At 70.8% G+C, this 112,577-nt stretch carries 102 protein-coding genes, 1 rRNA gene and 3 pseudogenes (1 of these 106 running past the window's edge); 64 read left to right on the forward strand and 42 right to left on the reverse strand.

Going from position 1 to position 112,577, the window contains the following annotated elements:
• Positions 1–163 precede the first annotated feature (163 nt).
• The 4 genes from rrf to AB0D34_RS09670 all read left to right on the forward strand — a co-directional run bounded on the left by rrf (position 164) and on the right by AB0D34_RS09670 (position 2,418).
• Positions 164–280, forward strand: a 5S ribosomal RNA gene (gene rrf, locus AB0D34_RS09655).
• 111 nt (positions 281–391) lie between these two features.
• Positions 392–784 carry a hypothetical protein gene (locus AB0D34_RS09660; protein WP_362660140.1) on the forward strand — a complete coding sequence of 131 codons (393 nt, stop codon included), beginning with the start codon at positions 392–394 and terminating at the stop codon, positions 782–784.
• 159 nt (positions 785–943) lie between these two features.
• Positions 944–1,240, forward strand: coding sequence for a hypothetical protein (locus AB0D34_RS09665; protein ID WP_362660143.1), 297 nt, complete (start codon positions 944–946; stop codon positions 1,238–1,240).
• Positions 1,241–1,635: 395 nt separating this feature from the next.
• Complete coding sequence (locus AB0D34_RS09670) at positions 1,636–2,418, forward strand: hypothetical protein (RefSeq protein WP_362660100.1); 783 nt, start codon at positions 1,636–1,638, stop codon at positions 2,416–2,418.
• A 55-nt stretch (positions 2,419–2,473) separates the two neighbouring features.
• Here AB0D34_RS09670 and AB0D34_RS09675 read toward each other — a convergent pair whose 3' ends face one another.
• The gene (locus AB0D34_RS09675; RefSeq protein ID WP_362659081.1) at positions 2,474–3,766 is read right to left on the reverse strand and encodes a DUF1015 domain-containing protein; all 1,293 of its coding nucleotides are present in this window, start codon (positions 3,764–3,766) and stop codon (positions 2,474–2,476) included.
• Positions 3,767–3,838: 72 nt separating this feature from the next.
• On the opposite strand from AB0D34_RS09675, the gene AB0D34_RS09680 reads away from it, so the two are divergent.
• The 4 genes from AB0D34_RS09680 (at position 3,839) to AB0D34_RS09695 (ending at position 7,853) form a co-directional block, all read left to right on the forward strand.
• The gene (locus tag AB0D34_RS09680) at positions 3,839–4,867 is read left to right on the forward strand and encodes an HAD hydrolase-like protein (protein ID WP_362659084.1); all 1,029 of its coding nucleotides are present in this window, start codon (positions 3,839–3,841) and stop codon (positions 4,865–4,867) included.
• Between the two features lie 66 nt (positions 4,868–4,933).
• Positions 4,934–5,977, forward strand: a complete 1,044-nt coding sequence (locus AB0D34_RS09685; protein WP_362659087.1) for an iron chelate uptake ABC transporter family permease subunit — start codon at positions 4,934–4,936, stop codon at positions 5,975–5,977.
• Complete coding sequence (locus AB0D34_RS09690) at positions 5,974–7,011, forward strand: iron chelate uptake ABC transporter family permease subunit (RefSeq protein ID WP_362659089.1); 1,038 nt, start codon at positions 5,974–5,976, stop codon at positions 7,009–7,011. Before AB0D34_RS09685 ends, AB0D34_RS09690 begins: the two co-directional genes overlap by 4 nt.
• Positions 7,008–7,853 carry an ABC transporter ATP-binding protein gene (locus tag AB0D34_RS09695; RefSeq protein ID WP_362659092.1) on the forward strand — a complete coding sequence of 282 codons (846 nt, stop codon included), beginning with the start codon at positions 7,008–7,010 and terminating at the stop codon, positions 7,851–7,853. The genes AB0D34_RS09690 and AB0D34_RS09695 overlap by 4 nt, the downstream gene beginning before the upstream one ends.
• Here the strand turns inward: AB0D34_RS09695 and AB0D34_RS09700 are convergent.
• Positions 7,837–8,184, reverse strand: a complete 348-nt coding sequence (locus tag AB0D34_RS09700) for an SCP2 sterol-binding domain-containing protein (RefSeq protein WP_362659095.1) — start codon at positions 8,182–8,184, stop codon at positions 7,837–7,839. The genes AB0D34_RS09695 and AB0D34_RS09700 overlap by 17 nt on opposite strands.
• Positions 8,185–8,226: 42 nt before the next feature.
• On the opposite strand from AB0D34_RS09700, the gene AB0D34_RS09705 reads away from it, so the two are divergent.
• The 5 genes from AB0D34_RS09705 (at position 8,227) to AB0D34_RS09725 (ending at position 13,664) form a co-directional block, all read left to right on the forward strand.
• Positions 8,227–8,529 carry a hypothetical protein gene (locus tag AB0D34_RS09705; RefSeq protein WP_362659098.1) on the forward strand — a complete coding sequence of 101 codons (303 nt, stop codon included), beginning with the start codon at positions 8,227–8,229 and terminating at the stop codon, positions 8,527–8,529.
• 7 nt (positions 8,530–8,536) lie between these two features.
• Positions 8,537–9,352 (forward strand): TlyA family RNA methyltransferase, encoded by an 816-nt coding sequence (locus AB0D34_RS09710; RefSeq protein WP_362659100.1) that lies wholly within the window; start codon positions 8,537–8,539, stop codon positions 9,350–9,352.
• A complete protein-coding gene (locus AB0D34_RS09715) occupies positions 9,349–10,254 on the forward strand; it encodes an NAD kinase (RefSeq protein WP_031048921.1) in 906 nt (301 codons plus the stop codon). The genes AB0D34_RS09710 and AB0D34_RS09715 overlap by 4 nt, the downstream gene beginning before the upstream one ends.
• 159 nt (positions 10,255–10,413) lie before the next feature.
• A complete protein-coding gene (gene recN / locus AB0D34_RS09720; RefSeq protein ID WP_362660103.1) occupies positions 10,414–12,132 on the forward strand; it encodes a DNA repair protein RecN in 1,719 nt (572 codons plus the stop codon).
• Positions 12,133–12,527: 395 nt separating this feature from the next.
• Positions 12,528–13,664, forward strand: a complete 1,137-nt coding sequence (locus tag AB0D34_RS09725) for a glycosyltransferase family 4 protein (RefSeq protein ID WP_362659103.1) — start codon at positions 12,528–12,530, stop codon at positions 13,662–13,664.
• A gap of 13 nt (positions 13,665–13,677) precedes the next feature.
• Here AB0D34_RS09725 and AB0D34_RS09730 read toward each other — a convergent pair whose 3' ends face one another.
• Positions 13,678–15,309 (reverse strand): PucR family transcriptional regulator, encoded by a 1,632-nt coding sequence (locus tag AB0D34_RS09730; protein WP_362659106.1) that lies wholly within the window; start codon positions 15,307–15,309, stop codon positions 13,678–13,680.
• Between the two features lie 55 nt (positions 15,310–15,364).
• Here AB0D34_RS09730 and AB0D34_RS09735 point away from each other — a divergent pair, with 55 nt between their 5' ends.
• Positions 15,365–16,321, forward strand: a complete 957-nt coding sequence (locus tag AB0D34_RS09735) for an LLM class F420-dependent oxidoreductase (RefSeq protein ID WP_362659109.1) — start codon at positions 15,365–15,367, stop codon at positions 16,319–16,321.
• Here the strand turns inward: AB0D34_RS09735 and AB0D34_RS09740 are convergent.
• Both AB0D34_RS09740 and AB0D34_RS09745 read right to left on the reverse strand, forming a co-directional pair.
• A complete protein-coding gene (locus tag AB0D34_RS09740; protein WP_362659112.1) occupies positions 16,308–17,690 on the reverse strand; it encodes an FAD-binding oxidoreductase in 1,383 nt (460 codons plus the stop codon). The genes AB0D34_RS09735 and AB0D34_RS09740 overlap by 14 nt on opposite strands.
• 67 nt (positions 17,691–17,757) lie before the next feature.
• Positions 17,758–19,560, reverse strand: coding sequence for a glycoside hydrolase family 15 protein (locus AB0D34_RS09745; RefSeq protein ID WP_362660106.1), 1,803 nt, complete (start codon positions 19,558–19,560; stop codon positions 17,758–17,760).
• Positions 19,561–20,031: 471 nt separating this feature from the next.
• Between AB0D34_RS09745 and AB0D34_RS09750 the strand changes: the two genes are divergently transcribed.
• The 13 genes from AB0D34_RS09750 (at position 20,032) to AB0D34_RS09810 (ending at position 33,516) form a co-directional block, all read left to right on the forward strand.
• Positions 20,032–21,696 (forward strand): CTP synthase, encoded by a 1,665-nt coding sequence (locus AB0D34_RS09750; protein ID WP_362659115.1) that lies wholly within the window; start codon positions 20,032–20,034, stop codon positions 21,694–21,696.
• An 85-nt stretch (positions 21,697–21,781) separates the two neighbouring features.
• A complete protein-coding gene (locus AB0D34_RS09755) occupies positions 21,782–22,408 on the forward strand; it encodes an NUDIX hydrolase (RefSeq protein ID WP_362659118.1) in 627 nt (208 codons plus the stop codon).
• 244 nt (positions 22,409–22,652) lie between these two features.
• Positions 22,653–24,716: a tetratricopeptide repeat protein gene (locus AB0D34_RS09760; protein WP_362659122.1), complete on the forward strand. Its 2,064-nt coding sequence runs from the start codon at positions 22,653–22,655 to the stop codon at positions 24,714–24,716.
• A gap of 144 nt (positions 24,717–24,860) precedes the next feature.
• The gene (gene ald, locus AB0D34_RS09765) at positions 24,861–25,976 is read left to right on the forward strand and encodes an alanine dehydrogenase (RefSeq protein ID WP_362660109.1); all 1,116 of its coding nucleotides are present in this window, start codon (positions 24,861–24,863) and stop codon (positions 25,974–25,976) included.
• 413 nt (positions 25,977–26,389) lie between these two features.
• Positions 26,390–27,517, forward strand: coding sequence for a ParA family protein (locus AB0D34_RS09770; RefSeq protein ID WP_362659124.1), 1,128 nt, complete (start codon positions 26,390–26,392; stop codon positions 27,515–27,517).
• Positions 27,502–28,071: a hypothetical protein gene (locus AB0D34_RS09775; protein ID WP_362659127.1), complete on the forward strand. Its 570-nt coding sequence runs from the start codon at positions 27,502–27,504 to the stop codon at positions 28,069–28,071. The genes AB0D34_RS09770 and AB0D34_RS09775 overlap by 16 nt, the downstream gene beginning before the upstream one ends.
• A 19-nt stretch (positions 28,072–28,090) precedes the next feature.
• The gene (locus tag AB0D34_RS09780) at positions 28,091–29,116 is read left to right on the forward strand and encodes a segregation/condensation protein A (protein ID WP_362659130.1); all 1,026 of its coding nucleotides are present in this window, start codon (positions 28,091–28,093) and stop codon (positions 29,114–29,116) included.
• Entirely contained in the window at positions 29,113–29,757 is a 645-nt protein-coding gene (scpB, locus tag AB0D34_RS09785) for an SMC-Scp complex subunit ScpB (protein WP_362659133.1), read from the forward strand. The genes AB0D34_RS09780 and scpB overlap by 4 nt, the downstream gene beginning before the upstream one ends.
• Positions 29,758–29,768: 11 nt before the next feature.
• Positions 29,769–30,911: a pseudouridine synthase gene (locus AB0D34_RS09790; protein ID WP_362659136.1), complete on the forward strand. Its 1,143-nt coding sequence runs from the start codon at positions 29,769–29,771 to the stop codon at positions 30,909–30,911.
• A gap of 111 nt (positions 30,912–31,022) precedes the next feature.
• Positions 31,023–31,178 (forward strand): hypothetical protein, encoded by a 156-nt coding sequence (locus AB0D34_RS09795; RefSeq protein WP_362659138.1) that lies wholly within the window; start codon positions 31,023–31,025, stop codon positions 31,176–31,178.
• Positions 31,175–31,708: a maleylpyruvate isomerase family mycothiol-dependent enzyme gene (locus tag AB0D34_RS09800; RefSeq protein WP_362659141.1), complete on the forward strand. Its 534-nt coding sequence runs from the start codon at positions 31,175–31,177 to the stop codon at positions 31,706–31,708. The genes AB0D34_RS09795 and AB0D34_RS09800 overlap by 4 nt, the downstream gene beginning before the upstream one ends.
• Positions 31,709–31,786: 78 nt before the next feature.
• Positions 31,787–32,503, forward strand: a complete 717-nt coding sequence (locus tag AB0D34_RS09805; protein ID WP_362659144.1) for an NUDIX domain-containing protein — start codon at positions 31,787–31,789, stop codon at positions 32,501–32,503.
• Positions 32,500–33,516 carry an ADP-ribosylglycohydrolase family protein gene (locus tag AB0D34_RS09810; RefSeq protein WP_362659147.1) on the forward strand — a complete coding sequence of 339 codons (1,017 nt, stop codon included), beginning with the start codon at positions 32,500–32,502 and terminating at the stop codon, positions 33,514–33,516. The genes AB0D34_RS09805 and AB0D34_RS09810 overlap by 4 nt, the downstream gene beginning before the upstream one ends.
• Before the next feature lie 20 nt (positions 33,517–33,536).
• Here AB0D34_RS09810 and AB0D34_RS09815 read toward each other — a convergent pair whose 3' ends face one another.
• From AB0D34_RS09815 to AB0D34_RS09825, 3 genes are read right to left on the reverse strand one after another with little or no spacing between them, the layout of a single operon-like run.
• Positions 33,537–33,950, reverse strand: a complete 414-nt coding sequence (locus AB0D34_RS09815) for a Rieske (2Fe-2S) protein (RefSeq protein ID WP_362659150.1) — start codon at positions 33,948–33,950, stop codon at positions 33,537–33,539.
• Positions 33,947–34,528 (reverse strand): DUF6529 family protein, encoded by a 582-nt coding sequence (locus AB0D34_RS09820; protein ID WP_362659153.1) that lies wholly within the window; start codon positions 34,526–34,528, stop codon positions 33,947–33,949. The genes AB0D34_RS09815 and AB0D34_RS09820 overlap by 4 nt, the downstream gene beginning before the upstream one ends.
• 22 nt (positions 34,529–34,550) lie before the next feature.
• Complete coding sequence (locus tag AB0D34_RS09825) at positions 34,551–35,213, reverse strand: hypothetical protein (protein WP_362659156.1); 663 nt, start codon at positions 35,211–35,213, stop codon at positions 34,551–34,553.
• A 232-nt stretch (positions 35,214–35,445) separates the two neighbouring features.
• On the opposite strand from AB0D34_RS09825, the gene aroH reads away from it, so the two are divergent.
• The 5 genes from aroH (at position 35,446) to der (ending at position 39,906) form a co-directional block, all read left to right on the forward strand.
• Positions 35,446–35,808 carry a chorismate mutase gene (aroH, locus tag AB0D34_RS09830; RefSeq protein ID WP_362659159.1) on the forward strand — a complete coding sequence of 121 codons (363 nt, stop codon included), beginning with the start codon at positions 35,446–35,448 and terminating at the stop codon, positions 35,806–35,808.
• Entirely contained in the window at positions 35,805–36,890 is a 1,086-nt protein-coding gene (locus tag AB0D34_RS09835) for a prephenate dehydrogenase (RefSeq protein WP_362659162.1), read from the forward strand. The genes aroH and AB0D34_RS09835 overlap by 4 nt, the downstream gene beginning before the upstream one ends.
• Before the next feature lie 111 nt (positions 36,891–37,001).
• Positions 37,002–37,688, forward strand: coding sequence for a (d)CMP kinase (gene cmk / locus AB0D34_RS09840; protein WP_362659165.1), 687 nt, complete (start codon positions 37,002–37,004; stop codon positions 37,686–37,688).
• The gene (locus AB0D34_RS09845) at positions 37,685–38,347 is read left to right on the forward strand and encodes a lysophospholipid acyltransferase family protein (protein WP_362659168.1); all 663 of its coding nucleotides are present in this window, start codon (positions 37,685–37,687) and stop codon (positions 38,345–38,347) included. The genes cmk and AB0D34_RS09845 overlap by 4 nt, the downstream gene beginning before the upstream one ends.
• Before the next feature lie 80 nt (positions 38,348–38,427).
• Positions 38,428–39,906, forward strand: a complete 1,479-nt coding sequence (der, locus tag AB0D34_RS09850) for a ribosome biogenesis GTPase Der (protein ID WP_362659170.1) — start codon at positions 38,428–38,430, stop codon at positions 39,904–39,906.
• A gap of 59 nt (positions 39,907–39,965) precedes the next feature.
• Here the strand turns inward: der and AB0D34_RS09855 are convergent, their stop codons facing one another.
• Together AB0D34_RS09855 and AB0D34_RS09860 are read right to left on the reverse strand one after the other, a co-directional pair.
• Complete coding sequence (locus tag AB0D34_RS09855) at positions 39,966–40,289, reverse strand: hypothetical protein (RefSeq protein ID WP_362659173.1); 324 nt, start codon at positions 40,287–40,289, stop codon at positions 39,966–39,968.
• Positions 40,290–40,345: 56 nt separating this feature from the next.
• Positions 40,346–41,128, reverse strand: coding sequence for a hypothetical protein (locus AB0D34_RS09860; protein WP_362659176.1), 783 nt, complete (start codon positions 41,126–41,128; stop codon positions 40,346–40,348).
• A 505-nt stretch (positions 41,129–41,633) separates the two neighbouring features.
• Between AB0D34_RS09860 and AB0D34_RS09865 the strand changes: the two genes are divergently transcribed.
• Positions 41,634–42,287, forward strand: coding sequence for a transglycosylase family protein (locus AB0D34_RS09865; RefSeq protein WP_362659179.1), 654 nt, complete (start codon positions 41,634–41,636; stop codon positions 42,285–42,287).
• 79 nt (positions 42,288–42,366) lie between these two features.
• On the opposite strand, the gene AB0D34_RS09870 is transcribed toward AB0D34_RS09865, so the two are convergent.
• Genes AB0D34_RS09870 through AB0D34_RS09880 form a run of 3 tightly spaced genes read right to left on the reverse strand, consistent with a single transcriptional unit; the run spans position 42,367 to position 46,201 of the window.
• Positions 42,367–43,038 (reverse strand): ATP-binding cassette domain-containing protein, encoded by a 672-nt coding sequence (locus AB0D34_RS09870; RefSeq protein WP_362659182.1) that lies wholly within the window; start codon positions 43,036–43,038, stop codon positions 42,367–42,369.
• Positions 43,035–45,725, reverse strand: coding sequence for an ATP-binding cassette domain-containing protein (locus tag AB0D34_RS09875; protein WP_362659185.1), 2,691 nt, complete (start codon positions 45,723–45,725; stop codon positions 43,035–43,037). The genes AB0D34_RS09870 and AB0D34_RS09875 overlap by 4 nt, the downstream gene beginning before the upstream one ends.
• Positions 45,725–46,201, reverse strand: coding sequence for a hypothetical protein (locus tag AB0D34_RS09880; RefSeq protein WP_362659188.1), 477 nt, complete (start codon positions 46,199–46,201; stop codon positions 45,725–45,727). The genes AB0D34_RS09875 and AB0D34_RS09880 overlap by 1 nt, the downstream gene beginning before the upstream one ends.
• Positions 46,202–46,324: 123 nt before the next feature.
• Between AB0D34_RS09880 and AB0D34_RS09885 the strand changes: the two genes are divergently transcribed.
• The 4 genes from AB0D34_RS09885 (at position 46,325) to AB0D34_RS09900 (ending at position 50,151) form a co-directional block, all read left to right on the forward strand.
• Positions 46,325–46,873, forward strand: a complete 549-nt coding sequence (locus tag AB0D34_RS09885; protein ID WP_362659190.1) for a hypothetical protein — start codon at positions 46,325–46,327, stop codon at positions 46,871–46,873.
• On the forward strand, positions 46,842–48,134 hold the full coding sequence (locus AB0D34_RS09890; RefSeq protein ID WP_362659193.1) for an ABC transporter substrate-binding protein: 1,293 nt from the start codon (positions 46,842–46,844) through the stop codon (positions 48,132–48,134). Before AB0D34_RS09885 ends, AB0D34_RS09890 begins: the two co-directional genes overlap by 32 nt.
• A gap of 70 nt (positions 48,135–48,204) precedes the next feature.
• Positions 48,205–48,999, forward strand: a complete 795-nt coding sequence (locus AB0D34_RS09895) for a hypothetical protein (RefSeq protein ID WP_362659196.1) — start codon at positions 48,205–48,207, stop codon at positions 48,997–48,999.
• Between the two features lie 99 nt (positions 49,000–49,098).
• A complete protein-coding gene (locus tag AB0D34_RS09900) occupies positions 49,099–50,151 on the forward strand; it encodes a YafY family protein (protein WP_362659199.1) in 1,053 nt (350 codons plus the stop codon).
• Here the strand turns inward: AB0D34_RS09900 and ctaD are convergent.
• Positions 50,033–51,721 (reverse strand): annotated as a pseudogene (gene ctaD, locus AB0D34_RS09905) (cytochrome c oxidase subunit I); the annotation flags it as partial. The gene AB0D34_RS09900 and the pseudogene ctaD sit on opposite strands and share 119 nt — an antisense overlap.
• Positions 51,722–52,088: 367 nt before the next feature.
• On the opposite strand from ctaD, the gene AB0D34_RS09910 reads away from it, so the two are divergent.
• Positions 52,089–52,304, forward strand: a complete 216-nt coding sequence (locus tag AB0D34_RS09910) for an I78 family peptidase inhibitor (protein ID WP_362659202.1) — start codon at positions 52,089–52,091, stop codon at positions 52,302–52,304.
• A gap of 117 nt (positions 52,305–52,421) precedes the next feature.
• Here the strand turns inward: AB0D34_RS09910 and AB0D34_RS09915 are convergent, their stop codons facing one another.
• Positions 52,422–53,453: a phosphatase PAP2 family protein gene (locus AB0D34_RS09915; protein ID WP_362659205.1), complete on the reverse strand. Its 1,032-nt coding sequence runs from the start codon at positions 53,451–53,453 to the stop codon at positions 52,422–52,424.
• Positions 53,454–53,691: 238 nt separating this feature from the next.
• Complete coding sequence (locus AB0D34_RS09920) at positions 53,692–55,032, reverse strand: hypothetical protein (RefSeq protein ID WP_362659207.1); 1,341 nt, start codon at positions 55,030–55,032, stop codon at positions 53,692–53,694.
• A gap of 261 nt (positions 55,033–55,293) precedes the next feature.
• Between AB0D34_RS09920 and AB0D34_RS09925 the strand changes: the two genes are divergently transcribed.
• Complete coding sequence (locus AB0D34_RS09925; protein WP_362659210.1) at positions 55,294–56,895, forward strand: MFS transporter; 1,602 nt, start codon at positions 55,294–55,296, stop codon at positions 56,893–56,895.
• A 101-nt stretch (positions 56,896–56,996) separates the two neighbouring features.
• Positions 56,997–58,169, forward strand: coding sequence for an acyl-CoA dehydrogenase family protein (locus AB0D34_RS09930; protein WP_362659213.1), 1,173 nt, complete (start codon positions 56,997–56,999; stop codon positions 58,167–58,169).
• Between the two features lie 37 nt (positions 58,170–58,206).
• Here AB0D34_RS09930 and AB0D34_RS09935 read toward each other — a convergent pair whose 3' ends face one another.
• Positions 58,207–58,647, reverse strand: a complete 441-nt coding sequence (locus tag AB0D34_RS09935; RefSeq protein WP_164428030.1) for a cell division protein SepF — start codon at positions 58,645–58,647, stop codon at positions 58,207–58,209.
• 288 nt (positions 58,648–58,935) lie between these two features.
• Between AB0D34_RS09935 and AB0D34_RS09940 the strand changes: the two genes are divergently transcribed.
• Complete coding sequence (locus tag AB0D34_RS09940; protein ID WP_362659216.1) at positions 58,936–60,015, forward strand: DUF5685 family protein; 1,080 nt, start codon at positions 58,936–58,938, stop codon at positions 60,013–60,015.
• A gap of 60 nt (positions 60,016–60,075) precedes the next feature.
• Here AB0D34_RS09940 and AB0D34_RS09945 read toward each other — a convergent pair whose 3' ends face one another.
• Positions 60,076–61,011 (reverse strand): ABC transporter substrate-binding protein, encoded by a 936-nt coding sequence (locus AB0D34_RS09945; protein WP_362659218.1) that lies wholly within the window; start codon positions 61,009–61,011, stop codon positions 60,076–60,078.
• A gap of 407 nt (positions 61,012–61,418) precedes the next feature.
• On the opposite strand from AB0D34_RS09945, the gene AB0D34_RS09950 reads away from it, so the two are divergent.
• The 7 genes from AB0D34_RS09950 to AB0D34_RS09980 all read left to right on the forward strand — a co-directional run bounded on the left by AB0D34_RS09950 (position 61,419) and on the right by AB0D34_RS09980 (position 69,071).
• Complete coding sequence (locus tag AB0D34_RS09950; RefSeq protein ID WP_362659221.1) at positions 61,419–62,276, forward strand: amino acid ABC transporter permease; 858 nt, start codon at positions 61,419–61,421, stop codon at positions 62,274–62,276.
• Positions 62,273–64,030 carry an FAD/NAD(P)-binding protein gene (locus AB0D34_RS09955; RefSeq protein ID WP_362659224.1) on the forward strand — a complete coding sequence of 586 codons (1,758 nt, stop codon included), beginning with the start codon at positions 62,273–62,275 and terminating at the stop codon, positions 64,028–64,030. Before AB0D34_RS09950 ends, AB0D34_RS09955 begins: the two co-directional genes overlap by 4 nt.
• A gap of 28 nt (positions 64,031–64,058) precedes the next feature.
• Entirely contained in the window at positions 64,059–64,820 is a 762-nt protein-coding gene (locus tag AB0D34_RS09960) for an amino acid ABC transporter ATP-binding protein (protein WP_362659227.1), read from the forward strand.
• On the forward strand, positions 64,820–65,875 hold the full coding sequence (locus tag AB0D34_RS09965) for an LLM class flavin-dependent oxidoreductase (protein WP_362659230.1): 1,056 nt from the start codon (positions 64,820–64,822) through the stop codon (positions 65,873–65,875). The genes AB0D34_RS09960 and AB0D34_RS09965 overlap by 1 nt, the downstream gene beginning before the upstream one ends.
• The gene (locus AB0D34_RS09970) at positions 65,872–67,167 is read left to right on the forward strand and encodes an NtaA/DmoA family FMN-dependent monooxygenase (protein WP_362659233.1); all 1,296 of its coding nucleotides are present in this window, start codon (positions 65,872–65,874) and stop codon (positions 67,165–67,167) included. The genes AB0D34_RS09965 and AB0D34_RS09970 overlap by 4 nt, the downstream gene beginning before the upstream one ends.
• A 4-nt stretch (positions 67,168–67,171) precedes the next feature.
• The gene (locus tag AB0D34_RS09975) at positions 67,172–67,954 is read left to right on the forward strand and encodes a DUF1684 domain-containing protein (protein ID WP_362659236.1); all 783 of its coding nucleotides are present in this window, start codon (positions 67,172–67,174) and stop codon (positions 67,952–67,954) included.
• Between the two features lie 211 nt (positions 67,955–68,165).
• Positions 68,166–69,071 carry a S1 family peptidase gene (locus AB0D34_RS09980; RefSeq protein WP_362659239.1) on the forward strand — a complete coding sequence of 302 codons (906 nt, stop codon included), beginning with the start codon at positions 68,166–68,168 and terminating at the stop codon, positions 69,069–69,071.
• A 60-nt stretch (positions 69,072–69,131) separates the two neighbouring features.
• On the opposite strand, the gene AB0D34_RS09985 is transcribed toward AB0D34_RS09980, so the two are convergent.
• The gene (locus AB0D34_RS09985) at positions 69,132–70,025 is read right to left on the reverse strand and encodes an alpha/beta hydrolase (protein ID WP_362659242.1); all 894 of its coding nucleotides are present in this window, start codon (positions 70,023–70,025) and stop codon (positions 69,132–69,134) included.
• An 89-nt stretch (positions 70,026–70,114) separates the two neighbouring features.
• Between AB0D34_RS09985 and AB0D34_RS09990 the strand changes: the two genes are divergently transcribed.
• The 4 genes from AB0D34_RS09990 (at position 70,115) to AB0D34_RS10005 (ending at position 76,946) form a co-directional block, all read left to right on the forward strand.
• Entirely contained in the window at positions 70,115–71,077 is a 963-nt protein-coding gene (locus tag AB0D34_RS09990) for a slipin family protein (protein ID WP_362659245.1), read from the forward strand.
• A gap of 232 nt (positions 71,078–71,309) precedes the next feature.
• Positions 71,310–72,392 carry a S1 family peptidase gene (locus AB0D34_RS09995; protein ID WP_362659248.1) on the forward strand — a complete coding sequence of 361 codons (1,083 nt, stop codon included), beginning with the start codon at positions 71,310–71,312 and terminating at the stop codon, positions 72,390–72,392.
• A 169-nt stretch (positions 72,393–72,561) separates the two neighbouring features.
• Positions 72,562–75,981, forward strand: a complete 3,420-nt coding sequence (gene dnaE, locus AB0D34_RS10000) for a DNA polymerase III subunit alpha (protein WP_362659251.1) — start codon at positions 72,562–72,564, stop codon at positions 75,979–75,981.
• Positions 75,978–76,946: a hypothetical protein gene (locus AB0D34_RS10005; RefSeq protein ID WP_362659254.1), complete on the forward strand. Its 969-nt coding sequence runs from the start codon at positions 75,978–75,980 to the stop codon at positions 76,944–76,946. The genes dnaE and AB0D34_RS10005 overlap by 4 nt, the downstream gene beginning before the upstream one ends.
• A 3-nt stretch (positions 76,947–76,949) precedes the next feature.
• Here the strand turns inward: AB0D34_RS10005 and AB0D34_RS10010 are convergent.
• Positions 76,950–77,066: pseudogene (locus AB0D34_RS10010) on the reverse strand (cupin domain-containing protein); the annotation flags it as partial.
• 115 nt (positions 77,067–77,181) lie between these two features.
• On the opposite strand from AB0D34_RS10010, the pseudogene AB0D34_RS10015 reads away from it, so the two are divergent.
• Positions 77,182–77,361: pseudogene (locus AB0D34_RS10015) on the forward strand (MarR family transcriptional regulator); the annotation flags it as partial.
• A gap of 129 nt (positions 77,362–77,490) precedes the next feature.
• Entirely contained in the window at positions 77,491–78,354 is an 864-nt protein-coding gene (locus tag AB0D34_RS10020) for an alpha/beta fold hydrolase (protein ID WP_362659257.1), read from the forward strand.
• A gap of 59 nt (positions 78,355–78,413) precedes the next feature.
• Here AB0D34_RS10020 and AB0D34_RS10025 read toward each other — a convergent pair whose 3' ends face one another.
• Positions 78,414–79,385 (reverse strand): lytic polysaccharide monooxygenase, encoded by a 972-nt coding sequence (locus AB0D34_RS10025; protein WP_362659260.1) that lies wholly within the window; start codon positions 79,383–79,385, stop codon positions 78,414–78,416.
• Positions 79,386–79,525: 140 nt separating this feature from the next.
• Between AB0D34_RS10025 and AB0D34_RS10030 the strand changes: the two genes are divergently transcribed.
• Entirely contained in the window at positions 79,526–79,975 is a 450-nt protein-coding gene (locus AB0D34_RS10030) for a GNAT family N-acetyltransferase (protein ID WP_362659263.1), read from the forward strand.
• Positions 79,976–79,996: 21 nt separating this feature from the next.
• Here AB0D34_RS10030 and AB0D34_RS10035 read toward each other — a convergent pair whose 3' ends face one another.
• On the reverse strand, positions 79,997–80,131 hold the full coding sequence (locus AB0D34_RS10035; RefSeq protein WP_123759758.1) for a hypothetical protein: 135 nt from the start codon (positions 80,129–80,131) through the stop codon (positions 79,997–79,999).
• A gap of 140 nt (positions 80,132–80,271) precedes the next feature.
• Here AB0D34_RS10035 and AB0D34_RS10040 point away from each other — a divergent pair, with 140 nt between their 5' ends.
• Positions 80,272–80,871 (forward strand): class I SAM-dependent methyltransferase, encoded by a 600-nt coding sequence (locus AB0D34_RS10040; protein ID WP_362659266.1) that lies wholly within the window; start codon positions 80,272–80,274, stop codon positions 80,869–80,871.
• Here AB0D34_RS10040 and AB0D34_RS10045 read toward each other — a convergent pair.
• Together AB0D34_RS10045 and AB0D34_RS10050 are read right to left on the reverse strand one after the other, a co-directional pair.
• On the reverse strand, positions 80,868–81,416 hold the full coding sequence (locus AB0D34_RS10045; RefSeq protein WP_362659269.1) for a DUF402 domain-containing protein: 549 nt from the start codon (positions 81,414–81,416) through the stop codon (positions 80,868–80,870). The genes AB0D34_RS10040 and AB0D34_RS10045 overlap by 4 nt on opposite strands.
• The gene (locus AB0D34_RS10050; RefSeq protein ID WP_362659272.1) at positions 81,397–82,323 is read right to left on the reverse strand and encodes a GNAT family N-acetyltransferase; all 927 of its coding nucleotides are present in this window, start codon (positions 82,321–82,323) and stop codon (positions 81,397–81,399) included. The genes AB0D34_RS10045 and AB0D34_RS10050 overlap by 20 nt, the downstream gene beginning before the upstream one ends.
• A 71-nt stretch (positions 82,324–82,394) precedes the next feature.
• Here AB0D34_RS10050 and AB0D34_RS10055 point away from each other — a divergent pair, with 71 nt between their 5' ends.
• On the forward strand, positions 82,395–82,766 hold the full coding sequence (locus AB0D34_RS10055; RefSeq protein WP_362659275.1) for a GntR family transcriptional regulator: 372 nt from the start codon (positions 82,395–82,397) through the stop codon (positions 82,764–82,766).
• Here the strand turns inward: AB0D34_RS10055 and AB0D34_RS10060 are convergent.
• Both AB0D34_RS10060 and AB0D34_RS10065 read right to left on the reverse strand, forming a co-directional pair.
• A complete protein-coding gene (locus AB0D34_RS10060; protein WP_362659278.1) occupies positions 82,751–83,536 on the reverse strand; it encodes a DUF72 domain-containing protein in 786 nt (261 codons plus the stop codon). The genes AB0D34_RS10055 and AB0D34_RS10060 overlap by 16 nt on opposite strands.
• A gap of 16 nt (positions 83,537–83,552) precedes the next feature.
• The gene (locus tag AB0D34_RS10065; RefSeq protein ID WP_362659281.1) at positions 83,553–84,647 is read right to left on the reverse strand and encodes a DUF5925 domain-containing protein; all 1,095 of its coding nucleotides are present in this window, start codon (positions 84,645–84,647) and stop codon (positions 83,553–83,555) included.
• A 167-nt stretch (positions 84,648–84,814) separates the two neighbouring features.
• Here AB0D34_RS10065 and AB0D34_RS10070 point away from each other — a divergent pair, with 167 nt between their 5' ends.
• Positions 84,815–86,236, forward strand: a complete 1,422-nt coding sequence (locus AB0D34_RS10070; RefSeq protein WP_362659284.1) for a xylan 1,4-beta-xylosidase — start codon at positions 84,815–84,817, stop codon at positions 86,234–86,236.
• A 22-nt stretch (positions 86,237–86,258) separates the two neighbouring features.
• Here the strand turns inward: AB0D34_RS10070 and AB0D34_RS10075 are convergent, their stop codons facing one another.
• The 7 genes from AB0D34_RS10075 to AB0D34_RS10105 form a co-directional block, all read right to left on the reverse strand.
• Positions 86,259–90,089 carry a lipopolysaccharide biosynthesis protein gene (locus AB0D34_RS10075; RefSeq protein WP_362659287.1) on the reverse strand — a complete coding sequence of 1,277 codons (3,831 nt, stop codon included), beginning with the start codon at positions 90,087–90,089 and terminating at the stop codon, positions 86,259–86,261.
• Positions 90,082–90,882 carry a polysaccharide deacetylase family protein gene (locus AB0D34_RS10080; RefSeq protein ID WP_362659290.1) on the reverse strand — a complete coding sequence of 267 codons (801 nt, stop codon included), beginning with the start codon at positions 90,880–90,882 and terminating at the stop codon, positions 90,082–90,084. Before AB0D34_RS10080 ends, AB0D34_RS10075 begins: the two co-directional genes overlap by 8 nt.
• Complete coding sequence (locus AB0D34_RS10085; protein WP_362659293.1) at positions 90,875–91,882, reverse strand: glycosyltransferase family 2 protein; 1,008 nt, start codon at positions 91,880–91,882, stop codon at positions 90,875–90,877. The genes AB0D34_RS10080 and AB0D34_RS10085 overlap by 8 nt, the downstream gene beginning before the upstream one ends.
• Entirely contained in the window at positions 91,879–92,700 is an 822-nt protein-coding gene (locus AB0D34_RS10090) for a glycosyltransferase family 2 protein (protein WP_362659296.1), read from the reverse strand. Before AB0D34_RS10090 ends, AB0D34_RS10085 begins: the two co-directional genes overlap by 4 nt.
• A 360-nt stretch (positions 92,701–93,060) precedes the next feature.
• Positions 93,061–94,182: a GNAT family N-acetyltransferase gene (locus tag AB0D34_RS10095; RefSeq protein ID WP_362659299.1), complete on the reverse strand. Its 1,122-nt coding sequence runs from the start codon at positions 94,180–94,182 to the stop codon at positions 93,061–93,063.
• Position 94,183: 1 nt separating this feature from the next.
• Entirely contained in the window at positions 94,184–94,579 is a 396-nt protein-coding gene (locus AB0D34_RS10100; protein ID WP_362659301.1) for a hypothetical protein, read from the reverse strand.
• Positions 94,580–94,738: 159 nt separating this feature from the next.
• Positions 94,739–95,947, reverse strand: coding sequence for a S8 family peptidase (locus AB0D34_RS10105; protein WP_362659304.1), 1,209 nt, complete (start codon positions 95,945–95,947; stop codon positions 94,739–94,741).
• Positions 95,948–96,222: 275 nt separating this feature from the next.
• On the opposite strand from AB0D34_RS10105, the gene AB0D34_RS10110 reads away from it, so the two are divergent.
• On the forward strand, positions 96,223–97,017 hold the full coding sequence (locus tag AB0D34_RS10110) for an SGNH/GDSL hydrolase family protein (RefSeq protein WP_362659307.1): 795 nt from the start codon (positions 96,223–96,225) through the stop codon (positions 97,015–97,017).
• A 7-nt stretch (positions 97,018–97,024) separates the two neighbouring features.
• Here the strand turns inward: AB0D34_RS10110 and AB0D34_RS10115 are convergent, their stop codons facing one another.
• The 4 genes from AB0D34_RS10115 to AB0D34_RS10130 all read right to left on the reverse strand — a co-directional run bounded on the left by AB0D34_RS10115 (position 97,025) and on the right by AB0D34_RS10130 (position 103,440).
• A complete protein-coding gene (locus AB0D34_RS10115; RefSeq protein WP_362659310.1) occupies positions 97,025–98,614 on the reverse strand; it encodes a protein kinase in 1,590 nt (529 codons plus the stop codon).
• A gap of 57 nt (positions 98,615–98,671) precedes the next feature.
• Positions 98,672–100,330, reverse strand: a complete 1,659-nt coding sequence (locus tag AB0D34_RS10120; protein WP_362659313.1) for a sulfite exporter TauE/SafE family protein — start codon at positions 100,328–100,330, stop codon at positions 98,672–98,674.
• Positions 100,327–101,730 (reverse strand): tetratricopeptide repeat protein, encoded by a 1,404-nt coding sequence (locus AB0D34_RS10125; RefSeq protein ID WP_362659316.1) that lies wholly within the window; start codon positions 101,728–101,730, stop codon positions 100,327–100,329. Before AB0D34_RS10125 ends, AB0D34_RS10120 begins: the two co-directional genes overlap by 4 nt.
• A gap of 174 nt (positions 101,731–101,904) precedes the next feature.
• On the reverse strand, positions 101,905–103,440 hold the full coding sequence (locus tag AB0D34_RS10130) for a DUF4331 domain-containing protein (protein ID WP_362659319.1): 1,536 nt from the start codon (positions 103,438–103,440) through the stop codon (positions 101,905–101,907).
• A gap of 234 nt (positions 103,441–103,674) precedes the next feature.
• Here AB0D34_RS10130 and AB0D34_RS10135 point away from each other — a divergent pair, with 234 nt between their 5' ends.
• The 3 genes from AB0D34_RS10135 (at position 103,675) to AB0D34_RS10145 (ending at position 105,434) form a co-directional block, all read left to right on the forward strand.
• The gene (locus AB0D34_RS10135) at positions 103,675–104,217 is read left to right on the forward strand and encodes a sigma-70 family RNA polymerase sigma factor (protein WP_362659322.1); all 543 of its coding nucleotides are present in this window, start codon (positions 103,675–103,677) and stop codon (positions 104,215–104,217) included.
• Positions 104,214–105,038, forward strand: coding sequence for an anti-sigma factor (locus AB0D34_RS10140; protein ID WP_362659323.1), 825 nt, complete (start codon positions 104,214–104,216; stop codon positions 105,036–105,038). Before AB0D34_RS10135 ends, AB0D34_RS10140 begins: the two co-directional genes overlap by 4 nt.
• Before the next feature lie 126 nt (positions 105,039–105,164).
• Complete coding sequence (locus AB0D34_RS10145; RefSeq protein ID WP_057614432.1) at positions 105,165–105,434, forward strand: hypothetical protein; 270 nt, start codon at positions 105,165–105,167, stop codon at positions 105,432–105,434.
• Between the two features lie 170 nt (positions 105,435–105,604).
• On the opposite strand, the gene AB0D34_RS10150 is transcribed toward AB0D34_RS10145, so the two are convergent.
• Both AB0D34_RS10150 and AB0D34_RS10155 read right to left on the reverse strand, forming a co-directional pair.
• A complete protein-coding gene (locus AB0D34_RS10150; protein WP_362659326.1) occupies positions 105,605–106,387 on the reverse strand; it encodes an ABC transporter permease in 783 nt (260 codons plus the stop codon).
• The gene (locus tag AB0D34_RS10155; RefSeq protein ID WP_362659329.1) at positions 106,384–107,322 is read right to left on the reverse strand and encodes an ATP-binding cassette domain-containing protein; all 939 of its coding nucleotides are present in this window, start codon (positions 107,320–107,322) and stop codon (positions 106,384–106,386) included. Before AB0D34_RS10155 ends, AB0D34_RS10150 begins: the two co-directional genes overlap by 4 nt.
• Before the next feature lie 63 nt (positions 107,323–107,385).
• Here AB0D34_RS10155 and AB0D34_RS10160 point away from each other — a divergent pair, with 63 nt between their 5' ends.
• Positions 107,386–108,099, forward strand: a complete 714-nt coding sequence (locus AB0D34_RS10160; RefSeq protein ID WP_362659331.1) for a TetR/AcrR family transcriptional regulator — start codon at positions 107,386–107,388, stop codon at positions 108,097–108,099.
• Here AB0D34_RS10160 and AB0D34_RS10165 read toward each other — a convergent pair.
• From AB0D34_RS10165 to hmgA, 3 genes are read right to left on the reverse strand one after another with little or no spacing between them, the layout of a single operon-like run.
• Positions 108,096–109,250: a type ISP restriction/modification enzyme gene (locus AB0D34_RS10165; protein WP_362659334.1), complete on the reverse strand. Its 1,155-nt coding sequence runs from the start codon at positions 109,248–109,250 to the stop codon at positions 108,096–108,098. The genes AB0D34_RS10160 and AB0D34_RS10165 overlap by 4 nt on opposite strands.
• Before the next feature lie 40 nt (positions 109,251–109,290).
• The gene (locus AB0D34_RS10170) at positions 109,291–110,040 is read right to left on the reverse strand and encodes a GntR family transcriptional regulator (RefSeq protein WP_362659337.1); all 750 of its coding nucleotides are present in this window, start codon (positions 110,038–110,040) and stop codon (positions 109,291–109,293) included.
• A 27-nt stretch (positions 110,041–110,067) separates the two neighbouring features.
• Complete coding sequence (hmgA, locus tag AB0D34_RS10175; RefSeq protein WP_362660112.1) at positions 110,068–111,387, reverse strand: homogentisate 1,2-dioxygenase; 1,320 nt, start codon at positions 111,385–111,387, stop codon at positions 110,068–110,070.
• A 192-nt stretch (positions 111,388–111,579) separates the two neighbouring features.
• On the opposite strand from hmgA, the gene AB0D34_RS10180 reads away from it, so the two are divergent.
• Positions 111,580–112,577: the 5' portion of a hypothetical protein gene (locus AB0D34_RS10180; RefSeq protein ID WP_362659340.1), read on the forward strand. 43 nt of this gene lie beyond the right edge of the window; 998 of the gene's 1,041 nt are visible here — the first part of the coding sequence; its start codon is at positions 111,580–111,582; the stop codon falls past the right edge of the window.

Consider the following 112,577-nt stretch of genomic DNA (forward strand, 5'->3'; position numbering starts at 1 on the left):
TGGAAGCCCAGTAATGGGTGGAGGTGACCGGTACTAATAGGCCGAGGGCTTGTCCATATTTGCTCGCGTCCACTGTGTTAGTTCTGAGGCAACGAACGGTTGTCGGCTAGAGCTTGAACCACACAAAAGAAAAGTGTGCTTGTTCGCTCGAAACCATTAGGGTTTCGGTGGTCATAGCGTGAGGGAAACGCCCGGTTACATTCCGAACCCGGAAGCTAAGCCTTACAGCGCCGATGGTACTGCAGGGGGGACCCTGTGGGAGAGTAGGACACCGCCGAACAATATTTGGAGGACCCCTGGTCCCAGCGTTCAGCTGGGACCAGGGGTCCTTTTGTTTTTAGAATGCTTGCAGTGCCGAAGACAGGAGTCACCATGTCCACCAACTCTCCCGATGACCGACCGGAGCGCGACCAGCAACGACGGGACAGTGGTGACCGTGGCGATCGAGGCTACCGGGGGGACCGCGGCGGTTTCCGCCGCGACAACGACCGCGGTGGGAACGACCGCAGCGGCAATGACCGTGGTGGCAATCGCGGTGGTGGTTATGCACGCCGTGACGATCGTCGCGATGACAACCGCGGTGGCGGCAACGACCGTCGGAGCGATGACCGTGGTGGCTTCCGTCGTGACGATCGTGGTGGTGATCGTGGGGGGCGTCCTCCGTTCCGTCGTGATGACCGGCCGGCTGGGCCTCGCCGGGACGACCGTGATCGCGGGTTCCGGCGTGACGGTGACCGGCCTGCCTTCCGTCGTGACGACCGCGGGGACCGTGGCGAGCGCGTAGAGCGCCGCGGCGACGACCGTGGGGGCTTCCGCCGGGACGACAACCGCGGCAGCAGCTACGCTCCGCGCCGCGACGACCGTCGCGATGACCGGCGCAGCGACGACCGCGGGGGTTTCCGCCGTGACGACAACCGCGGCGGGGATCGTGGTGGCTTCCGGCGTGACAACGACCGCCGCGATGACCGCCGCGATGACCGCCGTGACGATCGCCGCAGCGACGACCGCGGTGGCTTCCGCCGCGACGACAACCGCGGTGCTGGTGGTGACCGTGGGGGCTTCCGCCGTGACGATCGCGGTGGTGACAACCGTGGTGGTGATCGTGGGGGGCGTCCTCCGTTCCGTCGTGATGACCGGCCGGCTGGGCCTCGCCGGGACGACCGTGATCGTGGGTTCCGGCGTGACGGTGACCGGCCTGCCTTCCGTCGTGACGACCGCGGGGACCGTGGTGAGCGTGTAGAGCGCCGTGGCGACGACCGTGGGGGCTTCCGCCGGGACGACAACCGCGGCAGCAGCTACGCGCCGCGCCGGGACGACCGTCGCGATGACCGGCGCAGCGACGACCGCGGCGACCGTGGTGGCTTCCGGCGTGACAACGACCGCCGCGATGACCGCCGTGACGATCGCCGCAGCGACGACCGCGGTGGCTTCCGCCGCGACGACAACCGCGGCGGGGATCGCGGTGGCTTCCGTCGTGACGATCGTGGTGGAAGCGGTGGACCCCGTAGGGACGACCGGGGTGGGCGGCCCGGTGGGTTCCGTGGGCGGGACGACCGGCGCGGTGGTGACGACCGGCGCGGCGGTGGCGGGCGCTTCCGCGACGAGCGGGACCGTGATCGCGAGCCGATCAAGCGGCTGCCGATCCCCGAGGACGTCACGGGCGAGGAGATCGACAAGGACGTACGGCAGGAGCTGCAGAGCCTGCCGAAGGGGCTCGCGGAGGATGTCGCCAAGAACCTGGTGATGGTTGCGCGGCTCATCGACGAGGACCCCGAGGGTGCCTACGGCTACTCCAAGGTGGCTCTGCGGCTGGCGTCGCGTGTCGCTGCCGTACGAGAGGCGGCCGGGTTCGCGGCGTACGCCAACCAGAAGTACAGCGAGGCGCTCGCCGAGTTCCGGGCCGCGCGGCGGATGACCGGAAACGTGGAGCTGTGGCCGGTCATGGCCGACTGCGAGCGGGGGCTCGGGCGGCCGGAGAAGGCGCTGGACATGGCCGGGGCGCCCGAGGTGCACAAGCTCGACAAGGCCGGGCAGGTGGAGATGCGGCTCGTCGCCGCCGGTGCGCGGCGTGACATGGGGCAGCTGGACGCGGCCATCGTGACCCTGCAGAGCCCCGAGCTGGCTTCGAACTCGGTGCAGCCGTGGACCGCGCGACTGCGGTACGCGTACGCCGACGCGCTGCTCGCCGCCGGTCGGGAGGGCGAGGCGCGGGAGTGGTTCGCCAAGGCCGTGGAGTCCGACAAGGACGGCAGCACGGACGCCTCCGACCGGCTCGCCGAGATGGACGGGGTCGAGTTCGTTGACGCCTTCGACGAAGCCGAGGCCGAGGCTGACGCCGAGGCTGAGGGTGACGTTGGCGTCGACCTCGCCGATAAGGCCGTAGACGACGAAGACGAAGAGGGCGACCTCAAGGACTGACGTGCACGGCATGTGACAAGGGGCGGGATCCCAAGGATCCCGGCCCTTGTTCGCGCTATACGTCCAGTGCGCGCAGGACCAGGCCCGACGCCGGCTTCGGGCCGAAGGACGTCGACTTGCGGGGCATCGTGACGCCCTGGCGGGCCAGGTCGCGGACGACCTCCTCGCGGACCGGGTGCATCAGGACCGCCGTACCACCGTCGCGTTCTGCCTTCTCGACGGTGGCGGCCGTGTCGTGGATGTAGGCGATGCGGGCGGGGTCGTCCTCGGGGATGTGCCAGACGTGGGCGAGGAGCGTGGCGTGCAGGACCGTGGCGTCCAGGGTGCGCCAGGCGGTGGGGCGGTCCGTGGGGACCGTGCGGGACAGGAGGCCCGGGTCGGGGCGGTCCACGAGGTGGAAGGCGCCGTCTCCGGCGAGGAGGAAGGCGTTGCCCGCGCAGGCCGTGTCGGCGAGGGTGTCGAGGGCCTCGGCCAAGGGCATGTCGAGGCGCCGTACGCGGAAGAGGCCGTCGAGGAGGGACAGGGAGCGGTCCACCGGGACGCCGTGCAGGAGGCGGTGGATGGCTCGGACGCGCAAGGGGTAGCGGGCCGTGTCGACGAGGAGGACCAGGCCGTGGTCCCAGGGGCTGGGGGAGGGGTGCTCCGCGCGTAGACGGCGGTAGGTCGCCCAGCGGTGGTGGCCGTCGGCGATCAGGGCCTGGTGCTGGGCCAGGTCCTTCTGGATGCGGGCCACTTCGGCCGGGTCGGTGATCGACCACAGGCGGTGGCTGTAGCCGTCCTCGGTGGTGGTGGCGAGGAGCGGGGGCTGCTCCGCTGTGCGTTCGACCATGGTCGTGGTGACGGACTGCGTGCCGTTGCCACGGTAGGTGAGGAGCAGGGGCTCCAGGTTCGCGGAGGTGGCTCGCATCAGGGCCGCACGGTCGGCGACCACATGGGGCATGACGTCCTCGTGGGGCAGGACCACACCCTCCGACGGCTCCGACAGACGCAGGATGCCGATGATCCCGCGTTGGAGGAGTCCGGCGCCGTCGTGCTGTTCGTAGACGTACAAGCCGGGTTCGGCGTCGGCGGCCAGGATGCCCTCGGCGAGCCAGCCGCGCAGGGTGCGGGCCGCCTGCTCGTTGCGCTCGGCCGGGGTCGTCGCCTGCGGGAGGATCAGCCGGACGATGTTGTACGGGTCGTTGGACTGGAGCTGGTGCAGGCCGTCGGGGCGGACCACGACGTCGTACGGCGGGGATGTCACGGCGGCAAGGCTGCCGACCCGGTCGGGGTCGTAGCGCAGGCCTCGGAACGGGGTGAGTTCCAGGCCTCGGCGCGCCGTTGCTTCCGGGTGACCTGCTGTGTTCATCCCGGCATCGTACGGGTGTCAGTGGCATGGGGGATGATCGGGGGAAAGCCGTCGAACGAGGAGCGATGCGGAATGAGCCAGGGCGCAAGGACGAGGCCCGAGGGCAGTGGGCAGGCCCTGAGCGAGGCGTACGACACCGCGCTGCTCGACCTCGACGGGGTGGTGTACGCGGGCGGGAACGCGATCGTGCACGCCGTCGAGTCGCTCGCCACCGCGCGTGAGGGGGGTATGCACCTCGCCTACGTCACAAACAACGCGCTGCGTACGCCCGATGCCGTGGCCGAGCACCTCACCGAGCTGGGGATACCGACGGAGGCCGACGATGTCATCACCTCCGCGCAGGCCGTCGCGCGGCTGATCAGCGAGCAGGTGCCGGCCGGGGCGCGGGTGCTCGTCATCGGTGGCGAGGGGCTGCGGGTTGCGCTGCGCGAGCGGGGACTTGAGCCCGTGGAGTCGGCGGACGACGGTCCGGCGGCGGTCGTGCAGGGCTTCGGGGGGCCGGATCTGCCCTGGGGGCGGTTCGCCGAGGCCAGTTATGCCGTCGCGCGTGGGGTGCCCTGGTTCGCGTCCAACACAGACCTGACGATTCCGAGCGGGCGTGGGATCGCGCCGGGCAACGGCGCGGCGGTGGAGGTCGTGCGCATCGCGACCGGTGCCGAGCCGCAGGTCGCCGGCAAGCCGTTGCCGCCCATGCACCGGGAGACGATCCTGCGGACCGGTGCGAAGCGGCCGTTGGTGGTAGGGGACCGGCTGGACACCGACATCGAGGGCGCGTTCAACGGCGAGGTGGATTCGCTGCTCGTGCTCACCGGCGTCACCGACGGCGCCCAGCTGCTGGCCGCCCCGCCGCAGCATCGGCCGACCTATGTGGACGCCGATCTGCGGGGGATGCTCACGGGGCAGCCCGAGGTCATCGAGGCGGAGGGTGGCTTCCGGTGCGGGGGCTGGACCGCGAAGGCCGGTAAGGAGCGGCTGGAAATCGACGGTGAGGGTGAGGTCCTGGACGGGTTGCGGGCGCTGTGCGCCGCGGCCTGGACGGCGGCCGGGGAGGGTGTGTGCGAGTTGGACGCGGGGAAAGCGCTGGCCAGGTTGGGGCTGTGAGGAGGGACCGGGTACGTTCGGGCCTCGGGATCGTGGCCGCTTGGCAGGGTAGGCTAACCTAACTGCGTGTTGGTCGACAGTCCTCCCGAACAGCGCGCGGAGACCGCCCCCGCGCCCCCAACCCGCCGGGCGATACGAGCTTTTGGGCTCCTCGTGTCCGTCGTGATCCTTGCGCTCGTCGCGGTGGCGAGCATCGCGGTCGGGGCGAAAGGGCTGTCCGTGGAGCAGGTCTGGCACGGGCTGTTCCAGGACACGGGGACCTACGGTGACGTGGTGGTGGCCGACCGGCTGTCGCGGACGATCCTCGGTCTGCTCGCCGGTGCCGCGCTCGGTCTGTCCGGGGCGGTCCTCCAGGCGCTCACCCGTAATCCGCTGGCCGACCCCGGGCTGCTCGGCATCAACGCGGGCGCGTCCGCCGCGGTCGTCACCGCGATCACCTTCTTCGGCGTCACCTCGCTCAGCGGCTATGTGTGGTTCGCCTTCCTCGGCGCGGCTGCGGTCGGCGCGCTGGTCTGGTTCCTCGGCGGCAGTCGGGGCGCCACCCCGGTACGGCTCGCGCTGGCCGGTACGGCGATCAGCGCGGCCCTGTACGGCTATCTCCAGGCCCTGATGATCACCGACGACCAGGCGCTCAACCGGATGCGCTTCTGGACGGTCGGTTCGCTGTCCTCGGCGAACAACTCGACCATCACGCAGGTGCTGCCGTTCCTCGTGACCGGCTCGCTCCTCGCCCTCGCGCTGGCCCGCCCGCTCAACGCGATGGAGATGGGCGACGACACCGCCAAGGCCCTTGGTGCCAACCTCAACCGCACCCGGGCGCTGGCCATGCTCTCCGCGACCGTGCTGTGCGGGGCGGCGACCGCCGCCTGCGGCCCGATCGTGTTCGTCGGCCTGATGGTCCCGCACATCGTGCGCTCCTTCACCGGCCCCGACCTGCGCTGGATCCTGCCGTACGCGACCGTCCTGTCGCCCGTGCTGCTGCTCGGCTCCGATGTCATCGGGCGGATCGTGGCCCGGCCCGCGGAGCTCCAGGTCGGCATCGTCACCGCGATCATCGGCGGGCCGGTCTTCATCTTTCTCGTACGACGGCGGAGGACGGCCCAGCTGTGAGGACCAACCGTGCCATCAGGACACCCGGTGGGCTCTCCGTCCGGCTGGACGTCCGGGCTACCGTCGTCGTCGCCCTGCTCCTGCTCGCCGCGCTCACCGCGAGCGTGGTGCTGATCGGCACCGGCGACTTCCCGATCCCCGCCGGGGACGTGCTCAAGACGCTGCTCGGGAACGGAAACGCCGGACAGGAGTTCATCGTCAACGAGTTGCGGCTGCCACGCGTGCTCGTCGGGCTCCTGGTCGGCGCCTCGCTCGGGCTCGGGGGCGCGCTGTTCCAGGCCATCTCCCGCAATCCGCTGGGCAGTCCGGACGTGCTCGGGCTCAGCCAGGGGGCGACGGCCGGGGCGCTCACGATGATCGTGCTGTTCTCCGGGAGCGCCGCCCAGGTGACCACGGGCGCACTCGTGGGCGGCCTGGTCACCGGGCTCGCCATCTATCTGCTCGCCTGGAAGCAGGGAGTGCATGGGTACCGGCTGGTCCTGGTCGGCATCGGCATCTCCGCGATCGTCACCGCGGTCAACGGCTATCTGCTGACCAGGTCCACGCTCACCGAGGCGGCCCAGGCCGTCGTATGGATGACCGGTTCCCTGAGCGGCCGGGACTGGGCGCAGGTCTGGCCGCTGCTGTGGCTGTGCGCGGTTCTCGTCCCGCTCGTCCTCGCCAACGGGCGCGGCCTCAGGATGATGGAGATGGGCGACGACGTCTCCAACGCCCTGGGCGTGCGGGTGGAGCGCGTACGGCTGTTGCTCCTGGTCGCCGCCGTCCTGCTCACCGCCGCCGCCACCGCGGCCGCCGGACCGGTCAGCTTCGTCGCGCTCACCGCGCCGCAGCTGGCCCGCCGTCTGACTCGCTCACCCGGCCCCAACCTGCTGCCGTCCCTGTGCATGGGCGCCACCCTCCTGGTCACCGCCGACTGGGTCTCGCAGAAGGTCTTCGGCGCCGACCAGCTGCCCGTCGGCGTGGTCACCGGAGTCCTCGGCGGGGTCTATCTGCTGTGGCTCCTGGTCACCGAGCGCAAGGCGGGCCGGATATGAACACCCCAAGGAGCACAAGGAGCACCGTGAATCGCCTGTCCGCCGACACCGTCACCCTCGCCTACGACCAGCGGGTCATCGCCGAGAAGCTGTCGGTGGAGATACCCGACCACTCCTTCACGGTGATCGTCGGCCCCAACGCCTGCGGCAAGTCCACGCTTCTGCGGGCTCTGTCGCGGATGCTCAAGCCCAGCCAGGGCAAGGTGCTGCTCGATGGGCAGGTCATCCAGTCGATGCCGGCGAAGAAGGTCGCTCGGACCCTGGGGCTGCTCCCGCAGTCGTCGATCGCGCCCGACGGGATCACCGTCGCCGACCTGGTCGGCCGCGGCCGCTACCCGCACCAGGGCATCCTGCGCCAGTGGTCCACCGAGGACGAGCGGGTCGTGCAGGAGTCCATGCGGCAGACCGGGGTCGCGGAACTCGCCGAGCGGTACGTCGACGAGCTGTCCGGCGGTCAGCGGCAGCGGGTGTGGATCGCGATGGCGCTCGCCCAGCAGACCCCGCTGCTGCTCCTCGACGAGCCGACGACCTACCTCGACATCCAGCACCAGATCGACGTCCTCGACCTCTGCGCCGAGCTGCACGAGGAGCAGGGCCGCACCCTGGTCGCCGTGCTGCACGACCTCAACCACGCGGCCCGGTACGCCACGCATCTCATCGCGCTCAAGAGCGGGAAGATCATTGCCGAGGGTGCCCCGAACGACATCGTCACGGCCGAGCTCGTCGAGGAGGTCTTCGGGCTGCGCTGCCAGGTCATCGACGATCCGGAGACGGGGACACCGCTGGTGGTGCCGGCCTCGCGGAAGGCGCGCGTGCGGGTTGAAGCTAAAGAAGCTTCCTGAGCTGGAACAGGTCCCGAAGGCCCGCCTCCAGTTTCACCCGGCCCGAGCCCCAGGCCTTGGCGAAGTTCAGCTCGCCGTTCACCAGGGCCACCAGGTCGTCGCCGGACATGGTCAGTCTGATCTGGGCCTTCTCCTTCGGAGGGCCTTGCAGGGTGTCGTGCACCGCGATCCGGCCGCCCGTCATCCGGCCGACGAAGGTGACGTCGAGATCGGTGATACGGCAGCTCACCGAGCGGTCCATGGACGCCGCCGTGGCGGCATCCTCCTCGGCGTTGCGCATGTTGTCGGAGAGCTTCTCGAGTGCGGCGCGGCACTCCTCTATCGTGGCCATCGCGCTCGACGGTACCCCAGCGGTTCGGGGTAGCGTCTGGGCATGAGCGACGCAGTTCCAGAGCCTTCACATGAGGCCGTGGTCGAACCCGAGTACGACCCCGCCGCCCCCGCGCCTCTCAACGTGCCCCGTACCCCCACCGGCAACGCCGAGGTCGACGCCCAGCTGGGGCGGCTGGGCGACGCCGACCACCTCGCCACCGACGGCCATCTCGAGGTGTACGAGGATGTACACCGGGGGCTGCGCGACGCGCTCACCGCGCTGGACGCGCGCCCGGGACCTCCGGCGCCCTCACCGTCGTATGACCAGAGGGTGCCCTCACCCTCGTATGGCACTAGGAGCTGAACCGAACGTGGCAGGAGTCGTACGCCTTCGGCTGGACGCGGAGCTGGTCCGGCGGAAGCTCGCGCGCTCGCGTGAGCATGCCGCGCAGCTGATCGCGGCCGGGCGGGTCACCGTGGGCAAGACCGTCGCGACCAAGTCCGCCACCCAGGTGGAGACCGCGGCCGCGATCGTGGTGCAGAGCGACGACAGCGATCCCGACTACGTGTCCCGGGGTGGGCACAAGCTTGCGGGCGCGCTTCAGGCGTTCGTGCCGCGGGGGCTCGTCGTCGAGGGGCGGCGGGCACTGGACGCCGGTGCCTCCACCGGGGGTTTCACCGATGTGCTGCTGCGGGCGGGGGCCTCGCACGTGGTCGCCGTCGACGTCGGCTACGGCCAACTCGCGTGGTCTCTCCAGAGCGATGAACGCGTCACCGTCAAGGACCGTACGAACGTACGCGAGTTGACGCTCGAAGCGATCGATGGGGAACCAGTGGATCTTGTCGTGGGGGATCTGTCCTTCATCCCGCTCGGCCTGGTACTGCCCGCCCTGGTGCGGTGCGTGAAGCCGGATGCCGATCTGGTGATGATGGTGAAGCCGCAGTTCGAGGTGGGGAAGGAACGGCTGGGCAGCGGGGGAGTCGTACGGAGCACGCAGCTGCGGGCGGAGGCCGTGCGGGGGGTGGCCGCGAAGGCGGCGGAACTCGGTCTCGGGGTGAACGGGGTCACGGCCAGTCCGTTGCCCGGGCCCTCGGGCAATGTCGAATACTTTCTGTGGCTGCGTGCCGGGGCGCCCGCCCTGGACCCGGCCGATGTCGACCGTGCAGTGGCGGAGGGGCCGCGTTGAGCCAGAACCGAGCTCGTACTGTTTTCCTGCTCGCCCACACCGGGCGGCCCGCGGCCATTCGCAGTGCCGAGCTCGTGGTGAAGGGGCTGCTGCGCTCCGACATCGGCGTGCGCGTCCTGGAGTACGAGGCGGCCGACCTGCCGCTGCCGCCAGAGGTGCAACTGGTCAAGGAGGCGACTCCGCAGTGCCTCGAAGGGTGCGAGCTGCTCATCGTGCTCGGCGGTGACGGGACGCTGCTGCGGGGGGCCGAGTTCGCCCGGGCGTCCGGGGTGCCCATGCTCGGCGTCAACCTGGGCAGTGTCGGGTTCCTCGCGGAGGCCGAGCGGGACGATCTCGACAAGGTCGTCGACCGGGTGGTGACCAAGGCGTACGAGGTCGAGGAGCGGATGACCGTCGATGTCGTCGTTCACCGGAACGGGGACATCGTTCACACCGACTGGGCGCTGAACGAAGCGGCTGTGCAGAAGGCCGGTGCGGAGAAGCTCCTTGAGGTCGTACTGGAGATCGACGGGCGGCCGGTGACGGGGTTCGGGTGTGACGGGATCGTGCTGTCGACGCCCACCGGGTCCACGGCCTATGCGTTCTCCGCGGGTGGGCCTGTGGTGTGGCCCGAGGTGGAGGCGCTGCTGATGGTGCCGATCTCCGCGCACGCGCTGTTCGCGAAGCCGTTGGTGACCTCGCCGAACTCTGTGCTGGCGGTGGAGTTGTTGCCTCATATTCCGCCGGGTGTGCTGTGGTGTGACGGGCGGCGGACCTTTGAGTTGCCTCCGGGGGCTCGGGTGGAGGTTCGGCGGGGGGCTGTGCCGGTGCGGTTGGCTCGGTTGCATCATGCGTCGTTCACGGATCGGCTGGTGGCGAAGTTCGCGTTGCCGGTCTCTGGATGGCGGGGTGCGCCGCATTAGCGCTCTGTAGGGGTGGCTTGGGGAGTTTGTGCGACTTAAGGCCGTGTGGCTGGTCGCGCAGTTCCCCGCGCCCCTGAACACCTGACACCCGCCCGAGTGACAAGGGCACCTCGCACTCGCCCGCCCCGACCTCGTAAGGTCTTCACCGTGCTGGAAGAGATGCGGATACGGTCGCTCGGAGTCATCGATGACGCTGTCGTCGAGTTGTCGCCCGGGTTCACGGCTGTCACCGGTGAGACGGGTGCGGGCAAGACCATGGTGGTCACCAGCCTGGGGCTGCTGCTCGGTGGGCGGGCTGACGCGGCGCTCGTGCGGATCGGGGCCGAGAAGGCGGTCGTGGAGGGGCGGATCACGGTGTCCGCCGGCGACTCCGTCGTCGTACGGGCCGAGGAGGCCGGGGCGGAGCTCGACGACGGGGCGCTGCTGATCAGCCGTACCGTTTCCGCCGAAGGGCGGTCCCGGGCGCATCTGGGCGGGCGGTCGGTGCCCGTGGGGGTGCTTGCCGAGCTCGCCGACGAGCTCGTCGCAGTGCACGGGCAGACCGATCAGCAGGGGCTGCTCAAGCTGACCCGGCAGCGCCAGGCGCTGGACCGGTACGCGGGCGATGCCGTGGCCGTGCCGCTTGCCAAGTACACCGAGGCCTACCGGCGGCTGCGGGCCGTCTCCGTCGAGCTGGACGAGATCGTCACGCGTGCGCGTGAGCGGGCCCAGGAAGCCGACATGCTCCGGTACGGGCTCGACGAGATCGCCGGCGTGGAGCCGCGGGCCGGCGAGGACGTCGAGCTGGCGGAGGAGGCGGAGCGGCTCGGGCACGCCGAGGCCCTGTCTTCCGCTGCCACGGCCGCACACGCCGCCCTCGCGGGCAACCCCGAGGACCCTGAGGGGATCGACGCGGCGACGCTCGTGGCCGGTGCTCAGCGGGCTCTGGAAGCCGTACGGTCGTACGACCCCGCGCTGGCCGCGCTCGCCGACCGGATCGGGGAGATCGGGATCCTGCTGGGCGATGTGGCCGGGGAGCTGGCGGGGTACGCCGACGACCTGGACGCCGATCCGCTGCGGCTGTCGGCCGTCGAGGAGCGGCGGGCCTCGCTCACCGCGCTGACGCGGAAGTACGGCGAGGATGTCGCCTCCGTTCTGACCTGGGCCGAGCAGAGTGCCGCGCGGCTCACCGAGCTCGACGGCGACGACGAGCGGATCGACGAGCTGACCGCCGAGCGGGACGCACTCAGGGCCGAACTGGGTGGGCTCGCGCAGGCGTTGACGGATGCCCGGACGGAAGCCGCCGAGAGGTTTGCGGCGGCGGTGACGGCAGAGCTGGCGTCTCTGGCGATGCCCCACGCGCGCGTGTCCTTCGCCATCCGGCAGACCGAGGACCCGGAGGGCGTGGAGGTCGGCGGGCGCGCGGTCGCCTACGGGCCGGCCGGTGTCGACGAGGTCGAACTGCTGCTCGCCCCGCACCCGGGTGCGCCTCCGCGGCCCATCGCCAAGGGCGCGTCCGGCGGTGAGCTCTCGCGCGTGATGCTGGCCGTCGAGGTCGTGTTCGCGGGGACGGACCCCGTGCCGACGTATCTCTTCGACGAGGTCGACGCAGGTGTCGGCGGCAAGGCGGCGGTCGAGATCGGGCGGCGCCTGGCGCGGCTTGCGAAGACCGCGCAGGTCGTCGTGGTGACCCACCTGCCCCAGGTCGCGGCCTTCGCGGACCGGCAGTTGCTGGTCGAGAAGACCAACGACGGGTCCGTCACCCGGTCCGGGGTGAAGGTGCTGGAGGGCGAGGAGCGGGTGCGGGAGCTTTCCCGGATGCTCGCCGGGCAGGAGGACTCGGAGACGGCCCGGGCGCATGCGGAGGAGTTGCTGGCCACGGCTCGGGCGGACGCTTGAGGGGTGCGTCCTGCTGTTGCCGTCGCCGGGCTCGGTGGGGCGTACGGCGACCTCGCCGGGGACCATCCGCGGGGGATCCGGGCGCACTTGGCTGCGCTGCGGGACGGTGAGGTCACCAGCGGGGCCGTCCCTCGCGCCCACGGGGCGGTAGCCGCACATTCAACACGGCCCCGTGCCTCTCAGCCTGCTTGGGCACCGCGCCCTCACTCTTGTGAGTGACCCGACTCGCCGCACGCACCCTTCCCCCGTTCTTCGCATGCACGGAACACCCGTACGTGCTGGCATCCTTGGCAGAGAACCCATCACGCGTAGGAAGCGCGCGGTACACCCCTCCGCTCGATACCTTCTGTACGTTTCCTCGTGACCGCCCGACCCGAACCAGGAGCCCCGGCCACGTGACCCCCGTGAGCAGCCACTCACCGCACGGCCAGTCGCCGCTGCGCACCGTGCAGGTGCTGGGCGGCGGCAATGCCGGCAGCAGCGCGCATGTGCGCTCCCTGACCTCGGGGCTCGTCGCGCGGGGCGTGCGGGTCACGGTGTGCGCCCCCGCCGAGGCGGATCGCGCCTACGACTTCTCGGGGGCCGGTGCCGAGCACGTGCATGTGCCTCGGAGCAGTGACCCGACCTCCGTCGCCATACTGCGGGCGGCCTGCTCGGACGCCGACCTCGTGCACGCGCACGGGCTGCACGCCTCCTTCCGTGCCGTGCTCGCGCTCAGCGGGCGGCGGACTCCGCTGGTCGTCACCTGGCACGACCGGGCGTACGCCGAGGGTGCGCGGGCCCATTTCGTGCGCCTGCTCGAACGCCGGGTCGTGAAGGCCGCGTCCGTGGTGCTCGGATCCACCTCCGCGCTCGTGGACCGGGCGCGCCGGACCGGTGCCCGGGACGCGCGGCTCGCCGCCGTCGCCCTGCCCGTGCCGCGCGGGGCCGTCGAGCAGGAGGACCCCGACCGGCTGCGGCCGAAGGTGCGGGCCGAACTCGGGGCCACCGGGCGCCCGTTGCTGATCGCCGTCGGCTCCCTGGACAAGCACCGGGGTTACGAGACGCTGCTGGACGCCACTCGCGCGTGGCGTCTCCTCGACCCCGTGCCGCTGGTCGTCGTCGCGGGGGAGGGGCCGCTGCGGACGGTCCTGCAGAGCCGTATCGAGGACGAGGGGCTGCCCGTCCGGCTGATCGGACGGCGAGACGACGTCTCCGACCTGCTCGCGGCTGCCGATCTCGCGATCCTGCCGAGCCGTTGGGAGGCGCGGGCCGTTCTGGCCCACGAGGCCTTCCACGCGCGCGTGCCGCTCGTCGCGACCGCGGTCGGCGGCGTCCCCGAACTCGTCGGCGACGCGGCCGAACTCGTCCCGTACGGCGACCCGGAGGCCCTCGCGGCGGCCGTCGTACGGCTGCTCGGCGATCCCGAGCGCCGGGAGCTGCTGAAGGAGCGGGGTGTGCGGCAGGCGGCGACCTGGCCGACCGAGGACGAGACCGTTGCGCAAGTGCTCAGCGTCTACGACGAGTTGACGCAGCATCTCCCACTCATCTGAAAGCCTCTGAAAGCTACGGCACGTGCCTGCGTGCTCGTAGTGCCAGGCTCAACGCCAGTACCGTCTGCGGGTCGTCGAGGTCGGTGCCGAGCAACTCGCCGATGCGGGCCAGGCGGTTGTAGAGGGTCTGCCGGTTGAGGTGGAGTTCGCGGGCCGTCTCCGCCTTGCGGCCCGCGTGGGCCAGATAGGTCTCCAGGGTCGGCAGCAGGGGTGGCTTGGAGCGGTGGTCGTGGGCGCGCAGCGGACCGATGGCGCGGTCCACGAAGGCAGCGAGGTCCGGGTGGTCGCGCAGTCGCCACAGCAGCAGGTCGATGTCCAGGCGACGGGCGTCGTACCAGGGCCGGTCGGACAGGCCCTGTGCCGCGGTCGCCGTCTCCGCCGCGTGGCGCAGTCCCGCCGAGGCCGCCGCCCAGCCGCCCGCGACTGCGACGACCACGACCGGGGGCTGGGCGCCGGGCCGCTCCATACCGGCCCGCTCCACGCCCGCCTTCAGGGCCACCGCGACCCGGTCCGCGACCGTCGGCCGCTCCGAGTCCGAGCGCAGACCGAGCAGGACGAGCACACGGCCCTCGACGGGTCGTACGCCCAGCAGGACCGGCACACCGACCGAGGCCAGCTCCTCGGAGACGGCCCGGGCGAGCACCGCCCAGCCGCCGCCCGAGGAGCCGAGGTGCATCACCACGGGCAGCAGCGGGCCGGTGCCCGGCTTGAATCCCAGCACACGCGCCTGTGCGGGCGCGTCCTCGGCGGTGATGCGGCCCTCGGCGAGATCGGTCAGGAAGTCGCCGCGGCCGCGTGCCGCCAGCTCCTCCTCCTGACGAGCCTGCATCAGGACCACGGCGAGGATGCCCGCGGCGCGTTCGGCCGCCATCCGGTGCACAGGGCCCAGCGGTCCCCGCACCGGCAACAGGACCAGCCGCGCCCGCACCGACCCCGTACCGGGCCCGCCCCCGGGTACGTCCACGAGGACCGAGCCGGAGGGCGGCGCGTCCTTGTGGTGGCCGCGCAGGCCCTCCCAGACCTGGAGCGGGTCCGCGCCCTCGGGACCGGCCCCGGCGGCGTACAGGAGCTGGCCGTCCGTCGTCTCCAGGAACACCGGGTTGCCGCTGAAGTCGGCCAGGATGGCGAGCACCTGCGGGACACCGCCGCCGCCCAGCAGGGCCTCGGTACAGCGGCGGTGCACCTCCTCCGCGCGCTGCAGCAGCGCGTAGTGGCCGTTGACGATCTCGGTGTGGATCTCCTCGGTGACGGCCACGAACGGCACCTCGCGGTGCAGCTGGACGAGCGGCAGACCGGTCGCGCGGGCCGTGTCGACGAGGGTCGCGGGCAGTCGGCTGAAGCGCGGGCCGAGCTCGACGACCAGGGCCGCGATGCCGCGCTCGGCCAGGGTGCGCACGAACGCGCGCTGATCGGCGGGACGGGTGCCGAGGCCGTAGCCGGTGGTCAGCAGCAGCTCCCCGCCCTTCAGCAGGGACGCGATGTTCGGGACCTCGCCCGCGTGCACCCAGCGCACGGTCCGGTGCAGCCGGTCCGCGCCCGCGAGGATCTCCGGGAGCCCGCTGCGCAGACCGGGCAGCTCCAGAGCGCGCTGCACGGTGATGCCGGCGCCCTGGGTGTCGAAACCGCTGTTCGTGCCGCTGTCCATGAGCCGGACGCTACCCGAGGCGTGCCCGGTGCCGTGTCGGGGTAGCGGCCCGGGCATGGACTTCAGCGTGGTGGCCGTGGCACGGGAGGACGACAGTGCGGTCGAGGAGCCGCTCCGGGTGGCGGCGGTCGCCGACCGGCTCGGATACCGGGAGGTGTGGGCCGGGGAGGGGCCGACCTGGGACGCGTTCGTGCTCGCCGCGGTGATCGGGCGGGACACCGAACGGGTCGCGTTGACCGCGGGGCCGGTCCCGGTGTCGGTGCGCGACGCGTACACCTCGGCCCGGGGCGCCGCCTCGGTCGCGGCCCTCGTCGGCCGCCCCGTCGGCGTGGCCCTGGGTACGTCCAGCAAGCGGGTGGTGGAGGGCGTGCACGACCGGCCCCGGGCGCGGCCCGCCGCCGTACTGGAGGAGCAGGCGGCAGCCGTACGACGGTTTCTGCACGCTTCTCCGGGCGAACCGGTCGTGCCCGGCAGCCCCTTCTGCCGGCGGCTGCCGCCGCCCGGAGGGCCGCTCACGGTGGCCGCGTTCGGGCCCCGCGCGATCGCCACGGCCGCCGCGCACGCCGACCGGATGCTGCTGGACGTGGTCTCCCCCGAGCAGGTGCGGGGGTTGCGTGCGGAGCTGGACGCGGCGGCCCAGAAGGCGGGCCGTACGGCGCCCACGCTCGCCGCGTGGCTGCCGGCGGCCGTGGACCCCGAGCCGGAGTCGCTCGCGCAGGTGCTGGGCAGCATCGCCGGATACCTGACCGTGCCGGGGTACAGCGAGGTCTTCGTCGAGGCCGGGTTCGGGGACGCGGTGGAGCTGGCCGCGAGCGGGGCCGACCGGGAGACCTTGGTGCGCGCCCTGCCTGCCGAGGCCGCGGGCACGGTCGGGCTGGTGGGCGACCTGGACGCCGTACGGGCGCGGATCGGGGCCTATGCGGAGGCCGGGCTCGACGAGATCGCCCTGGTGCCCGCGACGGCCGGGGATCCGGGCGGCGAACGGACGCTGACCGCGCTCAGGCCGGCCTGATGTTGTGGTTGAAGCGGAACACGTTGTCCGGGTCGTAGCGGCGCTTCAACTCGGCGAGGCGGCGGGTGTTCTCGGCGCCGACGCCGGCCTCGACGCGGTCCGCGCCCTCGTCGCCGATGAAGTTGAGGTAGACCGCGCCGGTGCTCCACGGCCTCGCGTCGGCCCGGACGTCCCGCACCCACTGGATGCCCCGCTCGTCGTCGGCCGGGTCCTCCCACATCCCGAAGGGGTGCAGGCCCCAGGGCGCGTCGCGGTAGGGCACCGGCCACTCGTGCGGCCCGCCGGCGATCGCGCCGCCCAGGGGGAAGAGGGCGTTGATGGTTCGGGTCGGCACCGGCATGGAGTTCGCGCGGGAGCAGTACACGTCCACGTATTCGTCGGGCAGGCCCGTCAGGTACTCCGCCGACCAATAGTTCCGCATCCCCGGCGGATCGTCGATCATGCACTGGACATCGGTGTACGGCATCGCCCCGACGACCTCGCCCTCGTGTGGCAGCGCCAGCAGCGGCTCGGCCACCTTGCGCATGTCCGCCTCGGTCCCGGCGTACGTCAGCAGCGCACCGCACAGCAGGGTGCCGACCAGGTGCGGCGGGACGAACTCCTCGGGCGGGCCGGTGAGATAGAGGATGCCGCCGCTCGCCTCGTCCGGGCCGTGGGCGATCAGCTCGCGGTAGGTGCGGACGACTTCGGGGCCGAACTCCGGCAGGTACAGCAGCAGGGCGATGGAGAACGCGGGCAACTCGTGCAGTTTCAGGGTGATCGCGGTCGCGACGCCGAAGTTGCCGCCCCCGCCGTGCAGGGCCCAGAACAGGTCCGGGTGCTCGTCGGCGTTCGCGTGGACGCGCTCGCCGTCCGCGGTGACCAGTTCCACCCCGAGCAGGTTGTCGACGGCGAGCCCGCACCAGCGGTCCAGCCAGCCGGAGCCGCCGCCCAGGACGAACCCGCCGACGCCGGTGGTCGAGGCCCGGCCCCCGGTGGTGGCGAGGCCGTACGGCTCGCAGGTGCGGTCCAGGTCGCTCATCGTGGCGCCGCCCGCGACCCGCACCGCCCGGGCGGCCGGATCGACGGTGACCGCGCGCATGTGCCGCAGGTCCACGACCACCCCGCCGTCGTTCACTGCCATGCCCGCCACGCTGTGCCCGCCGCCGCGCACCGCGATCGGCAGGTCGAGGTCACGGGCGAAGCGCACGGACCGTACGACGTCGTCCTCGTCCACGCACTGCGCGATCACCGCGGGCCGGCGGTCGATCATCGCGTTGAAGACGATCCGGGCCTCGTCGTAGCCCGGATCGTCGGGGGCGAACACGTCGCCGGCCAGATCCTCGCGCAGCGCGGAGAGTGCCGCGCCCGCCTTCGACGGGGATGCCATGGGGCGCCCCCTTCCGTGCAGGGGCTGTTGGATCCCAGCCTAGGCGGGCGTAACGCTCAGGTCCTGTTCAGCCGCCGTACGCCCCCGACGCCGTCAGGCGCAGGGCCGTGTCGATGAGCGGGACGTGGCTGAAGGCCTGCGGGAAGTTGCCGACCTGGCGCTTGAGGCGCGGGTCCCACTCCTCGGCGAGCAGCCCGAGGTCGTTGCGCAGGGACAGCAGCTTCTCGAAGAGCTTCCTCGCCTCGTCCACCCGGCCGATCATCGCGAGGTCGTCCGCCATCCAGAACGAGCAGGCCAGGAAGGCACCTTCGTCGCCGGGGAGGCCGTCCACGTTCTCGTCGCCGCTGGAGGTCGGGTAGCGCAGGATGAAGCCGTCCGGCGTGGACAGCTCGCGCTGGATCGCCTCGATGGTGCCGATCACGCGCTTGTCGTCCGGGGGCAGGAAGCCCATCTGCGGGATGAGGAGCAGGCTCGCGTCCAGCTCCTTCGATCCGTACGACTGCGTGAAGGTGTTGCGCTCCTTGTCGTAGCCCCTCTCGCACACGTCCCGGTGGATGTCGTCGCGCAGTTCGCGCCACTTCTCCAGCGGGCCGTCCGCGTCTCCGGACTCGATCAGCTTGATGGTGCGGTCGACGGCGACCCAGGCCATCACCTTGGAGTGCACGAAGTGGCGGCGCGGGCCGCGCACCTCCCAGATGCCCTCGTCCGGCTCGTCCCAGTGCTGCTCCAGGTAGCGGATCAGCTTGAGCTGGAGCAGGGACGCGTAGTCGTTGCGGGACAGGCCCGTCATGTGGGCCAGGTGCAGGGCCTCGGTGACCTCGCCGTAGACGTCGAGCTGTAGCTGGTGCGCGGCGCCGTTGCCGACCCGGACCGGCGCGGAGTTCTCGTAGCCGGGCAGCCAGTCCAACTCGGCCTCGCCCAGTTCCCGCTCGCCCGCGATGCCGTACATGATCTGGAGGTTCTCGGGGTCGCCGGCGACCGCTCTGAGCAGCCACTCGCGCCAGGCGCGGGCCTCCTCGCGGTAGCCGGTGCGCAGCAGCGAGGACAGGGTGATGGCCGCGTCACGCAGCCAGGTGTAGCGGTAGTCCCAGTTGCGGACGCCGCCGATGTCCTCCGGGAGCGAGGTCGTGGGGGCCGCGACGATGCCGCCGGTGGGGGCGTACGTCAGCGCCTTGAGGGTGATCAGGGAGCGGATCACCGCCTCGCGGTAGGGGCCGTGGTAGGTGCAGTGCTCGACCCACTCGCGCCAGAAGTCCTCGGTGGCCTCCAGCGACTGCTCCGGCTCCGGCAGCGGGGGCGGCTGCTTGTGCGAGGGCTCCCAGGAGATGGTGAACGCGATCCGGTCACCCGGGGCGACCGTGAAGTCCGAGTACGTCGTCAGGGACTTGCCGTACGTCTCGCAGTCGGTGTCGAACCACACAGAGTCCGGGCCCGCCACGGCGACCGTGCGCCCCTCGTGCTTGTGGACCCAGGGGACGACACGGCCGTACGAGAAACGCATCCGCAGGGCCGAGCGCATGGGCACGCGGCCCGAGACGCCCTCGACGATCCGGATCAGCTGGGGGGCACCGTCACGCGGGGGCATGAAATCGGTCACCCTGACGGTGCCGCGTGGGGTGTCCCACTCGGATTCGAGGATCAGGGAGTCGCCGCGGTAGGTGCGCCGGGCAGCCGTGGGAGGCTCCGCGTCGGCCGCGTGCGCCGGGCCGAGCCGCCAGAAGCCGTGCTCCTCGGTGCCCAGCAGGCCGGCGAAGATGGCATGCGAGTCGAAGCGGGGCAGGCACAGCCAGTCCACCGTGCCGTCCCGGCAGACCAGGGCTGCGGTCTGCATGTCTCCGATGAGTGCGTAGTCTTCGATGCGCCCGGCCACGTGCAACTCCAGTCGAACGGCCACGTCACCCCCTCAGGGAAAAAGGGGGCTGTCGCTTGGTGCGGTCAAGGGGGTCGTTGTAATGCGTCGTTGAGCGGTGAAGCAAAACAGTCCTGCTGCTGTGAGGCAAAACGACAACTGTTGCTCAACGAACTGACGAGCTCTCGTTGTTCCGGGTCTTACGGGTGGGGGTGGTCCCGTGTTTCCGGCCGGGCTCGGCAGCGAGTGTCCGAGCAGGATACGACGCACGTAGATGATCTGTGTGCCGCTCCGGGCAACGCGGGTGGGCCGAACGGGTGAGCAACGGGTGAGAAACGGGTGTCCTCGTGTGCGTCCGTGTCGGCGTGTGTGCGGAGCGTGGCCGGAAGCCATCTCCCCGAGGCGCTGATACCCTGGTAGCCCGTGGACCGGTGGGCGCCTGACCCCCGAACCGCACCTCAAGATCGCGACCACGGGAGCCCCCTCTTGGCCATGACCGCTGCTTTTCGAAACAGCACAGCCACGACGACCAAGCACATCTTCGTCACTGGGGGTGTCGCCTCCTCGCTCGGCAAGGGACTGACGGCCTCCAGCCTCGGCATGCTGCTCAAGGCGCGGGGCCTGCGCGTCGTGATGCAGAAGCTCGACCCGTACCTCAACGTCGACCCGGGCACGATGAACCCCTTCCAGCACGGTGAGGTGTTCGTCACCAACGACGGCGCCGAGACCGACCTGGACATCGGCCACTACGAGCGCTTCCTCGACCGTGACCTCGACGGTTCCGCCAACGTCACCACCGGCCAGGTGTACAACACGGTGATCGCCAAGGAGCGGCGCGGCGAGTATCTCGGTGACACGGTGCAGGTCATCCCGCACATCACCAACGAGATCAAGCATCGCATCCGCCGCATGGCCACGGACGAGGTCGACGTCGTGATCACGGAGGTCGGCGGCACGGTCGGCGACATCGAGTCGCTGCCGTTCCTGGAGACGGTCCGCCAGGTCCGGCACGAGGTCGGCCGTGACAACGTCTTCGTCGTCCACATTTCCCTCCTGCCGTACATCGGCCCGTCGGGAGAGCTGAAGACGAAGCCGACCCAGCACTCGGTTGCGGCCCTTCGGAACATCGGTATCCAGCCGGACGCCATCGTGCTGCGCTGCGACCGCGAGGTGCCGACCGCGATCAAGCGCAAGATCTCGCTGATGTGCGACGTCGACGAGGCCGCGGTGGTCGCCTGCCCCGACGCCCGCTCGATCTACGACATCCCGAAGACCGTGCACGGCGAGGGCCTGGACGCCTACGTCGTCCGCAAGCTGGACCTGCCGTTCCGGGACGTGGACTGGACGACCTGGGACGACCTGCTCGACCGCGTCCACAACCCCGACCACGAGATCACCCTCGCCCTGGTCGGCAAGTACATCGACCTGCCCGACGCCTACCTCTCGGTCACCGAGGCGCTGCGCGCGGGCGGCTTCGCCAACAAGGCCCGCGTCAAGATCAAGTGGGTCACCTCCGACGACTGCAAGACCCCGGCCGGCGCCGCGGCGCAGCTCGGTGACGTCGACGGCATCTGCATCCCGGGCGGCTTCGGCGACCGCGGTGTGCTCGGCAAGGTCGGCGCGATCAAGTACGCCCGCGAGAACAAGATCCCGCTCCTCGGCCTGTGCCTGGGCCTGCAGTGCATCGTGATCGAGGCCGCGCGCAACCTCGCCGACATCCCGGACGCCAACTCCACCGAGTTCGACTCGGCGACCGGCCACCCGGTCATCTCCACCATGGCCGAGCAGCTCGACATCGTCGCCGGCGAGGGCGACATGGGCGGCACCATGCGGCTCGGCATGTACCCGGCCAAGCTCGCCGAGGGCTCCATCGTCCGTGAGGTGTACGACGGCAAGGAGTACGTCGAGGAGCGTCACCGGCACCGGTACGAGGTCAACAACTCCTACCGTGCGGAGCTGGAAAAGAAGGCGGGCATCCTGTTTTCCGGGACCTCTCCCGACGGCAAGCTCGTCGAGTACGTCGAGTACCCGCGCGAGGTCCACCCTTATCTGGTGGCGACCCAGGCGCACCCCGAGCTGCGTTCGCGTCCGACCAGGCCGCATCCGCTGTTCGCCGGTCTGGTGAAGGCCGCGGTCGAGCGGCAGAGTTCCAAGTAACACGACAGTTGTACGGTGGCCGGGGCACGCGCATTCAAATGGCGAGTGCCCCGGCTTCTTTTGCGCACGTGGGGAAGGACAGGGCATGACGATCAAGGACACCCCGGAGGAGTGGGAGATCCGGGCGACGGAGACCCCGTTCGTGGGCAACAAGACCTCCGTCCGCACGGACGAGGTGGTCATGCCCGACGGCTCCGTGGTCCGCCGCGACTACCAGGTCCACCCGGGTTCCGTGGCCGTCCTCGCCCTCGACGACGAGGACCGGGTCCTGCTCATCCGGCAGTACCGGCACCCGGTACGGCAGAAGCTGTGGGAGATCCCGGCGGGGCTGCTGGACGTGCCGGGCGAGAACCCGCTGCACGCGGCTCAGCGGGAGCTGTACGAGGAGGCGCACGTCAAGGCGGAGGACTGGCGGGTGCTGACGGATGTCTACACGTCGCCGGGGGGCTGTGACGAGGCGATCCGGATCTTCCTGGCGCGGGGGCTGTCCGAGGCCGACGGTGAGCGCTTCGAGGTCGAGCACGAGGAGATCGATCTGGAGTACGCGCGCGTGCCGGTTTCGGAGCTGGTGCGGGGGGTGCTGGCGGGGGAGTTGCACAACGACTGCCTGGTGGTGGGGGTGCTGTCGTTGGTCGCCGCGCGTGCCTCCGGCGGGTTGGACGGGTTGCGTTCCGCTGAGGCGGAGTGGCCTGCGCGGCCGTTCGAGGTGTGACAGGTTTCGGATCGCGCCATAGGCGTAGGCGGTCCGTTGCGGAGTGCTGGTCGCGTTGTGGCTGGTCGCGCGGTTCCCCGCGCCCCTGAGTAGGTCCTACGATCTGTTGATCCGATCGGGGGACTTCGTATTCGTCACCGTCGTGCTCCACCAGGAACGTTGCAGAGCGTGAACTAGGCTTTTGGTGCCCGAACCGGGGTCACCGGCGGGCTTTTGCGCGTGCGGTGGGACGGGAGTGTGGCCCGTGACGGATCAGGCGGTGGACTCAGGCGGCCTGCGGCTGTCGAGTGAGGGACAGTTCCTGGGGCGGACGCGGGAGTTGAAGGAGCTGCTCGCCGACATCGAGCGAGCGGGACTCGACACGATCTCCGGCAAGAAGGCACCCCGCGCGCGCGTGCTGCTCATCGCCGGGCGGCCCGGGTCCGGGCGGACCGCGCTCGCCGAGGAACTCGTCCGGACGGTTACTGACCGTTACGACGACGGGGTGCTGCGCGCCCGGCTCGGCGCGCCCGACGGAACCCCCGTCCCGGTCGAGAACACCGCCCGCGAACTGCTCACCGCCCTTGAGGTGACGGCGCCCGCCGGGGCCGGCGAGGACGACCTCACGGCGGTGCTGCGCGAGGCACTGGCCAGCCGTCGCGCGCTGATTCTGCTCGACGACGCGGTGGCCGCGGAACAGGTGGACGCCCTGCTTCCGGATACCCCGGAGTGCCTGGTCGTGGCCGTTTCCGGGGGCCCGCTGACCGGCATCGCGGATGTGCGTCCGTGCACCCTCGGCGGGCTCGACACCAAGTCCGCGCTGGAACTGCTGACCCGGCACACCGGGTCGGTCCGCATCACCGTCGACCCGCGCGCGGCCGAAGGGCTCGTCGAGGAGTGCCAGGGCCATCCCGCCGCGCTGATGCTGGCCGGGGGCTGGCTCGCCGCCCGTCCGAAGGCCGCGGTCGCCGATCTGGCCAAGCAACTGCATGCGGAGAGTGACGAGGGCAGTCCGCTCAGCCGGGTCTTCAAGCTTGTCTACACCTCCCTGCCCACGCCCGCCGCCCGGATACTGCGACTGCTCTCCCTCGCCCCGGCCGGCCTCGTCGACCCGCACACCGCCTCCGCGCTCGCCGGCTGCTCGGTGGGTGGTGCCCGCTCCACCCTCGACGACTTCGTGGCCCTGGGCCTGCTGCACGCCGTGGACTCGCCGCTGCCGCAGTACGAGGTCCCCGGCTGTCTGCACCCCCTGCTCAAGGCCCTCGCCGGCAGCCAGGACCGCCCGGCCGAACTCCAGCTGGCCCGAGCCCGCATGCTGGAGCGGACCGTACGACTGCTCCAGTCCTCCCGTGCGATCACCGAGACCGACAACCCGGACGCCCGCGAGAAGCTCCAGGGGATGCCCCGCTCCCTGCGCTTCCCGAGTCCCAGGGCCGCCGAGGACTGGCTGCGGGTCCGCCGGCCCGCCCTGCTCGCCTCGGCCCGCCTCGCGGTCGCCGACGGGGAGCTGGACACCCTGGCCCGGCGCCTGATGTCGCAGCTCGTCCGCACGATGGTGGCGCACTTCGGGACCAGGGCGGCCGCGTCCGACCTCTACGACATCCACGGTCTCGTCCTCGACGTGGCCGAGCGGCGCGGGCTGTCCCGCGAGAAGGCCGCGGCCCTGCTGAACCTCGCCGACCTGGACGCCCAGACCGGCCGGACCCGGGAGGCACTGGCGCGCTATCGGGCGGCACTGGACGCCGGACGGGAGGCGAACGACCCGTATGCGACCGGCCGCGCGATGGAATCCGTAGGCGGCGCGCATCTGGAGCTCGGGGACTACGACCGGGCCGCCGACTGGTTCGGCCGGGCCCTGGCCCAGCGGCTGGCCCGGGACGAGCGTCCGGAGGCCGCCCGGCTGTACGGCCGTATCGCCGCCGCACACACCTACGCGGGCCGTTACGGCGAGGCGGTCAGGAACTGGCGGGCCGCGCTCGCCGGGCACCGCAAGAACGGCGATGTCGCGGCCCACGCACGGGCGTTGAGCGAGCTCGCCCGGGTCCAGGAGTACGCCGGACACCCCGAGGAGTCGCTGCGCACCTGCCAGGAGGCCGTGGACTGGGCGCGGCGGGCCGAGGACGTACGGCTGCAGGCCGCGCTCCAGTTGCGGCTCGCTGACACGCTTGACCACCTGGGCGATCCCGCCGCCGCCCGGCTGCACCGGGGTGCCGCCGAGCGGCTGCTGGGGGAGGAGCTTTCCCAGGAGGAAGCCGGGGCGGAGCAGGCCGAAGACCCGAAACATGATGCTGATGCCTGCGAAATCCGTAGTACACCCGCTGAAGATTGATGCAATGAAAGGCTAGACAGCGGGAACACCTTCATTAGACTGGCTCTGCCGCACCTTCTCCTGCGGTGCATCCTGGTGTGCTCACGCATGGCCGGGTATGTGATGTATTGCCCCACACCCTCTGAGCCAAGGACCGTGATCCACGTGAAGGTCGGCATCCCCCGCGAGGTCAAGAACAACGAGTTCCGGGTGGCCATCACCCCCGCCGGTGTGCACGAACTGGTGCGCCACGGCCACCAGGTCGTCATCGAGCGGGGCGCCGGGATCGGCTCCTCGATCCCGGACGAGGAGTACGTCGCCGAGGGCGCTCAGATCCTGGACACCGCCGACGAGGTGTGGGCCACCGCCGACCTGCTGCTGAAGGTCAAGGAGCCGGTCGCCGAGGAGTACCACCGCCTCCGCAAGGACCAGACGCTCTTCACCTACCTGCACCTGGCCGCATCCAAGGAGTGCACCGACGCCCTCATCGAGTCCGGAACCACCGCCATCGCCTACGAGACCGTCGAACTGCCCTCCCGCGCGCTCCCGCTGCTCGCCCCGATGTCCGAGGTCGCGGGCCGGCTCGCCCCGCAGGTCGGCGCCTACCACCTGATGCGCTCGGTCGGCGGCCGCGGTGTCCTGCCCGGCGGTGTCCCCGGCACCCAGCCCGCGCGGGCCGTCGTCATCGGCGGCGGGGTCTCCGGCTGGAACGCCACCCAGATCGCCGTTGGCATGGGCTTCCACGTCACGCTGCTCGACCGCGACATCAACAAGCTCCGTGAGGCCGACAAGGTCTTCGGCACCAAGGTCCGGGCGATCATGTCCAACGCCTTCGAGCTGGAGAAGGCCGTCCTGGACGCCGACCTCGTCATCGGCGCCGTCCTCATCCCGGGCGCCAAGGCCCCGAAGCTGGTCACCAACGAGCTCGTCTCGCGGATGAAGCCCGGAAGTGTCCTTGTCGACATCGCCATCGACCAGGGCGGCTGCTTCGAGGACTCGCGCCCGACCACCCACGCCGAACCGACCTTCCAGGTCCACGACTCGGTCTTCTACTGCGTCGCCAACATGCCCGGCGCGGTGCCCAACACCTCCACCTACGCCCTCACCAACGCGACGCTGCCCTACATCGTCGAACTCGCCGACCGGGGCTGGGTGGAGGCGCTGCGCCGGGACCCCGCGCTCGCCAAGGGGCTCAACACCCATGACGGCAAGGTCGTTTACCGGGAAGTCGCGGAGGCCCACGGTCTGGAGCACGTGGAGCTCGAGTCGCTGCTCGGCTGAGCCCCTGACCTCGGCAGAGAGCTAAGTCACCTTTTCGTAAAGGCGATACGTCAACAAGGCGCGTCAACGAGGCACATGCGGCCGGACCTTGCCCCACAAGGTCCGGCCGCATGTGTGTATGGTCACTTTGCGACTCTCGGTCAACTCGCGTCGAACGTAACCCTTGAACCGATTCGTACACCGGCGAAACCTGCCGTGCGACTGCCGTACGCCCTTGACAGCGGGATGTTTCATTGCCGACACATCCTGCCGGGTCCGGCGGATTGTGTTGCTGTGAACACCCGACACGCCATAGAGTCGCCAACCGTCGGCATGGTGCCACGCTGACCTTGTCTAGAAGTTTCCTGGTCACCAAGGAGGTAAGACGACTTGTGAATGAGTCGACATTTCTTCCCGGGGGTGGTCAACCAGGAATGCCCGCCGAGGCCATGGGCCCCGCGGGGTTCGAGGCTGTCGGCTCCGTAGCGGTGCGCACCTTCGCAGCCCATCAGAGTCCGCGCACCGTGCGGACAGCACACCAGAGCATGGATGGCCATCACGTGAACGCCATGGCCGGCGACGGAAGTGGCGCGCCCCACAACCACTTCGCCGACTACGACGAACTGCCCGAGGGGCACTTCTACGACCCCGACGCCGAGTACGAGCCCGATCCGGAGTACGCGGCCACGCTCGCGCCCGACGCGGCCCGCCAGCGCCGTGAGCGCGTGGGTCCGACCGGACGCCCGCTGCCGTACTTCCCGATCCCGGGCCCGCTGACCGACCACGGCCCCGCGAAGATCATCGCGATGTGCAACCAGAAGGGCGGCGTCGGCAAGACCACGTCGACCATCAACCTGGGTGCCGCGCTCGCGGAGTACGGCCGGCGCGTGCTGCTCGTGGACTTCGACCCGCAGGGCGCGCTGTCGGTGGGTCTCGGTGTCAACCCGATGGAGCTCGACCTCACGGTCTACAACCTGCTCATGGAGCGGGGCATGGCGGCCGACGAGGTCCTGCTGAAGACCGCGGTCCCCAACATGGACCTGCTGCCGAGCAATATCGACTTGTCGGCGGCGGAGGTCCAGCTGGTCTCCGAGGTCGCCCGCGAGTCGACATTGCAGCGGGCCCTGAAGCCGCTCATGGCCGACTACGACTACATCGTGATCGACTGTCAGCCCTCGCTCGGCCTCCTCACGGTCAACGCCCTGACGGCCGCGCACAAGGTGATAGTGCCTCTGGAGTGCGAGTTCTTCGCGCTGCGTGGTGTCGCACTGCTGACGGAGACCATCGAGAAGGTCCAGGAACGGCTCAACCCGGAGCTGGAGCTCGACGGGATCCTCGCCACGATGTACGACTCGCGCACGGTCCACAGCCGCGAGGTGCTGGCCCGTGTGGTCGAGGCGTTCGACGACCACGTCTACCACACGGTCATCGGCCGCACGGTCCGCTTCCCGGAGACCACGGTCGCCGGTGAGCCGATCACCACATACGCCTCCAACTCCGTCGGCGCCGCCGCCTATCGCCAGCTCGCCAGGGAGGTGCTCGCCCGGTGTCACGCCGAGTGAGTCTGCCGGGGGCCGACGAACTGTTCCGTACGACAGGGGGGATGGCGCTCCAGGCGTCCACTCCCCGGCGGGGGGCCAACGGCGAGGCCCGGGTACCGGCTCCCGCGGGGGAGTCCGACGGGGTCGCGGCGTCGGAGGACGCGCCGCAGTCCGTGCCCGCGCAGGGCGGGGACGGCGACGGCGCCGAGCATGTGGCGGCCGACGCCGACGGCTCCGAGGAGGGCGAGTCCCGCAGCCGGGCCGCGGAGCGCTCCGCGCGTGGTCGAGGGGCGCAGGAAGGTTCTGCCTCCGATGCCGGGCAGCCCCGGGGCAAGCGGGGGCGGTCGCCCTCGCGGCGGCCCAGTGGGCGGGAGCGGCACGACGAGAAGATCACCGTGTACGTGTCGGCCGAGGAGCTGATGGATCTGGAGCACGCGCGTCTGGTGCTCCGGGGAGAGCACGGGCTCGCGGTGGACCGGGGGCGGATCGTGCGTGAGGCGGTCGCCGTGGTGCTGGCGGATCTGGAGTCCCGTGGGGACGCGAGCATTCTCGTACGCCGGCTGCGTGGGCGGTAAGCGGTAGCCTGCGGGGGTTATGACCTCGAACGATGTTCCCCTCGGTGCCGGCGGCTCTGTCGGTCGTCGGCGTGTGCTCGGCCGGGGGCCGGGAGCCGAGTCGGTGGCTGAGGTCGAGTCCGGGCCTCAGGCCGGTGGGCCGTTGTACCCACCCGTTCCGCCCAGCGGAACGCCTGCCCACAACGGCGGCGAGGTTGAAGAGGAGCCCCCGGCTGCCGAACCCCAGGAAGACGCCTCCGACGGTGTCTTCAAGGTGCGGCTCGCCAACTTCGAGGGGCCCTTCGATCTGCTCCTCCAGCTGATCTCGAAGCACAAGCTGGACGTGACCGAGGTGGCGCTCTCCAAGGTCACCGACGAGTTCATGGCGTACATCCGGGCCATGGGGCCGGACTGGGACCTGGACGAGACGACCGAGTTCCTTGTCGTCGCCGCCACTCTGCTCGACCTCAAGGCCGCCCGGCTGCTGCCCGCCGCCGAGGTGGAGGACGAGGCCGACCTCGCGCTCCTCGAAGCGCGGGACCTGCTCTTCGCGCGGCTGCTTCAGTACCGCGCGTACAAACAGATCGCCGACATCTTCAACCGGCGCCTCGACGAGGAGGCCCGGCGGTACCCCCGTACCGTCGGACTCGAACCGCACCACGCCGAGTTGTTGCCCGAGGTCGTCATCAGTATCGGGGCGGAGGGGTTCGCGAAGCTCGCCGTGAAGGCGATGCAGCCCAAGCCCAAGCCGCAGGTGTATGTCGACCACATCCACGCGCCGCTGGTGAGCGTCCAGGAGCAGGCGGGGATCGTGGTCGCGCGGCTCAGGGAGCTCGGTGAGGCCAGCTTCCGCCTGCTGGTGGAGGACGCCGACGGCACCCTGACGGTCGTCGCGAGGTTTCTCGCGCTCCTTGAGCTGTACCGGGAGAAGGCCGTCGCGCTGGACCAGGAGACCGCGCTCGGGGAGCTGATCGTGCGGTGGACCGGCGGTGCGGGGGAGACCGAGCCGGTGGTGACCGACGAGTTCGACCGACCGCCCGAGCCGCCCAAGGAGGAGAAGGCGTGAGCGAGGAGACCACGGAGGACCCGGCGGGGCTGCTGTCCGTCGCCGACCTCGACCTCAAGCCGGCCCTGGAGGCCGTCCTCATGGTCGTGGACGAGCCCGCGACCGAGGAGCACCTGTCGAAGATCCTGGAGCGGCCCAAGCGACAGGTCACCAGGGCGCTGCGGGAACTGGCGGGCGAGTACGCCGCCCAGGGGCGCGGGTTCGAGCTGCGGCACGTCGCGAACGGCTGGCGTTTCTACTCCCGGGCGGCGTACGCCCCGGCCGTGGAGCGCTTCGTCCTGGACGGGCAGCAGGCCCGGCTCACCCAGGCGGCGCTCGAGACGCTGGCGGTGGTCGCGTACCGCCAGCCGGTGAGCCGCAGCAGGGTCTCCGCGGTGCGCGGAGTGAACTGTGACGGTGTGATGCGCACCCTCCTCCAGCGGGGGCTGGTCGCGGAGGCGGGCACGGAACCCGAAACAGGTGCGATCCTGTACGTGACGACGAACTACTTCCTGGAGCGGATGGGCCTGCGCGGTCTGGACGAGCTCCCGGAGCTCGCGCCCTTCCTCCCGGAGGCGGAGGCGATCGAGGCCGAGACCCAGGAAGCCGTACCGTCGTTCGATCCGGACGCTCCGGATTCCGAGGACGCAGACCACAACTAGACGGAAATTTGATGCGAAGCAGCAGCGGCAGGAACAGCAGCGGAAACAACGGCGGGAGCCGTGGTGGCAACAGCGGCGGCCGCGGCGGGAGCAGCGGTGGGCGCGGCGGAAGCGCAGGTGGGCGCGGTAACTACCGCGGCGCCGGCAACGACCGCGACGACAAGCAGGGCGGCCGGCCGAAGAAGCCCCGCCCCGAGGAGCGCCGCTACGACGTGGGCCCCGGCGGCACCCACGAAGGACCGAAGTCCGGGCGTGGTGCCTCCGCGCGCGGCGGCGCCAAGGGCGGGCCGAAGCAGGGCCAGGGCACCGGGCGCGGCCGTACGGCTCCGGCGAGTTCGCGTGAGTACGACGCGCGGGCCGAGGAGCGGAACCGGGAGCGGTACGCGGGCAAGAAGGACGTGAAGCCGCCCAAGACCTTCCCGGGCGCCGAGCAGGAGGGCGAGCGGCTCCAGAAGATCCTCGCGCGCGCGGGTTACGGCTCGCGGCGGGCCTGCGAGGAGCTCATCGAGCAGGCGCGGGTCGAGGTCAACGGCGAGATCGTGCTGGAGCAGGGCAAGCGGGTCGACCCGGAGAAGGACGAGGTCAAGGTCGACGGACTGACCGTGGCGACGCAGTCGTACCAGTTCTTCTCGCTGAACAAGCCCGCCGGTGTCGTCTCCACGATGGAGGACAACGAGGGCCGGCAGTGCCTCGGGGACTACGTCACCAACCGTGAGACGCGGCTCTTCCACGTGGGGCGGCTGGACACCGAGACCGAGGGTGTCATCCTGCTCACCAACCACGGCGAGCTGGCCCACCGGCTGACCCACCCCAAGTACGGCGTGAAGAAGGTCTACCTCGCGCACATCGTGGGCCCGATCCCGCGTGACCTGGGCAAGCAGCTCAAGGACGGTATCCAGCTCGAGGACGGGTACGCGCGCGCGGACCACTTCCGGGTCGTCGAGCAGACCGGCAAGAACTACCTGGTCGAGGTGACCTTGCACGAGGGGCGCAAGCACATCGTGCGCCGCATGCTCGCCGAGGCCGGGTTCCCGGTCGACAAGCTGGTGCGGGTGGCCTTCGGTCCCATCACCCTGGGCGACCAGAAGTCGGGCTGGCTGCGACGGCTGTCCAACACCGAGGTCGGGATGCTGATGAAGGAAGTCGATCTGTAGGCACGACCCACACGCGTGTGCGGCCGGTTCCGGGCAACTCCGGGACCGGCCGATGCGTTTTCGCCCTCCTGGCGGTCTGTATTCGTGACATCCGTGGTGGAGGGAGTGGCGATGGACGCGAGGGCAGGGACGCGGGACGAGGTGGGTCCGGCCGCGCTGGAGGGCCGTGTGCGGCCTTCGCGGACGGTCGTGCTTCCGGGGGTCCAGGAGACCTTCCTGGGGCTCGTGAGGGGCCGTTCCTGCGATCTGGCGGAGGTGCTGTCATGAGCGCGGGGGAACTGCTGGAGCGTTCGCTCGCGTACGCACTGGGCAGCGTGGCGGGGGCGGAGTCGGTGGCTCTCGGTCGGGGCACGCCGTGCTCGGAGTGGAATCTGGGGGAGTTGCTCGGGCATCTCGACGACTCCCTGGACGCGCTGTACGAAGGGCTGACCGGTGGGCGGATCGGCCTGTTGCCGCACGCCGACCGGGTCTGCGGCTTCCGTACCCGCGCGTGTGCCGTGCTCGGGGCCTGGGCCGCCGGGCCGCCGGAGGACGTACTGGTGGGCGAACGGCCGCTGGACGTGCGGGTGATGGCCGCCGTCGGCGCCGTCGAGATCACCGTGCACGGCTGGGACGTGGCCCGGGCCTGCGAGCGGCCGCGGCCCATTCCGGAGGGGCTCGCGGCCGAACTGCTGTCCGTCGCGCAGTGCGTGGTAGGGGAGGAGGACCGGGGCGGGCGGTTCGCGCAACCCGTCGCCGTACCGTCTCGCGCGCGTGCCGAGACACAGCTACTCGGATTCCTCGGGCGGCGCCTCTAGGGGCTTGTCGAACCCCCTCGCCCCCTTTATAGTCGTAGTGACTATTAGTCATGCTGACCATAAAGGGGGTGGGCGCGCGTGGACTACGACAAGTACGCCTACGAACCCTTCGCCGTCACCGTCGACCTCGCCGTCCTCACCGTCGCCGAGGGCGCACTGCACGTGCTGCTCGTCGAGCGGGGACAGGAGCCCTACGCGGGACGCTGGGCGCTGCCCGGCGGGTTCGTGCACCCGGACGAGTCCGCGGAGACCGCGGCCCGGCGTGAACTCGCCGAGGAGACCGGCCTCTCGGACGTCTCCGGGCTGCATCTGGAACAGCTGCGGACCTACAGCGAGCCCGACCGCGACCCCAGGATGCGGGTCGTCTCCGTCGCCTTCGCCGCACTCCTGCCCGACCCGCCCGAGCCGCACGGCGGCAGCGACGCGGCCGAGGCCCGCTGGGTGCCGTACGGCAGCACGGGACCGCTCGCCTTCGACCACGACCGGATCCTGGCCGACGCCCACGAACGCGTCGGCGCCAAGCTGGAGTACACCTGCCTCGCGACCGCGTTCTGCCCGGCCGAGTTCACTCTCGGCGAGCTCCAGCAGGTGTACGAGACCGTCTGGGGCACCGCCCTCGACCGGCCCAACTTCCGCCGCAAGGTGCTCGCCACGCCTGGCTTCGTCGAAGTCATCCCGGGCGTCGCGCGTCTGACCGGCGGCCGCGGCAAGCCGGCCGCGCTGTATCGCGCGGGACCTGCCAAGACCCTGCATCCCCCTCTCCTACGACCGTCCCCGGAAGGACGCCCCGCATGACCACCATCCTCACCAAACGCGCCGCCACCGGAACACTCGTCGGCCTCGCCCTCGGAGACGCCCTCGGCTTCCCGACCGAGTTCCATGACGTGCCGTCGATCCTCGCCAAGTGCGGGCCATGGCGGGAGATGGAGCTGCCGACGCCCGCCTTCGTCACCGACGACACGCAGATGACACTGGCGTTGGGGAGGGGGCTGAGGTCGGCGATGGACCGAGGTGTGCTCGGGCCCGAGATGGCCGAGCCGGTCCGCCGCGAGTTCATCGCGTGGAACCGCTCCCCGGAGAACAACCGCGCTCCCGGCAACACCTGCCTCAGGGCATGCGACCTGCTGGAACGCACTGATCTGCTGTGGCAGGACGCCAGCCAGATCAACTCCAAGGGCTGCGGCGCCAACATGCGCGTCGCTCCCGTCGGGCTCGTCCCAGGACTGAGCGTCGAGCAGCGCGCCGGTGCCGCCCAGCTGCAGGCCGCGCTCACCCATGGGCATCCCACGGCGCTCGCCGCCTCCGACCTCACCGCGCAGGCCGTACGACTGCTCTCACAGGGAGTCGCGCCGGACGACCTGGTCGGCATGCTGCGGTCGTACGCCCTGGCGAACCGGGGCCGGTACCACGAGCGCTGGCTGGGCGATCTGTGGACCCGCAGCCAGGACCCGACGCCCGGGCGGTTCATCGCGCGCGGCTGGGACGACTGCCTGACGGTCCTGCACCTGCTGGACGCCGCCGTGCGGACCGTCTCGCCCGAGGAGGACCCGTGCCGGGCCACCGGGGCCGGATGGGTGGCCGAAGAAGCCCTGGCCACGGGGCTGTTGTGCTTCCTGCAGTTCCCGGACGAGCCGCTGACGGCCCTGCGACGGGCCGCCTGCACCTCCGGGGACTCCGACTCGATCGCCTGTCTGACGGGCGCCTTCGCGGGCGCCCACCTGGGAGCCGACGCCTGGCCGCGGGAGTGGGCCGACCGCATCGAGTACGGCAGTGAGCTGGTGACGCTCGGGGCGCTCTGGGACGCGTAGGACCTCCGGCGGATCAGTCCCTAGGCGAGCTGGATCGAGTCGCCGCTGACGGTGATCTGCTTCTCGGGCAGCGGCTTGTTGGCCGGCGGGTTCGCCACCGAGCCGTCCGCGATGTTGAACTTGCTGCCGTGGCAGGGGCAGTTGATGGTGCCGTCGGAGACACTGGTCACCTGGCAGCCTTGGTGGGTGCAGATGTCGGAGAAGGCCTTGAACTCGCCCTCCTTCGGCTGGGTGACGACGACCTTCTCGTCCTTGAAGATCTTCCCGCCGCCCACGGGGATCTCGCTCGTCTTCGCCAGTTCGGTGCCGGCGGACGCCTCCACCGAACTGGAGCCGGAGTCGCTGTTCTCGTTGCCGTACTCGCCGCAGCCGACGGTCAGCGTGGCGGCGCCCGTCGCGAGAAGGACCGTGCGACGGGTGGGGCTCTGCGTCATGTCGTCACTCCGAAGGTGCGGAAGAACCAGAGGGCGGACGTCAGCCAGAGAATCGTGAGCGCGGTGAAGACGAGCCCGCCGACGATCGGCAGCAGCCAGCCGGGAAGTCGCTCCGAGCGGAGCAGCAGCATCTTGGCACTGAAGACACCGAAGAAGAAGCAACCGAAGAGGGAGTGCCACAGAACGCGTGATTCGTATGACTGGTAGCCGAGCGCGTACAGACAGTGCACCGCGACCGGCACCGCGACGAGGAACGCCACACGGCCGGACCAGCGGTGCAGGGTGGACGACCAGCTCGGGCCCGGCAGTTTGCCGTACACCATCAGCGCCGAGACGAGCTGCACCAGTGCGAAGAGGAACGCGGTCGTCGCGAGCCACGACTTCACCGCGCCCGTGCTGCTGAAGCCGGCGAGGTTGAAGGCGGTGCCTGTCGGGTCGTGGACCTTGCCGTAGGCGCCGAGGGCGACCGCCACCGCGGCGGCGACCAGGGCCGGGATCAGATAGCGGGCCGCGCCGGGGCGGCGCTCGGGTTCGGGCGAGGGCCAGCTCTGGGTGGCCGCGTTCGGGTCGACGGTCATGATCGGCTCCCTCGGGCGGAGGTCAGGGGGTTACCGGACGGGCCGTGAGCTGCTGTCCGTCGACCGTCACCGCACCGGTCTCCGGGTCGATCTCGGGTGCCGGGGAGGGCTTGCCGTCGCGCTTGAGGATGCCGACCTGCTCGCCTTCCGGCAGGACGATCCAGCCGCCCTCGATCTTCGCGCCGGCCACCGTGCTGTTCGCCCGGTACAGGCCGGACGGCTTCTTCGCCTTGTCGACGGTGAAGGCGTAGCTCCCGCTGCCGACGTTGGCCGTGCCGCGGATCGCCTTGGTGCCCTTCACCGTGCCCTCCAGGCTCGCGCCGCCCTTGCCGGTGAGCTTCAGGCTGCCGTCGTCCTGCACGGCGCCCTGCAGCCACGACTCGACGTTCTTGCCGTCGCAGACGTACGCGATCGCCTTGTCGTCGCGCACGGTGATCGCGACAGCGGAGGAGTCGTCGTCGGTACGGCCCGCGTAGACGCCCTCGGGCACGGGGGTCGCCGACGGCGAGGGGCTGGGCGGCGGGGTCGTCCTCGGCGGCGCGGCGCTCGGAGACGCCTTGGTGCTCGGCGACGGCTTCACGGCCGCCGACGTCGGCTTCTCACCCGTCGTGGCGTTGAGCGAGAGCATGAACAGGCCGACCAGCAATCCCGCGAGCAGCGTGAGCAAAGGTCCGGAACGCTTCATCTGAGGGGCCTCCCCCGAGGCGAGTTTCCTGCCATCAGAGCGGACTCCCGGCCCCGAGTCCAGAGGCGCACAGGCGTGTTTTCACCCCAAGTAGCGGGACTGTGACGTTCGGGTGACATTGGCGCGGTCTGGGAAGCCATCTCAGCGGGCGGGCGCCGTGCGCCCCCGCCGTGCGGGCTGACTAGGCTGGTTGTGCAGAGAGCCGGTTGGTACATCAGCAAGGAGCAACGTCGTGGCGGTACGAGCGGTCCGGGGCGCCGTCCAACTCGAACAGGACGAGGCCGGACACATGGACGAGCAGGTCGGGGCGCTGCTCACCGCCATCATGGAGCGGAACGACCTGACCGCCGACGACCTGATCAGCATCTGGTTCACGGCCACGCCCGATCTGCACAGCGACTTCCCGGCCGCCGCCGCCCGCAAGCTCGGCATCGTGGACGTCCCGCTGATCTGCGCGCAGGAGCTCGACATCGAGGGCGCGATGCCCCGCGTGGTCCGGGTTCTCGCGCACATAGAGTCCGACCGGCCCCGCGCCGACATCGCGCACGTCTACCTCGGCGCCGCGGCCGCCCTGCGCAAGGACATCGCGCAGTGAGGACCGCACTCGTCATCGGAACCGGGCTCATCGGCACGTCCGCCGCACTGGCGCTGGCGGCGCGCGGAGTCACCGTCCACCTCGCCGACCACGACCCCGAGCAGGCCCGCACCGCCGCCGCGCTCGGCGCCGGTACGGACGAGGCGCCCGAGGGGCCCGTCGACCTCGCGATCGTCGCCGCGCCGCCTGCGCATGTGGCCGGGGTGCTCGGCGACGCCATGCGGCGGGGGGTCGCCCGCGGCTACATCGACGTGGCCAGCGTCAAGGGCGGGCCGCGCCGGGAGCTGGAGGCGCTCGGGCTCGACCTGTCCGCGTACATCGGTACGCATCCGATGTCCGGGCGTGAGAAGTCCGGACCGCTGGCCGCCTCCGCGGACCTCTTCGAGGGACGGCCCTGGGTGCTGACGCCCACCCGGGACACCGACACCGAGGTCCTGAACCTCGCCCTGGAACTGGTCTCGCACTGCCGTGCGGTGCCGGTGGTGATGGACGCCGACGCCCACGACCGCGCGGTGGCGCTCGTCTCGCACATGCCCCATCTGGTGTCCAGCATGGTCGCGGCGCGTCTGGAGCACGCCGAGGAGGCCGCCGTACGACTGTGCGGTCAGGGGATCCGGGACGTGACCCGGATCGCCGCGTCCGACCCCGGGATGTGGATCGACATCCTCTCCGCGAACCCGGGGCCGGTGGCCGATCTGCTCACCGATGTCGCCGGGGACCTGGAGGAGACGGTGCGCGCGCTGCGGGCGCTGCAGTCCGCCGACGAGGCCAAGCGCGGGGAAGGCGCCTCCGGGATCGAGAACGTGCTGCGGCGCGGGAACGCCGGGCAGGTGCGGGTGCCCGGCAAGCACGGGTCCGCGCCGCGGGCGTACGAGGTCGTGGCCGTGCTCATCGACGACCAGCCCGGACAGCTGGCCCGGATCTTCGCGGACGCGGGGCGGGCCGGGGTCAACATCGAGGACGTACGGATCGAGCACGCGACCGGGCAGCAGGCGGGTCTGGTGCAGCTGATGGTCGAGCCGTCGGCCGCGCCGGTGCTGTCGGCGTCGCTGCGGGAGCGGGGCTGGGCGATCCGGCAGTGATCCGCCGGATCATCCGTCTGTAAGACGGGGTCCGGGGAGCCAGTAACCTTGTGCGGGGCACAGTCGCGCCCCCACACCACTCGCCAGACCGCACCCGAAAGGTGTCCCCCCGTGGAAAACGGCGCCGCCCAGCCCGTGATTGTCGCCATTGACGGCCCCTCCGGCACGGGCAAGTCGAGCACCTCGAAGGCTGTCGCCGCGCAGCTGGGGCTGAGCTACCTGGACACCGGGGCCCAGTACCGGGCCATCACCTGGTGGATGGTGACCAACGGGATCGACATCGAGGACCCGTCCGCGATCGCCGCCGTGGCCGGGAAGGCGGAGATCGTCTCCGGGACCGACCCGGAGAACCCGACGATCACGGTCGACGGGACCGACGTGGCCGGACCGATCCGCACCCAGGACGTCACCTCCAAGGTCAGCGCGGTGAGCGCGGTGCCCGAGGTACGGGCCCGGATCACCGAGCTCCAGCGGTCGCTCGCCGCCTCCGCCGAGAAGGGGATAGTCGTCGAGGGACGCGACATCGGTACGACCGTGCTGCCGGACGCCGACCTCAAGATCTTCCTCACCGCCTCGCCGGAGGCCCGCGCCGCCCGCCGCAGCGGTGAGCTCAAGAGCACCGACGTGCAGGCCACCCGCGAGGCCCTGATCAAGCGGGACGCGGCCGACTCCAGCCGGAAGACCTCGCCGCTCGCCAAGGCGGACGACGCGGTCGAGGTGGACACCACCGAGCTCACCCTCGCGCAGGTCATCGAGTGCGTCGTGACTCTCGTCGAGGAGAAGCGGGCCGGGAAGTGAGCAGGGACTCTTCTGGCACGGCTCCTTCGGAGAAGGGTGCTGAGGTCGGGCGGCGGATCGGCGTCGGCCTGATGTACGGGCTGTGGAAGCCGCGGGTACTGGGTGCGTGGCGGATGCCCGCGACCGGGCCCGCGATCCTGGCCGTGAACCACTCGCACAACATCGACGGCCCGATGGTCATGGGCGTGGCGCCCCGGCCGACGCACTTCCTGATCAAGAAGGAGGCGTTCGTCGGGCCGCTGGATCCGTTCCTGCTCGGTATCGGGCAGGTCAAGGTCGACCGGTCGGGCGCCGACCGCACGGCCATCACCCAGGCCCTGGACGTCCTGTCGGCCGGTGGTGTCCTCGGGATCTTCCCGGAAGGCACCCGTGGCGAGGGCGACTTCGCCGCGCTGCGTGCCGGGCTCGCGTACTTCGCCGTACGCAGCGGAGCGCCGATCGTCCCGGTCGCGGTCCTGGGAAGCTCCGACCGGCCCGGACGGTTGATAAAGGCGCTGCCTCCGCTGCGCAGCCGCGTCGACGTCGTCTTCGGCGACCCCTTCGAGGCCGGCGACGGCAGCGGACGGCGGACGCGCAAGGCACTCGACGAGGCGACCGAACGCATCCAGAAGCAGCTGAGCAGTCACCTGGAAAACGCCAGGCGTCTCACCGGGCGCTAGGCGACACTGAGTAGTGGATCAAACGGACATACTCCGGCAGGTCCACCGACCACCACGATAAACGACGAGGTACGGACTTCATGAACGACCACATCCACTCCGAGGGCTCGGGCGAGGAGCACGACCACGGGGCGCTTGGCGATGCCGAGTACGCGGAGTTCATGGAGCTCGCCGCGGAAGAGGGCTTCGACGTCGAGGACGTCGAGGGCGCCATCGAGGCGGCCGGTCACGGGCCGCTGCCCGTGCTCGCCGTCGTAGGCCGCCCGAACGTCGGCAAGTCGACCCTCGTCAACCGCATCATCGGGCGCCGCGAGGCCGTCGTCGAGGACAAGCCCGGCGTCACCCGCGACCGCGTCACCTACGAGGCCGAGTGGGCGGGCCGCCGCTTCAAGGTCGTCGACACCGGCGGCTGGGAGCAGGACGTCCTCGGTATCGACGCCTCCGTGGCCGCGCAGGCCGAGTACGCGATCGAGGCCGCCGACGCCGTCGTGTTCGTCGTGGACGCCAAGGTGGGTGCGACGGACACCGACGAGGCGGTCGTACGGCTGCTGCGCAAGGCCGGTAAGCCCGTGGTCCTGTGCGCCAACAAGGTCGACGGGCCGAGCGGCGAGGCCGACGCCTCGTACCTCTGGTCCCTCGGGCTCGGTGAGCCGCACCCTGTCTCCGCGCTGCACGGCCGGGGCACCGGCGACATGCTCGACGCCGTCCTGGAGGCGCTGCCCGAGGCGCCCGAGCAGAGCTTCGGCACCGCCATCGGCGGCCCCCGCCGGATCGCGCTGATCGGCCGCCCGAACGTCGGCAAGTCCTCGCTGCTGAACAAGGTGGCCGGTGAGGAGCGGGTCGTCGTCAACGAGATGGCCGGCACCACCCGTGACCCGGTCGACGAGCTGATCGAACTCGGCGGTGTCACCTGGAAGTTCGTCGACACGGCCGGTATCCGCAAGCGGGTCCACCTCCAGCAGGGCGCGGACTACTACGCCTCGCTGCGCACGGCCGCCGCCGTCGAGAAGGCCGAGGTGGCGGTCATCCTGATCGACGGCTCCGAGTCCATCTCGGTGCAGGACCAGCGGATCGTGACCATGGCCGTCGAGGCGGGCCGCGCGATCGTCGTCGCCTACAACAAGTGGGACACCCTCGACGAGGAGCGCCGCTACTACCTGGAGCGGGAGATCGAGACCGAGCTCGGCCAGGTGGCGTGGGCCCCGCGGGTCAACGTCTCGGCGCGCACCGGGCGGCACATGGAGAAGCTGGTCCCGGCGATCGAGACGGCTCTGGCGGGCTGGGAGACGCGTGTCCCCACCGGCCGGCTGAACGCCTTCCTCGGTGAGCTGGTCGCCGCCCACCCGCACCCGATCCGGGGCGGCAAGCAGCCGCGCATCCTCTTCGGCACCCAGGCCGGCACCAAGCCGCCGCGGTTCGTGCTCTTCGCCTCCGGCTTCATCGAGGCGGGCTACCGGCGCTTCATCGAGCGCCGGCTGCGCGAGGAGTTCGGCTTCGAGGGCACCCCGATCCACATCTCTGTGCGGGTGCGCGAGAAGCGCGGCGCCAAGAAGAAGTGACGCAGACATGAGGAAGGGCGGTCCCGGCCGGGACCGCCCTTCCTCATGCGTCGAACGCCTCAGATGCCTCTGCGCGGACTGGGTGGCAGCGCCGCCGGGACGTGGTGCATCCCGTTGTGCTGCTGCCCGATGTGTCCCACCCGCTGCCACTGCGACTGCTGGCGGGCGCTGAACGCCCCCGCGCTGTAGGCGCTGTACGAGCTGCTGAACGAGCCCGAGGCGTGGGGGATGTTCCCGAACGCGGTGAAGCCCAGCTCCTCCTCGCCGCTGCGGTCGCCCGGCAGTGAACGGAAGGTCTTGACGTACTCGGAGTAGAGCGCGTCGTAGATCGGCGTGGCCGATGGTCCGCCGGGAAGCCGGCGCGGAGCGTCGTATGCGTGCACGTATGTCCAAACGACACCGGGACTTCAGGGATGCGGGTGCGCCCTGAGGGGTGCCCTCACGTGCCCGCGAGGGGCATGGCCGCCGCGACCAGCTTGCCGTTCGCCGCCGCCTTGTCGAGGGCGTCCCGCAGCAGGTCCTCACGCGGCTGCCGTCCGATGGATCCCACCGGCGCGGCGAACATCAGCACCTGCTGGTGCTTGTTGGCGGCGGCCCGCCAGCTCTCGGTGACCTGGAGCGGCTGGTGCGCCTGCCACCAGGCCACCGGCTGGCCGCCGTTCGCCGAGGGCTGGAGCACCGCGTGCAGCTGGCCCACGGCCAGCAGTACCGACCAGCCGTGCAGCACCGACGGCGCCGACTCGATCGCGGTCAGCGGCATGAAGCCCTGCTCGATCAGCAGCGGCAGGAAGTCGTCACCGAGCCCTGTCGCGCCCGGCCGCACGATCGGGCCGGTCGGCTCCACGACCAGCGCCGGGTGCAACTCCCCGGCGATCAGGACGAGTCCACTGGTCACCCCGAGCACCGCCTGCTCGGGTACGACCTTGTCGGGGTCCAGGTCGACGGTGTCGCCGGTGATGGACTTCACCGCGCCCTGGAGCTGCTCCTCGGTGACCTGCACGACCTGCGAGGGCAGGCAGGACGCGTGGGCGAAGGCCAGGACGGCGGTCTCGTCGCCGATGAACAGGACGGTGCTGGTGCGCTCCTGTTCGGAGTCGCCCTGGGTGCGGCAGGACGTGCAGTCGTAACTGCCGGGGGCGTTCTCTCCGGCGAGCAGCCGGTCGGCTTCTTCGTCGCCGATCTCGGCGCGAACCTCGTCGCTGACGTCGAGCATGCGCGGCACGGGTGACTCCCTCGGGAAGCGGTGCCCGGGTGGGTCCCGGGCTCATGAAGAAGACAACGGGTGATCTGTGGCGGGAGTCACGCCCCACGGCGAACGGAATCGCACCATCCAGCGCGCAGGGTCACCTCAGATACGGAATCGGGTACTCAGTGTCAAGTCGTTGGAAATCCAAGGAAGTTGGTTGCGTGAAGTGGGTCACAGATCAACGAGGCGGCTGGTCGACAAATCAGGAAATCGGCGAATGTAGTGGGTGGCCGGAAATTGCCGATACCCACGGTAACGGCCAATTGGCCTGGTGCGACGAGGAGTTGGTTGCTGACGCCTCCACAGGCTCTCTACATTCCTCCGCCGTGTGCAACGAGCACCGCTCGGGAACGTCCGCCGGCGCACCAGCCAGCTCACCGCACCACCTTCCGGCGGACGGGGCGGAGCGCGACCCGCCCGGCCCATGTGCCGGGAGCGCGTTCCGTCTTGGGGGACCCCGGGTCCGTAGAGAGGGAACCAGATGTCCGAGTGTGCCTATACCACGCGAGACAGCGCTCGTAAGACCCGGACCACCGCGGCCCTCGCCGGGGCCGCCCTGCTCGCCCCGCTCGGGTTGCTGGCCGCGGCCGGCAACTCCGCGGCGGCGGACGGCGGAGTGTGGGACCGCATCGCCCAGTGCGAGAGCGGCGGGAACTGGCACATCAACACCGGAAACGGCTACTACGGAGGACTCCAGTTCTCCGCCGGCACCTGGCGTGCGTACGGCGGTACGGCCTACGCGCCCACCGCCGACCAGGCCACCAAGTCCCAGCAGATCTCCGTCGCCACCAAGGTCCAGCGCGCCCAGGGTTGGGGCGCCTGGCCCACCTGCTCGGCGCGTGCGGGGGCCTACGGCAGCGCGCCCGCCGGCTCCTCCGCCGGCTCGACGGAGAGCTCTTCCTCGACTGGTTCTTCATCGGCTGCCCCCACCAAGCCGTCGAAGTCGCCGGCCCGGACCGAGAGCCACACCAACCGCAGTGCGTCCCGAGGCGACTACACCGTCCGCCCGGGCGACACGCTGAGCAGGATCGCCGCCCGGTACGGGACCAGCTGGCAGCAGGTCTATGCGGCCAACAAGGCCGTCATCGGCGCTGATCCCGACATGATCGTGCCCGGGCAGCGCCTCGAAATCTGAGAGCTCCCCACTGTCGCGGGCACGGGGCCCCGTGCGGTCTTCCGACCGGGCGGGGCCCCTGGGCGCACAGCGGGCTCTCTCAGGCTCGCGCCGACCGCAGTTCGGCCGCTTCACCGCTGAACACGACCGTGCCGCGGCGCAGTTCGTACACGATCGCCGTACGGCCGTGCAGCGCGGGTGGCAGCCGCTGTTCGGCCACGACCACGCACGCGTCCAGGGCGCTCAGGAGTTCGTACGTGCGGGCGGCGACCGTGGGGGACATGCCCTGCGCGGGTTCGTCGACGAGGACCACGCGTGCACGTGCCAGGAGAGCTCGGGAGATCGCGAGCATGCGTTGCTCGCCGCCGGAGAGGGTGCCGGCGCGGCGGGGGAGCAGGCGGGCCAGCTGCGGGTAGGCGTCCAGGGCCAGGTCGGGGGCGGGCGCGGCGAGTTCGAGGTTCTCGCGGACCGTGAGTGAGCCGAACACCGCCTGGCGCTCGGGGACCAGGCACAGTCCGCGGCGGGCCCGTTCGTACGCCGGCAGTTGGGTCACGTCGGTGCCCTCCCACACCACGCTGCCCTGGGTGAGCGGCACTGTTCCGGCCAGGGCGCGCAGAGTTGTCGTACGGCCGGAGCCGTTGCGGCCCAGCAGGACGGTGAGGCCGGGGGCCGGGGCGGTGAGGGTGATGCCGTGCAGGGCCTCCAGGGGGCCGTAGCGCACGCGCGCGTGGCGTAGCGAGATGGCCGTTTTCATGGCGGGCTTCGCTGTCATACGGCGGTCTCCCGGGCGTCGAGGGTGTCCAACACGTGGGCCGGGGGGCCGGAGGCGATGATGCGGCCGGCGGTCATGACGTGGACGACGTCCGCGAGGTCGGCGACCAGGTCGAGGTCGTGCTCGACGACCAGGAGGGCGGTGCCGTCCGCTGCGAGGGCCTTGAGGACGCGGGCCAGGGCGGCCACCTCCGCGGTGTCCAGGCCGGCGGCGGGTTCGTCGAGGAGGAGGACGCTCGGGGTGCCGGCGAGGGCTCTGGCGAGTTCGACCCGGCGGAGGGTGCCGGTGGGGAGGTCGGCGGCGGGGGCGTTCGCCAGGGGGCCGGTGAGATGCAGGAGTTTCAGTGCTCGGTGCACTGCGGTGGGGTCTTTGATGTGGCCCTGTTCTGCGCCTACCTGGATGTTCTCGGCCACGGTGAGGGTGGGGAAGACGGCCAGTTGCTGGAAGGTGCGGGCGATGCCGAGGCGGGTGCGGGTGTGGGGGGAGAGGTGGGTGATGTCTCGGGTGCCGTAGCGGACTTGGCCTTGGGAGGGGCGGAGTGTTCCTGCGAGGCAGTGGAAGAGGGTGGACTTTCCGGCGCCGTTGGGGCCGATGATTGCGGTGATTCTGCCGGGTGGGACCGTGAGGTCGACTCCGTCCAGTGCGGTGAAACCGTCGTAGCGGGCGTGAAGGTTGTGGGTGGTGAGGAGGGGTGGGGGTGGAGCGTCGTCGGCGGCTTGCGGTGCGGGGGGCCTTCGGCGGCGGGGCGGGGTGAGTCCGGGGCCGTCGGGATCGGTTCTGTGGGGTGCCATGGGTTCGGCACCGCCGAGAACCGTCGTCGGGGTGCTCGCCGTTGCGGCGGGGAAGAGAGCGTGCAGGCGACTGCGTGCCTCAATCCCCTTAGCCGTCAGCCTCGCCCTCCGCCGTGGCCGCAGCCCCCGCAACGCCTCGTACGGGCCCCCCGGGAAGCGGCCGACCAGGACCGCCAGTACGCCGATCAAAGCCGCCGCCACCCCTCCCCGCGCCCCCGCGTCCAGGCCGACCAGGAGGGCCGCCGCGGTCAGGGCGCCCAAGGTGCTGTCGGCGCCCAGGACCACCACCGCGGCGAACCACAGCAGGCCGCGGACGGGGTCGTAGGCCGTGGGGTCGAAGGCGCGCAGGCCCATGCCGAGCATTCCGCCGCCGAGGGCCGCGAGGGCCGCGCCCGCCACGAACGCCAGGAGCTTCAGGGAGGGGACCTGGACGCCGGCCGCCGACGCGCCGGACTCGTGGTCGCGCAGGGCGGCCAGGGCTCTGCCCGTGCGGCCTCTGCGCAGGGCGTGGGTGGTGAGGAGGGCGAGCGTCAGGAGGGCCAACTCCAGGACGTAGTAAGCGCGGTCGCCCTCGAAGCCCGCGGGGCGGTCCAGGGACAGTCCCGATGTGGCGTACGGCTGGGCGAAGACGAAACGGCTCACTCCGACGCCGATCGCGAAGGTCGCCAGCGCCAGCGCCAGGCCCTGACGGGTGATCGCCGGCCAGCCGGTCAGGAGGCCCAGGGGGGCCACCAGGACCACGGCCGTGGCGAGCGCGGCCAGTTCGGGAAGCTGGGGCAGGCCCGGGAAGCGGCCCGCCGTGAGGAGAGCGGTGAAGAGGGCGCCCAGGCCCGCGTAGGCCGCCTGGCCGAGGGAGATCTGACCGCCCCTGCCCGTCACCACCACCAGGGAGAGCAGCACCACGCCCAGTGCGGGCACCTGCACCGACGTGTGCAGGTCCGAGCCCGCGAAGCCCAGGGGGAGCAGGAAGAGGACCGCCGCCACGATCCAGGCACCCGTCGGGGTCGGCACGCGCGCGGTGGCCGGGCGGGGGAGCGCGTCCCGGGTGCCGATGCGGGGCAGGGCCAGGGCCGTGATCAGCAGGGCGACCACGAAGAGGTTCGCGCCTACCGCCTGGAGCAGCGGTTCGGCCCGGCCGGACGGGTGCAGTCTCGTCAGCTGGCTCTGGGCCACCCCGATCGTCAGCGCGACCAGGACCGCCACCGGCAGGCTCCGCATCCGCGCGGCCACCGCGACCGCGACCACCTCCATGACGAGCAGCGGGAGGCCGTACGGGTCGAGGCGGACGTAGGGGGCCAGGAGCACGCCCGTCAGGCCGGCCGTGAACGACCCGAACGCCCAGCCCGCCGCCGCCACCCGGTCCGCGTCGATCCCGCCGAGGACGGCCAGCCCGCGGTCGTCCACGACGGCCCGCAGCTCCCGTCCGAAACGCGTCCAGCGGACCACCGCGCCCACCCCGGCCGCCAGGACCAGGACGACCCCCAGCTGTCCCCAGGGGTCGGCCGGCACCAGCTCCGGCGCGTCGTCCCGGGCACCCTGGCCCCACAGCAGCGCGGCCCCGCCCACCAGCAGCACGAAGACCCCGATGGAGGCCACCAGGGTCTGTGCCGGATCGCCGCCCAGGACCGACAGGGGTCGGAAGACGAAACGCTCCAGCACCACGCCGAGCGCCGGTGCCAGGAGCAGAAGCGTCACCGCCGCCCCCGCCCACAGCGGCCAGCCCCACTCGACCACGCACTGCCGCAGCACGTACGCGCACACCATCGCGATCGCCCCGTGCGCGAAGTTCAGCACCCCGGTCGCGCGGTATGTCACGATCAGGCCGATTCCGGTGAGCGCGGCCGCGCTGCCCACCGAGAGACCGGCGAGAGTGAGGTCGTAGGTCAGCGACGACATCAGTCGGTCTCTTCGACGGGCTCGCAGATCGGGCAGGGGCCCAGTTCGCCGCTCGCCAGGAGCTTGGCGTCCACCGGGACGGACTCCACCTTCCCGGCGACCAGCGGGCAGTCCGCGCGGTGCCAGAGCGTGCCGCCGGGCACCATGAGGAGGTCCCCGCTGACCGCCAGGGGCGCGTCGGCCGCCGTCCCGGGCTCCTCGGCCTCGGCGGGCTCCGCGGCAACCAGGAGGCCGTACAGCTCCTCCACGCGCGCGGCGGCGAGCACGCCCCGGCCGTGGGTGAGGAGCACCGCCCCGGCGACGATCAGCGCGGCGCCGGGCACCGTGCAGGAGGCGAGGTAGGGCAGCTGCCGCTCGGCGTAGCGCTCGCCCGAGACGCCGTACCAGCCCAGCACGCACAGCACCGCACCCGCGGCGAGCGCGGCCCAGCCGGCCCAGAGGACGGGGTGCACGGTCCGCAGTCGGGCTGTCCGCATCTGTGGCTCCCACATGTCGCGTGCCTGTCCATGTAAGCCAATCGCTTGCACTATGCCTTCTGGAAGCTGACCCTGAAAGCTCCGGGCGCGCTTGGTCCGGACCGACACCCGGTGGTGAGCCAGATGGTTCTCGGGAGCGACCGCAAGTGGGGGAACGGCAGCCGGGGGCTGGTGGCGGTGCTGTTCGTCCTCGCCACGGCTCTCACGGCGTGCAGCGACGACAGCGGCGGCGGCAGCGAGAGCGCGCCCCCGACGCCCACGGTGGAACGGACCACACGGTCCCCCAGCCCCTCCCCGAGCGGGCCCGCCGACCGCGCGGCGGCCGAGAAGGAGATCAAGGAGAACTGGCGGAAGTTCTTCGACCCGAAGACCCCGACGAAGGAAAAACAGGCCGTTCTGGAGAACGGCGACGACATGGGGCCGGTGCTCAAGGCCTTCAGTGGTGACCAGCGGGGCGGGCAGGTGGCGGCGCAGGTCACCAAGGTCGAGTTCAGGAAGGCGACCGAGGCGACCGTGACGTACACCCTGCTCCTGAACGGGGCCACCGCCCTGCCAGACGCCTCCGGAACGGCCGTCGAACAGGACGGCACCTGGAAGGTCTCGGTCAACACCCTGTGCGCGCTGGTCCAGTTGAGCGGCAATGCCACGGCGTCGGCGCTGCCGGGCTGCTGAGGCCGTCCTCGCGGTCCTGCTGCTCGCGGTGGGCACGGCATGCGGCAGCCGGCTGCCGGAGAGCGACTTCGAGCAGCGGGAGCGGTCGGCCCCCGCGCAGGACAGCGGCCCGATCCGCGTCGGCATCGTCACCAGTGCCACCAGCCCGGTCGGCGGCAGCGCCTTCACCGGCCCGCGCGACGGAGCCAAGGCCTTCTTCGAGCGCCTCAACGCGCGCGGGGGCGTCGAAGGACGCGAGGTCGAGGTGCGTGAGTGCGACGACGGCGGCAGCGGGGTCGGCAACAACACCTGTGTGCACCGGCTGATCGACGAGGACAAGGTGGTCGCCCTGGTCGCGACCACCGCCCTCGACTACGCCGGCGCCTCCCGCGTCTCCCACGCACGCGTGCCCGACATCGGCGGCCAGCCCATCGGTCCCGCCTACGACACCTGGCCGCACCTCTACGGCATCTACGGCAGCCTCGCGCCCCGCGACGGCACCACCGGCTGGGGCGGGAAGCAGTACGGCGGCACCGAGGTCTACCGCTACTTCAAGCGCGAGCACGGGGCCCGAACGGCAGCCGTCGTGTCGTACAACCAGGCCGCCTCCGCCGCCTACGCCCGGCTCGTCGAGCAGGGCCTGAAGGCCGAGGGGTACAAGGTCGTCACCGAGCAGGTCGACTTCGCGCTGCCCAACTTCCGTGCCGTGGCGGCCGACCTGAAGGAGCAGGGCGCCGACCTGGTCTTCGACGCCGTCGACAGCCATGGCAACGCCCGGCTGTGCGAGGCGATGGACCAGGCCGGGGTCGAGGTCACCGCCAAGGTCACCAACGTGCAGAACTGGGTGTCCACCGTCCCCGACGACTACAAGGACGCACCTCGCTGCCGCAACGCTCTCTGGGCGACCGGATCCAGCCGCAACCACGAGGACACCGGAAACGCGGCCGTACGGGAGTTCAGGGACGCGACGAAAGGACTCAGGACCCACTCCCAGTGGCAGCTGGAGGGCTGGGCCGCCGCGATGTGGTTCACGGACGCGGCGAAGTCCTGTGCCGCCCGGGGCGTCACACGCGCGTGCGTCGACGCCTACATGAACCGCGGCCAGGGCTACACCGCCGGCGGACTGCTCGTCCCCGTCAGGTTCGAGCGCCTCGCCGAGCCGCCGGGGTCCCGGCGCACCTGTCTGTCCGTGGCCCGCTGGAAGGACGGCCCGGGCTGGGTCTCCCAGGGCGACATGGACAGCACCTGCTTCGACGTTCCGCAACTGCCCTATCAGCAGTGAGTCACCGACAAGAGGCAACCAAAAGGCGCTTCTGACGGTCTGACCGGACACCATGAACCACGGGAGGACCATGCCCGCAGGGCGCGACGTATTGCTGCGCGCCGACTGCGTCGCCGACTCCGCGGGCGGACTGACCTTCGACGTCACCGCCGGCGGGGCGAGCAGTACGGCCCATCTGGTGCTGCGCCGACGCGACCGGCATGAGGAGGTGGGGCTCCCGCTGGCCCCGGTCGCCGACGGCAGGCTGCGCGCCGCCCTGCCCAGTACCGTCGCCCTGCCCGAGGGCCGCTGGGACGCGTACGCGCGCGTGGCCGACGGCGGACCGCTGCGCCTCGCACCCGGCGCCACCGACCTGCGCGCGCTCACCGCCCGCACCCCGAGCGGCTCCCGCGGACACGTCGCCGTCCGCATCCCCTACGCCACCCGGCAGGGCCACCTCACCGTCCGCAGCTGGCTGCGCGCCCCGCACGCCGAGGCGGCCGAGCCGCACGTCGAGCGCGCCGGACTGACCGTACGCGGCCGGCTGTACGGCGCTTTCTTCGCCGCCGACGCCTACGCCGAAGTGCGCCCCCGGCACTCCCCGGGCCCCGCCCGCCGTACCGAAGTCACCGTGGACGAGGCCCGGTTCGCCTTCTCGGTGGCGTACCCGCTGCTCGGACCCGGCGTCTGGGACCTGTGGCTCAGGCCGCACGGCGAGACGGGACCGCGGGTGCGGATCGCGCGGCTGCTCGACGACATCGCCGACAAGAAGCCCGTGTTCACCTATCCACGCGTGCGCGTGCGGACGCCGAACGGGCCGGTGGAGGCCGGGCCGTACTACACGCGGGACAACGACCTGTCGGTGTCCGTCACCGCAGTGAGCTGAGGAACTCCCCGCGGTGACGGACGGCGATTCCGCCGCCTCAAGCGCGAGCAAGTGGCTTGCGGACAGTCTCTGTCCTCGATGACTGGCAGACTCGGCAGCATGTTGGAGACCTCGGCGCGACTCCTGCGCCTGCTCTCGCTCCTCCAGGCCCACCGCGACTGGTCCGGCGCCGACCTCGCCGACCGCCTCGGCGTCACCCCGCGTACCGTGCGCCGGGACGTGGACCGGCTGCGCGAACTCGGCTACCCCGTCAACGCCAGCCCCGGCACCGGTGGCGGCTACCAGCTGGGCGCGGGCGCCGAGCTGCCGCCGCTGCTCCTGGACGACGACGAGGCCGTCGCGGTCGCCGTGGGCCTGCGCACAGCGGCGGGGCAGGGCATCGAGGGCATCGGCGAGACCTCCGTACGGGCCCTCGCCAAGCTGGAGCAGGTGCTGCCGAGCCGGCTGCGCCGCCGGGTGGGCGCGCTGAACGCGTTCACCGTGCCGATGCTGCGCGGCCCGCAGCCGAACGCCGTCGACCCGGCCGTCCTCACCGAGCTCGCCCACCTCTGCCGGGACGCCGAGCGGCTGCGCTTCGAGTACAGCGACTACGGGGGTGCCGCCAGCCGCCGTACCGTCGAACCGCACCGCCTGGTGTGCAGCGAGCGGCGCTGGTATCTGGTCGCCTGGGACCTCGACCGCGACGACTGGCGGACCTTCCGGGTCGACCGGATCACGCCCAGACCACCGCACGGCCCCCGGTTCGAGCCGCGTCCCGCGCCCGCCGAGGATCTCGCGGCATACGTCTCGCGAGGCGTCTCCACGCGCGCGTACGCCTCACACGCGGTCGTACGGCTGCTGGTGCCGCTCGAGAAGGCTGCTGAGCGGATCTCGCCGAGCGCCGGAGTGCTGGAGGCGGAGGGGCCCGACAGCTGCGTCCTGCGCACCGGGGCGTCGAGCCTCGACGTGATGGTGATCCATGTGATGCTGACGGGCTTCGAGTTCGAGGTGCTGGAGCCGGCGGAGCTGACCGAGGCGATCAGGGCCGCTCACGACCGGCTTGCTCGCTCGCTTGCTCGCTCTTCGGCTCGGGCTGCGAAGCCTGCGCCGCGTACTCCGGATGGTGCAGGTCGAACGCCGGTGCCTCCGAACGGATCCGGGGCAGTGTCGTGAAGTTGTGCCGGGGCGGCGGACAGGAGGTCGCCCACTCCAGGGAGCGGCCGAAGCCCCACGGGTCGTCGGTCTCCACCTGCACGCCGTACTTGGAGGTCTTCCAGACGTTGTAGAGGAACGGCAGCGTCGAGGCGCCCAGCAGGAACGCGCCGATCGTCGAGACCGTGTTGAGCGCGGTGAAGCCGTCCGCGGCGAGATAGTCCGCGTACCGGCGGGGCATGCCCTCGGCGCCCAGCCAGTGCTGGACCAGGAACGTGGTGTGGAAGCCGACGAACAGCGTCCAGAACTGGATCTTGCCGAGCCGCTCGTCGAGCAGCTTCCCGGTGAACTTCGGCCACCAGAAGTACAGCCCGCCGAAGATCGCGAAGACGACCGTGCCGAAGACGACGTAGTGGAAGTGCGCCACCACGAAGTAGGTGTCGGAGACGTGGAAGTCCAGCGGCGGCGAGGCCAGCAGGACTCCGGTCAGGCCGCCGAACAGGAAGGTCACCAGGAAGCCCGTCGCCCACAGCATCGGCGTCTCGAAGGACAGTGAGCCCTTGATCATCGTGCCGGCCCAGTTGAAGAACTTCACGCCCGTCGGGACGGCGATCAGGAAGCTCATGAAGGAGAAGAACGGCAGCAGCACCGCGCCGGTGACGAACATGTGGTGCGCCCACACCACGATCGACAGACCGGTGATGGACATCGTCGCCGCGATCAGCGTCAGATAGCCGAAGAGCGGCTTCCGGCTGAAGACGGGGATGATCTCCGTGATGATGCCGAAGAACGGCAGCGCGATGATGTACACCTCGGGATGCCCGAAGAACCAGAACAGGTGCTGCCACAGCAGCGCACCGCCGTTGCCCGCCTCGAAGACCTGTGAGCCGAAGCGCCGGTCCGCCTCCAGGACCAGCAGCGCGGCCGCGAGCACCGGGAACGCCATCAGGATCAGGATCGACGTGAACAGGGTGTTCCAGACGAAGATCGGCATCCGGAACATCGTCATGCCGGGTGCGCGCATCCCGATGATCGTGGTGATGAAGTTGACCGCGCCGAGGATCGTGCCGAAGCCGGCCAGCGCCAGACCCATGATCCACAGGTCGGGGCCCACGCCGGGCGAGTGCTGGGCGCTGTTGAGGGGTGCGTAGGCGAACCAGCCGAAGGCGGCCGGACCGGACGGCACCAGCAGCGACCCCATCACGACCAGACCGCCGAACAGGAAGAACCAGTACGACAGCATGTTCAGCCGCGGGAAGGCCACGTCCGGGGCGCCGATCTGCAGCGGCATCAGCTCGTTGGCGAAGCCCGCGAAGCTCGGGGTCGCGAACAGCAGCAGCATGATCGTGCCGTGCATCGTGAACAGCTGGTTGTACTGCTGGTTGTCCATGATCTGCAGCCCCGGCCGGGCGAGTTCGGCTCGCATCAGCAGGGCCATGACGCCACCGACCAGGAAGAACACGAACGACGTGATCAGATAGAGGTGACCGATCTTCTTGTGGTCGGTGGTGGTCAGCCAGTCGACGACCACTCGCCCGTGCGCCTTGGTCCGTACAGGTCGTGCCGTCGCGTGCACGGTCTGCGTCCCCATCGCTCGCCCCTTCGCTCGGCTCACGCCATGATGCTCGCGCCGTCGTGCGCGGCGACAGGGGGCGTAAGGGGGTTCTGTGCCCGAACCGTGTATTTCTTATGCGGTGTCAGCTGCCGCTGCCCTGTCCGGAAACGGGTGGGCAAAGGGGCCCGCGACGGTTCTCGGACAAGCCTTCTCGCGGGCCATTCGGAGAAGCGGTGCGACACGCGGGAATTGCGTTCGAATACCCGCGGAAGGACTAGGGAAACGCTCGTCCGTGTGACGGAGCGCGAGGGAAACGGGTGTCGTGATCCTGTGACAGAAGCGTGACAGGAGGGGTGCGGGGCCCGGACTTCCGTGGCCGCCGGGCAGGGCCTAGCGTGGCGGTATGGCACCCATTCCGACACCGTCCGCCGAACCCCAGGACAGCCCCGACGCCTACGTCGGCCTCGACTCCGCCGCCGCCGAGCGGACCGCGCGTGAGCGGGGCTGGTCGACGGTCCGTTCGCTGCCGCCGGGGGCGATCATCACGATGGAGTACCGCGCGGGCCGGCTGAACTTCGAGGTGAAGGACGGCCGCGTGGCGCGGGCCTGGAAGGGCTGAGTCCCGCCGCTGAGTCGCGCCGTACGAGGACGAAGGCCCCGGTTCCGTTCGTGGAACCGGGGCCTTCGTGCGGGGTGGTGGTGCGTACCGGCCCCTGACTCTCGCTGTTCGGCCTGGTCAGCCGCCTGTCAACGGCCGGGTGGTCGGCGAGGCGGCGCCCCGCACGATGCGGTCCGACTGCGGTGGGCGGCGACTGCCGACCGGGGTGACCGGGGTGCGCTCCGAGCGGGCGGTGTGCGGGCCCGGGGCCAGGTAGACGGGCGACCTGGGGGTACGGGCCGGAGTGGTGGCCTCGCGGGCCGCCCTCTCGTTCTGCGGTGCGGTGAGGGGCTTGAGCCGGGCGGGCGCAGGTGCCGTGACGGGGGTGACCGGGGCCGGGGCCCTCATGCCGCCACGGGCCCGCCAGCGGTCGCGCAGATCGAAGGCGTAGACCTCGGTGCGGGCGATCCACGGCTCGAACCAGGGGAGCGCGAGCAGGATCAGCAGACCCGCGACCCAGCCCAGCAGGACGTCGCTCAGCCAGTGCGTACCGAGGTAGACGGTGGCCATGCCGACACCGAGGGAGGTCACCGCGGAGACTGCGGACAGCCAGCGGCGGGCTCTCGGGGTGGAGGCCAGATACGCCAGGATTCCCCAGGTCACCACGGCGTTGGCGGTGTGGCCGCTGGGAAATATATCGCCGCCCAGACCCATCTCGTTGGAGCCGATGACGGTCGCGTAGTGGGGTCCGAGCCGTCCCATGCCGTACTTGGCGGCGCCGACCGTGATGTTGAGCAGCAGCAGCGAGGTGGCCAGGGTCAGCAGCGGGCGCAGGGTGTGCTGCCGCCAGGAACGCCAGCCCAGCCAGGCCGCGACCATCACCGCGGTGGGGCCGCGCTGGCCCAGCACCACGTAGTAGTCGACGAACCAGTGGATCGAGGCCCACTGCTGGTACGGGCGGAAGAACATGACCTGCCAGTCGAGGCGGACCAGCCACGACGTGGTCACCACCAGCCAGACGATCGCCAGGTAGAAGGCGAGGGCGGCGACCACCAGAGCGGTCCGGTGCCGGCTCGCTCTCGGCACGCTGAGGTGCGCCGGCCGTTCCGACTCACGGTCCAGCCTGGCGAACACCCGGTCCAGACGGGTGGGGTTTCGTTCGGTACGCACTCAATCGACGTTACAGCGAGTGAGCTCAGTTCCCTGTCGAATCAGCGGCTTTGTGATGACGATGTGATGTGGGATTCCTCTCAGGAGGGGGTTTATTTCCAAGGATTCCGCAAAGGCGGCCGGCTGCGTCCTTCAATTCCTTTGATCATTCCGGGTACCGGTTTTATGGCCCTTATGAATTCGTTCACCGAATCATGGGGCGGAATTCTCCGCCCGCTCATCGACGGTCCGGGGGCGATCACGGCGGGCCCGAGCCGTTCAGCCAGAAGGCGCCGTACAGGGCGGAAGCGGTCGCGATCGAGGCCACGATCACGGCTGACCTGCGGGTTCTTGCACGCGCGAGGGTCAGGGCGAGGGGGAGGAACAGGGGGAAGGCGGGCATCAGCAGGCGCGGCTTCGAGCCGAAGTAGCTCGATGCGCACAGGGCGAGTGCCGTGACGACCCCCGAGTACACCAGGAGGGGCAGCGGCTGGCCCTGCCGCACGCAGGTGACGTACAGCCACAGGACCAGCCCGACGCCGACGATCAGCCCTACTCCGGCGAGGGCCGACGGGAACGACGTGAACTTGTCGGCGACGAAGCGCGCGAAGGCGTACCCGCCGTCGAACCCGTTCCGCCAGCCCGCCTGGACGTCGAGATAGCCGAGCGGCCCTTTGCCGGTGCGGTACCCGACCCACAGGACGTAGGCGGCGGCGCCGAGGGGGGCGAGGGCCATGCCGAGCGCGCGGCGGAGGCGGGGGGCTGGAACGCCGGGGGCGTGTGCGGGTGCGCGGGCGCCGTGCGGCCGGGGTGTGCTTCGGTCCGACCCGAAAGGGGTGGAACCAAGGGTGAGCGGGTCCTGCGGGTCGCTGCGTGTGCTTGATCGTGTGACCGTCGGTTCCTCGGGCGAGGTGCCCGGGGTGCGGTCGGTCGACGTGGCCGGTCCCTGTAAGGGCTCGTTGCCGTGCCGTCGGTCCCGTACGAACGCGGCCGTCCCCGCCACCCACACCGCCGCCACCACCGCCAGGCCCACCGGACGCGTCAGGCCCGCCAGGGATGCCAGGACGCCCGCCGTCACCCAGCGGTCGGTCAGCACCGCGTACAGGGACCAGGCCGCCAGCGCCGTGAACAGCGACTCGCTGTACGCCATCGACTGGACGATTCCGACGGGCAGGACGGCCCACACGAGGACCGCGCAGAGCCCCACCCGGCCGCCGTACACGTGGTCCGTCACCGCGAAAATGCCCCAGGCCGCGGCGAGCGAGGCGAGCGAGGAGATCACGAAGCCCGCGTCGGCGTACGACAGCGGGGTCACCGCGGCCGGCAGCCGCTCCAGCCAGGGCAGGAGCGGGAAGAAGGCGAGGTTCGAGTGCACGTCGCCGTTGGGGAGCCGCACCTCGTAGCCGTAACCGAGTTCGGCGACCCGCGTGTACCAGAGCGCGTCCCAGCGTGCCGTCAGCAGGGTGTACGCGCTCTTGTCGCGCGCCGCGCTCCACAGGGCCAGGGTGATCAGGCCCAGGGCGCGTACGGCCGCGTAGCCGAGCAGCGCCGGGGCGGCTCGGCGCAGGGCCGGTTCGGTGCGCGTTCCAAGATCGGTCACGGGTCCGATTATCGACCGGGCGCCGAACCGGCAGGGCCGCCGATACGTGGAAGGAGGTGAGCAGAGTGGTGTACGCCACACGAGTTCTGTCCGAAGTCTGAGAGGTCCGCCACTGGGCGTACGCGCGAACTCGCGTACGCTGACGTGTCACCCGCCGTTCGCTGCGCGGGCCGGAGACTCCGCTCCTCTCCGGCCGAGATCATGGGGAGCCCCCACCCCGTGTGCCCGCCGAACGCGAGGGAACATCTGGGAGGTACGTACATGTCCGGGACGACCACGGCCGCTGCGATGCTGCGCCGTCGGGCGGCCGGGGCCGGTGCAAACCGCTGGGTCGTCCTCGTCGTCCTCTGCGTCAGCCTGCTCCTGGTCGCCCTCGACGCGACCGTGCTGCACGTCGCGGTGCCGGCCGTCACCGAGGACCTCAAGCCCGGCGCGATAGAACTGCTCTGGATCGTCGACGTCTATCCGCTCGTCTGCGCCTCGCTGCTGATCCTCTTCGGCACACTCGGCGACCGCGTGGGCCGCAGAAGGGTCCTCCTTCTCGGCTACGCCCTCTTCGGCGTCGCCTCCGGTCTCGCCGCCCTCGCGGACACCGCCCAGGTGCTGATCCTGGCGCGGGCGCTGCTCGGCGTCGGCGGCGCGATGATCATGCCTGCGACGCTGTCGATCCTCCGTCAGGTCTTCCCCGACCGGCGGGAGCGGGCGCTCGCGATCGGTATCTGGAGCGCGGTCGCCGCGGTCGGCGCGGCGGTCGGACCGCTGCTCGGCGGCTTCCTGCTCGAACACTTCTGGTGGGGGTCGGTCTTCCTCGTCAACATCCCGTTGATGCTGGTCAGCCTGCCGATCGGGCGACTGCTGCTGCCCGAGTCGAAGGGCAACGGGAAGGGCCCCTGGGACGTCGTCGGCGCGCTGATGGCGGCCGCCGGACTGTTCGCTCTCGTGCTGGGCGTGAAGCGGCTCGGCGGCGGCGATTTCGACGCGTTCACCGCGGTGCCGCTGGTCGTGGGCGGGGTACTGCTGGTCCTCTTCGTGCGAAGGCAGCGGCGGCTCACGCATCCCCTGGTCGACCTGCGGATGTTCGCGCGCCCCGCGTTCAGCACCTCGATCGGCTGCATCGTGCTGGCGATGCTCGCCCTGGTGGGCCTCGAACTGATCGCGGCGCAGTATCTCCAGCTGGTCCTCGACCTGTCCCCGCTGGAGACCGGTCTACGGCTGCTGCCGCTGACGATCGCCGCGATGGGGGCGGGTCTCGCCGGGGCGCGGCTGTTGCGGCGGTTCGGGCCGCGCCGGATGGTGAGTGCCGGGTTCTGTCTCACCGCCGTGGCCGTGCTGCTGCTGACCGCGATGGGCGATGCCGACAACACCGGGCTGCTGCTGTCCGGGTTCATCCTGCTCGGGTTCGGTCTGGAGACGACGCTCTTCGGGGCGTACGAGTCGATGCTCAGCGAGGCGCCGCCGGAGCAGGCGGGCGGGGCCGCGGCCATCGGCGAGACCTCGTACCAGCTCGGGGCGGGCATCGGGATCGCGCTGCTCGGCAGTGTGATGAACGCGGCCTACGCGCCCGGGCTCTCGGGTGTGCCGGGTGTCCCGGGGCCGGCGTCGAAGGCGGCGGGCCACTCCCTGGGCGAGGCCTACGAGGTCGCCGGACGCCTCGGCGGGCCCGCGGGCGTGGCCCTGCGCAGGGCCGCCCGGGACTCCTTCGTGCACGGGCTGCATGTGACCTTGCTGGTGAGCGCGGGGTTGTTGGTCCTGGGCGCGGTGATGGCACTGCGGCTGCCGCGCACGATGCAGTGCGGTGAGGCCCCGGCGGCGGTGGAGCTTCCGGCGCCGAGGGAAGTGGCGGAGTCGCGGGTCTCGGCCTGAGCGGCAGTCTGGATGTGCGGGACACCGCGCTGTACCGTCGGCCACGGAAGCTTTAATTAGCGCTGCTAGTTTCGAGCCGCTCGTCTGTCGGAGGATGTGCCATGCCCCCGTTCGACCCCGCCGACCCCCTCGGTGTCGACGACCTGCTGGAGCCCGAGGACCTGGCGATCCGCGAGACCGTGCGGAGCTGGGCCGCCGACCGTGTGCTGCCGTATGTCGCCGACTGGTACGAGAAGGGCGAGCTGCCCGGCATTCGTGAACTCGCCCGTGAGCTCGGGGAGATCGGCGCCCTCGGGATGTCGCTCAGCGGGTACGGGTGTGCCGGTGCCTCCGCCGTGCAGTACGGGCTCGCCTGTCTGGAGCTGGAGGCCGCCGACTCCGGGATCCGGTCCCTCGTCTCCGTGCAGGGCTCCCTCGCGATGTACGCCATCCACCGGTTCGGCAGCGAGGAGCAGAAGCAGACCTGGCTGCCGCGCATGGCCGCCGGTGAGGTGATCGGCTGCTTCGGGCTCACCGAACCCGACCACGGCTCCGACCCCGCAGGCATGCGGACGTACGCCAAGAGGGACGGCACGGACTGGGTCCTGAACGGGCGCAAGATGTGGATCACCAACGGGTCGGTCGCCGGGGTGGCCGTGGTGTGGGCGCAGACCGACGACGGGATCCGTGGGTTCGTGGTACCGACCGACACGCCGGGTTTCTCGGCTCCGGAGATCAAGCACAAGTGGTCGCTGCGGGCCAGCGTCACCAGTGAGCTCGTCCTCGACGACGTACGACTGCCCGCCGACGCCGTACTGCCGGAGGTCAGGGGGCTCAAGGGGCCGCTCAGCTGTCTGACGCACGCCCGGTACGGGATCGTGTGGGGGGCGATGGGGGCGGCGCGGTCCTGTTTCGAGACCGCCGTCGACTACGCGAAGACGCGCGAGCAGTTCGGGCGGCCGATCGGGGCCTTCCAGCTCACCCAGGCCAAACTCGCCGACATGGCGGTCGAACTGCACAAGGGGATTCTGCTCGCCCACCATCTGGGGCGGCGCATGGACGCCGGCCGCCTGCGTCCCGAGCAGGTCAGCTTCGGCAAGCTCAACAACGTCCGCGAGGCGATCGAGATCTGCCGTACGGCGCGGACGATCCTCGGGGCCAACGGGATCTCCCTCGAATACCCCGTCATGCGGCACGCGACGAACCTCGAGTCTGTGCTGACGTACGAGGGCACCGTCGAGATGCACCAGCTGGTGCTGGGCAAGGCGCTCACCGGACTGGATGCCTTCCGTTAGACCCTGCTGGCGGGCAGGGCCGGCGAGCGGCCCTGCCTCAGCTCTGGTTGAAGAAGCCGTCCGTGCGGTGCTGCGCCGGATCGCCGTTCACGATCTCGGTGTTGGCGGGGGTCAGCAGGAACACCCGGGTGGAGACCCGCTCGATGGAACCGCGCAGCCCGAAGATCAGCCCGGCCGCGAAGTCGACGACACGCTTGGCGTCACCGGCCTCCATCGCGGTGAGGTTCATGATGACGGGGACGCCGTCACGGAACAGTTCGCCGATGGCGCGGGCGTCCCGGAAGCTGTCCGGGGTGACCGTGCCGATCCGCCGGCCCTTCTCCTCGGCGACATCCGAGGCCACCTTGACCCGCGGGTCGGTGACCCAGGCATCCCCGGGCTCGGTCCCTTCGGAGTATCCGTCGTCGTCGTAGTAACGCTCGTCATCGTTGTCGTCAACGAGGCCCAGCCAGGCACTCGCTTTGCGCACCGATCCCATGGACGCCTCCTCTCACAGCGGTCTCTCTTGCTTCTGTATCCCTATGGTCATCCATGATGCGGATCGCGCGCCAAGGGGATAGCCGCCGCGCGGGGGGTTTGTGACGGTACTGGTGCACAGCGAATACGTCGAGAGGCCAGGTACCCCAAGGGTCGTGTCCCATACGGCTGCTGACTGTGAGTGAAATATGATTCTTCACGGCGTACGGGTGATGGGCGGAGCGTACGGGTGAACGCCCGACCGGTACGATGCCGCCGCCCAACACCGCACTGACCACGGGGGATCGTCATGTTCGGAATCGTCAGGCCCTGCCGCCACCGGCTCGGAGAAAGCCTCAAGAACCAGTGGATGGCCCATTTGTGCGGGCTGTGTCTCGCTCTCCGTAAGGACCACGGTCAGTTCGCCCGGGTCGTGACGAACTACGACGGTTTGCTGATATCCGTCCTGACGGCGGCTCAGTCCGGAGAGGAATCCGGCGGAAGGCGTAGGGCGGGGCCGTGTCCGCTGCGGGGAATGCGGACCGCGTCCGTCGCCCAGGGAGAGGGCGCGCGGCTCGCGGCGGCCGTATCGCTGGTGCTGGCCTCGGCCAAGGTGCGCGACCATGTCGCCGACGGGGACGGGATGCTGGCGCGCCGGCCGGTGGCGGTCGCGGCGCGCCGGGTCGCCGACGGGTGGGGGCGGGCCGGGGAACGGACCGGGCTGGATGTCGGATTCGACACCGGAGTGCTGGTCGACGCCGTGGAGCGGCAGTTCGGTGTCGAGGCGCTGGCCGGACCCGGGACGCCGATCCTGACGGTCACCGAACCGACCGAGACCGCTACGGCGGCGGCTTTCGCGCATACGGCCGTGCTGGCCGGGCGGCCCGGGAACGCGGGCCCGCTTGCCGAGGCCGGGGGGTTGTTCGGGCGGCTCGCGCATCTCCTGGACGCCGTCGAGGACAGGGAGGCCGACGCGGCGGCGGGGGCGTGGAATCCGCTCACCGCGACGGGGACGTCCCTGGAGGAGGCGCGTCGACTCGCCGACGACGCGGTGCACGGGGTGCGGCTCGCCTTGCGGGAGGTCGAGTTCACCGACTCCGAGTTGGTGCATGTGTTGCTGGTGCATGAGCTTCGGAACTCCGTGACGCGGGCGTTCAGTGCACCGCCGGAGCCGCCGCGGCGAGCTGAGCGGCGGGGGTTGGTGGCGGGGTGTGCGGTCTGGGTCGGGCTGGCCTGTACGTGTCAGATGTGCTGCGGGACGTTCGAGGATCCCTGGAGTCGGCAGCGGCGGGAGGGGGCGTGCAACGGGGCGGACTGCGGGGACTGCTGTGATTGCTGCAGCTGTTGTGGGGACGGGTGTGATTGCTGCGATTGCGGGTGCGACTGCTGAATCGTCGCCGTGCGCGGGTGCGTGGGGGCTGGTCGCGCAGTTCTCCGCGCCCCTGGTTGGCTACAGCTCTGGTGGTGAGATCTCTGACTTCGTTATCGCTGACCCTGTCGTGCCCCATTTTTTGAGGATCTCGGCGTAGGTGCCGTCCTCGATCAGGGTGTTGACCGCTGCCTGGAACGCCGGGGTCAGCTTGGTGCCCTTCTTGAAGGCGAAGCCCACGTCCAGGCGGTGGTACTCGTTGAGGAACTTCACGCCCTGCTGGTGGGCCACCGCGTAGCGCAGCCCGTTGATCGTGGACATCACGACGTCGCTGCGGCCCTGCTGGAGCGAGGACCAGATGGCGCCCTGTTCGTTGTAGGTCTGGACGTCGTACGGCTTCTTGCCGGCCTTGGTGCAGAGGGACTTGCTGTCCTCCAGCGTCGCCTCGAACGTCGTGCCCGCGCCGGTCGCCACGTTCAGACCGCACAGCTGGGTCAGATCGGTGACCTTGGTGAGCTTGCTGTCGTCCCGGGTGGCGAAGCCCTGGCCGTCGTTGATGTAGGTGACGAAGTCGATCGTCCTGCGGCGCTCGTCGGTCACGCCGAAGTTGCCGACGCCGAGGTCGTACTTGCCGCTGTCGAGGGCGGGCAGGATCGCCTCGAAGCTCGCCTGCTCGGTCTTCAGCCGGATGCCGAGCACCTTGGCGACCGCGTTGGCGAAGTCCACGTCCTGCCCTGCCAGAGTCTTGCCGTCGTCCAGGATCGAGGTGCCCGGCGGCTGGCCGGAGACGCTGACGGCGAGGGTCAGGCTGGTGGTGCCGGAGGGCAGGAGCTTCGCTGCGGCCTGGTTCTTCGCGATCGCGGAGACGACATCCGCGGTGGGGATCGCGTCGGACTCGGCGGAGGCAGTCACGGCGTCGTCGGTGCCGGAGCCGCAGGCGGTCAGCAGGAGCGTTCCCGCGGTGATGGCGGCAAAGGGGAGGAAGAGTCCTTTTCGGGCATGCGTGAGTGTGCGCATGGTGCGGTGGTCTCCTGTGAGCAGGCAGCGCTGGGTGAGGGGAGGCGCGTGTGAAGGCGGGGAAAGCAGAAAAACCAGAAAGCCAGAAAGGGGGAGAACACGAAAAGGCGCCCTACGGGATCAGGGCGCGCAGTGGGTCAGCTCAACAGGAAGAGGACCACACGCGACCGAAGTCGATGTGGGAGCGCTTGACCAGCCACTGCTGTGGATGCATGGGGTAAGTGGAACAGGCATCCGGTGGGGCGTCAACTGACTTGAGACGTACGGCTCACAGTATGGACAGCATTGACAGGGCGGGGAAACGCACCCGTAGTCTCAAGGGGCGGCCCTGCTGAGGGGCTCGGCCGCACATGTGTGAAGGCACCCGTCCGAGTTCGAAGAACGACTCGATGCCACGGAGCCCTCGCATGTCCTCCGAGACCCTCGCCAAAGCCCCCGCCGCCCCGGACGTACCGGAGCCCGCGGATTCCCTTCGCATCGTCCCGCAGCGCCGTCTCGGCCAGTGGACGGCCGCTGTCGCGGTCCTGGCGCTGCTCGGCCTCGCCGTCAACTCCGTACTGCGCAACCGGGCGTTCCAGTGGAACGTCGTCGCGGACTACTTCACCTCGGCCGCAGTGCTGCGCGGACTGTGGCTCACGCTCTGGCTGACCGCGGTGGTGATGACGCTCGGCTTCGTGCTCGGCGCGCTGCTCGCCGCGGCCCGGCTGTCGTCCAACCCCGTTCTCAGAAGCGTCAGTTGGGGCTATGTCTGGCTGTTCCGGTCGATCCCGATCCTGGTGCAGCTGCTGCTCTGGTTCAACATCGGGGCGCTGTACCCGCAGATCCTCGGGGTCAGGACGGTCGACCTGCTCGGCCCGGTCACCGTCGCGATCATCGGCCTGACCCTGCACGAGGCCGCCTACGCCGCCGAGGTCGTGCGGGGCGGCATCCTGTCCGTCGACCACGGGCAGATCGAGGCCGCGCAGGCACTCGGGCTGAGCCGGTGGCGGCGCTGGTGGCGGATCGTGCTGCCGCAGGCGATGCGCTCCATCGTGCCCCCGGCCGGGAACATGCTGATCGGCACCCTCAAGGGCACCTCCATCGTCAGCGTGATCGCCGTGCAGGACCTGCTCTACTCCGTGCAGCTCGTCTACCACCGCACCTACCAGGTCATCCCGCTGCTGATGGTCGCCACCGTCTGGTACACCGTCGTCACCTCGGTGCTCGGCGTCGGCCAGCACTACGTGGAGAAGCACTACGCCCGCGGTTCGGAGCACACCCGATGAGGCGCTCGCTGGTCATCGTCGGGGCCGGGCCGCGGGGGACCGGTCTGATCGAGCGGATCGCCGCCAACGCACCCGAGCTGTACGACGGTCAGGGCCTGGACGTCCACCTGGTGGACCCGCATCCGCCGGGCGCCGGACGCATCTGGCGGGCCGCGCAGTCACCGCTGCTGTGGATGAACTCGCACGCCGAGGACGTCACCATGTTCACCGACGAGACGGTGGACATGGCCGGACCGGTGCGCCCCGGCCCCACGCTGCACGAGTGGGCCGGCATCGACGGCCGCACCTTCGCCGACCGGCAGCTCCAGGGCGCATATCTGCGCTGGGTGCACGAGCAGGCGGTGGCGGCCCTGCCTGACAGCGTCACCGTCCACCACCATCCGCACCGCGCCCTGCGCGTCAGCGGGCCGCGCGAGGGGCGCCAGCAGATCTGGCTGGAGGGCCGTCCGCGCCCGCTCCTCGCCGACCTGGTCGTCCTCGCCCTCGGCCACCTCGACGCCGAACTCGACGACGAGCAGCGGGACTTCGCGGCCTACGCCCGCACCCACGACCTCGTCCACCTGCCGCCCGACTTCACCGCCGACAGTGATCTCACCGCCCTCGCGCCCGGCGAACCCGTCCTGGTCCGCGGCTTCGGCCTCGCCTTCGTCGACCTGATGGTGCTGCTGACCGAGGGCCGGGGCGGGCGCTACGACGGCGACACCTACCTCCCCTCGGGGCAGGAGCCGGTGCTGTACGTCGGATCGCGGCGCGGAGTGCCGTACCACTCGAAGATCGGCTACGACTGGACCGGCGAGCGGCCACCGCTGCCCCGCTTCCTGGGGCCGGCCCAGATCGACGGGCTGCTCGCCAGGCCGGAGGGATTCGACTTCCGGCGGGATGTGTGGCCCCTGGTGGAGAAGGAGCTCGGATTCGCCCACTACCACCGGCTGTTCACCGTGCATCCGGAGCGGACCGCGATGTCCTGGACCGACTTCGAGGAGAAGTACGCGGCCATCGACGACCTCGGCGAACGGGAGGCCCTCGTGGCCTCCGCCGTGCCCGACCCCCGTGACCGGCTCGACCTCGCCGTGCTCGACCGGCCGTTGGAGGGGATGCGGTACGCGACGCACGAGGACCTCCAGGAGGGGCTGCGGGCGTATGTCGAGGGCGACCTGAGCCGTCGTCATGATCCGGCGTACAGCCCGGACTTGTCGGTCTTCCTGGGGCTGCTCTCCGTCTACGGGCAGCTGGTCCGGCTCGGGGGCATCGGCGGGTGGTGGCACGGGTTCTTCAGCTATCTGGCCTCCGGGCCGCCCGGCCCCCGGCTGCGGCAGCTGCTCGCGCTGTCCCGGGCCGGGGTGGTCAGGTTCGTCGGGGCGGACATGGAAGTCCGCGCCGAGGACGGGGTGTTCCGGGCGTCGAGTCCCACCGTGCCGGGCCACTCGGTCGAGGCGCGGGCGCTGGTCGAGGCCCGGCTGCCGGAGCCGACGGTCCGGCGGGCCCTCGATCCGCTGCTGCGTGAGCTGCACGCCGAGGGGGTCACCGAGAGCCCGGACGGGCTGCTGCGCGTGGACCGTGCCGACGGGCGGGTCCTGGACCGGTCGGGCCGGCCGCACCCACGGCGCTTCGCGCTCGGGCCGCACACCGACGGCCGTACGCCCGGCGCCTTCACCCGGCCGCGCACCGGCGGACCCGCGTTCCGGCAGAACGACGCGACCGCGCGGGCCGCGCTGCTGTTCCTCGCCGAGCTCGCAGGCCGCGCGGCCGCCTAATCCACGTGTGAATCAGGGGAGTTCAACCATGACCGTCATGGTCGACATCAGGTCCGTCCACAAGAGCTTCGGCTCGCTGGAGGTGCTCAAGGGCATCGATCTCGCGGTGCGCACCGGCGAGGTCACCGTGGTCCTCGGTCCTTCCGGGTCCGGCAAGTCGACGCTGCTGCGCACCATCAACCATCTGGAGAAGGTGGACAGGGGCGCGATCAGCGTCGACGGGGAGCTGGTCGGATACCGGCGCTCCGGCGACAAACTGCATGAACTGCCCGAGCGTGAGGTGCTGAGACAGCGCACGCGGATCGGCTTCGTCTTCCAGAACTTCAATCTGTTCCCGCATCTGACCGTCCTTGACAACGTCGTCGAGGCCCCGGTGTCCGCGCTGAAGCGGCCCCGCAAGGAGGCCGTCGAGGCGGCGCGGCGGCTCCTTGAGCGGGTGGGTCTCGCCGACAAGGCCGACGCCTATCCGCGGCAGCTCTCCGGCGGACAGCAGCAACGGGTGGCCATCGCGCGGGCGTTGGCGCTGGAGCCGCGGCTGCTGCTGTTCGACGAACCGACCTCCGCACTCGACCCCGAGCTGGTGGGTGAAGTGCTGGACGTCATCAAGGACCTGGCCGAGCAGGGCGCCACGATGATCGTCGTCACCCATGAGATCGGCTTCGCCCGCGAGGTCGCCGACGTCGTCGTGTTCATGGACGACGGCCGGATCGTCGAACAGGGGCCGCCCGCCGAGGTACTGGACAACCCACGGCACGCGCGCACGCGGTCGTTTCTCTCGAAGGTGCTGTGATGCTGCATCTCTCCGCCGCCGTCGACCAGCCGTCCGCCTATGACGCCGCCTCCTATGTCGACCTCGCACGGCTCGCCGAGGGCGGCGGGCTCGACTTCGTGACGCTGCACGACAGCTTCGCCCGGTCCGGGCCCGACGCGCTCGCCGTGCTGTCCCGGGTCGCGCCCGCCACCAGCCGGATCGGCCTGGTGCCCACCGTGACGACCACGCACACCGAGCCCTTCCACGTCCAGGCCGCCGTCGCCACCCTCGACTGGGTCAGCCGGGGCCGGGCCGGCTGGTGGATCGACGTGTCGACCACCGAGGGCGAGGCCCGCCTCTTCGGCCGCCGGCATGCGGCATCGGCCGACACCCTGTGGCAGGAAGCCGGTGAAGTGGCCGACGTGGCCGCGAAGTTGTGGGACAGCTGGGAGGACGACGCCGAGATACGGGACGTGCCGACCGGCCGCTTCATCGACCGGGACAAACTCCACCACGTCGACTTCCGGGGCACCGACTTCTCCGTCAAGGGCCCCTCGATCGTGCCCCGCCCGCCACAGGGCCACCCGGTCCGCGTGGTCGACGCCACCGACGGGCCCGCCCGGCGGACCGCCGCCCGGTACGCCGACGTGGCCCTGGTGCACGCCGTGAGCGCCGCGCAGGCAGCCGCCGTACGACGTCAACTGAGGCGGGATGCTGCGGAGTTCGGCCGTGACCCCGACGGACTGCGGGTCCTCGCGAGCCTGCTCGTCGACCTCGGCGACGGAGAGCACGCGGCCGAGCCCGGCCACGGCGGAGGCGGACCCCGGCAGACCGTGCAGGGGCCCCTGTACCGGGGCGGCCCCGTCGACCTCGCGGAACTGATCGCCACCTGGCACGGCGAGGGCATCGTCGACGGCTTCCACCTCACGCCCGCCGAACCGCTCCGTGACCTGGAACGGCTCGTCAACGGCACGGTGGCGCTGCTCCAGCACCGCGGACTGTTCCGCACCTTCTACCCGGGCAGCACGCTCCGGGACCACCTGGGGCTCGCCAGGCCCGCCAACCAGTACGCCGTGACCGGGGGAGCTTCATGAGCCGTAAACGGATGCATCTGGCGGCCCACTTCCCGGGCGTCAACAACACGACCGTGTGGGCCGATCCGCACTCCCGGTCGCAGATCGAGTTCTCGTCCTTCGAGCATCTGGCCCGCACCGCCGAGCGCGGGCTGTTCGACTTCTTCTTCCTCGCCGAGGGACTGCGGCTGCGTGAACACAAGGGCCGTATCCACGACTTGGACGTGGTCGGCCGCCCCGAGTCGATCACCGTGCTGAGCGCCCTCGCCGGTGTCACGGAACATCTCGGGCTCGCTGCCACCGTCAACGCGACCTTCAACGAGCCCTACGAACTCGCCCGCAGGTTCGCCACCTTGGACCACCTCAGCGGGGGCCGGGCCGCCTGGAACGTGGTGACCTCCTCCGACGCCTTCACCGGGGAGAACTTCCGGCGCGGAGGCTTTCTCGACCGGTCCGACCGCTACACCCGCGCTGCCGAGTTCCTGCATACGGCACGGGAGTTGTGGGACTCGTGGACGCCGGAGGGGATCTCGCGACCGTTCGCGCACCGGGGGGAGCACTTCGACATCGCGGGCGAGTTCACCGTGCCACGCTCGCCGCAGGGGCATCCGGTCGTCATCCAGGCCGGAGACTCCGACGAGGGACGGGAGTTCGCCGCCGCCGGCGCCGACGTGATCTTCACCCGGCACAGCTCGCTGGAGGAGGGCAGGGCCTTCTACGCCGACGTGAAGCGCCGCCTCGCCAAGTACGGCCGTACGCCTGATGAGTTGAAGATCATGCCCGGGGTCGGTGCAGTCCTCGGCGACACCGCCGCCGAGGCGCAGGAGAGGGCCGCCGAGATCCGCCGGCAGCAGACCTCCCCGCAGACCGCGCTCCTCACGCTGGAGCAGATCTGGGGTGTCGACCTGTCCTCCTACGACCCGGACGGCCCGCTCCCCGACATCGATCCGGTGGCGGACCCGGCGCTCACCCAGGGGCGGACCCGGCGCGGTGACACCGTCGCGATCGCCGAGAAGTGGCGGGCGCTATCCCGGGAGAAGGGCCTGTCGATCCGGCAGACCGTGATCGAGGCGGGCGGTCGGCAGTCCTTCGTCGGCACCCCGGAAGCGGTCGCCACCGAACTGGACGAGTTCGTGCAGCGCGAGGCCGCCGACGGCTTCATCCTCGTCCCGCATCTCACCCCGGGCGGGCTCGACGAGTTCGTGGACCGGGTGGTCCCGCTGCTCCAGGAGCGCGGCGCGTTCCGCACGGAATACCGGGGCACCACCCTGCGCTCCCACCTCGGGCTCCCCGACCCGGTACGAAAGGGCTGATCACATGACCACGGACGCGGCCGACGCGTGGAAGCAGTGGCACGAGCGGCGGGTCGAGACGGTCTCCGGACCCTACGGGCCGCTCGCGCTGACGGGGACCTACTGGCTGGACGACCATCCGGACGGACGGTTCCCCGGACTGCCCGGGATCTGGACGCCGGCGGACGGTGCGGTGGTGCTGACCGCCGCCGAGACGGACGGGCTGACCGTCGACGGACAGCCCTTCGCGGGTGAGGTCCGCCTCGCCGCCGACCTCGGGCCCACGGAGGCGTCCCGCGTGGCGTACAGCGAGCGCCGGCTGGTCGTGCTGGTGCGTGAAGGGGTGTGGGGCGTACGGGACTTCGACCCGGCCTCCGCGGCCCGGCGGGCGTTCCGCGGGATCGACGCCACGGCGTACGACCCGCGCTGGTCGGTGCCCGGGCGCTTCACGCCGTACGACTCCCGGCGGACCGTGCGGGTGCCGAACGCGGACGGGGTCGAGCGCGGGCTCGGACTCGGTGGCGAGGTGTCGTTCGTGCTCGACGGGCAGGAGCTGACGCTGACGGTCGCGGTCCGGGACGACGGCTCGCTGTGGGCGGTTTTCGGCGATACGACGAGCGGGCACAGCAGTTATCGGTTCCGGTTCCTCCACCCGTCCGCGCCGGACGCGGAGGGCCGTACGACGGTCGACTTCAACCGGGCGGTGCTGCCGCCGCGCGCCTTCGCCGACCACTTCATCTGCCCCTTTCCGCCGCCGGGGAACGTCCTGGGCATCGCCGTCGCCGCCGGGGAGCGCAACCTGGCCTGAGGGGCGTCCGGTTCACCCGGATCGCCAAGGTGGTTCAAAGGTCGACGGCCGAAAGGCGCCCTTGCGCCGACCGTCCGTTCGGCCGAATACTCCCCCTCAGCGCTTGTCAGGGGCACGGCGTGTCCGTAATCCGGACGTACCCGCCCCAGACTGCGCCTCACGGGCCCCGACCCCACGCGGGCCCCCGACTTCCCCTGGGAGGGAACGAAACGTGAGGATCAAGCGCACCACCCCCCGCAGTGGCATCGCGAGACGGACCCGGCTGATCGCCGGTACCACCGGACTCGTCGCCGCGGCAGCGATCGCGGTCCCCAGCGCCAACGCGACCGCCGCGACACCGTTCAGCACCGCCGAGCTCAAGAGCGCGAGCAGCTCGGTGCTCAAGGCCGACATCCCGGGCACCGCCTGGGCCGTCGACAGCAAGACCAACCGTGTGGTCGTCACCGCCGACAGCACGGTCTCGCAGGCCGAGATCGCCAAGATCAAGGAGCAGGCCGGCAGCAACGCCGACGCGCTCACGATCAAGCGGACCGCGGGCAAGTTCCAGAAGTACATCGGTGGCGGCGACGCCATCTATGCGAGTAGCTGGCGCTGCTCGCTCGGCTTCAACGTCCGTGACAGCGCGGGCAACTACTACTTCCTGACCGCCGGTCACTGCACCGACGGCGCGGGCACGTGGTGGTCCAACTCGGGCCACACCACGACCCTCGGCACCACCGCGGGCTCCAGCTTCCCGACGAACGACTACGGCATCGTCCGTTACACCAACACGTCGGTCAGCAAGGCGGGCACCGCGGGCAACACGGACATCACCAGTGCGGCCACCCCGAGCGTGGGCACCACGGTCACCCGTGACGGCTCGACCACCGGTATCCACAGCGGCCGCGTCACCGCCCTGAACGCGACCGTCAACTACGGCGGCGGTGACGTCGTCTACGGCATGATCCAGACCACGGTCTGCGCCGAGCCCGGTGACTCCGGCGGCTCGCTGTACGGCACCAACGGTGTCGCCTACGGCCTGACCTCCGGCGGCAGCGGCAACTGCACCTCCGGCGGTACGACCTTCTTCCAGCCGGTCACCGAGGCGCTGAGCGCGTACGGCGTGAGCGTCTTCTAGGACCGGTTTCATCGCAGCCAGCACCTGGTGAGCCCTCGTACGCGCCTGTCGTACGGGGGCTCACCGCGGTCCTGGCGCGGCCGGTCCGGGGCCGGCGCACAGCCAGTCCAGTACGGCCGGCAGGGCCTCAAGGGCCCCGAAGTGACCGGCGCCCTGCTGGAGGACGGGACGGACCCGGGGGACGCGGTCCGCGAGCCACTTGAAGTGGCCGACCGGCGAGAGGGTGTCCTGGGCGCCGTGCCACAGCAGGACGGGCCGGGTGACGGCCGCCGGGTCGAAGCCCCAGTTGCTCAGCAGGGCGAGATGGTCGTCGAGCCAGCCGTACGACGATCTGCGCACCGCCTCACGGTAGGTGCGCAGCAGCAGCTCGGCCACCGCCGGGTCGGAGACGGTCCGCCGGTCGGAGTCGCTGAGCCCGTCGCGCAGGGAGACGAGCAGCTGCGCGGGGTCCCGGCGGATGTCTGCGGCCCGGGCGGCGAGCCGTTCGGCGAAGGCCAGCGGGTCGGTGAGCGCCAGGGTGAACTCCTCGACGCCGGAGTGGGCCATGCCGTCGAACCAGCTCAGGTCCCTCGCGTCCGGCGGGGCGGGTGACGCCAGTACCGCCGCCCGCCGTACCCGGGAGGGCAGCAGCGCGGCACAGGCCAGGGCGTGCGGGCCACCGCCAAAGTGGCCGAGCACCGAGAAGCGGTCGAGGCCGAGGGCGCCGGCCAGCTCCGCCACGTCCCGGGCGGCGTCGGCCACCCGGCGTCCCGGCAGCCGGTCCGAGTCGCCGTAGCCGGGACGGTCGTAGGAGATGAACCGGATCTGGGGGTGCGCGGCGACGACGTCCGGGGGGACGACCGGGAGGCGGCACCCGGGGGTGTCGTGCAGCAGTACCACCGGGGTGCCGCCCGGGTCGCCGTACTCCTCGGCCGTCAGCCGGCGGCCGTCCTGTGTTCGTATGCCGTGGGCCACCTGTGTCCTCCGTCTCCCCAACGCGAACATCGCGGAGTTACCGTCGAAGTACACACCTTGAGCACCTGGTTCGGACCCTGGGGGCCGCAATGGTCGAGGAGCTGGTGGCGGCGGGCGTGACGCTCGTGTCCGCTGGAGCGGTGTACGTGATGGCGGCGGCGCGGGTCGTCAAGCAGTACGAACGGGGCGTGGTCTTCCGCCTCGGCAAACTCCGGTCGGAAGTGCGCGGGCCGGGGTTCACGATGATCGTTCCGGGCGTCGACAAGCTCCGGAAGGTCAACATGCAGATCGTGACGATGCCGGTGCCCGGGCAGGAGGGCATCACCCGGGACAACGTCACGGTGCGCGTCGACGCCGTCGTCTACTTCAAGGTGACCTCGCCGGCCGAGGCGGTCGTGCGGGTCGAGGACTACCGGTTCGCCGTCGCGCAGATGGCGCAGACCTCGCTCAGGTCCATCATCGGCAAGAGCGAGCTGGATGATCTGCTCTCCAACCGCGAAAAGCTCAACCAGGGGCTGGAGTTGATGATCGACAGCCCGGCCGTGGAGTGGGGCGTCACGATCGACCGCGTCGAGATCAAGGACGTGTCCCTGCCCGAGACCATGAAGCGGTCCATGGCCCGGCAGGCCGAGGCGGACCGGGAGCGGCGGGCGCGGGTCATCAACGCGGACGCGGAGCTCCAGGCGTCGAAGAAGCTGGCCGAGGCGGCCAAGGAGATGTCCGAGCAGCCCGCCGCGCTGCAACTGCGGCTGCTGCAGACGGTGGTGGCGGTGGCGGCGGAGAAGAACTCGACGCTGGTGCTGCCGTTCCCGGTGGAGTTGCTGCGGTTCCTGGAGAAGGCGCAGCAAGGGGTGGCGGCCGCGCCGCCGGCTGTCTCGTCACCGGTCCCGGCCCCGGTCCCGGCCCCGGTCTCGTCACCGGCCTCGTCTCCGGCTGTCGCATCGCCGGCTGCCGCGCCGCCGGCGGTCGAGCAACCGGTGCAGGAGCAACTCCCGCCTCCCGTGCCCCGTCTGGATCCCGCTTCGCAAGAGTCGGATTCAAGACAGGACTAGACCTCACGCATTGCTGATGAGTTACCCGCTCGTAGTGTTTGCACTGCGAATTCGCCTGGCGTGACTGTCCACGGTCAAGTTGAAGGGGGCGTGCAACCGCGTTCTACGCGCGTCCGGAAGTCAACCTTGTGCGCCCCCTGCGGGGTTCGGAAGAGTGGGCGCCGGTCAACCAGCCTTCCGGCCCGTGAGGTCCCCACAATCTCCCGGCCGACCCCCCACAGGAGGACGCGAGTTGAAGCACCGACGGATATCCAGGCGACGGATCGTCGTGGCAGGCGCGGGCGTTACCGCACTGGTCGCAACGGGAGTCACCTTGCAGACTGCGAACGCCAGCGAGACGCCGGCCACGCCCGAAGTCAAGACCCTCTCGGCCCTCGCGGCCGGAAAGCTCGCCTCGACACTCGGGGCGGATCTCGGCACGGACGCGGCCGGGATGTTCTACGACGCGAAGACCAGGAGTCTCGTGGTGAACGTGCTCGACGAGGACGCGGCGCACACCGTGTCGGCGGCCGGGGCCACGGCGAGAATCGTCTCGAACTCCCTCGCCGAGCTGAAGAGCGCGCGTACGACGCTGTCCAGTGACGCGACCATCCCGGGGACGTCCTGGGTGACCGACCCCACCACCAACAAGGTCGTCGTCACCGCCGACCGTACGGTGTCCTCCGCCGAGTGGGCCAAGCTCACCAAGGTGGTCGACGGGCTGGGCTCGGTGGCCGAACTCCAGCGCACCAAGGGGGAGTTCAAGCCCTTCATCGCGGGCGGTGACGCGATCAGCGGTTCCGGCGGGCGGTGCTCGCTGGGCTTCAACGTGGTCAAGGGCGGGGAGCCGTACTTCCTCACCGCGGGGCACTGCACCGAGGCCATCTCGACGTGGTCGGACGCCGACGGGAACCAGATCGGCACCAACGAGGTGTCGAGCTTCCCGGACAACGACTACGGGCTGGTGAAGTACACGGCTGAGGTCGACCACCCGAGCGAGGTGAACCTCTACAACGGATCCGCGCAGGCGATCACCGGCGCGGCGTCGGCGACCGTCGGCCAGTCGGTGACGCGCAGCGGGTCCACGACCCAGGTGCACTCCGGGAAGGTCACCGGACTGGACGCCACGGTGAACTACGGCAACGGCGACATCGTCAACGGGCTGATCCAGACCGACGTCTGCGCGGAGCCCGGCGACAGCGGCGGCTCGCTGTTCTCCGGCAGCAACGCGATCGGGCTGACGTCGGGTGGCAGCGGTGACTGCACCTCCGGCGGGGAGACGTTCTTCCAGCCGGTGACGGAGGCGCTGTCGGCGACGGGGACGTCGATCGGCTGACGGGTCTGTGCGGTGAGCCCCGTCCCCTGTGTGGGGGGCGGGGCTTTCCGATTATGGGGTGTTTTTGCAGGTGAAGGGTGGCCGAAGGCTTCTCGTACAAGAGTTCGAAGATAGGGGTATGGTGGTGCTGAGGCAGTAGGGAACTGATGTTCGAGAGCGGGAGGTGCGGATGCCTGGCTTCACCCATCTGCACACCGTCTCCGGGTTCTCCCTGCGCTACGGCGCCTCGCACCCGGAGCGCCTGGCCGAGCGCGCCTCCGAGCGGGGCGTGGACGCCCTCGCCCTGACCGACCGGGACACCCTCGCCGGTACGGTCCGCTTCGCCAAGGCCTGTGCGAAGGCGGGGGTGCGGCCGTTGTTCGGAGTGGGCCTCGCGGTGGAGGAGGCCGAGCCCGTACGGCAGGAGCGGCGCCGCGCTCCCGTACGGGGCGGTGCCTTCATCGATGAGTCGACACCCCGGGTCACCTTCCTCGCCCGGGACGGCGCCCGGGGCTGGGCCGACCTGTGCCGGCTCGTCACGGCGGCACACGCGGGGGAAGGCTCGCCGCTGCTGCCCCGGGCCGAGAACCGGGGGGACGGGCTGACCGTGCTGCTCGGGCCCGCCTCCGACGTCGGCCGCGCCCTCGCCGCGGGGCGTCCCGACCGGGCCGCCCGGCTGCTCGTTCCCTGGCGGGAGACCTACGGTGACGCCCTGCGCCTCGAAGCCGTCTGGCACGGGCGCGAGGGCACCGGCCCGGGCTCCCTGCGGCTGGCCGCCCGTACCGTCGGCTTCGCCGCCGAGCAGCGGGTGCGGCCCGTGCTCAGCAACGCCGTCCGGTACGCCGACCCCGGGCTCGGGCCGGTCGCCGACGTGCTGGACTCCGCCCGGCGGCTCGTCCCCGTCGGCGCCCTCAAGGAGCTGGACTCCGACGAGGCCTGGCTCAAGGACGCGGACGCCATGCTGGGGGCCGCCGAGCGGATCGTCGAGGCCGCGGGCTTCCGGCGCGACACCGCCCACCGGCTGCTGGAGCAGACACGGGCGACGGCCGCCGAGTGCCTGGTCGACCCCGAGGACGACCTCGGTATCGGCACCGTCCACTTCCCCGAGCCGCACCTCGTCGGCGCGGACCGCCGCACCGCCCAGCGCACGCTGGCCTCGCGGGCGGCGGCGGGGATGGTGCTGAAGGGGTACGCGGGCAGGCGGACGTACTGGGACCGGATGCACCAGGAACTGGACATCATCGCCCACCACGGCTTCGCCTCCTACTTCCTGACGGTCGCTCAGGTCGTGGACGACGTACGGGACATGGGGATCCGGGTGGCCGCCCGTGGCTCCGGGGCCGGGTCGCTCGTCAACCACCTCCTCGGCATCGCCCACGCCGATCCGGTCGAACACGGGCTGCTGATGGAGCGGTTCCTGTCCAAGCGCAGGCTCGTGCTGCCGGACATCGACATCGACGTGGAGTCCGCGCGCCGCCTGGAGGTCTACCGGGCGATCATCGGCCGGTTCGGCACCGAGCGGGTCGCGACGGTCGCGATGCCGGAGACGTACCGGGTGCGGCACGCGATCCGGGACGTCGGCGCGGCCCTGTCGATGGACCCCGCCGACATCGACCGCATCGCCAAGTCCTTCCCGCACATCCGGGCGCGGGACGCCCGCGCGGCGCTGGCGGAACTGCCCGAACTCAAGGCGCTCGCGGAAGAGGAGGGGCGGTACGGCCGGTTGTGGGAGCTGGTCGAGGCCCTCGACGCGCTTCCCCGGGGGATCGCCATGCACCCGTGCGGGGTGCTGCTCTCCGACGCGTCCCTGCTCCGCCGTACGCCGGTCGTGCCGACCAGTGGCGAGGGGCTGCCCATGTCGCAGTTCGACAAGGAGGACGTCGAGGACCTCGGGCTGCTCAAGCTGGATGTGCTGGGCGTGCGGATGCAGTCGGCGATGGCGCACGCGGTCGCGGAGGTGGAGCGGGCGACGGGGGAGCGGGTCGACCTGGACGCCGTACCGCCGGGCGACCCGGCGACGTACCAACTCATCCGTTCCACCGAGACGTTGGGCTGCTTCCAGATCGAGTCGCCGGGGCAGCGGGACCTGGTCGGACGGTTGCAGCCGGCGACCTTCCACGACCTCGTCGTCGACATCTCGCTCTTCCGGCCGGGACCGGTCGCCGCCGACATGGTGCGGCCGTTCATCGAAGCCAGGCACGGGCGGGCGCCGGTGCGCTATCCGCACCCGGACCTGGCGGAGCCGCTGAAGGGGACGTACGGGGTCGTCGTCTTCCACGAGCAGATCATCGACATCGTCGACATCATGACCGGGTGCGGGCGCGGCGAGGCGGACCGGGTGCGGCGCGGGCTGTCCGACCCGGAGTCACAGGGGCGGATCCGGTTCTGGTTCGCGCAGCACGCGGCGGCGAACGGCTATGACGCGGAAACGATTCAGCGGACCTGGGAGATCATCGAGGCCTTCGGGTCGTACGGCTTCTGCAAGGCGCACGCGGTCGCCTTCGCCGTACCGACGTACCAGTCGGCGTGGCTGAAGGCGCACCACCCGGCCGCCTTCTACGCCGGGCTGCTCACGCACGATCCCGGGATGTACCCGAAGCGGCTGCTGCTGGCGGACGCGCGGCGGCGCGGGGTGCCGATCCTGCCGTTGGACGTGAACGGGTCCGGGGTCGCACACAGGATCGAACTGGTGTCTGAATCTACTTGGGGATTGCGCCTCGCCCTCTCCGATGTGCACGGCATCAGCGAGGCCGAGGCGGCACGGATCGCGGACGGGCAGCCGTACGCCTCACTGCTGGACTTCTGGGAGCGGGCACGGCCGAGTCGGCCCGTGGCTCAACGGCTTGCCCAAGTGGGGGCGTTGGACTCCTTCGGTGCCAATCGGCGGGATCTGCAACTGCACCTGACCGAGCTGCAGCGGGGCGGGCGAGGTGCGGGCGGCGGCCAACTCCCCCTGGCCGGTGGGAAGAAGACCGCTCCCGCCGGGCTGCCGGACCTCTCCTCCGTGGAGCGGCTCAGTGCCGAACTGGGAGTGCTGTCGATGGACGTCTCGCGCAATCTGATGGACGACCACCAGGAGTTCCTGCGGGAGTTGGGCGTGGTCAGCGCGCGGCGGCTGCGGGAGGCACGGCACGGGGAGACCGTGCTGGTCGCGGGTGCCAAGGCGGCCACCCAGACACCGCCGATCCGGTCCGGCAAGCGGGTCATCTTCTCCACCCTCGACGACGGCACCGGCCTGGTCGACCTCGCCTTTTTCGACGACTCGCACGACGCCTGCGCGCACACCGTCTTCCACTCCTGGCTGCTGCTGGTGCGCGGAGTGGTGCAGCGGCGCGGCCCGCGCAGCCTCAGCGTGGTGGGCGCGGCCGCCTGGAACCTCGCCGAACTGGTCGAACTGCGGGACGGCGAAGGCCTCGACGCGGTGGCGGCACGGCTGGCGGAGCCGGTTCCGGAGCGGACGGGTGACGCGGCCGGGGATCCGACCGGCGGCCGGCGAATCCAAATGCCGACGGGATACGAACTGCATCCGTGGGCCGATCTACGACCGGCGGGTCAAGAGGCTTCACAGGTACGGAAGTTGTGGCACCAGAGTCCGGGGAGTGCGGGATGACCATCCTCTGCGTACGTTTCCAGCTGCCGCCGACACAGGAGGCGGCCCTGCCCGAACTGCTCGGCCTGCTGGAGGAGTTCACGCCGGTCGTCGAGGCGCTGCCGCCGGACGGGGCGCTGGCCGATCTGCGGGGCGCCGAACGGTACTTCAAGCGGGACGCCGTGGAGCTGGCCTCGGTGATCCGGGTCCGCTCCCTCGCGCTGCACGGGATCGACTGCGCGATCGGCGCCGGGCCCGGACCGATGCTGGCACGCATGGCGCTGAAAGACGCACGGCCGGGGCTGACCTGTGCGGTCCCCGAGGCCATGGTCGCGGACTTCCTCGCCGACCGGCCCGTCGCCGCGCTCCCCGGCGTCGGCGCCGCGACCGCCCGCGTCCTGTGCGAGTACGGCCTCGACACCCTGGGCCGGGCCGCCGCCGCACCCCTGTCCACGCTCCAGCGCCTGGTCGGCGCGAAGCTCGGCCGCGAACTGCACGAGAAGGCGAACGGCGTGGACCGCGGCCGGGTGGTCCCGAACGGCGTCTCCCGGTCCCTGGCCACCGAACGCCCCTTCACCCGCGACGAGTTGGACCCCGACCGACACCGCCGCGCTCTCCTCTCCGCCGCCGAGGAACTGGGCTCCCGACTGCGCGCCCTCGACAAGGTCTGCCGCACCCTGACCCTCACCGTGCGCTACGCCGACCGCACCGCGACCACCCGCAGCCGTACCCTCGGCGAACCCACCGCCCACTCGGCGGCCCTGACCAGGGCGGCCTACGGCATGTACGAGGCGCTGGGCCTCCAGCGGGCCAGGGTCCGCTCCATCGCCCTGCGCGCCGAGGGCCTCGACCCCGCCGAGCAGGCCTCCCACCAGCTCACCTTCGACCCCACCGACGAGAAACTCCGCCGCATCGAGGAGGCCGCGGACCGCGCCCGGGCCCGGTTCGGCCCGCTGGCGGTGGTGCCGGGGACGCTGGCCGCGTAGGGGTCAGTTCGCCCGCGGGGGAGTGATGCGGGTGCCGTCGGCCGGTTCCGCCTCCAGGCCGACGGAGGCGGTGACCCAGGTGAGCGCGGTGTGGTCGGTCGGGTTCTCGACGGCCAGGGTGGGTGAGTGCGTGCGCTGTTGTCGATGTGGCCGACGCTGCCTGCCAGGGCCAGGGCCAGGGCCAGGACCTGGGACGTGGGTCACCGGCCTCGGTCGTACCGCCCCGCTATGTCCCGCCCGGGCCCGGCTGGTCGTGCTCACCGGGCGGGGGTGGGCCTGCACCCATGCGGCGGAAGAGGCCGCGGCGGAGGCCGTTGAGGCGTGGGTCGATGTCATCGGTGAGGGTGAAGTACGCGCGTTGTGCAAGCAATTGGGGCGCATTGCCCCCTATGGTCCCATCAGGCCCGCCTGGTGATTTTACTGACGCGTAACTTCACAAGTTCACTACTCGTCCGTAACTTTCGAATTGAACAGCATCCTTCGTGATCCGGATCACAGGGCGTAAGGCCATCGCAACTCCCTTGAGCCGCAAGGAGATCACCCGATGCTGCCCTGGAAACGACTGCTCAGACCCCTCGCCGCCCTGCTCCTGACCGCCGCGGTCGCCGTCGTCCCCGCCGCCGGAGTCGCCCAGGCAAACGCCGCCCCCACCAGCGGCTGGAACGACTACTCCTGCAAACCCTCCGCCGCCCACCCCCGCCCCGTCGTCCTCGTCCACGGCACCTTCGCCAACTCCGTCGACAACTGGCTGGCCCTCGCCCCCTACCTGAAGAGCCGCGACTACTGCGTCTTCTCCCTCGACTACGGCCAACTGCCCGGCGTCCCCCTCTTCCACGGCCTCGGCCCCATCGACAAGTCGGCCGAGCAGCTGAAGACCTTCGTCGACAAGGTGCTCGCGGCCACCGGCGCCCCCGAGACCGACCTCGTCGGCCACTCGCAGGGCGGCCTGATGCCCCGCTACTACCTCAAATTCCTGGGCGGAGCCGCCAAGGTGAACGCCCTCGTCGGTATCGCCCCCGACAACCACGGCACCACCCTGTCGGGCCTCACCAACCTGCTGCCGTACTTCCCGGGCATCCAGGACCTGCTCACCACCAACACCCCCGCCCTCGCCGACCAGGTCGTGGGCTCCGCCTTCCTCACCAAGCTCAACGAGGGCGGCGACACCGTCCCCGGCGTCAAGTACACCGTCCTCGCCACCCAGTACGACGAGGTCGTGACGCCGTACCGGAGCCAGTTCCTCAGCGGGCCCGGCGTCCACAACGTCCTGCTCCAGGACCTGTGCCCGCTCGACCTCTCCGAGCACGTGGCGATCGGCCTGTTCGACCGGATCGCCTTCCACGAGGTGGCCAACGCGCTCGACCCGGCGCATGCCACCGCCACCACCTGTGCGTCGGCGTTCAGTTGACCGATACCGGGGCCTGTCCGGCCTGAGCCGCCGGTCAGGCCCCGGAGTTCATGAGGTCATCAACGGCCATGCCGTCCGCCGCCGTTCACCGCGCGCCGCAGCATCGAGCCGAACAAGATCGCCGCGCCGGCCGCGAGCGTGGCCGCGCCACCCATAGCGAGATACGACGTGCTGCTGTCGCCGCCCGTCTCGGCGAGGTTCTGCGAAGTGCCCGCCGCCTGTAAGTCGTTGGCGGGGGCGCTCTCCGTCCCTGCCATCGGTTCGGCCGACGTGCCGGCGTCGTCGTCACCGTGCCCGTGGTGCTCCACCGTCGACTTGTCGGTGCCGTCCTCGATCTGCTCCTCGGAGGGTGCGGAGGCGCTTGGAGCCGGAGTCGAGACCGCGCCACCGGAGTCGCCCCCGAACGTCACGTCCGAGCAGGAGTAGAACGCCTCCGGGCTGTCCGAGCGCTGCCAGACCGCGTACAGCAGCTGCTTGCCGGAACGCTGCGGAAGCGTGCCGGAGAACGTGTAGAAGCCGCCCGAGGCGACCGGGTCGGTGGCCGTCGCGACCGGGTTCGACAGATCCAGGTCGTCCCAGGCCAGCGGCTGCGAGTGGTCGTAGCCCGGCTTGGTCAGGTACACCGTGAAGGTGCCCTTGTGCGGGGCGGTCACGCGGTACTTGAAGGTGTACGACCCGCTGCGCACGCTCGTCGCGGGCCAGTCGGCGCGGGCCAGGTCGAGTCCCTTGAACTCGTCGTTGTCGGCGCTGCACAGCCTGCCGTCCGGGATCAGCTCCTGGTGCCGTCCGTTCGCGTCGCCGATGCGGATGCCGTTCCAGTCGTAGAGGGCCTGGGTACCGCCCGCCGCGACCGCCGCCCGGCACGCGTTGGACTTCGGGCTCTCGGGACCCTCCGCGTAGCACTGCGAGACCCGGCTGACCGGGTCGCCCATCGAGCCGTGCGCGGACGCGGGCATGGCGGCCAGCGCGGTCAGGGCGAGCGGGGCCAGGCCGACGGCGGCGACTGCGGCGGCCTTGCGGCGTGCGGGCATGGGGGATCTCCTCGGAACCGGAACTGACGGGTGCCGGATCAAAGAAACCGTGAAATCCCCAGCTTGTGAGAGTCGGTGGCGATCTTTATGGCCCTCTTAAGGGAGTGCTGAGCCAGAGATCAGGTAGGTAGCGTGCGCGCATGACGAACGAGGAGATCCGGCCCGCCGAAGCGGCCGACGTACCGGCCGTGAAGGCCGTGACCGACGCGGCGTACACGCACTACATCGAGCGCATCGGGCAGGTGCCGCAGCCCATGGAGCGGGACCACGCGGCGAACGTGGCCGCGGGGCAGGTGTTCGTCACGGGGGATCCCGTGGTCGGGCTCGTGGTGGTCGAGGCGCGCGAGGATCATCTGTACCTCGACAACATCGCCGTCCGTCCCGACGCCCAGGGACAGGGCGTGGGCGGACGGCTGCTGCGGTTCGTCGAGGCACACGCGCGTGCGCTGGGCCTGTCCGAGGTCAGGCTCTACACCAACGCGCTGATGTGGGAGAACCAGAAGATCTACCCGAAGTTCGGTTATGAGGTCGTGGAACGGCGAGTGGACGGGCCCTATGACCGCGTCCACTACCGCAAGCGACTGGTCTGAGACGGGGCATGGCAGGCGCCGTCAGCCGTCGGGCCACCAGGTGCGGGCGATGTCCTTGCGGACCTCGGGTCGTCCCGCGGGACGCTCGTCGGCCTCCTCGCGGATCCGGCGGGCGTCCGTCCTCTTCAGGGGCTTCTGCACGGTAGTACGGCGCATGGCTGCCTCCTTCAGCGTCTACCGAGTTCCGCGTTCTCACGGAGGTAGACCCTTTGGGGGAGAGTTCCTCATCGGTCAGTGGTCTGTCAGTGGCGGTTGTCACGATTCGGCTGTCAGTGGCGGGTGTCACTCTTGGGCACATGACGGAGAACAGTGGTGTGGGGGGCGTGGACTGGGACGCCGAGGCGGCCTCTTTCGACGAGGAGGCGGATCACGGGTTGCGCGACCCCGACGTACGGCGGGCCTGGGCCGGGCGGCTGCGCGGGTGGCTGCCGGGGGCGCCCTCCGACGTCCTCGATCTCGGGTGCGGGACCGGGAGTCTGTCGCTCCTCGCGGCCGAGCAGGGACACCGGGTGACCGGGGTGGATCTCTCTCCGGCCATGGTGGAGCGGGCTCGTGCGAAGCTCGCCGGGCGTGACGCGGTGTTCCTGGTCGGTGACGCTGCGGTGCCGCCGGTGGGGGAGCAGCGGTTCGATGTCGTTCTTGTACGGCATGTGCTGTGGGCGCTGCCGGATCCCGGGCGGGTGCTGCGGCGGTGGTGGGGGTTGTTGCGGCCGGGTGGGCGGTTGGTGCTGGTGGAGGGGGTGTGGGGTTCGGTGGGGATACCGGCGGAGGTGTTGACGGGGTTGGTGGAGCCGCTCGGGGCGCGTGTGCTGGTGGAGCGGCTCTCGGGGGATTCCCTGTTGTGGGGGAAGGACGTGGATGACGAGCGGTATGCGGTGGTGGTGAGGGGCGACTAAGAACTCGGGAGCCAGTGTGGTGTGTCGGCTGCGGGTGCGTTGTGGCTTGTCGCGCAGTTCCCCGCGCCCCTGACTTGGGCCAGTTGCTCCAGGTCGTTCAGTGCTGTCAGTGCCGCTGACGCCGCCGCCGGGTCGCTCTCCGCCAAGCCGCTCTCCTCGAACTCGTCCTCGTCCAGGCGCAGTACCTCCTTGCCGTCCGCCGAGACCCACAGGTCCAGGTCCAGGTCCTCTACGGTCAGCTCGGTGCCGTCGAGTGTCGCCGGGCGGGTGATGTCGCAGTACCAGCCCTTGAGGGCGCCGGAAGAGTCGTGGATCTCCTTCACGGCGTACCAGCGGTCCCGCCAGTAGTGCTCGGTGAAGACGTCGCCCGGCTCGAAGCGGACGAAGCCGAAGTCGCGGACGCCCGCTCCCGCCCAGGGGGCGCGGACGGTGATGCGGGTGCCGTCGTCGGTGAGGAGCTCGGCCCCGTAACGGATCTTCGTGCGGCCCGCCTTGCGCAGGACGACGTCCACACGCTGAACAGCCTCAGGTGAGTTCGCGGACATGGCGTACCTCCGTGGCGCGGATCTCGTATCCGAACCATTTGTTGATCGCGAGCATGGGTTCGTTGCCGGCGTCGTTGCCCGTGAGGGCCTCCGTGTATCCGGCGGCGCGGGCGCGGTGCAGCGAGACGTTCTTGGCGAGCTTGGCGAGGCCCCGGCCGCGGAAGGCGCGGGCGGTGCCGGTCATGGCGGTGGCGTAGCGGCTGCCGTGGGTGTGGGCGGCGCTGAAGGCGGCGGGGCGGCCGTCGACGAGGGCGATCGTGGTCAGGGCGTGGTCGAGGAGCGGGTGCTTCCAGTTCTCCTCGATCCAGAGGCCGTAGTCCGTGAACTCGGTGTCCACGTCGCTCGGTTCGTCCACGGTGGTCTCCGCGTCCAGCTCGAAGAAGGGACGCGGGTCGTCCGCGAAGTCGGCGGCGGTGCGCAGTTCGACACCCGGGGGAGGGATCTGGAGCGGGGGCAGCGTGGCGTTCGCCAGGTCCAGGCCGAGGAAGTGCGCGGAGCGGCTTGGCCGGTAACCGTGCCGCTCGGCGAAGGCGCGGCTCCGCGGCTCGTCCAGGACCCAGGAGAACAGCTTGGTCGCGCCGTGCGCCGCCAGGTGATCCTCCGCGGTACGGACGAGGAGGGCACCGGCGCCGCGCCCGGTGCGGTCCGGGCGTACGTAGATGTTCAGGTAGCCGTGGCCGGGCTCCGGGCTGTCGTGGGCGAGGCCGAGCTGGGCCGTTCCGATCACCTCGCCGTCCGCCTCCGCGACGAGGGAGCGGTAGTGGGCGTCCGGGTGGGTGTGGAGGGCGCGGTGCAGGACAGCGGCCGGAGCCCAGAGCACGAACGGAAGGGCCAGATGGCGGGCGTGGGTGAAGTTCTCGACGTCGGCCGGATCTTCCGGGCGGAGGTCTCGCACGATCACGGTCATGAAGGCGCACGTTACGTGCGGGGTGTGCGCGGGTGCCTCTCATTTTCCGGTGGGTGCGGGACAATCGGCTCGTGACCTTGAAGATCCACATCGACGACAGCGCACCGCCGTACGAGCAGGTGCGGGTGCAGATCTCCGAGCAGGCGCGGGCGGGGGTGCTGCCGGTGGGGTACCGGCTGCCGACCGTGCGCGGGCTCGCCGAGTCGCTCGGGCTCGCCGCGAACACCGTGGCCAAGGCGTATCGGGCGCTGGAGAGCGACGGGGTGATCGAGACGCGGGGGCGCAACGGCACGGTGGTCGCTGCGGCGGGCTCGGCGGCGGAGAGGGAGCTTGCCTCGGCCGCGCAGGCGTACGTCGAGCGGGCGCGGCGGCTGGGGCTGACGGAGGCCGATGCGCTGGCGGCCGTACGGGATGCGCTGCGGGCCGGTTACGGGGAGGGCTGAGCGGAGTCCGGCACCGCGGGAGCGCGCCGCCGGGGCTGATCACCGTCGCGGTGGAAAAGACTCTCGAACGTGACCGCGTTCCGAACGGCGGCACCGTTCGGGTCGTTGTTGAAGTACGCGTACACGTCCTCGTTCCCGGGCCAGGTCGCCTCGATCCGCTCGGCCCAGGTCTCCAAGGACCGTCTGCCGTAGTGCGGCCAGGCCCGTGCCCGGCCTTCGTGGAAGCGGACGTATCCCCAGTCGGCGGTGCGCCACAGCGGTGCCACCGGACGGGCCCGTACGTCGGCCCAGCACAGAGCCGCGCCCCGGGTCTCCAGGACCTTGCGGACCTGCGGTGTCCACCAGGAGTCGTGGCGGGGCTCCACGGCGACCCGGGTCGACGACGGGAAACAGGTCAGGCACCGGTCCAGCAGTTCCGCGTCCGCCCGCAGCGTCGGGGGCAGCTGGAGCAGTACCGGGCCCAGTCGGTCGCCCAGGCCTTCCGCGTGGCTCATCAGGCGTTCCACCGGCTCCTGGGGATCGCGGAGTCGCTTGATGTGGGTCAGATAGCGGCTGGCCTTCACCGCCACCACGAAGTCCTCCGGGACCCGGTCCCGCCACCTCTCGAAGTTCTCCCGGGTCGGCAGCCGGTAGAACGCGTTGTTGATCTCGACCGTCGGGAAGTGCGCCGCGTACTCCTCCAGCCAGAGGCGCACGGGCACGTCGGCGGGGTACAGGACGTCACGCCAGTCCTTGTACTGCCACCCCGACGTGCCGACGTACAGGGCCATACCTCCATCAAAACACTTACAGATACAACCCCGCGTCCGCTCCCGCCCGCGGCTCCGGCAGCGCCGTGGGAGAGGTCCCCCGGCGCAGCGCGTACAGCTCCGCCAGAGTCGCCCCCTCGCGGCCCACGCCCTCCTCGGTGCCGAGCCAGCCCACCGCCTCCCGGCGGGTCAGCGGGCCCACCTCGATGCGGGCCAGACAGCGGCCGGGGCGGACCACGGCGGGGTGCAGACGCTCCAGGTCCTCGTTGGTGGTGACGCCCACCAGGACGTTGCGGCCCTGGCCGAGCAGCCCGTCGGTCAGATTCAACAACCGGGAAAGGGCCTGGCCCGCCGTGTGCTTGGCCTCGCCGCGGATCAGTTCGTCGCAGTCCTCCAGGAGCAGGAGCCGCCAGCGGCCCTTGCCGGCCGAGTCCTCCTCGCCGATCGCGATGTCCATCAGGTAGCCGACGTCGTTGAACAGCCGCTCCGGGTCCAGGACGCAGTCCACCTGGCACCAGTCCCGCCAGGAGCGGGCCAGGGTGCGCAGGGCGGAGGTCTTGCCGGTGCCGGGCGGGCCGTGGAGCAGGAGCAGACGGCCCGCGATGTCCTCCGGGGTCGTCTTCATCAGGCCGTCCATCGCGTCCGCGACCGGTGCCGTGTAGTTCTCCCGGACCTCGTCCCAGGTGCCCGCGGAGATCTGCCGGGTCGTGCGGTGCGGACCGCGCCTGGGGGAGACGTACCAGAAGCCCATGGTCACGCTCTCCGGCTGGGGTTCGGGCTCGTCCGCAGCGCCGTCGGTGGCCTGGTCGAGGACCTTCTTGGCCAGCTCGGGGTCGGTCGCCGTGACGGTGACGTCGGCGCCGCGGTTCCAGCGGGAGACGAGCAGGGTCCAGCCGTCGCCCTCCGCGAGTGTCGCGCTGCGGTCGTCGTCGCGGGCGACGCGCAGCACCCGGGCGCCCGCCGGCAGCAGCGTGGCCCCGGTGCGGACCCGGTCGATGTTGGCCGCGTGGGAGTACGGCTGCTCGCCCGTCGCGAAGCGGCCGAGGAACAGCGCGTCGACGACGTCGGACGGCGAGTCGCTGTCGTCGACGTTGAGCCGGATCGGCAGAGCGTCGTGTGGGTTCGCAGACATGGCGCCCATGATCCGGCACAGGCCCCCCACACGCACCCGGTTTCCGTGGTGCGCCGCTTGTGTCGCGCCTGTCCGGTGTTTCCGGTCTGTCCTCTACCTCCTGTTACAGAGCTGTGCATCCACGGCCTCTGCCCGCACAGGCGTGTTCGCGGATACCGTTGCCCTCGATGGGACGTCATGGGTGGTATACGGGGGCACGGCGGTGGCGGCTCACCGCTCTGCTCGGTGTGGGTGCGGCGGCTCTGGCGCTGGTCGTGACCCTTCTCAACACGCTTCCGGGCAGCGGCGCGGGCACCGACGGCACATCCCGCAACGGCGACAAGGTCCACGGCACTCCGACGACCACGCCGGACGCGGAGACCCCGGAGGTGGGCTGGGGCTTCACCCACACCCAGTTCAGCGCCGACGAGGGCAGCTCCGAAGCGACCGAGCGGGTCGAACAAGAGCTCAAGGACGTGGGCGGGCTCCCGCAGAACCAGCACATCATGGGCTGGGGCGCCGACAACCCCGAGCCGGTCAAGGGGCGTTACGACTTCGAGGACCTGGACCGGCGCGTCGACTTCATGCGCGCCTCCGGCTCCACCCCGGTGATCACCCTGTGCTGCGCACCGGACTGGATGAAGGGCGGCGAGGCAGGCGTCGGCAACACCGACTGGAGCCAGTCCGCCCTGGAGACCGCCCCGCAGCCGGAGCACTTCAAGGACTACGCCGCGCTCGCCGCGACCGTCGCCAAGCGCTATCCGGACGTACGGCACTTCGTCGTCTGGAACGAGTTCAAGGGCTTCTGGAACAACTCCGAGGCCCGCTGGGACTACGAGGGCTACACCCAGCTGTACAACCTGGTCTACAAGGCGCTGAAGAAGGTCAACCCGAAGATCATGGTCGGCGGTCCTTATCTCGTGATGGACAGCGTCGACCCGCGCTCCGAGGACGCCTCCGCCACCTTCAAGGGCGCCTGGGGGGCCATGGACCAGCGGATCCTCGACGCCTTCGACTACTGGAACAGGAACAAGGCGGGCGCCGACTTCGTGGTCGTGGACGGCTCCAGCTACACCAACGACGACGAGATGCTGCCGAACGAGTTCGCGGCCACCGACAAGTTCACCGTGGTGAGCCGGTGGGTGCGGCAGCAGACCGGCAACCTGCCGCTGTGGTGGGCCGAGTACTACGTCGAGCCCGCCGACGGCAAGGACGAACGCGAGGGCTGGTCCGAGAACCGCAGGGTCGCGGTACAGGCCGCCGGGATGATCGCGCTGGCCAAGGGCGGCACCACGTCCGCCTTCTACTGGAACCCGGAGAACGAGAAGGGCACGGACTGCGCCGGCTGTCTCTGGACGCCGACGAGCGCCAGCGGCGGCGGGCAGAAGCTGCCCATGTTCGATCTCGTCAGCCGGTTCAGCAAGGCCTTCGCGCCGGGGAGCACGTACGAGAACGTCTCCGTCGCCGCCGACGACGTGCCCAACGTCCGGGTCCTCGCCACCGACAGGGCCGTCCTGGTGGTGAACACCCTGAACCGGCAGATCAGCGCCGAGATCGACGGGAAGAAGTTCGCCATGCAGGCGTATGAGGTCAAGTGGCTCACCCGCTGAGCCACTTGACCTGTGAACGGCGTCACTTCATCGTCAGGAACCGCTGCACCAGCGCCGCCAGGAACACCGCGAGCAGCGGCAGCGAGAACCAGAAGCTGCTCTGCAGCCACCGCAGCTGCCGCACCCCCGGCCGCACCGCGACCCGCACCACCTCACGCGCCGAGAGCAGCAGGACCAGCGCCAGCGCGGCCAGCGCCCCCACCACCGACCAGGGCGTCCAGGTCACCTGCGGTCCGATCGGCCCCGGATCGGCCTTCGGGACCTTCCCGGCGGGCTGGTCCCGCAGCGCGTACATGGTCACGTCGGGGTTGGTGAAGACCCGCTTGAGCTCCTTGCGGTTGTCGAGGTTGTCGAGCAGCCTCGGCTCCCACGTCCTCGAATAGCCCACGTCGAGCCGCAGATACGTGACCTGGCTGACGTTGACCATGAGATACGAGTGGGGGCCCGCGTCCTTCAGCGCCTTGACCAGGCTCGACACCAGCACCGGGTCGGGCGGCGCCAGCGTCGGCAGGTACGACACCTTCTCCATGTCCCTCGCGCCCCACGGCATCGCCGGCGTCACGTTGTTCACCGTGTCGTTGGACAGCCACAGCACCCGGACCGTCGGGTCGTCATGGGCGTAGACGTAGTCCATGGCGGCGACCTCGCCGGGCTGGATCCGCTCGAACGGTTCGTTGCCCCAACGGGCGATCAGGAAGCCGCCGATGAGCAGCAGGCCCGCCATGAGGGCAGCCACCGGAGCGAGACTGACGCGGTCCTTCTCGCGCTCCTTCGCGGTGACACCGGTGCGCGGGAAGAGCGCGAGCGCGGCGAGCAGGCCCGCGCCCGGCAGGGCGAACATGAAGACGCGCAGCGCCATTTCGCCGCCGTACGACTGCATGCCGAAGCCGAGGAACGGCACGAAGGTCAGGACGAGCAGTGCGGCTTCCCGGTACTTGTGTTCGCGTCGGCGCCACCAGCCGTAGCAGGCGAGGGCCATGACACCGCCGGCCAGCAGGACCCGCACGTACAGGACCAGCTTGTGGGTCGAACTGCCGCCCTCGATACGGCCGGAGACCGACGAGGACACATTGCCGCCGACCCCGCCGACCCCACCGAACAGCTCGTCGAAGTGGCCCGACCAGTAGGGCTCGGCCATGTAGCAGATCCACGCGGTCACCATCACGCCGAACAACACCGGAAGGCCCCGCAGTTCGCTGCGGCGGAACACCACGAGCGCCGCCAGCACGCCGAGCATCATGAACGGCGTGAGCTGGTGCGCGGGCACACTCGCCGCGAACAGGCCGATCACCACCGCGAGCAGCACGGCCCGTTGGCGACGGTTGGTCGGTTCGACCTCCGCCTCGCCGGGCCGGCGCTTCGTCCAGATCACGCGCGGTGCCCGGAACCAGACGAGCAGCACCGCCACGAACACCAGGTACAGCAGATAGGTGAAGCCCTGCGGGGAGAAGTAGTCCTGGCCGACCCAGCCGCTGAGCACGAAGATCCAGATGCCGGTCCACTTGGCCCGCCAGCTCGCCCGCATGTGCCGTACGAGCAGGAACATCGGCACCAGGTAGGCGAGTTGGATCGCCGTCGGCCACCAGCGGATGACCTCGGTGAAGTCCGTGACCCCGCAGGCCTTCGCGGCGAAGGCGGTCACCGCGAAGAAGCCCGGCCAGCTCCAGCGGGCGTCCAGGTCGGGCACCGCGGCGCCGGTCCGGTCGATGTAGTCGATGAACCCGAGGTGCTGCCAGGCCGTCGCGAACCGCGGCTCTGTCTCGATCACCGCGGGCAGCGCGTGCAGCGAGACCACCGTCGCCACCAGGGTGAGCAGCAGCAGCGCCTTGTGCTCGCGGCCCAGCCACAGCAGCGAGGCGAAGACCACGACCAGGAGGGCCGCGCCGGCCAGCGTGGGCAGCGGCAGGATCGAGATCAGGCCGAGCCCGCCCATCCGGTCCAGGTCGCTCTCGCCCAGGCCGAGCGCCGGCACCCAGTACAGGAGCAGCGCGACGGCCAGCAGACAGCCGAGGAACACCCCGAGCCAGGTGGGCTGCAGCCGCTCCCGCAGGGACAGGGGCCGCGGCGGCTCCGCGGTCTGCGGTGCCTCCTCCGGTACGGCGGGCTCCTCCGGTACGGCGATCTCCTCCCGTAGGGCGAGTTCCTTGCCCGCGTCGAACGCCACCTCGAAGGGCGCGTCCACCTCGGTCTCGGACGGTCCGAGGGAGGACTCGGAGCCGGGCTCGCGCTCCTGGACGGGAAGCCCCAGTTCGGGCAGCTTCTGCAGCGCCCACGTCGGCCGGTCGCGGGTCGGGGGCACGACGGGCGTGCCCGTGGGCGGGGTGCCGGGGCCCGGCCGTACGTCCGGACGGCGTTCCTGGTGGTCGAAGTCGACGTGGATGCCCAGTGCGAGGGTGTCCTGGTCGAGCGCCCAGCCGGGGCGGCGGGTACGGCCGGCGGCCGGTACCTCACGCGCCCCGAGGTCGGCGAGGTCGCCGTCGGGAGCGGCGCTCGCGGGGACCTCGGCGGCCGGCGCGTGCCGGATCGTCCGGTACAGCTTGGGCGCGGCGATCGCCACGATCACCGCGAGCGCGGAGATCTCGGCGACGCCCGCTCCGGTCAGCCCCATGCGGGGCAGGAGCAGCAGCGTCAGACCGAGCACCAGTGCGCACAACAGGCCCTGCAGCCAGGCGAGTCCGGAGGTGCGGCTCTGTGCGCGCAGCACCGCGAAGTACGTCTCCATGACGACCCGGAGCACCGCGCCGACGGCGAACCAGCGCAGCAGCGGGGTGGCCGCGTCCGCGTAGCCCGATCCGAACACACCGAGGATCCAGGGCGCCCCGAAGAACAGGATGCCGGCCACCGGCAGCATGATCCGCGCCATCCGTTTCAGCGCGGCCCGGGTGTTGGCGGCCAGGCGGGAGGGGTCGTGCGAGCCCTCGACGGTCAGGGAGGCGCCCATGTTGATGGCTAGCAGGTTGCAGGTGCCGCCGATCGTCGTGGTGATGTAGAAGTACGCGTTGTCCTGGGAGCTGACCTGGGAGGCCACGATCACCGGGACCAGATAGACCACGGCGAGCGAGAACAGCGAGCCGGTGTAGTCGCCCGCGAGGAAACGCCCGATCTCCCTGAGGGAGGGCGGCTTCGCGTGGTCCTCGGTCGCCTTCACATGGCGCGGAGCCAGGCGCCGGAACACCATCCAGCCGAGCGGCAGTACCGAGACGGCGATCGCCGCGACCCACGACACGAAGACCCCGGCCGTCGGGATCGCCACCGCGAACGCGACCAGCAGCCCGAGCTTCACCGCGGAGAACACGGTGTTGCCGACCGGCACCCACAGCGCGCTGCGCAGGCCGGTCAGCACACCGTCCTGGAGGGTGAGCACGTTCCAGGCGACGACGGCCGCGATGAACCCGAGTCCGTTCACCGGCCCGTGCAGGAAGCGGTACGACGGCCCCCACGCGTCCAGGGAGAGCAGGAAGACGACCGCGGCGAGCGCCACGATCACCGAACTGCCCGCGTACGTACGGGCGATGAGGCGCCCGGTGGCCCGGCCCGCGACCGGGATGAAGCGGGCCAGCGCCCCGGTCAACGTCACCGCGGTCAGACCGGCGAGGAGCTTCATCGCGGCGATCGCGGCGGAGCCCTGGCCGACCGCCGACTCGGAGTAGTAGCGGGCGGCCGCCAGCCAGAACCCGAGGCCCAGCACCGCGGAGATGCCGGTGTTGAGCATCAGGGCGTAGGCGTTGCGGAACAGCTGGTTGCCACCGCCTGTGCGCCTGCCCAGCCGGGGCAGCCGAAGACGGCGCCCCGACTGCTCGGGCGCCTTGGCCGCGGTCGACTCGGGCTCGGTCGTGGTCGTCGTGTCAGACACGGGAACGGGAGACCTTCCGGCGGACCTGTCGTGCTCTTCGGACCAACGCGTACCCCTTGGTGAGGGCACGGTCCCTGGCGAAGTCCCGGGCGATCGCCCGCCCCTGGACGAGCCGTTCGAACTCCTCGGCCGTGGTGGCCCGGCGCACGGTCAGCCGGGTCAGGGCGTACGGCCCCTGGCGGCGCCGCGCGAGGCCGTTGTTCACGGCGAGCGCCTGGCCGTACCCGGTCTCGCGCACCGCCTCGCGCACCCGGCGGCTGGAGTAGCCGTACGGGTAGGCGAGCGAGGCCGGCGCGGTGCCGAGTTCGTCGGTGACGATCTCCCTGGAGTGGATCAGCTCGTGGCGCAGCGCGGTGTCGTCGAGCTGGTCGAGCTGCGGGTGCGTGTGGGTGTGGCCGCCGATCTCGACGTCCGCCGCGGCGAGTTCGCGGACCTGGTCCCAGTCCAGCATGGTGTCCAGGCCGCCGCCCATGTCGTACGGCCCCCGGATCCAGCCGGTGGAGACGAACACCGTGGCCGTGAAGCCGTGCTTGGCGAGCACGGGCAGGGCGTGCCGGTGGACGCCCTCGTAGCCGTCGTCGAAGGTGATCAGGACGGGCCGCTCGGGCAGCGGTCGCCCTTCTCGCCAACGGGCCGCCAGATCAGTGGTCTTGACCGGCGTGAGTCCCAGCCCGCCGATCATCTCCATCTGCTGGGCGAAGGCCTCCGGGGACACCGACAGCACACGGGTGGCGTCGTTCGGGTCGGTCGCGACCGCGTGGTACATGAGGATCGGTACGGGCGGTTCAGCCATCTCTGTCCCCCTGATCCCCGGGTATGTCCACGACCGAGAACGTGGCCCCGCCGCGCCGCGCCCGCACGGTGCCGACCACATACCCACCGGCCGCCGTCAGCACCCCGGCGACGATCGCGCCCGCCCGGCCCGCGCCCCCCGGCCGGGACAGCGCGGCGTCCCGCAGCCCGCGGACGACCCCGGACGGCAGTACCCGGGTGGCGTACCGGCGTTCGGACTCAAGTCCCTTGTCGGCGCCGACACTTCGGGCAACCAGCGCCTTGGACAGGCCCTCCGCGTAGGCGCGCGTGCGGAAGTACCCGAAGTGCTCGCGCGCCTCGGGCACCCGGTGGTGGATCACCGCCCGGTCGTCGATCAGCAGGACCGCGTCCGGTCTGGCCCGGCTCAGCCGGATGCACAGTTCCGTCTCCTCGCAGCCCAGCGGGCGCTTGTCGCCGTCGCGTCCGATACCGGTGGCGAAGCCGCCCGCCGCGTCGAACGCCGTACGGCGGAAGGAGGCGTTGCCGCCCAGGACGTTGCGCACCCGGACCAGGCCGGCCGGAAGGCCCTTGTAGGTGCAGCCGACCACCCAGTCGAACTCCTGCGGGAACCAGGCGGGCCGGCGCCCCGACGCCCAGATCGGCACCGTACGGCCGCCGACCGCCATGACGTGCGGGTCGGCGTACCCCGAGGCGAAGTACCGCAGCCAGTCCCGCTCGGCGACGGCGTCGTCGTCCAGGAAGGCGATCACCTCGCCGCGCGAGGCGGCGATTCCGGTGTTGCGGCCCGCGGACAGGCCACGGGGGCCCGCGTTGGCGAACACGCGGACCTCGCCGCTCTCCGAGAAGTCCTTGTACTCCTTGGTCAGTCGGTCCAGAAGCGCCGGATTGTGGTCGACGACCAGCAGCGTCTCCAGGGCCGGGTACGACTGGGTGCGCACCGAGGAGACCGCCGCGAGGATGTCCTCCCAGCGGTCCTCGGTGTACACGCAGATCACGACGGAGATGTCGGGACCGCTCAAGACACCTCTCCCCGGCGCGAGTCGAGCATCGGCGAGTGGTGGGTACGGCGGCGCAGCGCACGCCGGTTGGACCGCTCCCCGAGGATCACCTTGAGCACCCGGAACCCGTCCCGGACCGCGCGCAGGTTGCTGGCGCCGTGGATGCGGAGGTACTCGTAGCTGGGTATCTCCTGCACCTTCAGCCCCGCCTTGACCACCCGGATGTTCATCAGGGTCTCGACCTCGAAGCCGGTGCAGTCGAGGTCGATCTTGTCGAGGCAGTGCCGCCAGAACGCGTTGTATCCGTAGCAGAGATCCGTGTAGCGGGCGCCGAACTTGCGGTTGACGATGGTGCACAGCGCCCAGTTGCCGAGCTTGCGGATGAAGGTCATGTCGTCGGTGCCGCCGCCGTTGGCGAAGCGGGACCCCTTGGCGAAGTCCGCGCCCGAGACCAGGGCGGAGACATAGGAGACGATCTCGTTGCCGTCGGCCGAGCCGTCCGCGTCGATCATGACGACGATGTCACCGGTGCAGGCCTCGAACCCGGTGATCAGCGCGTCCCCCTTGCCCTTGCCGTGCTGCTTCACCACCTTCACCTCGGGCCACAGCCCGCGGGCCACCGCGACGGTGTCGTCCGTGGAGTTGCCGTCCACCAGGATCACTTCGTGGATCCAGTCCGGAAGGGTCTTGAAGACGTACGGAAGGTTCTCCGCCTCGTTCATGGCGGGTATGACCACACTCACCGGTGGCGCTATGGCCAGATGAGTGGAGATCGGCCGGTACTGGCTGGCTGTCGGCACATCCTGGCCCGCAGTCGCCGGGCGCAGAACTGAACTCATGAGTCTGGTTCCCTCTCGTCCGGTGGACCGCCCGCCCCTGGGCGGTCCGGCTTATTGCTCCGGTTCGAAAGGGGGGTTCTCACTCACGGCATGCCGGAAGGAATCTCCGTACCTGCCGGGTGAGCTGGCAAAGCTGGCCGACCGCCGTCGTGCTGTGCTAGTCGAATAAACGACGGCCGGTCGCGCGGCACGACTCGGTCACCTGTGGTCACCGAGCACGGCACCCCCCTACCGCGCCCCGCGTCCCCCCGTCGCGGTCCTTGAGCCCTCCCCTAGAGCCGCTTGATGACGGGACGATGCGGGTGTGATGTATGACGGTATTGACGTTTGGACCCGTATGGCAAGACCTGGAACGACGTCTCACGTTTTTGTTGGTTTGACCGTTACAGTCGCGCTGGAACGGATCTTTCCCGCCTTCTTCAACAGCCGGTCGGCGGGTTCGAACAACTCCGGCCGCGTCACCACGGCGTTGCGCAGGGCCCGCACCGGAGCACGGCGGACGCGGTGTGCTGTCGCGACCGGATGCCTGCGGGTCACCCAACCTTCCGACACGGTCAGTTCCCGTGTCTTCAGGGAGTCCTTGTACTCCTTCTGGCCCCGGCCCAGATCGAGGTACGCGATGCCGTCGGCGGCGGCCGCCTCGGCCATGCGCAGATGCAGGATCAGTCCGGGGGAGAACTTCGCGTAGGCCGGGTCGTACGCCGGGAACCAGCACGCGAGCACCCGTTCCGTGCGCAGCCCGAAGTGCGCGGCGACCGGCTTCCCGTCGGCGTAGAGCACGGACAGGATCCCGGCGAACGGCTCGGAGCGGGTGTGGAACAGCTGCCGTACGAGCCGGGCGATCCACTCGTGCGCGAAGCGGTCGCTGCGGCCGGTCCTGCGGTACTGGGCGGACTTCCAGCCCATCAGCGTGTCCAGGGCGGCCGGGTCGCGCTCGTCGTGGACGTAGCGCACCTCGCTCGCGGTGCGGGCCAGCCGGCGTTCCTTGGCGAGCGTGGTCCGGGTGAACTTCGGGGCCTGAGCCCGCAGTTGGGCCAGATAGGCCTCGTAGCCCTGGTCGACGTCCATGACCGGGGAGGGGAAACCGCCGGAGGCTCCCGCCTCGAACGGCCCCTGGCCCGCCACCAGATGATCGAACTCCCAGACGGCGAGTCCGCAGGCCCTCAGCAACTCCCGGGCGTCCCAGGTGAATCCGGGCCGGTGCACCACTCCCTGGGCGTCCGAGATGCCGAGGCCGACGGCCCGGCCGACGCCCGTGGCGGTTCGCTGGAACGGGAAGAACGCGGCGGGCTCCCCCTGCTCCCGTACGACCGCGATCCGCACCCCCCGTCGGCACCGGCCCACCGCGAGCGCGAACTCGGGGGACAGGAACGGGTTCGCCAGCTCGGGAGAGCCCTGCAGATGTGCCTTGGACTGCAGGGCCGTCCAGGCCGCCCGGTCGGCCGCGCTCAGCTCGCCGGGTCGCAACACGCGGATGTCCACGTCAGAGGTCCTGACCCTTCGGCGTACGGTGCCGCCGCAGCAGCACCGGCAGGAGGATGAGGGCACTGGTCACGGCCATCGCCACGACGCCACCGCGCGCCGACCAGCGGTGCGTGGCCAGCATGCCCTGGGCCACCAGCATGTTGAGGACGACCGAGCCGGCCAGCGCGGCCAGCACCCGGGCGAACGGATCGAGGCCGCGCAGCAGGGCGGCGAGTCCGGCGGCGGGTGCCGCGAGCAGGAAGAAGAGCACGAGCGGTGCGCGCAGCGGTGAGTCGGAGCCGGTGAGTGCGAGCAGCGCGCCGAATGCCGCTACGGCGGTCGCGGCGCCCGCGAGCAACGGCGTCAGGTCTCTGTCCGACGCTCGCGAAGAGGTCCGGATGCGTGTGATGTGCATGGGCGACGTTTCCCCCCAGAAAGCGCCGGATGCCGGGCTTCAATGTCGCTCAGTGCCACGGGGGCCGTCAAGACGGCCTGGTGCGGACTTGGACACGGGTGTTCCCCGGAGGCGTAAAGCACCTCCGGGGAACGGTGGTTCACAAGACGTGCGCCGGGGTCACGGCACGATCTTCAGGAGCCGGTTCGGCGAACCGCTGCCCGCACTGGTGACCTTGCCGGTCGTCGAGCCGTTGACCAGGGCTGTGGCGACCTGGGCCGGGGTGGCCGAGGTGTGGTTCGCCAGGTAGACCGCGGCCGCGCCCGCGACGTGCGGGGTCGCCATCGACGTACCGGAGATGGTGTTGGTCGCGGTGTCGCTGGTGTACCAGCCCGCCGTGATGGAGGAGCCGGGGGCGAAGATGTCCAGGACCGAGCCGTAGTTGGAGTAGCTGGCCCTGGCGTCGGTGCTGGTGGTGGCGCCGACCGTGATCGCGGTGGCGACGCGGGCCGGGGAGTACGAGGAGGCGTTGGCGCTGCTGTTGCCCGCCGCGACCGCGTACGTCACACCGCTGGCTATGGAGTTGGCCACGGCGTTGTCGAGCGTGGTGGAGGCGCCGCCGCCGAGCGACATGTTGGCGACCGAGGGACCGCTGTGGTTCGCGGTCACCCAGTTGATGCCGGCGATGACGCCCGCGGTGGTGCCGGAGCCGGCGTTGTCCAGCACCCGGACCGCCACGATCTTGGCCTTCTTGGCGATGCCGTAGGTGGTGCCTGCGATGGTCGTGGCCACGTGCGTGCCGTGGCCGTTGCCGTCCGAGGCCGTGGTGTCGCCGTCCACGGCGTCGTAGCCGTAGCTGGCGCGACCGCTGATCTGGGCGTGCGAGATGCGTACGCCGGTGTCGATGACGTACGCCGTCACTCCGCTGCCCGCGGTGTCCGGATAGGTGTACGTGCCGGAGAGCGGGAGTGAGGTCTGGTCGGAGCGGTCCAGACCCCAGGGCGCGCTGGACTGGGTGGTGTCGGTCAGGTGCACGGTCTGGTTCTGCTCGACCGTGGCGACCGCCGGGTCGGCCGCGAGTCTGCGGGCCTCGGTCGCGGAGAGGGTGGCGGTGTAGCCGTTCAGCGCGGCGCCGAACGTCTTGTTCACCGCGCCGCCGTACTCCTTGATCAGGCTCTTGCCCTCGCTCGACGAGGACTTGAAGCCTGCGTTCTTCTTGAGCGTGACGATGTAGCTGTCCTTGACGGCCGTGGGGGAGCCGGCGGCGAGGACCCTGCCCTCGGCCGGAGCGGCCTGGGCGGGGAGGGCGGTGAACCCGCCCACGAGGGCGGCGGTCGCGAGACCGGTGACGGCGGCGAACCGGAACTTCTTGCTACGCAGTTGTGCCATTACGAGGGAGTCCTCCTCATAGGCGACGCGCGCCTGGGTCGGCCGCGCGTCCGTGGGGGGTGTGCGTGATCGCGCACACGACCGGGAGCGTCGCGTTCCGCTCCCGGCTGGGGTAAAGAGTGGGCCATCTACGGGGGTAGAACAAGGCAGTTGATGAGGAGTCAACAAATCTGTCATGTCCACGAAATTATTGGCGTTTTTGGCATGGACACTTCCCGTCGATACGCGTAGTTGCTACGACGGATGAGGCAGAGATCCTGCTAAAGGGAGGTTCCATGAGACGTTCCCGATTTGCCGCGTACGTCGGCTCGCTCCTCCTCACACTCGCCGCAGTCCTCACCGGGACAGGCACCGCCCACGCCGCCGAAGGCCCCTACGTGGCCCTGGGGGACTCGTATTCCTCGGGTGTCGGCGCAGGCAGTTACATCAGTGCAAGTGGCGACTGCAAGCGCAGCACGAAGGCCTACCCCTACCTCTGGGCCGCCGCCAACTCACCCTCGTCGTTCGCCTTCACGGCGTGCTCGGGCGCTCGAACGGGTGATGTTCTGGCGAACCAGCTGACCCCGCTCAACTCGTCCACCGCCCTCGTCTCGATCACCGTCGGCGGCAACGACGCCGGGTTCGCCGACGTCATGACGACCTGTGTGCTCCAGTCCGACAGCTCCTGCCTGTCCCGGATCAACACCGCGAAGGCGTACGTCGACTCGACGCTGCCCGGCCAACTGGACAGGGTGTACTCGGCGATCAGCAGCAGGGCCCCGAGCGCCCATGTGGTCGTCCTCGGCTACCCCCGCTTCTACAAGCTCGGCACCACCTGCCTCGGCCTCTCCGAGACCAAGCGGAAGGCGATCAACGACGCCGCGGACTACCTCGACACCGCCGTCGCCAAGCGCGCGGCGGACCACGGCTTCGCCTGGGGCGACGTCCGTGGCACCTTCACCGGCCATGAACTCTGCTCCGGCAGCGCCTGGCTGCACAGCCTCAACCTGCTCAACATCAGCGAGTCCTACCACCCGACGGCGGCCGGCCAGTCCGGCGGCTATCTGCCGGTCATGAACAGCGCGGCCTGATCTCCCCTCACGGGGATGTACTGGGGGAGGCCTCGCCGGTGCCGGTCGGGGTCTCCGCCACACAGGTCAGCGAGAACGGCACCGAGTTGGACGTTTCCTTGACGGGGTCGCGGACCTCGACGCTGATGGTGTCCTCGAACGTCCCGCTGTCGTCCTGAGTCGTGACGAACCGCCGGTCCTCCTGCGTCTTCCCGCCGCCGGCCGGGAACGTGAGCGTCTTCCAGTCGCCGTTCACCGAACCGTTCTCCGACACCCAGCGGTAGCTCACCGTCGCCGGCACCCGGCCCACCGTCAGCGTGGCCGTGAAGGTGGGGGCCGCGGACCTGTCCGGCGGACAGGCGCCGGTGTAGTCGGTGTTGGTGCCCGCCAGCGAGACATCCACCGACTGCTTCGGGGGCGCGCTCGTGGTGCTCTCGCTCTGGCTGGGCGGGGGGTTCTCCTCGCTCGGCCCGTCCGTCTCGGTCTGCGCGGGCGAACTCACCGCGGGAACCGTGTCCTTGGCGGTCTCCCCGTCCTTGTCGCCGTTGTCCCGGTTCAGCAGCGCGTACGTCAGCCCCGCGATCGCCAGCGCCAGGGCCACCACGCCCGCCACCAGCACGAAGGCCGCGCGGCGGTTGCGGTCGGGGGCCCGGGAAGCGGTGGTGGCCGCGACCGGGGTGGAGGTCGGTGTGGGCGCGGGGCGGTACGGGGCCGTCGGCGGCTCCTGCGGGAAGGGCGCCGCCACGGTCGGCGGGTACGGGGTCGACTGCACGGCGTCCGCCCGGGGCGTGCCCCCCGCCCCGATGATCCGCAGCTCCTGCTCGGCCCGCTCGGCCGGCAGCCGCTGGGCCGGGTCCTTGCGCAGCAGCCCCTCGATCACCGGGGTGAGCGGACCGGCCCGGTACGGCGGCGGCAGCTCTTCGTCCACGATCGCCCGCAGGGTGCTGAGCGGGGTGTTCTGGCGGAACGGGGAGTTGCCCTCGACGGCGGCGTACAGCAGCACGCCCAGCGACCACAGGTCGGACTCCGGGCCCGGGGTGCGGCCCAGCGCCCGCTCCGGGGCCAGGAACTCGGGGGAGCCGATGACCTCGCCGGTCATCGTCAGCGCCGAGCTTCCCTCGACCTGGGCGATGCCGAAGTCGGTGAGCACCACCCGGCCGTCGTTCGACAGCAGCACATTGGCGGGCTTCACGTCCCGGTGCAGCACCCCGGCCTCGTGCGCCGCCCGCAGCGCGGAGAGCACCTCGGCACCGATGTGCGCGGTCCGCTGCGGACTCAAGGGGCCCTCGGCGTCCAGCAGTTCGGCGAGCGAGATGCCGCGCACCAGCTCCATGACGATCCACGGGCGGCCGTCCTCGGTGGCCACGTCGTACACCGTCACCACGTTGCGGTTCGCGACCCGCGCGGCCGCCCACGCCTCGCGTTCGAGGCGGGCGTACATCCGCTCGACCTCGTGCGTCGGCAGTCCGTGGGGCGCGCGGACCTCCTTGACGGCGACCTCACGGTGCAGCACCTCGTCACGGGCCCGCCACACGGTTCCCATGCCGCCCTCGCCGAGCGGGGACAGGAGCCGGTAGCGGCCCGCGATCACTCGCTCACTGCCCGGTTCTTCGGACACGGACGTCCCCCACTTCGCACTCCGCTCGACTTCGCATGATTTCTTCACAAAAGTAGCTCAGCCGAGTGCGGATGCCGCCCCCTTGAGCACCAAACCAGCCCCAAGGGCCACGACGACGAACGCCGACATCAGCGGTGCGCTCCTGCGCACCAGTGCGGTCAGCGGGCTCGCCGCCAGACGGGGGCGCCGGTCCAGCACCCGTGTGACTCCGCTACCCAGCCTGACGACGGCGAAGCCGGCCGCGGTCAGGGTCAGGGCGAGCCCGACGCCGTACGCCACGACGAGCAGCAGGCCGAACCAGGCCTGTCCGAGCGCGGCGGCACCGACGAGCACGACGACGGCGGAGGGGCTGGGCACGAGACCGCCGGCGAAGCCGAGGAGGATCGTGCCACGGAGGGTGGGGGCGACGGCGTGGGTGTGGGTGAAGCCGCCGTGGGTGTGTTCCAGGGTGTGGGAGTGCGAGTGGTCGTGATCGTGACTGTGGCCGGGCGCGTGCGAGTGTGTGTGGGCCTTCACCGTCGCGGCCGCGGTTTCCGTGTGCGCGGCCACCAGGACCAGGGAGCGCTCCTCGGGCTCCCCGGCGGCGTCGGTGTGGCTGTGCGTGTGGCCCTGCGGCCCGTGGGGGTGCGGGTGGTCGTGATCGTGCGTGTGGCCCGGACCGTGGGAGTGGCCGTGACCGTGCCGTCGGTTGCGCAGCGCCCGGCGCAGCAGCGTCACGCCCGCCGCGGTCACCAGCACCCCGCTCGCGATGCCCAGCCAGGCGATCACCGAGGGGGCGGCCGCCGAACCGGCCGTGACCAGGAGCCCCAGGGCGACCACGCCCAGGGTGTGGGTCACCGTCACCGAGGCGGCCAGCGGCAGGACGTCCTTCATCCGGGCCTTACCACCGCGAGCCGCGGCCACCGCCGCCATCAGGGTCTTGCCGTGGCCCGGCGCGAGCGCGTGCATCGCGCCGAGGAATACGGCGATCAGCAGCGCGAGCGCGGCGAAACCGACGGTGAGGTCGTGCCGGGCGACCAGGGAGTCCAGGGTCCGGGTCCAGCGGTCGGCGCCGCGGGGCAGCACGGAGGCCGCCGGGGCGTCCGACCGCTCCTCGGAGAGGGCCGGACCACCGGGCCGTACGCGCACGGAGGCGGTCACGGTGTCGGCGGGCGAGGAGAGCAGCTCCTGCGGGTACGTGGTCAGTTCGTTCGAGATCGACTTCGTCGGTACGTCCGACTTGGTGAGCGTCATCCGGTCGCCGCGCGCGGTGATCTCACGCCAGCCGGGCCCCGAGTCGGTGCCCGCGCTGTGGAAGCCGAGGGCGACGGTGGTGTCCTCGGGCAGCGGAGCGGTCAGCCGGCACTCCACGCGCAGGGTGTCGAGCCCGGCCTGACCGGGACGCACGCGCGCGTGGCTGCTCTTCGCGGTGAGGGCGACCGTACGGCCGTCGACGGTGATCTTGGCGCCCTCCGCCGCCTTCTGGCAGCGCTGGGCGGCCCACCCGGTCATGCCCAGCTTCTCGATGTCGGGCCTGGCCTGGGTGGCCGGGATCTCCGCGAGGTCCTCGACGTGGTCGACGCGGAGCTGACCGGGGGCGGCGACGAGACCGTCGTAGCGATTGACGGTGAAGTTGCCGAGAGGATGTGCGCTCGCGCTGCTGGAAGGGAGCAGCGCGAGCGCACAAGCCGCCGTCAGGACGGCCGTGACGGACGCGAACAGACGGCGGGGCTTCACTCGGACGCCTCCTTGAGTGCCTTACGGGCCTCACGGGCGCCGAGAGGGGAGAAACCGGGGTTGAGCTTCAGGGCGGAGGCGAGCTGGCTCCGGCCCTCCTTCGCGTCGCCCGCGGCGAGCTCGATGATGCCGCGGTGGTAGCGGAAGGAGGCGTTGCGGTAGCCGGTGGCGGTGGCCTGCCGGGCGTACGGCAGGGCCTCCTTGTCGCGCCCGTTCACGTGCAGCGCCCAGGCGAGGGCGTCCGCGGTGTGCACGGTGTGCCGGCGGGCCCACTCGGCGCGAGCGGCCTTCAGGGCGGAGGCCTTGTCACCGTGGTCGGCGGCGGCGAGCGCGGTGTCGAGGTCGGCGTTGACTCCGTTCGCCCGGGCCAGCGCCGTCCAGGCGTCCACGAGGGCGTACTGGTCCTGGGCCTTCGCCTTGTCGCCCTCCCCGCCCCGGTCCTCGTACAACTCGCCCAGCTCGACGAGCGGTTGGGGCAGCGGATAGCGCGCTACGACGGCCTCCATGCCCTTGATCGCCTCCGCCCGGTCCCCGCTCGCGGCCTGGGCGCGGGCCCGGCCCTCCAGTGCGGGGAGGTAGGCGTCGTCGGCGGCGAGGGCGCGGGCGTAGTCGGTCAGGGCCGTGTCGTAGTCGCCCTGGTTCCAGGCGAGTTGACCGAGCGCGGCGGCCACGTAGGCGATGTCTCCCGGGGTGGTCGCGGTGGACAGGGCCTGCTCCAGGACGCCACGGGCGGTGCGGACGTCGCCGCGCAGCTCGTGGACGTAGGCGTAGCGGGTGAACACCGGGATGCCGGGCCGCCGTTCGTCCGCGAGGTCGGCCGCCTTCGACGCGTCCTCGTAGCGGCCGAGTTCGACGAGGGCGTCGATACGGGAGGACAGGGCGCGCTCGTTGTAGGGGTTCTGCTTCAGGGTCCTGTCGGCGTAGGCGAGGGCGTCCTTGAAGTCGTGCCGGGCGGCGGCGAGCGCGGCGAGACCGGCGAGGCCCTGCTCGTTGTCCGCCTTCAACTTCAGTGACTTCTTGATGGCTTGCTCGGCCTGCGGATACCGGGAGGGGTCGCCCTTGGTCCGCGCCTGCTCGACGTAGGCGAGCCCGAGGGTCGCCCAGCTGCCGAAGTCCCTGGGCTGGCTGCGCAGATGGGCCTGGATGGCCTTGATGCTCGTGTCGAGGTCCCCACTGGCCATGAGCCCGGGAGAGAGCGCCGAGGACGAACTGGCGACGGTGGCGGTACCGCCGTCCCGCAACGCCCCGAACGCGATCGACCCCCCGGTCAACGCGACGGCCAACAGCGCTGCACACCCGGCGAGTTGAGTGGCCCGCCACCGCCGCCCGGCCTCGGAGACCCGCCGCACGGCGGCGACCTTCTCGTCCTCGGGTGCGCTGTCGGTCGTAGACCCGGACATTGCCCTCTCCAGTTCCGTTCGTGATCGTGTGTGCGGCGCGGCCTGCACCGTGGGGGATGAGTACGCGCAGGCCGCGCCAGTAATGGGGGGTGAGGTGAGGGTTTCTAGGGGCGCGGGGAACGGCGCGACCAGCCCCCACTTACCCGCACCCGCCAGACAACAGGCCGAGGCACCCTAGTAGGCGCGTCCCCGAGCCCGACGCCACCACATCAGCGCCGCCCCGATAAGCGCGATCCCCGCAGCCCCGGCACCGGCAGACGCAGCGATCAGGGTCATGTTGTCCCCGGAGCCGGAGGCACCCGCGGGAGACAGCGCATCCCCGAGCTGGTTACGCACATCGTTCCCACCGGAGGTCCCCTTGGCGAGCGGCCCCCGCGAACCCTCCGTGGGCAGCGCCACATACGGGAACGACTTCTCGAAGTCCTTGTCGTTCTTGTCGACCGCGTCCCCGAGGTCGTTCTTGGACCCGACCAGCTCACCCTCGACGACCTGCAGCGACGCGTCGATCACGTCGTCGGTCAGCCGACGCCCGTTCGGGAACCCGGCGTTGTCGCCATCAAGCACACCGAGCCGCTTCGGAGAATCGGTGGGCTTGATGGACGTGTTGAGGCGCAGTTCCTCAGCGGGACGCACGTGGGGCGGCTGGTTCAGCCCCTTCACACCCTTGAGGAACACGTCCACGAGGTCGTTGCGCGGCTCCTTCGGGGCGGGGATCTTGTAGATCGCCTCGATGAGCTTCGGCAGCTCGGGGTTGGTCACGTTCTTGAGGAACTGCCCGTCGTCCCAGGGCGAGGACGCGTTGAACTTGTCCTTGTCCTTGAGCGGGTTGACGACCTCGTTCACGAGCGGGTTGCCGAGGCGCGAGACCTGGGAGTAGTACCCCTGCGCGTTCTTGCGCTGGGTCGTCGACCAGATTCCGACGATCGGCTGGTCGTGCGACTCCGCGATCATGTCCGTCGGGACCTGCAGGGCGATCGAGTTGACGTTGTAGCCCTTGAGCGTGTCGTTGCCGACCTCGGTGAGGTTCCCGCCGTACAGCAGGTCGAAGACGCGCAGGTCGGCGAAGAACGGGTCGTCGGCCTGGCCGGCGAAGGACGTCTGGTCGTTGGGGAGCTTGTAGACCGCCTGGTCGCGCAGCTTCTCGTAGTTCGGCATGGAGGCCTTGCCGACGTTCGACGGCGCGACCGGGACGTCGTCCGCGATCTTCGTCTTGTACTTGACCTTCTGGTTCTTCAGCTGGAAGAGCTCGATGTCGTACGTCTGTGTGACGTTGAGGTCGGGGTCGTCGAGGCTCTCGACCACGCCGGTGTTGTACAGGAACGACTTCTTGTTCTTGATGTGCGTCTTGAAGGTGAAGCGGTAGAGCAGCTCGCCCTGTCCGTCACCGTTGTTGTCGATGTGGAGGTCGTACTGGGCGTCCTCGGCGAACTGGTAGAAGTTCGGCCCGCCCCCGGGCTCCTCGAAGGGGATCCAGTTGGCGACGATCGTCGTCGAGTCCGGCTTGTCGGGGCTGACGAAGGCGTACACGTCGGTGTTGTCGTACTGGGGGTCACCCGAGATCAGCGGGGCCTCCCGGTGGCTGGAGGCGGAAGCCGCCCCCGGTTCCAGCGTGGCCACACCGGCGGCTGCGAGCCCCCCGGCGGCCAGCGCACCACATACGAGGGTCGCGAGACTCCTGCGTCCCGAGCCGCTCCTGGAGATAGGTGTCATGCCGTCCGTCCTCAGTCCAACTTGCCTGACGCTCGGAGATTCGGAGTGGTGGGCGGGCCGGATTGGTCGAATCTCAAAACTTCTTTTCTTCCTGCTCGACCCGCGTTTTCGGCCCGCTGATCCGTATGAGTCCAGAGGCGACACAGGCTCATAGGCCATCCGAAGGTGAGTTCGTTGCGAATACCTCGTGGGACGGGACGGCCCAGGTGCGGCTTTGCGGGAGGGGGCGACGAGTTGGAAGCGGACGAGCTTCTGGTGCTCGTGGCGGGCGGTGACCAGAAGGCATTCGAGGAGCTCTACGGTCTTGTGGCCGGACCGGTGTTCGGTCTTGTACGGCGAGTGGTGCGCGATCCGGCGCAGTCGGAGGAGGTGTCGCAGGAGGTGCTGCTCGAACTCTGGCGTTCGGCCGCGCGGTTCGACCCCCGCAAGGGCACCGCGCTGTCCTGGATCCTCACCCTCGCGCACCGCCGTGCCGTCGACCGGGTGCGCAGCGCCCGCGCGGCCGGCGAGCGCGAGCAGCGCGAGGCACGCCGGGCCCACCACACGGCCTTCGACCAGGTGACCGAGGAGGTCGAGGCCGGCCTCGAACGCGAGTGGGTGCGCCGATGCCTGGAACGCCTGACCGAACTGCAGCGTCAGTCGGTCACGCTCGCCTACTACGACGGCTACACCTATCGTGAAGTGGCCGAGCGGCTCTCCTTGCCGCTCGGAACGGTGAAGACGCGGATGCGTGACGGACTGACCCGCTTGCGGGAGTGCCTGGGAGGTGTGGCGTGAGCCTCTTCCGCCGAGAAGACCTCCACTCCCTCGCGGCCCCGTACGCTCTCGACGCGCTGGAGCCCGCCGAGCGGGCCCGCTTCGAGAAGCACCTCAAGGACTGCGACAGCTGCGCGGCGGAGGTCCGTGCGCTGTCCGAGGACGCCGTACGGCTCGCGTGGTCGGCCGCCGCTCCGCCGCCGGCCGCGATGCGCGACCGGGTGCTGGCCGCCGTACGCACCATTCCGCAGGCGCCCGCCGCGCGGCCGGAGCCGGTGCGCGCCCGGCCCGAGCCGGCCCGTGCGCGCAAGTCGCAGCTGCCGCCCCATGTCTGGGGGGCTCAGCCGCCGCCCAGGCAGCGTCAACGGCGGCCGCTGTTCGCGCCCTTCGCCACGGCCACCGCCGCCGCGGCCCTCGTCGTCGCCTCCCTGTTCGCCGTCCAGGCCAACCGGGCCCAGGACGAACTGGACGCGCAGAAGGCGCAGGCCAGTGAGATCGCCCACGTTCTCCAGGCCTCGGACGCGCTCGCGACCCGGGGCCGGGACCCACAGGGCCGGACGATCGGAGTGGTCGCTTCCGCATCGGAGGGGCGTGCGGTCGTCACCCTGAGCGGATACAGCGCGCCCCCGAGTGGCCGCGTGCGCCAGTTGTGGCTCATGCGCCCCAACGAGCAACCGCGCTCCCTGGGGCTCTTCGACGCCGACACGCCCTTGGTCGCGAGCGGACTCGACAAGTCCGCTACATCACTCGCTGTGACGGTCGAGCCCGACGGGGGCTCGCCGCAGCCCACTACTCAGCCGGTTGTCCAACTCGCCCTGAAATCGGTTGGATTCGGAGAGTAATCATGGAGGGGTCGTCAACACCCTTATGGGGAAGGTGAATCCTGTGACGCCGATACACGTGTGCCACGGCGGGGCGATAGGGTTACCCTGCCCGGGCCGGGTGGACTCGTACGGGTGGGGAGTGACATGGAACAGATAACAGTGCGCAGGGCGAGGGTCCCTGCGATCACCTGCGGAAGCAGCGCGACCAGTTCGCGCCTCGACCGCCATCTCTCGGTGCTGTCGGGACCCGCCGTCCCACAGCGCGAGGCGGCTGAGGCGACGTCACTGATGCGTGAGCTGACCGCGCGTGACACCACCAAGCAGGAGCGCAGTGACAGGGGTGCGCGGGTCCGCCGCGTCTCGCTGTTCGCGCCACTGCGCCGACTGCGCCGTTCGCTGTTCGGGGGGCGCTGAGTCCGCAGGCTTGCTGAGCCCACCGGTTCACCGGGTCCCCGGGCCCGGACGCCCCCGACCCGCGCTCGGCAGGTCACGCCGCCGCCCGGTGTCGTGCTGCTCTCCCGTCCGTCATCCCCACGGCAAGCAGCACGAACCAGGGCTTGAACTCCCCTCCCGGCAACAGGCGTTCAGCCCTCGCCGCGCGCGTACCGGCGCACGGCCAGCGGTGCGAAGACCGCGAGCAGTACCGCACACCAGGCCAGCGAACCGGCGATCGGATGGGCCACCGGCCATGCCGCGCCCTCCGGCACGGGCGCGTTCCCGAACAGGTCCCGCAGGGCCGTCGTCACCGCGCTGATCGGGTTCCACTCGGCGAGCGTGCGCAGCCAGCCGGGCAGGCCCTCGGTCGGGATGTACGCGTTCGACAGCAGCGGCAGGATGAAGGTCGCGCCGCCCAGCTGTCCGGAGGCCTCCTCGCTACGGGTGAGCAGGCCGAGGAAGATGCCGATCCAGGTCGTCGCGAACCGGAACAGCAGCAACAGTCCGACGGCGCCCACGGCCTGGAGCGCGGACCCTTCGACGCGCCAGCCCACCGCGAGTCCCACCAGCAGGAACGGCACCATGCCGACGGCCGTGACCAGCACGTCCGCGACGGACTGCCCCAGCGGCACGGCCGCCCGGCTGATCGGCAGCGTCCGCAGCCGGTCCGTCACACCCCGGTGGACGTCCTGGGCCGCCTGGAACATCCCCGTCATGATCCCGTTCGCCGCGGTCGCCACGAGCAGGCCCGGCACCAGGAACGACCGGTACTCCTCGCCCGGCATCGCCAGCGCGCTGCCGAAGACGTAGCCGAAGAACAGCAGCATGGTGATCGGCATCGTCTGGGTCAGGATCAGCAGCCCGGGGTTGTTCCGGACCCGTCGCAGCTGGCGGCCCAGCATCGCGGTGCCGTCGTAGGCCAACATGCTCATGCCGCACGCTCCTTGGTAAGACGCAGGAACACGTCGTCGAGGGTGGGTGGTTGGATGCTCGCGTCGAGCAACGGCACGCCCGCCGCGTCCAGTTCGCGCACCAGCCGGGGCAGGGTGAGCGTGGTGTCCCGGGTGACCGCGCCGACCGCGCTGCGGTCATGGTCGAACGACGGCTCCCCGCCGGTGAGTCGGTCGAGGACACCGGCCGCCTTCACCAGTACGTCCGCGTCGGCGACGACGATCTCGACGTGCGCCCCTATCAGCGCCTTGAGCTGGGACGGCGAACCCGTCTGTGTGACCCGCCCCTTGTCCACCAGGGCGATGTCATGGGCGAGTTGGTCGGCCTCCTCCAGGTACTGCGTGGTCAGCAGCACGGTCGTGCCGTCCGCCGTCAGGTCGCGCACGGCGTCCCAGATGAGGTTGCGGCTGGCCGGATCGAGTCCGGTGGTCGGTTCGTCGAGGAACAGGATCTCGGGGCGGCGGATCAGGCTCGCCGCGAGGTCGAGGCGGCGGCGCATACCGCCCGAGTAGGTGGACGCGGACCGGTCGGCGGCCTCGGTCAGCCCGAAGCGGGCGAGCAGCTCGGCGGCCCGCTCGGCCGGCCCCCGCACCCGGTGCAGCCGGGCGAACAGCCGGAGGTTCTGCCGCCCGGTGAGGTCCCCGTCGACCGACGCGTACTGCCCGGTCACGGCGATGGCCCGGCGTACCGCCTCCGGCTCCCGGACGAGGTCGTGCCCCGCCACCCGCGCCGATCCGGCGTCCGGCCGCAGCAGCGTCGTCAGCAGCCGTACGGCCGTCGTCTTGCCCGCGCCGTTGGGGCCGAGGATCCCGCAGACCGTGCCCGGAGCGACCGCGAGGTCGAGGCCGCGCAGGGCGTGGACCTCCCCGAACCGCTTCTCCAGACCTTCACTAAGTACAGCGTACGTAGAAGTCATGGCTCGACCATAGCGCACTACGTACGCTGTACGTAACTAGGATGGTGGTCGAGGTGATGATCGATGGCGGGCCGAGCGGCCGTACCCGAAGTGATCTGGGCTCGTCCCGAGCGGACGGGGCGTGGGCCGAAACCCGCGTTCACCAGGGCGGACATCGCGGCGGCGGCGGTGCGGCTCGCTGATGCCGGGGGGCTGGACGCCGTATCCATGCGGCATGTCTCGGCCGAACTGGGCTGCGGGACCATGTCGCTGTACAACTACGTCCCTCGTAAGGAGGACCTGTACGAGCTGATGGTGGACGCGGTGAGCGGGGAGCACGAGCTGTGGGAGCCGACGGAGGACTGGCGGGCCGCCATGATCCGGGTCGCGCACCAGACTCGGGAGCTCATGCACCGGCATCCCTGGCTGCCACGGCTGATGTCGCCGGTGTACGGCTTCAGCCCCAACGCGTTGCGGTACCTGGAGCACTGCATGGCGTGCCTGGATCCGTTCGACGCGCCCTACGGCACGAAGATGGAGCTGCTCGGGATGCTCAACGGGTGCGTGACGGTGTACGTGGGCACGGAGTTGTCCACCGCCGAGCGTGCGCGGTCGCTGCCGTGGTCGGTGGAGCAGGAGAACGCGGCACGGATGGCCTACATGGGAGGGCGGATCGCGTCCGGCGAGTATCCGAGGTTGGCGGCGGCGTTCATGGAGGATTCGGGACCGATCGACATGGAAGCAGTCTTCGAGCGGATGTTGGTGCGGGTCCTGGACGGCTTCGAGCCAAGAACCTAGAGCAGCGTGAGCTGACCCTCAGGCCCCTCCTCGTGCCCGTCCAGGACCGAGGCCGGCCTCCGTGCCGCGTCCGGGGGTGGCAGTACGCCCGCCTTGCGCAGGTCCGTCGCCGTGATCCGTGACGTCGACTCGTCCACCGGGGGCTGGAGATCGGCCAGGAGCGCCAACACCGTGATCAGCTCCAGGAGTTCCGATGTCCACGTCTGCGGCCAGGTCGTCGGGCGGATCGCGGACAAGGTGCCCGGCTCCGGTTCCGAGACGCGCGTCGTGAACCACTGCTCCAGCACCCGCACCCCACCCGCCTCGAAGTCCCAGGCCTCCGGCGGTACCGGGGAGATGCGGCCCTCGTCCAGTACCAGGGCCTCGTTGTCTCGGTCGTAGTCCAGGGTCAGGGGGCGGGACGGCAGGGGTGCGCGGACGTAGGGGCGGCGGCCGCCGGGGAGCTTCGGGCGGTCGCCGTCGCGGCGCATCAGCCAGAGCGTGCGGTGGCCCGACTCGACGCCGGTGGACCAGAGTTCGGGGTCGTCCGTGAGCGGGACACTGAGGTCGGGGCGGACCGCCGTCAGGATCCAGGCGAGGACGTCCAGGGGCTCCACCGGGACGCCAAGGCGGGTCCGCAGGTGTTCCAGGAGGCCCGGGGCCAGGTTCGGTTCCGCGCCGCCCGGGCGGCGGTACAGCGGGCGGATCCGGCCGGGGCGGAGCAGGGGGAGGAGCGAGGTCGCCAGGAGCTGGGGACCCTGGCCGTCAGTGGGCGTCTCCACCACGAACACCTGGTCCTCGTCCGCCACCCGCCACAACTCGGGCCGGGCCGCGTCGATCAGCCGGTGGTCCGGGATCAGCCACTGCTCGTCGAAGGGCGCCTGCAGGACCCGTACCGGCTCCGGGCAGGGACCGGAAGCGCGCGCGAGCCTTTCAGTGCCGCCCGTGCGCCCGGGCAGCTGTCCGACCGCCGAACGCAGGGTGCGGGAGCGGGTCGGTTCGAACAGGGCCTCACGGTCGGGGCCCTCGGCCTTCAGCAGGGCGTCCCAGCGGGCCTTGAGGGATGCCGCGTCGGGGCCCGTCGGCCACCCCCGGCCGAGCCGCGGCGGTGCGACGGACCACGGCATGAGGTCCGCCAGCGGCGGAGCGTCGTCGTGCGTCACGCTGGGCATCGTACGACGTTCGGCCGACAGGCAGTGGGGGCCAGTGAGGTCATGTGGCTTCCAGAGTCACCGAGAAGGAGAAGCGGTCGCCGCGATAGTGGATCACGGCCGCGTCCAGCACCCGGCCTTCCGTGTCGTACGCCAGACCCGTGTAGTGCAGGATCGGGCTCAGCAGCGGGACTTGGAGCAGCCGGGCCGTCTCCGGGTCCGCGAGCCGTGCCTCCACCGTGTCCGTGATACGGCTGATGTCCGCCCCCACGACATCCCGGAGCACCTTCGTCATCGGCCAGCGCGCCAGGTCGGACGGGTCGATGCGGGCGGCCAGTTCGGGGCGGACGTAGTTGCGGGCGTGGTTGGTCGGCTCGCCCGTCTGCTCGTCGCTGCGCAGTCGGTGGTACGCCGCCACCTCGTCCAAGTCCGGGAAGTGCTCGGCGAGTTCGGGCGGCACGGACGACTTGCCGTGCTCCAGCAGCTCGGTCGTCATGCCGGACTGCTGGGCCACGATCGCGTCCACCGAGCCGAGCAGCCGGACCGGGGTGCCGCGGCGGGCGGCCGGTTCGATGAAGGTGCCCCGGCGGCGGTGGCGGGTGATGAGCCCCTCGTCCTCCAGCTCCTTCAGCGCCTGCCGCATGGTCAGCACGCTCACGCCGTAGTGCCCCGCGAGCTGTTCCTCGGTGGGGAGGCGGAGCGGGTCCTGGGGCGAGCGGCCGAGTATGGAGGCGCGCAGGGACTGCGACACCTGGTACCAGAGCGGCAGCTTGCGGTTCAGGACGATCGAGTCCGGGGCGAAGGAGGTCACGGGCTATCCGTACCTTTCGCGCAGCGGTCAACGCAACGGGCGGAAGTGGCGTTCGAGGCCCCGCCACACGTCGTCGTAGTGCGGCTGGAGGTGGTCCGCGCGGGCCGCGTGGGCGGTGAGCGTCACCGGCCAGCGCGTCTCGAACATGAACGCGAGACCGTCGTCCACCTTCTGCGGCTTCAGTTCGGCGGCGCTCGCCCTGTCGAACGTCTCCCGGTCGGGGCCGTGCGCCGACATCATGTTGTGCAGCGAGCCGCCGCCAGGGACGAAGCCGGTGGCCTTCGCGTCGTAGGCGCCCTCGATGAGGCCCATGTACTCGCTCATCACGTTCCGGTGGAAGTACGGCGGCCGGAAGGTGTCCTCGCCGACCAGCCAGCGCGGCGCGAAGACGACGAAGTCGACTCCGGCCAGCCCCGGGGTGTCCGACGGGGACGTCAGCACGGTGAAGATCGACGGGTCGGGGTGGTCGTAGGAGATGGAGCCGATGACGTTGAAGCGGCGCAGGTCGTAGACGTACGGCACATGGTTGCCGTGCCAGGCGACGACGTCGAGCGGCGAGTGGTCGTAGGTCGCCGTCCAGAGGTTGCCGCAGAACTTGTTGACCACCTCCACCGGGCCCTCGATGTCCTCGTAGGCGGCGACGGGGGCCCGGAAGTCGCGGGCGTTGGCGAGGCCGTTGGCGCCGATCGGGCCGAGGTCGGGGAGCTGGAAGGGGGCACCGTAGTTCTCGCACACATAACCGCGGGCTGAAGTGTCGAGGAGCTCCACACGGAAGCGGACTCCACGGGGGATCAGCGCCATATGTCCCGGCTCCACATGGAGCAGCCCGAACTCCGTGCGCAGCAGCAGTCCGCCGCGCTCCGGGACGATCAGCAGCTCGCCGTCGGCGTCGCTGAAGACGCGGTCCATGGAGTCGGTGGCGTGGTACAGGTGCACGGCCATGCCGGTGCGCTGGGTCACGTCGCCGTTGCCGCCGAGGGTCCACAGGCCGGCGAGGAAGTCGGTGCCCGCGGCCGACTCCGGCAGCGGGTCCCAGCGCAGCCGGTTCGGGTCGGGGACGGATTCGGTGAAGGGGGCCGTACGGATCCTGCCGTGGTGGGTGTGGGTGAACGCCGGGTGCGCGGCGGAGGGGCGGATCCGGTACAGCCAGGAGCGGCGGTTGTGGGCGCGGGGCTCGGTGAACGCCGTACCGCTGAGCTGTTCCGCGTAGAGGCCGAGGGGGGCGCGTTGCGGGGCGTTGCGGCCCTTGGGGAGGGCTCCCGGGAGGGCCTCCGACGCGTGCTCGTTGCCGAAACCGGAGAGGTAGGTCAGGCCCTCGGCGGTCTTCCGCGCGTCCGCGCCCGTCATCGCTGCGTCGCCGCTCATGGTCGCTCCCTTGCGGTCTGATTCCTATGGAACACCGTAGGATTGCGGTTTCGCGGACGCAAGAGGTCGTCCCGTGGAACCGATTACCCCGCTTGTGACCTCCTCAGGGAGGAGGACCAGAACCAGACCCCAGGGGGATTCGCGGTGTCGGACCCGTGTTCTAGGCTCCCCGGCATGTCGTGGACGCGGGGACTCCTTGCCCTGCTCGCGGTCTGTGTCCTGCTGGCGACCGGATCCGTGAGCTGTGGCAGCAGTGGGGCACAGGAGCACAAGGACGGACAGTCGGTCTCGCCGGTGGGCAAGGTCCTCGACGACACCGACCAGGAGGGGCGGCACTACCGCGAGGTGGACAAGGAGAGCGCTCCCGCGGTCGGCATAGAGGTGCAGCCGAACGCCGACGACAGCTGGTCCGTGCGCCTGACCGTCGAGAACTTCACCTTCTCGGCCGCCGGGGCGAAGGCGAAGGCGATCTCCGGCCGTGGCGTCGCCGTCGTCTTCGTGGACGACCGCCCCGTCACCACCCTGCGCACCCCCACATGCCGCCTCCCCGCCGCGTACGTCCCGCAGGGCACCCACAAGGTCACCGCCCGGCTGTACGCCGACGACGGCACGGTGTGGGCCGTGGACGGCGACCCCGTGGAGAGCACGGCGGACGTCACGGCCTCCGAGCCACAGCCGACGGGGAGCGGGGCGCCGGATTCGCAGACCATGGGCAGCGGGGTTGCGGAATGGCGGTCCATGGGAGACGGGGCTTCGGGTTCGCGGGTCACGGTGAGCGTGGGTGGCGGGGGGTCGGGCTTGCGGGTCACGGCGGGCGTGGGTGGCGGTGGGTCGGGCTCGCAGGTCACGGCGCCCGTAGGTGGCGGAGGGTCGGCCTCGCAGGTCACGGCGAGCATGCGTGGCGGTGCCCCGGGGGCGCGGCCCGCTGCGGGCCCGGGCGCCGGCGGTGTTGCGGAGCCGCAGGCGGTCGGGGGTGGCGGTGTTGCGGACTCGCAGGCGTTCACGGACGACGGTGTTGCGGACCCGCAGGCGGTCACGGGCTCCGGCGGCACAGCCGTAGGCCCGCGCCTCGCGTCGAGCACCGGCGGGACAGCCCTGGACCCGCGCCTCGCGTCGAGCACCGGCGGGGCAGTCGTAGGCCCGCGCCCCGCGACGAGCACCGGCGGCACAGC

Origin of the sequence: Streptomyces sp. NPDC048420 (genome assembly GCF_040651535.1) — a bacterium.
In the GTDB taxonomy this organism is placed as follows: domain Bacteria; phylum Actinomycetota; class Actinomycetes; order Streptomycetales; family Streptomycetaceae; genus Streptomyces.

Excerpts from the sequence above, each read along its gene's own strand:
- AB0D34_RS09885 (WP_362659190.1), top strand. The coding sequence starts at position 46,325 with ATGGTTCTCGGGAGCGACCGCAAGTGGGGGAACGGCAGCCGGGGGCTG.
- AB0D34_RS09810 (WP_362659147.1), top strand. The coding sequence starts at position 32,500 with ATGACCACCATCCTCACCAAACGCGCCGCCACCGGAACACTCGTCGGC.
- AB0D34_RS09695 (WP_362659092.1), top strand. The coding sequence starts at position 7,008 with ATGAACACCCCAAGGAGCACAAGGAGCACCGTGAATCGCCTGTCCGCC.
- AB0D34_RS09975 (WP_362659236.1), top strand. The coding sequence starts at position 67,172 with ATGACCACGGACGCGGCCGACGCGTGGAAGCAGTGGCACGAGCGGCGG.
- AB0D34_RS09965 (WP_362659230.1), top strand. The coding sequence starts at position 64,820 with ATGCTGCATCTCTCCGCCGCCGTCGACCAGCCGTCCGCCTATGACGCC.
- AB0D34_RS10030 (WP_362659263.1), top strand. The coding sequence starts at position 79,526 with ATGACGAACGAGGAGATCCGGCCCGCCGAAGCGGCCGACGTACCGGCC.
- AB0D34_RS09660 (WP_362660140.1), top strand. The coding sequence starts at position 392 with ATGACCGACCGGAGCGCGACCAGCAACGACGGGACAGTGGTGACCGTG.
- AB0D34_RS10165 (WP_362659334.1), bottom strand. The coding sequence starts at position 109,250 with ATGCCCAGCGTGACGCACGACGACGCTCCGCCGCTGGCGGACCTCATG.
- AB0D34_RS09880 (WP_362659188.1), bottom strand. The coding sequence starts at position 46,201 with ATGCGGACAGCCCGACTGCGGACCGTGCACCCCGTCCTCTGGGCCGGC.
- AB0D34_RS09875 (WP_362659185.1), bottom strand. The coding sequence starts at position 45,725 with ATGTCGTCGCTGACCTACGACCTCACTCTCGCCGGTCTCTCGGTGGGC.
- AB0D34_RS10150 (WP_362659326.1), bottom strand. The coding sequence starts at position 106,387 with ATGAGCATGTTGGCCTACGACGGCACCGCGATGCTGGGCCGCCAGCTG.
- AB0D34_RS09960 (WP_362659227.1), top strand. The coding sequence starts at position 64,059 with ATGACCGTCATGGTCGACATCAGGTCCGTCCACAAGAGCTTCGGCTCG.
- AB0D34_RS10090 (WP_362659296.1), bottom strand. The coding sequence starts at position 92,700 with ATGAGTTCAGTTCTGCGCCCGGCGACTGCGGGCCAGGATGTGCCGACA.
- AB0D34_RS09910 (WP_362659202.1), top strand. The coding sequence starts at position 52,089 with ATGGCACCCATTCCGACACCGTCCGCCGAACCCCAGGACAGCCCCGAC.
- AB0D34_RS09815 (WP_362659150.1), bottom strand. The coding sequence starts at position 33,950 with ATGACGCAGAGCCCCACCCGTCGCACGGTCCTTCTCGCGACGGGCGCC.
- AB0D34_RS09935 (WP_164428030.1), bottom strand. The coding sequence starts at position 58,647 with ATGGGATCGGTGCGCAAAGCGAGTGCCTGGCTGGGCCTCGTTGACGAC.
- AB0D34_RS09955 (WP_362659224.1), top strand. The coding sequence starts at position 62,273 with ATGAGGCGCTCGCTGGTCATCGTCGGGGCCGGGCCGCGGGGGACCGGT.
- AB0D34_RS09940 (WP_362659216.1), top strand. The coding sequence starts at position 58,936 with ATGTTCGGAATCGTCAGGCCCTGCCGCCACCGGCTCGGAGAAAGCCTC.
- AB0D34_RS09945 (WP_362659218.1), bottom strand. The coding sequence starts at position 61,011 with ATGCGCACACTCACGCATGCCCGAAAAGGACTCTTCCTCCCCTTTGCC.
- recN (WP_362660103.1), top strand. The coding sequence starts at position 10,414 with ATGCGGATACGGTCGCTCGGAGTCATCGATGACGCTGTCGTCGAGTTG.
- AB0D34_RS09795 (WP_362659138.1), top strand. The coding sequence starts at position 31,023 with ATGGACGCGAGGGCAGGGACGCGGGACGAGGTGGGTCCGGCCGCGCTG.
- AB0D34_RS09735 (WP_362659109.1), top strand. The coding sequence starts at position 15,365 with ATGGACTTCAGCGTGGTGGCCGTGGCACGGGAGGACGACAGTGCGGTC.
- AB0D34_RS10045 (WP_362659269.1), bottom strand. The coding sequence starts at position 81,416 with ATGTCCGCGAACTCACCTGAGGCTGTTCAGCGTGTGGACGTCGTCCTG.
- AB0D34_RS10145 (WP_057614432.1), top strand. The coding sequence starts at position 105,165 with ATGGAACAGATAACAGTGCGCAGGGCGAGGGTCCCTGCGATCACCTGC.
- AB0D34_RS10160 (WP_362659331.1), top strand. The coding sequence starts at position 107,386 with ATGGCGGGCCGAGCGGCCGTACCCGAAGTGATCTGGGCTCGTCCCGAG.
- AB0D34_RS09740 (WP_362659112.1), bottom strand. The coding sequence starts at position 17,690 with ATGGCATCCCCGTCGAAGGCGGGCGCGGCACTCTCCGCGCTGCGCGAG.
- AB0D34_RS09950 (WP_362659221.1), top strand. The coding sequence starts at position 61,419 with ATGTCCTCCGAGACCCTCGCCAAAGCCCCCGCCGCCCCGGACGTACCG.
- AB0D34_RS09770 (WP_362659124.1), top strand. The coding sequence starts at position 26,390 with ATGCCCGCCGAGGCCATGGGCCCCGCGGGGTTCGAGGCTGTCGGCTCC.
- AB0D34_RS09895 (WP_362659196.1), top strand. The coding sequence starts at position 48,205 with ATGCCCGCAGGGCGCGACGTATTGCTGCGCGCCGACTGCGTCGCCGAC.
- AB0D34_RS10050 (WP_362659272.1), bottom strand. The coding sequence starts at position 82,323 with ATGACCGTGATCGTGCGAGACCTCCGCCCGGAAGATCCGGCCGACGTC.
- AB0D34_RS09705 (WP_362659098.1), top strand. The coding sequence starts at position 8,227 with ATGAGCGACGCAGTTCCAGAGCCTTCACATGAGGCCGTGGTCGAACCC.
- AB0D34_RS10005 (WP_362659254.1), top strand. The coding sequence starts at position 75,978 with ATGACCATCCTCTGCGTACGTTTCCAGCTGCCGCCGACACAGGAGGCG.
- AB0D34_RS09780 (WP_362659130.1), top strand. The coding sequence starts at position 28,091 with ATGACCTCGAACGATGTTCCCCTCGGTGCCGGCGGCTCTGTCGGTCGT.
- AB0D34_RS10125 (WP_362659316.1), bottom strand. The coding sequence starts at position 101,730 with ATGTCCGGGTCTACGACCGACAGCGCACCCGAGGACGAGAAGGTCGCC.
- AB0D34_RS09990 (WP_362659245.1), top strand. The coding sequence starts at position 70,115 with ATGGTCGAGGAGCTGGTGGCGGCGGGCGTGACGCTCGTGTCCGCTGGA.
- AB0D34_RS10020 (WP_362659257.1), top strand. The coding sequence starts at position 77,491 with ATGCTGCCCTGGAAACGACTGCTCAGACCCCTCGCCGCCCTGCTCCTG.
- AB0D34_RS10130 (WP_362659319.1), bottom strand. The coding sequence starts at position 103,440 with ATGACACCTATCTCCAGGAGCGGCTCGGGACGCAGGAGTCTCGCGACC.
- dnaE (WP_362659251.1), top strand. The coding sequence starts at position 72,562 with ATGCCTGGCTTCACCCATCTGCACACCGTCTCCGGGTTCTCCCTGCGC.
- AB0D34_RS09870 (WP_362659182.1), bottom strand. The coding sequence starts at position 43,038 with ATGACAGCGAAGCCCGCCATGAAAACGGCCATCTCGCTACGCCACGCG.
- AB0D34_RS09800 (WP_362659141.1), top strand. The coding sequence starts at position 31,175 with ATGAGCGCGGGGGAACTGCTGGAGCGTTCGCTCGCGTACGCACTGGGC.
- AB0D34_RS09820 (WP_362659153.1), bottom strand. The coding sequence starts at position 34,528 with ATGACCGTCGACCCGAACGCGGCCACCCAGAGCTGGCCCTCGCCCGAA.
- AB0D34_RS09825 (WP_362659156.1), bottom strand. The coding sequence starts at position 35,213 with ATGAAGCGTTCCGGACCTTTGCTCACGCTGCTCGCGGGATTGCTGGTC.
- hmgA (WP_362660112.1), bottom strand. The coding sequence starts at position 111,387 with ATGACGGGCGCGGACGCGCGGAAGACCGCCGAGGGCCTGACCTACCTC.
- AB0D34_RS09790 (WP_362659136.1), top strand. The coding sequence starts at position 29,769 with ATGCGAAGCAGCAGCGGCAGGAACAGCAGCGGAAACAACGGCGGGAGC.
- AB0D34_RS10035 (WP_123759758.1), bottom strand. The coding sequence starts at position 80,131 with ATGCGCCGTACTACCGTGCAGAAGCCCCTGAAGAGGACGGACGCCCGC.
- AB0D34_RS09970 (WP_362659233.1), top strand. The coding sequence starts at position 65,872 with ATGAGCCGTAAACGGATGCATCTGGCGGCCCACTTCCCGGGCGTCAAC.
- AB0D34_RS10110 (WP_362659307.1), top strand. The coding sequence starts at position 96,223 with ATGAGACGTTCCCGATTTGCCGCGTACGTCGGCTCGCTCCTCCTCACA.
- AB0D34_RS09730 (WP_362659106.1), bottom strand. The coding sequence starts at position 15,309 with ATGGACAGCGGCACGAACAGCGGTTTCGACACCCAGGGCGCCGGCATC.
- AB0D34_RS10155 (WP_362659329.1), bottom strand. The coding sequence starts at position 107,322 with ATGACTTCTACGTACGCTGTACTTAGTGAAGGTCTGGAGAAGCGGTTC.
- der (WP_362659170.1), top strand. The coding sequence starts at position 38,428 with ATGAACGACCACATCCACTCCGAGGGCTCGGGCGAGGAGCACGACCAC.
- AB0D34_RS10070 (WP_362659284.1), top strand. The coding sequence starts at position 84,815 with ATGGGACGTCATGGGTGGTATACGGGGGCACGGCGGTGGCGGCTCACC.
- AB0D34_RS09675 (WP_362659081.1), bottom strand. The coding sequence starts at position 3,766 with ATGAACACAGCAGGTCACCCGGAAGCAACGGCGCGCCGAGGCCTGGAA.
- AB0D34_RS10065 (WP_362659281.1), bottom strand. The coding sequence starts at position 84,647 with ATGTCTGCGAACCCACACGACGCTCTGCCGATCCGGCTCAACGTCGAC.
- AB0D34_RS10100 (WP_362659301.1), bottom strand. The coding sequence starts at position 94,579 with ATGCACATCACACGCATCCGGACCTCTTCGCGAGCGTCGGACAGAGAC.
- AB0D34_RS09700 (WP_362659095.1), bottom strand. The coding sequence starts at position 8,184 with ATGGCCACGATAGAGGAGTGCCGCGCCGCACTCGAGAAGCTCTCCGAC.
- AB0D34_RS09680 (WP_362659084.1), top strand. The coding sequence starts at position 3,839 with ATGAGCCAGGGCGCAAGGACGAGGCCCGAGGGCAGTGGGCAGGCCCTG.
- AB0D34_RS09865 (WP_362659179.1), top strand. The coding sequence starts at position 41,634 with ATGTCCGAGTGTGCCTATACCACGCGAGACAGCGCTCGTAAGACCCGG.
- AB0D34_RS10080 (WP_362659290.1), bottom strand. The coding sequence starts at position 90,882 with ATGGCTGAACCGCCCGTACCGATCCTCATGTACCACGCGGTCGCGACC.
- AB0D34_RS10025 (WP_362659260.1), bottom strand. The coding sequence starts at position 79,385 with ATGCCCGCACGCCGCAAGGCCGCCGCAGTCGCCGCCGTCGGCCTGGCC.
- AB0D34_RS10060 (WP_362659278.1), bottom strand. The coding sequence starts at position 83,536 with ATGGCCCTGTACGTCGGCACGTCGGGGTGGCAGTACAAGGACTGGCGT.
- AB0D34_RS10040 (WP_362659266.1), top strand. The coding sequence starts at position 80,272 with ATGACGGAGAACAGTGGTGTGGGGGGCGTGGACTGGGACGCCGAGGCG.
- AB0D34_RS09890 (WP_362659193.1), top strand. The coding sequence starts at position 46,842 with ATGCCACGGCGTCGGCGCTGCCGGGCTGCTGAGGCCGTCCTCGCGGTC.
- AB0D34_RS09925 (WP_362659210.1), top strand. The coding sequence starts at position 55,294 with ATGTCCGGGACGACCACGGCCGCTGCGATGCTGCGCCGTCGGGCGGCC.
- AB0D34_RS09755 (WP_362659118.1), top strand. The coding sequence starts at position 21,782 with ATGACGATCAAGGACACCCCGGAGGAGTGGGAGATCCGGGCGACGGAG.
- AB0D34_RS09900 (WP_362659199.1), top strand. The coding sequence starts at position 49,099 with ATGTTGGAGACCTCGGCGCGACTCCTGCGCCTGCTCTCGCTCCTCCAG.
- AB0D34_RS09930 (WP_362659213.1), top strand. The coding sequence starts at position 56,997 with ATGCCCCCGTTCGACCCCGCCGACCCCCTCGGTGTCGACGACCTGCTG.
- AB0D34_RS10105 (WP_362659304.1), bottom strand. The coding sequence starts at position 95,947 with ATGGCACAACTGCGTAGCAAGAAGTTCCGGTTCGCCGCCGTCACCGGT.
- AB0D34_RS09750 (WP_362659115.1), top strand. The coding sequence starts at position 20,032 with ATGACCGCTGCTTTTCGAAACAGCACAGCCACGACGACCAAGCACATC.